This window comes from Roseburia sp. OM04-10BH, assembly GCF_003462605.1.
GTDB lineage: Bacteria > Bacillota > Clostridia > Lachnospirales > Lachnospiraceae > Roseburia_C > Roseburia_C amylophila.
Window position 1 is genome coordinate 1 of sequence record NZ_QTZI01000007.1, and the last position, 115,343, is coordinate 115,343.

Here is a 115,343-nt window from a genome sequence, read left to right on the forward strand (position 1 = left end):
GTCAATATCATTTTCCTCAACACCAGCCATTTTTGCTATCGTTAGCTTGGATATGCCATGATAAGAAACAAGCACTTCCAAAAAACCGCTTAATTGCCTATCCTTATCTTCAATCGCTCCAAAATACAGAAATCCTGCTTTACTAAGTATTTTAAGACGCAATACAGGATCATCTGGCAAACATTCCACATTGCCCATTACTACTCAATCTACTGTTTCTTCAGTTATTTCTAAATATTTTGAAAGAGTATTTTTATTAAAACGATACTCCTCAATTAAAGAAGTCAACATTTCTGAAATATTTTTTGTTTTTATCATATTTGTGCCTTAATCTCCACTTGTATCATTTACAATATTGCGTGTAACAAGTGTCCCTATGTGAAAGGCACACTCTACACTTTATTGTTGTTATCTTCCATTTTCCGAGCAATTATAACTTTTCCAATCTACGTTTATCAAATGCTCCAAAATTTAGATGCCAGCTCCCGATTTATGATAGATGAGAGAAAATTAGGATTATTATTCTGGAACACTTTCAGACTTTCAAAAAAAGCCGCTTTATTTTCTGTCTTTATATCTGAAAAAGTTGCATCCAGCTTCTGATCTTTTACATTTTTCTCCACATATTCCTCCGACTGCTTTTCGTAATTATCAACCATCGAAGGATTCTTTTTCACTGCCCCTTCATACCAATTTGTAAGGTATTTTAATGCATTAAGCTGTCTGTCCTCATTGCTGCTTTCTTTACTAATCTTCTGATATTCCGTGTATGCACTGCCGTCCATCGTCCTCATCATATCAAGCGCATTTGTAGTCTTTACAATATTGCTACCATGTCCAAGATATGTACCTTTCCCTACTCCATAGTCCATATTTCCGTTATTGTCAGCTTTTCCTGCGCTCGCAAGCTTTGCGATAGACTCCATTGCTTCCAAAAATGGTTTTCTGCTATCTTCCGGGATAAAATTCTCTGCCGCATATTCCGCTTTTTTCATACCAAGTGAAATATTTGCCTGCCGTTCTTCCTCTGTCATAGAGCCAGTATTTCCAACAAGGAAATTCTGACGGATGATATCATACACAAATCCCTGTTCCTCTTTGCTGCAGTTCTCCACCGCAGATGCAACCGCCTTGTCTGCACCATACATTCCGGAATATGCCGGAAGTTCTAGGGAGTTATCAACCTGCGTAATTTCTTTTTGGAACGCTGCATTTCTCGCCTCCATTGATTCCCGCTGCTCCTGTGTTACATTGGCATCCACTATACCTTTCTTGTTTTCCACAAGTGCAGCCATTCCATCTCCCGAAAATTCAACAATAACCGCATCTCCATACTGCGAACCGATGTCCTTCATCGCCTGCAGGGTTTCTTCCCTTGACATCTTGTCCATAATCTTATTGCCATGTTCATCTGTAGTGTTAAATTCATACTTTACAAGGGTGTCTTTCTTATATATACCATTCCCATATGAGGGAATATTCGTTGTTCCTCTGTAAAACTGACTGTAATCAATATTCATAATATACACTCTCCTCTACTTTATTTTTTCTTAGGTATTTGTGAAATACCAAAAGTCTCATAAATACAATATTTTTACCACATAAAACATACTATATTTTTATAGTTTCATACTTGTATATATATCTTATGCAAACATATAATATCTGCCTAAATCATCAACTTTATATACATTATTTGTCTGAGTGGTGCCATAATTATCACCATAATATATCTTTATTCCTTTCAAATTTTTTGTCCATGCACTTATGTCTGCACAATCATTTTCTGCCGCCAAACATTTTCTGGCAGTAGCATAACAGGAACCCGGCATATCAATTTCCCATGCTTTGCTGAAATCACCATCATACGGAATATATGTAATTCCATTAGGAGTCAAAAATGTAAAACCATCTTTTTCGCGTTTCAGATTTCCTGATATCTCAAGTAAAGCATATAATCCTGCCGTAGACCGTTGCGAACTTACCGGATATTTTTGAAATTCATCGGCTAATTTATTCAGCGTTTCTATATCTTTATCGGATGTTATGATTACCGAAACTCCTTGTGCCTCATTTCCTTTTATCGACAAATAATTTAACCCTGTCTTTGAATCACGGTTTACTACCAATCCCCCCTGTAGCGGTATTTCCTTTATATCAATATTTCTTTTGTCAGACAAATCATTCAAAAGATTTTTCAGTTCACTTGTCATGGTTACATTATACGAAAATGGCTGATCCATATTAATCAGGAACTCCATTCCTGTTTTCTCATCTCTTTGAATTGCTAATTGATCTTCTCTTATATAAAAATCTTTTCCTGCCTGCTTATCTACAATCTCATATGCTGCTACTCCATTTACATATGTAGCATCTTCGATTTTATATCTTTCTGTTTCTATTGGTAATTCAACATCTTGAGATATGCTATTTTTTGTATAAATTCCAAAGTTACTATAATCTGTACTGTTTACATAGGAATCCCTTGTGCTAATCTTATTACTTATACACTCTTGGGCTTTATTCATTGTATCAGAAAAATTTCCTACTGCATTTCTATTATTTTTACTGCATAACATACTTTGTTGTAAGTAACCATTCTCTATTCTCATGATTCTCCCTCCCAATCACTTGGGTTTTATTGAATACTCCATTATAAACTTTAATCTTTTATCTGAAATGTACCGTCTGCTATGACAAACTGTACATTCAACCCGGACATAATATCTTTGTGCTGTGTCCGGTTATATGCTAAAATTTCCCGGATATCGCTTGCATAATCCTGATAGGTCAGGTTATCGCCTGGATTATTCAACAGATCATCCAGTGTTTTCGGCAGACCATGTATCGCTGTATTTTCCACGGAGAGGTCTCCAAGCGATACGCTGCCGCCAGATGCCTTATATAAAAATTTTCCCACATCCACCGCAGCTTGCAACAGATATTTTTCTTTATCTGACAACTCCTGTATTTTTGAATCCGTGCAAAAATAAATATCCATCAGCTCATCCGAATACTTTGACAGAACATTCTCTATCTTCTGTTTCATTGCATGATCCTGAATACCGTCCACACTTACCTGACCATCCGCCCCAATTTTTATGGAAAACGTGGAATCTGAAATATCAATTCCCGCTTCCTGCAGATCAGCAGATATCCTATCTTTTACTGTGGTATTCATTTTTGCACTTGCATTCGCACGATCCAGCTCTGCTGCAGTACAAAAGATATTTAAAAGAGCATTTTCCTGTTCCGTCAGTTCTCCTCCTGCTGCTTTTTTTTCCAGTAAATTATGAATCTGCTCATCATCCGGCACTGCCCCACCCTGCATAACATCTTCTGCCTGTTTCTGATGCAGTTTCTCCATCTGCTCTGTATAATAGGCTTTGTACTTCTGCCGGATTTCCTTAATTGCACGCATCTCCTCCGTATCGGTTAAGCCTTCCTGCATCTGCTTCCTGACTGTCCCTTCATACTTCTGAACCTCTGCCATTTCCTGATAAGCTCCATGGCTTTTATCCGCCTGCGTTGTCTGGAAGGAAAGATGATATTCGACATCCGGGTTTACCGTCGAACCGTTCTTTGCCTGTACCTTCACGGTATAACCTCTGTTGTCCGAATTCCAGTTCGGTATGGTAATACTAAGACCGCCATTTCCATTCTCTTTCCCAATGCCGACCTGATTGCCTTCCTCATCATACAAAACCATCTCATAATCACAGCCTTCCGGTATATGATCTAAAATGATCGTAATATCCTTATTATAGGTATCCTTCGCGAAACTTAATGCCCGGTACTCTGTAATATTGAATTCGTAATAGTCCACATCCTCCGTATCCGATAAACTTCCCTTTAAATATCCGTCCGGCTTATTGATAAGTGCCGTCAGATCCAGTGTTCTTCCAAACACATCCCAATCCGTATATTTATTTGTTTTCCAGAAATAATCATTGGAAACTTTACTATTTTCTACTGCAATATTTTTATCAGTGGGTAAACCTTTTTTCTTAAAATCATATCCCACAAGCTGCGCATGCATCTCTACTGTGCGGGTTATTACCATCTTTTCATTCTCCTTGCGTACAATTTTCCATATGTACTATTTGTCAGATTTTCGTATCAAGCGTTGCCTGTGCAGGTGATTTCCCAGACTCTGCTGTTTCTCTTGTAACACTATCTAATGCGCCATCTTTGATTGGCTTACCAATTTCCCAGTTAGGATCAGCCTTTTTTGCGGCATCATAAAATGCCTGTCTGTAAATTCTCTCATATTTTTCAAGAGTGTATCCGGCAGCCAGCCTGTCCTTTTTGGACATTTTACGATATAAATTGTTATATACGTCTGTGCGTTTTGTTGTATCTCCATTGTGGACACCGTTTTCACACAGGAACTCTTTTTTTGTCAGTTCATACATTTCTTCTTTGCTACTATCCGGAATTGATATGATCCTTTTTCTCGAACTTTCATTTTCATCTGTCACTAAAAGTCCTGCCAGTCCATTTACAGGGTTGATATAATCTCCATCCTTGTCATAATGACTCATCAGATTTTTTATTCCCTGAATATTGCCATACATTGCACCATTTCCAGCAGACATCATTTGTTTTACTGCGGCTTTATATTGTTTGCTGTTTGTGTTAATCCCGGCAGCTTTTAACTTGGACTTAACAGAACTGCTGTTCAACTGGGACAACTGAAAACTGCCTATTGCATTTACTCCTGATGTCCCAAATGATTTTTGAAACAAAAAGCATAATCCGTTATTTTTGACATAAAACATCCTCCCATATTAAACCTGTTATCTTACCTATATCCTTACGCTTTCCTATCAAAAGACGTTTTCTCTTCCAAATAGTTCGGCAGTTCTTTCAATTCTGAGCTTTGGGCATTCTTTTGCGTATGGTATTCATTGAAGTAAATTCCGTAAAATTCTCTTTCCTTTTCCCGCTCAGCCGGAGTTCTTTCGCATCCCCATCCATAACTATCTCCCAGATAGGTCAACACTTTTGTTCCTTGATAAGAAATGTCGGCACCATATCCTTCGCCTGTCAGAATCGGACATTCCAGTGTGCCTCCTCCCGCCAGAGCAAACTTCTTTTGCGCAAGGTTGTTATTTTTCCCCTCTGCCCTCTCCAGAAAATCGAGCAATGATAATTCTCCGATTCCTTTGCATTTCGGATTACCATTTTGACTTTTTACCGCATTTTTAGCCTGCTGATATAATGCCTTTCTGTCAGGGGATACATCGGATATGTATTCTGCACATAACCTTGTTCTCTGCCTGTGAATAGATTCTAATTCCGTTTTACTCGTAGTGTTGGCAGCTCTCTGAGCCAGTTCCTTAATCTCAGAGACAAACTCTGCCTGTGACTTATTGCTTTTCCCTGCACTTGGAATCATAGACCAATCAGGTTCTCCACTTCTCAGCGATACACTATATTTTGTAATAGCAGAACTCGTTGCATTTGAAATCGAAATTCCCATGAATCCACCTCACATTTTTATCTTCTCTGCATATATCTTAACCTCTATTATGCTTATCCATTTATCAGGTTCATTCCTTTCGAAATGCCTTCAACTTTCACCGAATCCTCAAATGTAACTGTCATCTGCGTATCGTAAGTTTTCCATTCAAACTGCGACCAGCTTACACCGTTACCGGTATGATCATAAGCCTTGATTGCATCGTTATATTGCTTTTTTTGTTTTTCTGAATATTCCGGCACATTTTCAGTATTATTTATTTCCAACAACATTCTTAAACTATCCGGCACTCCATCTAACGCTTTTCTCCACGCTTCACTCTGTTGCTTTGCAACCGCCATCTCATGCTGCATAACATAATCCTGATATGCCTTTTCCCTTGCGGTGCTGGCTTCTTTGTCTGTCTTTAACAACTGCTGCTTGGTATCTTCCGTCAATTCCACCTCTTTACCATTGACCGTAACATATCCTCTTGCAACTGCCCTGCTGACCATTGCAGAATCAGAGAAATGCACAATATAAGAATTTTCTTTATATCCTTTTGTGATACCCAATACATCCTTTCCAGATGTTGCTGTGATTTTTTCTTGTTCGCATACCTTTTTACTTTCTGCATTCTGTTAGCTATAATGCGGATATTTACTATATAAATTTTTCTGTCGGTCATAGATGGAATCAACCTGTTTATTTAAAATGTTCATAGTCCACTGCCCTCCCTTGCTTTTTCCTTATTATTTCAATATTTCTCAAACATTTTAATACCCGCATTAAACAATAAAACCAATTTTTTCAAACAGAAATTCACAATATTTATGCATATCCTGATTTCCGCTTCTTAAAACAGAAGAAAACAAAGACTTTATATCTATATTTCCTCCCGTTCTTTCATATTGCTCCAGATAAAGTGAACGGAACTCTAAATAAGAATCTTGAATATAGTCACATGCCTGATTTATATCAAAGGCATCAAACGATTCATCCAATTTTGTATTCTGAAATTTCTGCTTATTTTCTGCATTTTGCTTTTGACTTTTGGCAACCATTTTGTCCCATTTTATCAGTTCCTCAAAACCTTTATTTAGCTTTTCCAATTCTTCATCCATTGACAACAGACGTCTTTTTCCACTCTCTGGATTATCGCATACATACACTTCTCTTGTTCCATTCCTATATCCTTCTACAATTTTTTGATACATAGTAGAATAGGCATATGCAGCTCCCATTCCAATATCATCGAAACCATATCCATTTTTACTTTCACGGATACTCTTTAAATATTTAGTCTCTTCATCCCATAATTCTTGAAGATAATCCTTTGACCAAGTAGTTTTAGGCACTGTTTCTCTAATATAATTTGCGTAACCAGCGTCTAAGGCAAACCTATCATGTATATATGCGTTTTCCTGATTTTCCCCATCGGCTTCATCTGAATGCCCTATCCTCCGGCATACGTCCTTGCCGGATGTTACGGTCATTTTTTCTTGCGATTCATTTGCCTTATGCTTTTTATGAGAAAGCTCTATAGTTTTCATATGATCGCCTTTTTGATGACCGTACAATGAAGATACGGTATTCTGGCCAAAACCAATGTGCATACTTCTATTCCTCCAATCAGTTTATCTGAATTGTACCGTCTGCTATAACAAACTGTACATTCAACTCAGACATAATATCTTTGTGCTGTGTCCGGTTATATGCTAAAATTTCCCGGATATCACTTGCGTAATACTGATAGGTCAGATTCCCGCCCGGATTTAACTGAATTTTCAACGCCTAATCCCATATTAACTCCTTTCCACGGTTCTTCTGTCAGTCAGAACCGTACCTGCTCTCTCCATCCGAAGCCCAAGCAGTAACCTTTAATTGATTTATTGGAGTAAGATAACACTTTTGGAGTTATCTTACTCCTTTTGTTTTGCCATTACGATAATCACAACCGCAACACTCCACAAAATATTTCATTATTCTGACCTAGTTTTCCCTTTTCTTCGGTCTTTTCGGCTGGTGATAAATCGCTGAACACTCTGCCGTCCTGCCAAGAACTGTTTTTTCCACTTCATTCCGGGCAATTCTCTCCACTACCTTCAATACCTTGTTTGTAATCTTTTCTTTCTTCAAAATTATAGAAATTGATACTATGCATATGTATCAAAACCTACCTTAGCAATCATATTTTCTGTTTTTTTATCTTCTTTTTCTTTATCCTCTTTCATTCTCTCCAGCCATTTGTCAATTTCTGAATCCGTACCAGTCTCTCCAAAAATGCCACAGGTTGTCATTTCGGTTCCATTATTCGTAAACTTAAACTCCACTGATATCAGTTTACTACCATGACTTATTGCCGCCTTCTGTGCATTTCGTATAACATCTGGCATAATTGCTAAATTTTCCTCAAGCCATTTCGCAGTTTTTTCATCTCCACATGCCTTTTGCATTACACTTCTGTCAATCAATACAGAAGCATTTTTGCATGGAGTCAAACATTTATACTTGTTAGTCAAATACTTTGAATAGTCTGATACATTTTTAAACTTATTGGCTGAATTCATAGTGTATCCTGCATAATAATTCTTTTCACTATTCTTTGATGGCTTTACATTTTCATTTTTTACATTTCCGTATGTGTATGTATTGGCATACGATGATACTCCATTAATTCCCATACTGCATCTCTCCTTTCTATTTAGCCTTGATTTTTTATTTGCAGGCTATTGGGTTTTGTTCGATACGCTTACTGCCATTGTAAAATTTGCCTCATAAGAAGCTACTGCCTGACTTATTGTGACAGTCTTAGCAGACGAACTACTCTCAGCCACCAATCGAGTTCTGGCATCCTGAGCAGATAACCTTTTATTTTGCGCATATTCTTCATAAGCTGTTCTTTCCGCTTGTTTTTTCTGAATCCGCTTTTTTTCCTGTTGTTTCTTTACCTGATTTTCTATTCTCTTTTTATTTTCTATTCTGCGCTCCCAAAAACTATTTTTTGACTTATCATTAAAAATCTTCCCACCATTCCCATTGTTATAACCAGCACTCCACATCTCAGCATGACATTCTTCTTTTGATGCTCCATAATATATTGTAGAAAACGCTCCTCCGCATATACCGGACCATTTATCTGGTTGTGACCAACCCACTTGCAAATCATTTAATACCCATGCTTCATACTCTGGATCATTCTTCATTGCTTCAAAACCCGCCTCTGAAATTGTAACAGATATTGACTCGCCTGCTCTTGTGGGGTGCATTGGAATTTGAGATATTTTATTGTAAATGTACTGCTTGTATTCCACCATCGTCATATCTTTAGCAGACACAGAACCTATTTTTGAATTGCCCACTATACTTCCACTAGCTTCGCTCTTTTCTCTTACACTATCCGCAAACCTTGTATCTTCCTTCTCCTGATCTTTAGCCGCATTTTTCTGTTGGTACTGATTGTAAGCCCGTGTCATATAGTTCACATTAATTGCATTACTCATAGTAACCTCCTTTGCTTTCTTTATCGGATAAAATAACCTGTTCTCCTAGTCCCATATCATCAAACGACCATATTACGCACACAAAGACCATCTCTTTACAAGATGACCACTGCCTTAAATTCATTTTCATCGCAGGAAAGCACCATATCACCGCCATATTTATCCACAACTGCTTTTACATTTAACAATCCAATACCGTGATGATCCCCTCTTTTGCTCTTTATCGTATCATTTTCAATTTCCACCTTTTCTGTCACCGGATTTCTTACCGCAAATATCAGTTTATGTTCTTCGCACTCTAATTTCAGATGAATGACCGCTTTTCCAGTATTTTTCAGTACCTTTTCACTCTCCCGGATTGCATTATCCAATAAATTGGAAAGCAGAATCACAATCTCTTCCTCTTCCAGACAAATCTCCTGCAGATCCCCTACTTTCAGGATAACCGCTATGTGTTTCTCCTGCATGCTGCGGTACTTCTGGTTTAAAACAGCATTGACCACCGGATGATTTGTGTTGATTGCCGACATCTCGACAGCTATGCTCTCTGTCAGCTTCTGCGTAAATGAAAGTGCCTCATCTGTGTGTCCATTCTTTATCAATGTCTGGATTGTGGAAAGCTGATTTTTATAATCGTGCATTTTTCTTCGCTGACGCTCATAGATTTCTTCCCGGTCCTGATAATTTGCAATACGATTTTTCTGATTTTGTTCCGTAAGTACCGCAATTTTTATTCTCTCTTCTTTTTCAATGGTATTCTGCATGAACTCCATAAGGATAAGGTTAATCGCAACCAGTCCCACCGAAAGAAATAAAAATACATTCTGCATATCATCGTTTTCTGAATAAAACATAAGAATGAAACCGACCACCGTAAATACAGGAACACAGAAAAACTGTAACCATTCTTTTCCTGTAATCAGACCGCAGCTTTTTCTTGTCTTGCTAAATCTTCTGATAAACAACATCAGAATGATAAAAACCGTCTTTGATATCAGTGCCTGTAAAAACCATTTTTCTTGGATTGAACCTCCTCTTCCCAGCAAAACAGTCACATAATCAATCAATACAAGCATTGTATAGTTGATGATTGAAAACAAAAAACTCTGCCGGAAGGAAACTTCATAATAAGCCAGATTCAGGAAAGACATAACCAGTATAATCGGGATACATTTTAACATTCCGATCCATGCCCCTGTGACTGCTACCAGATAAAGCACTCCGCAATAAACAAAAAATCTATATCTGTTCCTATATCCGCCATCTCTTTTTTCCATAAAAGTATCAAAAAAGTATAGCGTTCCTTTTACTTCCAGCATTTCCGCAATAAATGTCAATACCCAGAATGTCATGTTATTCTTCTCCCTTATACAGCATATATTCCCTCTTTACCTGTGCATATCGTGCCTTGGGAACCGGAATCTTTTTTCCCGTGGTAAGTGTCATCACATAACCGCTGATTTTTGTGATGTACCTCATATTTACAAGAAAACTTAGATGTGCCCGCACGAATCCCATATCCTTGAATTCATTTTCTAGTTCATCCAGTTTTTTATAAATCTGAAATGTCCCTTTTTCTGTATAAAATACATTTTTGTGAAGCTCTGTTTCTATATAAATGATGTCATCTGCATAAAGTTTTATCGTTCCTTCCACAAAACGAAATTCGAGAATCCTACGGTTTTTATTAATTTCTGCTATCAAATCATCCATACATTCTTCTATAGTATCTGCAAGGTTATCTTTCAGCAGAAAACGGCTTGCTTTCACCTTATATCCATCCAGTGCGTAATTCATGTATGCCGTCACCAGCACAACCGGAAGTTTTGGATATTTTTCTTTAATCCTCATAGCTGTTTTCAGCCCATCCATCCCCTGCATATTGATGTCCAGAAATAATATCTGACACGCTTCCAAAGCCGATTGTTCTTCGCATAACTGTTCTCCAGAATCATATTCTGTAATAGCAAACTCATAATTCTTTTTTTCACCATAGTCTGACAGCAAATCTGATAGATTTTTTCTGTCATCTATCCTGTCATCACAAATAATAATGTTCATATTTTTCATTCCTGTCTTTGATTTCTCTCATGCCTGTAAACCATACAAGTCTCACCTAGCACTCTTTATTATATCAAACAAATCTTCCGCTCGATCATTCTCCGCATCAAATGACTATTTTTCGCATAGAACGACTATCTCCTATAGAAACGCAGAAGCACTGTATCTCAAACTCTTTGAAATACAATGCTTCCCTGCATTTTCTATATCGTCATGTTGATACCACTACTTTATGAATCCCCCACATGATCCATCTGATAATACTTCAATTCTTAGTTTTTTCCAAAAAAATATTGATGTTTCATATCGCCAACTGTATTTTCTTTTCTCTGTCCTTCCCCCTTAAAGTGAAAAGTTCCCTGCACAGGCCACGGTGAACCATACCATAGTCCACCTGACCGGCGCAGTAATCCCTTTGTGCCTATTTTATGATTTCATAGAGCAGGCTGCTCTTTCCTCCATTTTCACGCCATCTCTGCTTTTTCTGTATAAATCCTGCACACTCCAGATCGCGGATTGCACGCTTGACCGTACTTACAGACAGGTGCAGCTCTCTGGCAATGGTACCGATTGCCGGATAGCATGTCCTCTCCCTGTCCGCACGAGTCTCCAGATACAGATAGACCGCCACCGCCCTGTGTGGCAGCTCTGTTTCATAAATTTCTTTCCTAGTCACCCTGCCTCCTAATCTTCCGTCCGTAAGGTCTGCCGCAGCTTTTTCATGGTGTCCGTCAGCGGTGTCTGCTGCATCCCTCCTGTCCTTGCCGTTTCTGCAGGTGTCTCGTCTGGTTCTTCCATGCAGCACATATATCTCCGTATGATCTCCTCTTCAATCTCCTGCTTGTCTGCGTATGCTACCTTTCTTGCAGATTTTTCTTCGCTCTCATAGGGTTCTTCAAATGTGATGCCCCATTTTAAGAACAGTTTCAGTTTTGTCCGCATAGGGTGAGTCCCGGTCTTTGATACGATAAAGTTTCCTTTTGGCAGTGACTTCAATTCATCCGCTGTCATGAGTGGTCTTTGGATCATCTGAAGGGACTGGCTCGGATCATTCTTTCCCCGGCTGATGGAACCGGACATGACAGTTTTGCTGCCCAGGCTCTTGGAGAGCACTTCCGCTGACTCCGAGTTCGGTGCGAACCCACCGAAGATGGTATCCTGACAGTTATCAATAATGATTTCTGCGCCCTCTTTCCCATAATTCTTATTAAGCTGGGCAAAGGACTGAATCATGGGTACGATACTCACCCTTCTGGATCGGGACGCTGAGAACATCATCTCTGCACTTTCAATCTTCGGAATCGTTCCGACCTCATCCCAATAGAAAACTACACGGTTGTCCAGCTTTCCTCCGTTCTCGTCTGCCACCACGAGGATTTCCCGGTAGAGCTGCTGTAAGATCAGAGAAATAATAAAATACTTTGTATTGTCCTCCTCCGGCATGACCAGAAACACCGCCATCTTTTGTTTACAGAAAAGCTCTGCATCAATAGCGGTATCAAAACAGAGTATCTGCTCCAGCTCGGAATCCAGAAAAGCATTCAGTCTGGATAGTGCTGTGGAGAGAACCGACTGCATGGACTGCTCTGCTGTATTTAAGGCTGCCCCTGCAAACCATTTCGCCTTGTGGGTATCCGGGAGTTTCGCCAGAAGTAGCTGGAACTGGTTTTTCCCTTTCACTTTGGATGGTGCAAGTAAATCCTGTATCAGTTTGAACACGCTGATGATATGCCTCTTTCCATCCGGGCAGAATTCCGCAATGAGCAGGATGGCAGCCGTCAGCACGCCTTCTGCCGCATCATAGAAAAATGCATTCTGTCCATAGCTGGAACTGTCCGTACCACCGGAGGAGATAATGGTCTTTGCCGTGATCTTTGCATACTTTTCTGCTTTTGCCTTGGCACTCAAGTCCGTATGGTCTGCAAGATACTCATCCATGTATTTGTTGACCAGATGGAGCATATTGTCACCATCGCTTCTGGTCGGATTACGGAGATCGATGACTGCCGTATGGTAGCCATAGTATTTTTTTGCAATGCCTGCATAGTTGCGGTATAAGTCTCCCTTTGTATCCGTGGTCAGGAAACTCATTCCACAGGCACAGGCATATTCAATGTTGGGATACAGAAAATGTGCGGTCTTTCCGACTCCTGCCGCGCCAATCATCAGGCAATGCACATCCCCGGTATCCACCAGTGCGTATAGTTTTCCTGCCCGCTCCATGCTGCCGAGTACCAGTCCCTGTGCAGCCGGCAGGTTCTCACCCCTGCGCCACAGCTCCGGTTCATAGGGCACCTGCACATAGGTTTCTGCGATTTCCTTTTTCGTGGCAAATCTCGCCGTTCCATGCTGACCGTCCCCGACAGTCCTGCTCTTGATTCCGTTTAATGTATAATAGTGTGACAGAAGTGACACGCCTCCAATCACGGAAAACATTGCCACCCCTGCGATCACCAGCATCACGACTGGCTGCATAGCATCATTCCTCCCTCCTGATGTTCCATTTTCTGTTCCTTCACAGTCTGTTTTGCCGGCTTCATCTGCTCTTCCCCGCAGTCGATGGCAACAAAAATATGAGCCCGGATGCATTCCATCGCAAGGCTCATACATTTTCTGGCAAGCAGTTCCTGATCTTCTTTTTGTTCTAAGTCTTTTGTATCGAACACCTCCAGTGTTTCTTCAAAGGCTGCCTGCATCTGCCGGATGCGGGTGTTGAAGTTTCCCTTGTCTTTATGCGGCTGATAACGCTTTGACAGATTTTCCAGTATCTGGTCTGCACTAGTTTCCCTGCCAAGTGCGATTCCCTCTTTTTCCATGCACCGCACAAGCACTCCGGTCAAAAGCATCCCCGGTCCGTCAAAGGCATCCATAAGCTGTTCCCTGCCCCTGCCCTTTTTCAGTTCATTATAAATATCCTGATAATAACGGCAGATATAACTTCTGTTGGCATACTTGATGTTGATGGATTCCGTCACTTCTTTCAGCACCTCTGTCCATGCCCTGCATTCCATGACTCTCGGATGCTCCTGTGCCGGAATTGTTTCCTCACCATATCTGCCTTTTAAATCCTCATTCCAGTCTTTGCAGGCTGACTGTAACCTCTTTACCGCACCATATCCATTGCGTACCAGAATCTCTGCCAGTCTGCCACACGCCTCTATGCCTGCCGGATCATGGTCAAGGCACAGCACAACCGTATCCAGTCTGGGATTGTCTTTCAATGCCTGCAGCATGGCATGCTCTGCCACACCGTTTAAGGTGATATAACTGTTCCCCTGCCAGTTCTCTGGATACAAGGACAGAAATGATAACAGGTCAATGGGTGCCTCAAACACATACAGTCTGTTCCCGGTTCCCCTGTATCCAAATCCGTAGGCAGCTTCCGAGCCTTCCTGATTCAGCCGGAAACTCCTGCCGTCAGAACAGCTCCCCTTCACATGGATATGCCGGATTTTCCCCTCGCTGTCCAGTCCGGCAAATACAATGTTGTGATGCTCCGCAGATTCATATATGGTTCCTGCCTTCGCAAAATACGAGAGGATTTCCCTGTCAATATGACGTTTCTGCAGAAGATATGCATAGACTCTCTTCATGGTCGGATTTTTCTCCGGCAGTTTCAGTTCCTTTGGCTCTTTCGGTTCTTTTCTTTCCTCTGTCTGTTCTTTTTCTACAGACTGCCGTCCTTTCTCCGCTCTTCCCGGTTTTCTTTTTGTCTCCTGTCCTTTTCCCCGTTCAATAAGCTGCCCCTGTTCTCCATCCAGCAGGTAGCTTACCGCCTCCGGGTAGGACATCCCAAAGAATTCCTGCATGAAATCAATGGCATGGCTTCCAACCTGTCTGCTGTGGCGATACCAACTGCTCCCCCGGAAAGTCACACTCCTGTGCCGTTTCCAGCGCCATTCATTCCCGGAACGCTCCACCTCCTCATGCTCCCGGCGAAGGATGTCCGCAATATGTACTGCATTGGCACGCTCCTTCTGTTCCTCTGTAAAGTAAATAAAATCTCCCAATCGTACCTCCTCTCATCATTTCTACCACTCCTCCAGTGATCACTGTGTCTGTACCATGTTCTCATGGTCATCCACGGCATGTCCCTGTGCAATCTTCTTCTGCCGGATTTTTCGTGCCAGCTTTCTGTCAATCCCCTGCCTGCGTCCTCCACTCTTTCTTCCAGCCACATTCTCTTCGATGATATGTTCCAGATGCCGCATGAGCCTTGTTGCCATTAAGAACAGATCGGGGTGTGGCATATCATTCCAGTGTTCTAAAAAATACGCTGCATAAATATTTCCCTGCTCTGCGGATTTTAAAAAATAATCGTATGCCAGTTCCTTGTCCTGCTGGACATCCTTTCCGATCAGATACACTTTCCCAAGGGCATATTGTGCATACTGGTTTCCGGTGTCTGCCGCCATCTTCAGATAATGCAGTGCCAGTTCCGTGTTCTTTGGCAGTTCTTCTCCGGCAAGATAAAGTTTCCCTAACCTGTATGCTGCAAATTGATTTTTCTGTTTCGCAGCCAGTGTCAGATACTGTATGGCTGCCGGAATGTTTTTAGTGTCCTCTTCCAGATATATTTTCCCAAGCTGATACTGTGCATAGCTGTTTCTGGCATCTGTGGCACGTTTCAGGTGGAACACTGCTTTTTCCATGTCCTCTGCTACCAGTGTGCCTTCCCTGTACAACCGTCCGATTGCATAATCCGCAAACGGATTTTCCTGTGCGGCTGATTCTTCCAGCCACTTTACCGCTTTTGCAATCTTTTCAACATCCAGCTCTGTCCCAGACTCCCCGCTTAACTTTTGGCTCTCCTGTCTGATATAGAGTCTGGCAAGCTGATAGGAGGCATGGGTGTTGCCATAATCAGATGCCTTTGTCAGATAATGTTCCGCTTTCGTTTCGTCTGCCTCTGTCCCGATCCCATGCAGATACATGCAGCCGATACGATACCAGAGCGTATCATCCTTTGATCTTTTCTCAAGATTCAGAAAACCTAGAAAGGCTGCACGATAACAATTTTCCGACTTTTCCTGATTTTTCTCTGTTCCGCATCCTGTCTCATACAGTTTTCCAAGTTCATACGCCGCATAGGGATTTCCCTTGCTGTAAGAACGGAACAGCAGACTATATGCGGTTTCCTCATCCTGCTCCACTCCTTTCCCCTGCAGATAGAGCATGCCAAGGGAATAGAGCGCATACTTATGTTCCTTTGCTGCCGCCTTGGAAAACCACTCCGCTGCCTGTTCCAGATTCTCGTCTGTGCCAAGTCCGTACTGATACATTTTTCCGATGCGGTATTCCAGATAGGTATTTCTTTTCTTCTGCTCTACATAATGCATTGCCGCTAATGCTTTTTTGTACCACACATCTGCCATTTCTTTATCTGCCTCACAGCCAATGCCCTGCGCATAAATCTTTCCCATGTCGTGCATGGCATACGCATTTCCCTGCTCTGCCTCTTCCAGCATAATCTCATGGGCTGCCTCCTCATCCGGTTCTTTTTCCATTGTGCCGTAGAGATATTCCCTCGCTTCTTTATACCGGTCCGTCCATCTGGCAAAATAAGAAGCGGATTCCCCATGCTCTTCTTCCTGCCTGTCTGGTTCCTGCTCCTCCATCTGTCCAGGCAGGATATCCGGCATGTCCTCCCCCTGCAATGTGGCAAGGCTTTCTGTCTGCTGTTCAGATATCTCTTCCAGCCGTTCCATTCCCGTTTCCGCTTCTTCCAGATACAGATACCCTTCTCCAAAACGGACTGCCTCACGGATGACCATATTTTTAACGCTCTTTAGCTCCTTCTGCTGTGACAGCGGTATCCTCTCTATTTCCGAATCTTTATAGTAATGCTGTATCTCCTCCCTGCTTTTTTGCCATGCCTGATAGCATTCTGCCACACGCTCTTCCTTTGCCAGTTCATCTACAATGTCATTTACGATGGCCTTCACATCTGCCTTTAAGTATCCATATACCTTTTTCCCTCCGGTATTTTTTAACCGTCTGGATAAAAGCTGCATCTGCTCTGCAATCTTGAGATTATGACAGACTCCCTCCTGCATTTGCTGCAACAAAAAAAGCAGACTTTTTTCTGCCTGCTCTTTTAACTGGTTTCTCTGTTCGGTTGCCTTCTCATAGATGCTTAGAAACTCCTGCCGGAAAATATCATGTGCGTATGCAGAACGCATGGCATCAATTCCCTTTGCCGTCAAGTATCCCTCGGACGGATCAGAAGAATAGACCACCAGATGCACATGGGGATGATGGGATTCATTGTGGAATGCCGCATACCATTTCAGGTTCCGGCTGTCTATCTTACAATTCTCACACAGCAACTGCACCCTGCTCCTCAACAGTGCCTGCCACTGGGCGGCACTGTCATAGCCTAACCGCTCGGCATCCTCCCTCCGCAGGCTGATGACATTCGTCCAGATCACACCGGGATGATTTGCCACCTCTTCTGCCACACGGGACAGCACCACTGGTTCTCCCTCATTTGAAAACAGACCGTGAGTACCTATGATTTCTACTCCCGGTCTGTTTGCCAGATAATCCATATAATTTTTCTTTTTCGCTATGATGTCAAGGTTATTTTCCAACGCCTGCGTAATAAACTCCGATGCATTTTCTCTGGTTGGTCTTTGGATATAATCGTGATACTCATGCATCCGGTTCGCATCGGGAATCTTTGCCAGAATATCTTCAATCAGACTTTTCTGCCGGTCGGTGGCTGGCAGTGAAGATGTCGTGCTGCCTACCTTCTCCACGCCCTCACGGGTGCCGATGTAATTGATGTAATTAGCAAGGTGTGCGGGCGGGGAGTTTTTGAGGTAGTTGCAGCGTAGGATAAGTTTTGGCATGGTGTCCTCCTTATTGGTCTGTCCCTAATTCCTTTTTCAGCTTTTCTGCTATTTTATTGAAATAATCTCTTTCTCCAATAAAGTGCATATCGCCAACTGCCTGATATATATTCAATATTTCCAGAACACTCTTATAGTCGTTGCCATCTCTTTTATTTCCAACAAGTGCTTTCACAACATCATCAAATCTGCTTTTATCCTTTTTATAGGTTGCCAGAAGCATCTCCAGATCATCTATTGTCATAATATAACATCTTGGATCTTGCTCAAATATTTCCGGCAATGAGCCGACTATCATCTGTGTATTTGTCATACTCTCATACAAAAGAAAAACCTTTATTACAGGTTTCTCTCCTTTATATTCCTGCTCTGATGCCTTCAACTGCTCATATGCCTCTTTTATGTTCCTGTTATAAAATATATCAATCTGCCCAACATCCGGCACCTGCTGTTTTGCTCCCAGTCCAAGTAATCCTGATTTTAATTCAAACAAAAATACCGCTTCATCCACTTCAACATAATAATCAGCACTCTTTTTTCTTTCCTCTGGAATCTTATGCCATGAATTCTTGGGCAGATATAAACCTGCCAGTTCTTCAAAGTAATCCTCAAACATCTCTCCAAAAGCAATTATAAATTTGGTTCCCCAATGATTGTTGTGATAGTAATCCCGAATCAGCCAGTACAATCCATCTGCTATCATCATCTGTACCAAATAGAAACTGACTGCAATCGTTTCTTTCGTCTTTTGCGTAATCACAAATGGTTTGTTGTAGAAAATCTGTTTTCGCAATGATGAGTTTCTCACCTGTTCATAGGTCACAGAATAATAACTTATAACCCGCTCCAGATTTTTCTTTGTCAGGATGCTATTTTCTTTTTTTCTATATAACTCTTCCGGTGCGCTTAATGGATCTGGATGAATAGAACACAGCCACCAGATAATCCATTCTACTGCTAACAATTCCTCTGCTGTAAGTCCAAATAATTCGTTTGTAATCACATTGATATCAACTATTTTTTCCCTGTTAATATTAGGCGAACCGATCAGCATATGGTAATTGCGGTTATAGTTCTGATATATCCATGCCGGATTTGCGTATTTAAATTGTTCATATGACATTCCCATCAAATATTTGAATATACTAGGCAGTCCATTATTTCCAATATATTCACTTCCTGAATGCTTATTTTCATACCCACGATACAGGTTGACCACTCTTCCTGCTAATTGTTCTGTCATAATATCATTTCTGTAATCATTGGAATTCGTGATAGAAAGATATGCCATGTTTGGAATATCCCATGCCGATAACATGACTTTTGCCTGCTTATGTATAAAACCATGCTGAATAATGTTTAAAGGAAATGTAATATTACATACCAAATGTTCATCTAATTTTTCTACTTGATTTTTATATATTTCAATAGATTTTTCTGCAAAAAAATAGATAAAATCTCTGGTAGCATAGTTCTTAATGAACCCTTCAAAATCTTTCAACTATGTTTCCTCCTCATAAATTCACAGCTTTTAAGAGTACAGAAAAGACCACTACCGAAGTAATGGTCCTGTATTCCCTTCTGATAATTAATTTTTTTCTAACTTTCTCAACAACTCATCTGGGAGAATTACTTTTACTCTTGAATGCTTAAAATCAGCCGGATTTCGTGTAACAATATAATCTGCCATAGACTCAACTGCACATTCTTCCTGCAGACCATCTTCAAAATCTGAAAATGCATTGTTTTCCAATGCAGCTACTATCTTCTTTTCATTCAAGTCAGAAATCTGAAATATCTCACATAAATTTTTCAGAAGAAATCTTCTTTCTTCCTGACTGAAATTTTTTCTAAGAATATAAAACAAGTTTGGTATGCTATGTGCCGCAAGTATTCCTGTTATTTCCCTTGCCGCACATTTTTCCATAATTCTTTTTGCATCATCAGCATATGGTTCCCGATTGGCAAGTGCATCTATAATAATATTTGTGTCAACCAATATTACCATACTTTTCCTCCCTTGCCTCCTGTAATTCCTTGTCTGCGTCAAAATCTTCTGGTAATCTTCCGCTGAACTTCAGCACATTCTGGAGTGCTTCCATTGCCTGTTTCTTATCTGCAGGTCTGTTGGATGACATTTCCTCAAGATTCTGAAGAATATTAATCACATAAAACATTTTTTCATCTGGAATACGTTCTATCAATTCAACTGCCCGTTCCTTCATCTGTGTCATCATGTACCACTCCTTCCTTTTCTTTTATCATACTGTAAGTCTTACCGCATTTCAATAAATTATTTCTTAAAAACGATCCCCCTGCTGATATTGATATGCCTCCTCAAACCTCACTGCTCCATTGATCCGTTTCACCTCTTCTGCACACTTCGCCTGCAGCTTTCCGAGTGCCTGCTCATCCACACCATGGCTGTATGCGATCACATGGGACAGCTTGGAAGTTTCCACTGCAAGTTTATACATTGCACGAGCCATGCGGTTCTCGCTGTCCTTTACCGTTGCATGCATGACAGAGGAGATGGTTGTCAGCATATAATTTTCTATTTTTTCCGAAGTGAGATATCCGATATAAAACCGCAGTGCCTGATTGACAAATTCATTTCGTGAACGCACATCTGCCTGTGGTAACAGGGCATCTACCTGCCCCAGCAGTTCTTCTTCAACGTAAAATGCTTTTCTGACTTTTTCCATTCTCCTCCATCTCCTTACATCTGCTGGCTCATTCCTGTACTCTGCTCCTCAGTTTGTTTCTGCACAGCCTTTAATATCATGCTCCTGTATGCTTCTTCGTTTTCCGCACTGATCGACATTTCAATTCCGTCCATCATATTTTTGACTCTCAGATTATCCGCAGCATAATAAAAGGTTTCACCACTATACTCTCCCCTTTCTCCATGCCTTGGAAATCCTATGTCACAAAATTCCTGCAGTTCTTCCTCTCCCTCCCGGAAATGGAATGATACCGTATCCTGTTCCATATCGATTTCAATTCCAAATGATGCCTGTTCTTTCACTGCAAGTTGAAACATCTGCTCTTTTTTAACCGCAGTAAACAATTCTTTTCCCTCTATTTCTTCCGGGAACAAATAATTGCCTTTCGTCTGTTCCAGCATTGGTGCTGCACATAATCCTTTTTGTGGAGACATCGGGTCATTCAGCACACCTTTTAGACTATGCAGAAAATCAGCTACTGCAAAAGGGTAACTGAAACCTCCCGCATGTTCCGAAAAGAAATAGTGTTCCTTTCCGTTTTCGTGAACGGTATAAATTGCTTTTGTATTCATTTCATCCCTCCTCACAAATATCTACGATATGCTCACACAGTTTCTGCGGTATCACACTGCGCTCCCTCGAACCTTTCAGTCCCTGCGTTCCTGTCTTGCTTCCCCTCGGTGCCGGTACATGGCATGAATCACCGTTATGACACATCGGCAGAAATTCAGGGTTCGGATGATTCGTCCAGATATCAGTCGGTTTCATTCTGTTATCTCCATACTGGCAATAGGTCACTGTATATCTTGGCAGGTTCTTCATCCATTCCATCTTGCGCATGCCGCCTCTCGGATTCTCTATAAAATAATACTTTGGCTGTAGCTGCTCAATGAGTTCCAGCACATGTTTGTCTACCCTGTCACAGAATTTTGCATATGCACTGACCGGTTCAAGACTTCCTGTCTCTGGATTCTTTTTTCTGTGATGGCTGATCGCTGCAATACTAAAAGTAGCGCAGTCAGGACTCGCCCAGATGACATCCGGTTTTCCAAAAAGTTTTAAGATATCCTCCGCCGTCACCTTGCTGATGTCCTCATACAGATCAATGTTTTCAAAATCTTTTGACCATTCCACACTGAATACTTCATGTCCCCGTTGTTCAAAGGCTTTCCCGATGCTCCTTGTTCCTGCAAATAATTCCAATACTTTCATCGTCCCATTCTGGTAGTGGTGCGCACCTCACCCCATGGGACTACTCATTTCCTCCTTCTTTTTCCTCTGTCTATAGACTTTTTTCCTGTTTCTGCAAAAGGCATAACTTCTGCCGGCCTCTACTGCCTGATTGCACTGTAACAAAAATAAAAATGGCATAACCTTTCCGAATCTTCCAAAAAAGTTATGCCATGCTTAGAACTGCCCAACGGCTCTGCCGGTGGGTGTCTGACGGGTTAAGCCGCTCTTTTGCGGCATAACCCCTTTAACCTGCACTATTTTCGACCCTGTTTTACAGCCCCGTTTCATCCCCATTTTCGGAGTCTTGGATGCCTCCGCACTCCGGGTTTTCTGTTATTTTCTCCAAATCGGCTCATACAGGGCAGAATATAGTTTAATCGGTCACTTTATCCAGTTTTGCAGAATAACGGCACACGTTGCCACACGCAGGCTCACACGGCGGTGTCTGTGCCGTTTCCTTTCCATTGTCCTGTCACTTTCTTAAAAAGCGAGGATGGTCATATGTGGCTCCAGTTCCGGTTCCTGCCCTGTAAACTGCTCAATCTCTCCAAATCGTCTGGTATATTTCTCGATCTGCTGCTCCGTCAGGGAAATGAAATCACCGTCCGGGCTATCCCCACAGATAAAAAATGGACCGCAGATGATGTCATCACCATTCCTGCGGTTCGGCTGCATTCCATTTAGTTTTCCTTCAGCGTTGATTACTGCCACACATCCATCTCCAAAACCAACGCACTCAATGTCTCCCTCCACCTCTGCCTGACTTGCCTTAAAGTCATTCGCAATCTCCTTCACACAGGGAGGTTTCCCCGGCTCTACTTTCAGAATCTTTATCTTGTCCATGCTTCCTCCGTTCCCTACTCATTCTCCGCAGCACTGCCGGATGCCGCACTGTTTTTTCCCTGCTGGCGGTTTGCCTTTTTGATTGCAGGCGGCACATCCCCTCTGCTTTCAATGTATTCACGGACCGCCTGCGGCACATATTTCTCATACATTTTTCCAAGGACTTCCTTCAGTTCCGCATCAAAATCTGCGTCCTTTTTTCCCATATACTGTTTCACAGCATTTAACTTTTCCTCATCATATTTGATCGTAACGACTGCCTGTTTCATCACTTTACCTCCAAATTTAAACTCTCAGTTGAAATTATTTTCAGAAAAACACACTATTGATACAGCACCATTCCTGCCTGCTCTTCCTGCACGCTCCCCGGTATGACAGACAGCCTGTGCGTATCCCTGTCATATCGGTAAATCTCATCGGACAGATAGTCTGCCTCCGGGAACGCCCTGTTTGCTCCATATACCCCATTCCTCAGCCGTTCCATGTCAAGACCTTCCCGCTCCACCATGAGATACACATCGTGGATGGATGCCGGAAGGACGATCAGATTTCCATCCAGCTTTTCTGCTGATTTCTGCAGCGTTGCCTCGTCCATCATGTACACCGCCCCATGGTCCACGTTGTTAGTAAGGACATAGAAGTCGGCATCCGTCCTCCAGATTCTCTCCGGTTTTTTCTCCATCGAAAGGATATTCTGGTCATAGTTATGCCCGTAGGCATCCTCAAAGTCCATAAGGACCGGCGGACGTTTTGCAAACATATTTGCCCATGCATCCTGAAAAAGCACCTCTTCTTCTATCCCCCAATGCTCCATCTGCTCTCTGGTGACAAGTCCGCAGTCCCTCTGAAACTTTTCATCATGCCCGCTGAGACGGCATACTAGCATGAGGTTTTCCTTCTGCTGATGCGCCAGTCCGCCCCATTCCTCTCTGCCTGCCGCATTGCACACTTCCAGAAACAGACAGTCTTTTATTTTCTCTTCATATCCGTTCACTTATCCGCCTCACATTCCCATGCTCATCGTATTTTCTGCTGTCTCTTCCACGGTTTCTGGCACCGGCTCTCTCGGCTGCTCTTCCTGATTCTGTGTCTCCCTGCTCCGTCTGCCGGATGCCCTCTGCTGTCTTGTGCCTCCCATTCTCTGGGATTCCTGCTCCTGATTTGCTGTCTCCTGTGGAGTTTCCATCCTGCTCTCCACAAATTTTCTGACCTGTGCAGGAACATTTTTCTCATAAGATTTATCGAGATGGCTCTTCAACAGCTCCTCCACGGTTTTTCCTCCCTGCTCTGCCAGAAAGAAACTTAATGCCTCCAGTTTCTCCCCGGCAAAGGTGATTTTTATTTCTTTTTCTGCCATATCGCTCCTCCTTCATTTCTATTTTCTGGCGGAAAACAGATGCCTGCGGCATCAAAAAATTTACTGCGGTCTGCCATACAGTACCTGCTTATCGTTGTCAAACAGGGGACGGTACACCACATTCCCTTTGGAATAGGACGCATCCACGACCATGCCATCCCCGGCATAGATTCCCACATGCGTGATGTTCATGTATCTTCCGTTTGGTTTGTGGCTCCAGAACACAAGGTCCCCCGGCTGCAGTGATTCCTTTGCAACCGTCAGGTTCTGCTCCACCATATATCTTCCCTGCTCTGCCGCCGTTCCCGGCAGGGAGATTCCTATCTGTCTGTAGCACCACAGCGTCAGGTAACTGCAGTCGACATAATTCCCGGTTCCGCGGAGTGCCTGCGAGTACGGATGCCCCAGTCTTGATAATGCAAGCTGTACGATATCACTCCCATTCCCGTTGGCCGGCAGATCATACACAGGGATAGCCCCTGCCCCGTTCCAGCCGCCCCAGTCGGAAAATTCATCCCCCTCTGTCGGGGCTGCCGTGTCATACTTTGCCACATACCACACATTGACTGCATTGGACTGTTGTTCATAAGTTGCGGTAACTCCATAGTCAGATGCAAGTTTTTGGAAGATTTTTGTCTTATCCCCAATGGCAACTGCCACGGTATATTTTTCCAGCGTGACGGTCCCGTCCTCCTGCTCTATGTTTTGTATCCGTTCCTCATAATCCACAAAACAGTCTGCGAATTTTTTATAATCATCCGTCTCAAGCCGTACCCGGTCTGCGCCGAAATACAGAGAATAAAAAACGGATTTGACCAGATACCTGTCGCACAGTTCCCCTTCTGTCATGCCATCGATGTCATCTAATATGGCATCCAGCTCTGCAAAACTTTCCTGCATCTGGCGGACATAAGCCTGATAATCTGCAGGCATTCCATCCGGCATTTCCCCTCCATCGAATGCCAGATGCACTGCCGCCCGGTTATGTTCTGTTCCGCCGGAGGCAATGCTGATGTAGCACATGACGGCAAGGATGACCGGAAGGCACAGGGCTGCCAGTACAGAGGCAATCCCTGTCCACACTTTTTTATTGGTCCCGGCTGCTATGGCTGCCCTTGCGATCAGAGCGGCAGTTGCTGGCTCCATGGTGCTTCCTCCATTCTCTCTGCTTCCATCTCCTGTTTCATTCGTTCCCTGCTCTTTTCAACACCTGCCATCAGAACATCCTCATCAAATCCTGCCTCCTGATATCCGGTGCGGATGGTAGCAAGGTAATGTTCCGAAGGGACTCCCATGGCATACCCCTCCGTCATGGTATATGCCATCATTTTCTCCCGTTTTCCATCCAGCTCCACTTCCAGCATTTCTTTTCCATACAGTCTCGGATATCCCTCATAACGGTCCAGGTTAAACTCATCTCTCGGACTAATCTCCCAGATTAACACCGGTACACTCTCCCCTTTTTTCGGCTCCACCGTAGCTACCGCCCCGTTCCTGTTTCCACGGAACAACAGCTCATAGTCCTTGATTTCCCCGGTTCCTACCACCTTTGCATCGGGGCAGCGCAGTGCCATCTGCGCCCGGTTTAAGTTCGAGCCGTATGCAATATATCTTCTTCCTGTCATGTTCATATTCTTTTTTCCTTTCTCTGCGTTTTGTTTTTACATGGTCATGTTCATTCCCTGTGCATCCTCCGGCACCTCTTCTTCCATGCTGTCTGGTTGCTGTGCATGTCCGGTTTCCAGTTCTTTCTTTTCTTTCATCGCACGCAGTCTTTCCTTCTGCCGCACTGCCTGTTCCGGGTCTTTCCATGCAATGCCGCCCTCCAGATTTTCCAGAAGAAACTTCCGCGCCGTCTTAAATTCATCCCCGATCATTCCCAGCCTTAACAGCCAGGTACGGAATGTATATTTTTCGTTGGTGCTGGCAGTCTTGATGCGGCTGGCACATTTCTGGTTCAATGCCTGCGCAGAAATGGCAAGGCAGAGCTGGATATATGCCTTTATTTTTCCTGCATGGGTGGTGGAGTTAAACAGCCGGAACTCAATCGTACCTTTCTGGAACACGCTGTGCAGATTCAGGCAGTGGTAACGGCTTTCATGGTAATGCCTGTGCCTTCCATCACCCCCCTTGTACCAGATCCTGCTCACTTCCTCCAGACTCTTTGGTTTCTTCCGGTTCAGTTCCTGCAAAAAGTCCTCTTCCACCTTCTGGCAGTAGCGGTGCTCCCTCTCTACATCTACCTGAAGTGCCTTATAGATCAAATCTTCCTTGCTGTACATGATGTTGGTGATGTTCCGCAGTGTCCTTGCATCATGGGGTGCCGCATTGATATGCACATGGATGCCTGTATTCTTTCCTGCCACTGCACCTGCATGCCGGAGCTGCCGGATGAGTTCCTGTATGACAGGGATATCCGCGTATTCACAGATAGGGGAAACAAATTCTACCTTGTACTCACTCCCCGCATAACCGCCGCCTTTTTTCTGCGCCTCAATGCTGGAGTCATACATGACTTTCCATCTGCGGCCTGCCGCATCCCTGACACTGTACTCTTCATAGCTTCCGCCGTCATAGCTGAACGTAGAGGAAAAATAGGCTGCCATGACCTCCGCAGCACGCTGTCTGGTAATGCCTGTCATCTCGATCTCAATGCCGAATTTCTGCTCCCTCATGTCCATAGTTTGGCATCCCTCCTTCCTTTTTCCCTGCTTTATCGTCCTCCGGCACTTCCGAACAGTTTCTCCTTGTACTCCGGTGCATGTACCATAAGGTTGTAACGTTCATTGCCGCATTTATAGAGGCACACGCCCCTCTGCGGATAGCGGATCAGGTTGTATTCGCTCTGCTCAAGCTGCAGGGTGTCGATATAAAATCTGGAATCGATGTTTCCCGCATTGAACAGAAATACATGGGTTGGGATGGAAAACAGCGGTTTCGTATACTCCCGGATTCCATCGATATTGAAGTCCTCCAGATTCTGGCTGGCAAGGATGACGGCACTGTCCTTTTTTCGCACACGTTTCATAAAGTTTCGGATATATTCCACGGCGGTCAGGTTGGTAAGGAACAGATAAAACTCATCGATGCAGGCTGCCGTATGCCCGTTGGTCAGAAGTTCATTGGACATGTAGGAAAGCACATTAAACAGCATGGCATCCTTCACATTTTTGCTCGCCTGAAGCAGTCCCTTGACACCGAAAGTCAGAAAACTGCTGTCTGTGATATTCGTATGTCCGTTAAAAAATTTGGACTCCGCTCCCTTACACATGGAGTGAAGTCCAAGACAGATTTCCTGCAGAAGCTCTGCGGTATACAGTTGTTTCTTCTTCGCATCGTAATGCTTATATTCCTCTTCCATCAGATCGTAAAGGTCAGACAGGATCGGGTAATCCTTTGGCGTAAGCCTGCCAAAGTCCGTATCATCCCCTATGTTCCACTTCTCATAAAGTTTCGCCAACATGATTTCTATCGTGTCAAGCTGGCTGTCCGTAAAATTCTTATAGCTTCGGAAAAAGTCTTTTAAGAAGGAGATATGCTGGCTTAATTTTGAGGAACAGCGGAACGCATAGGGTGCCTCCGTATCCTCCGGGCTGCCGTTTTCATCCCATGTTTTGGGTTCTAACACATTGATGATATACTCCCCGCTCATCAGATCCACAAAACAGCCTCCCAGATTTCCGGTCAGGTCAACATATTCATGCTCCGGGTCCAGGCAGATGACTTTCATCCCGGACTCACGCAGGATGGTCTGTATCAGTTTTAACAGGTAGGATTTTCCCTGCCCGGAGTTTCCAAGGATGAGGATATTGGCATTCGTCTTGTCATCCGCCCTTTGGTTGAAATCTACAATGACATTGCTTCCAAACTTATCCCTCCCGATATAAAATCCGTTCTTATCGGTCTTGCCGGAGTAGTTAAAAGGAAACAGGTTCGCCACACTCGAAGCCGGAAGCGCACGTTCAAACTGCTCCAGAAAGACATTCCTGCCAGCCGGATGCACACATAAGAACCCCTGCTTCTGGCGCAACAGCAGCTTATCCACGTTCAGTTTGGAACGGATGAGTTCTGTCAACACTTCGGTCTGCAGCAGCTTTAACTTATCCATGTCCGCTGCGGATAACTCCAGATACACAGCCGTATGCAGTAACGGCTCCCTGTTGCGGTGCATGGTCGCAATGATGTTGGTCACATCCTGCAGGTTGCTCGCTGCCGTGACTGTCTCCTGTAAATTTTCTGTATTTCCCTGTTTCATGCGGTTCTTGTTTGCCGCATTGCTGATGATTTTTTTCTCCTCTGCCGGTGTGACCTGTCTGGTATAGATACGCAGTGTCACGCCATCCTTTTCCCCAAGATGGCGCAGGATTGCCTGCTCATCCGTTGCAGTCGGATATTCCCTGAGTGCCCAGACACTGCGGAACGTATTCCCGCAGATATAATGATCCGTGTAAAACTGGATGACGGACGGTGCGATCATATCAAGGAAACTCTTAAGCCTCTCTTCCCCCGGTGTCTGTGTCTGTGTTTTTTTCTTTCTGTTGTTATTCATTTAAAATGATCCACCTCTCTCCATCAAATTCTTCAAATTTTTCCGTTGTGACATTCTGTTCAAAGTAAACAGCCAGTATCCTCTTCATGTCCTCCTCATCCGCTCTTTTGGATGTAAATCCCTGTTCCACCAGCATTTTTTCGATACGGTTTAAGTAAGCGAACACCTCATTCTCCTTCTGGTTTCTCAGCCGGATAATCAGTAAAAACTCCCTCGCCGTTGCCATCTGCACCTGCATCCGGTCAAGGTGTCCTGCATCCAGTTCCAGCAGTTTCCGCACAGTCGGGTTGGTTTCTTCCTCCGCGCGGTTCTTTAAATATCTTTTGTTGTCCTCAAAATTTTCACGGGAATTTAAGCACATCATCTCGATTTCTGTGATGCCTTTTAATACCGTCATGAGTCCATAGATTCTTGCGGAAAGGCTCTCCTCCGACAACACGGACAGGTTGCTCGGCTGGATCAGAAAATAGACCAGCTCGTCCTTCCGGTAGGTGCGGATGCTGTAATCCGACAGTTCTTTTGTCCCCATCAGCTCCCTTGTGGACTGTTCATTCTTCCGTTTCATTTGCGGTATACCTCCATTCATAATGCTGCTGTTCCACCAAAAAATACGCACATGCATAGCGGATAAATTTTAAGATGGTGGTATCCTCCACCTGTATCGTTAAAAATGCGTATACACCTGCTATCACCATCGGGAACCACAGTTTTGCATAGGCAAATGCAAACACGGATATCAGTACGATGATTCCTGTCACTGCAAGGTCTTTTAGCTCCCACAGCCACATGCTCGCTTTCGATTTCAGATTATCCGGGTATATGTACATCCCGTTCTCCCTCCTGTCTTTCTAAAAAATAAGCAATGCCACAGAGGATATATTCCACACACGGCACTGCCACGCTGTTTCCCAATGCCCGGTACCGGACACTGTCACTTGCTCCCGGAATGTCCGTCCAGTGGTCCGGGAATCCCATAAGTCTTTCACACTCAAGCGGTATGAGTTTCCTCACACGCTTTTTTCTCTGCAGGTCATCCGTGTATGCCACACAGTGCCTGTCCTCTGTTGTCAGCGTATAACTGACTCCCTGCTGATAGCCGCAGCCGTTTCCCCCGTTTTTATCCTGACGGTTGATGACATTTCCGGCGATGCAGTAGGGTTCTCCATGAACAGCAAGCGGCGTATTGTTGCCTCCCGTCCCCAGTGCAGAAGTAATGGTCTGTGCCACTTTCACCGGTCCGCTGTAGCGGGTGTCCGGTCCGTGATTGTCAAACAGGATCGGCTGGTTATTGCCTGCCATCCCTGCCGCTGCTGTAATGGTCGGACAGTATCCGATCCCGATTTCTGCATTTGCCTGACTGCTCGCCATGATAATGGGCGGTGTGCTTGAACTGTGTGCCAGAAGTGTACCGATAAGGTTCCGGTACACATCCATCCGCTGTCCTCCCTGATCCATCAGACACACGATGTCGGCTCCTGTGCCTGCATCAAAAGTGCCGCCTCCAAGATCGGCGGCAGCTTTTTCCCTCTGTTCCCTGCTCTCCTGATAATGCCTCCACACGCTTTCGGACTCAAATAATATCTCTCCGGCACTGTGGCCTCCAAAATCTGCGACAAGGAAGATTCTTCTGCGTCTCTGGGGGACTCCCCAAAATTGAGCGTCCAGTACTCTCCAAGCAACAGAGAATTCCTGTCCCAGAATAATCCCGGCAGGAGTCCATGCCCCATCCGGCGGTCCAGGTAAAGATACGGACTCCTCCGATATACCACAGACTTCTTCGAGGACTCTCTTAAAATCTGCTCCTTTTGGTTCTCCGCTTGAGAAGGCTCCCGGCACATTTTCCCAGACCATATACCGAGGTCGAACAGGGACATCTGCTCTCCTTCCACTGCTGTTTTTCCTCCTTTCCTCCTGCCTGCGCATTTCTTTTATGATGCGTACCTGCTCTAAAAAGAGACCGGAACGCATCCCCGCAAGTCCTGCGCGTCTCCCGGCAATGGATAAGTCCTGACATGGCGAACCCCCGGCTATCACATCCACAACCGGGAGGTTTTCCCCATGCAGTTTTGTAATGTCTCCCATGTGTTTCATCTCCGGGAACCGGTACATGGTAACTGCCATGGGAAACTTTTCTATCTCACTCGCCCACACAGGCCGTATGCCATTTCTTTTTGCTGCCAATGGAAATCCCCCGATCCCATCGAACAGACTCCCCAGCTTTTTCTCCATCCTTCCACCGCCTTATGCTGCCACTGCTTTGACAACCGTTTTTGAAATGTTGATGGCTGTCTGCGCTGCATAAACTCCGCTCATCAGGTTTGCCTTTGTGCTGGTGTCCAGTCCGAACTGTCCGGCAATCCTCGGCACCTCCGTGGAGGAAAGCATGACACCCAGACCAAGCAGAGGATGGTCCTTGAAGATCATGAGTCCTGCCGTGAGCATGGTGGACTGCAGGAAAGCGGTGAGACAGATTCCAATGACCTGCTTGCACCACTGGGTAAAACCGTCAATATATCCTCTTGGAACAGAAAACATATAAAGGCTTCCAACTGCGATCTGTATGAGCAGGATGCCTCCTCTTTTCAGGTTTCCGAAAAACACTTTTATCACGGCATACCCCATCATCACGGCACAGAATATCTGCAGGATCGGATTCCCCACTCCCGGCATGGCGGCTGACATAAGCACCTGCTGTGCAGTCATCCCGATGCTTTCCGCATCTGTAATGCCGGATAATGCCGATCCGAAGGAACTCTGCAGCGACACACTTAGGGAGTATAAGTTGACCGGAAGAATGGAAAACAGGCTGACCGCCATAAATCCCTTGACATAGTTTAAGGCAGTATCCTTGATACTGCCCCTTCCTCCCTGATACTCTATGGCACATTCAAAAGCTCCGACCACCAGCCCTACCACAAACAATGCCCAGCCAAGCCAGCTAAAAAAAGTGGTAATTGCATTCACCCACGGCAGGTCAAACAATTCCACCCCCATATTGTTCATCATTGCAAAAAAATCATTGAGAAATCCAACGATCTTCCCATACAGCCAGTCGATGATCTGGTCTAGTACGGTTTCCGCAACAAAATCAAATATAAACATCTGACACCTTCTTTCTCACCATCCCCTATATGCCAAGGATTTTCCAGATATAGGTCGGTGCCGTCAGCGTAAACACCAGACACGCAAACAGGATTGCGGGTGCCGCCCATTCAAACTGCCCGTGTTTTCGGTAATCAAAGTATGCAGTACCCAGCTTTGCAAAGAAGAATACGGCAAGTATCAGGTCGATTGCCGGGAACACCACCTTATTGACTACTGTCTTGATCTGTGCGGAGGCATCCTGCCATGTACCCTCGATTGCTCCTGCCACGTCCCCTTTTCCTGACGCATATACTGTAGTTCCAAACATCATCGTAAGTGCAAGCACCATCACTGCCATCATCATCCATTTCTTTTTCTTCATCTGATCTTCCTTTCCTTTTTTCTGTTTTTTTACTGCATTTTCATTTCACTGGTCTGCTCCGGTTCTTCCAAAAGGTCTGTCATCTCATAAATGACAGGATTCTCCCAGAACTTTAAATCTCCACGGTATCCGAGTTTTAAGTGGCTGAACTCCTCCGCAAGCTCCCTTACGGACTCCGGCGCATTAGGTGGAAGTTCCTGATTCCAGATCACCCATTCCCCGCTCTGGTAGCGCGGGGTAAGTTCTAAAACTACATAATCCTCCGGCACAAATGCCGGGTAACGCTGCAGCCTGCCCCTCGCATCATAATAAGCTGCTCCCTCCTGCATCACCGTGAGTGACATAAGCCGCAGCGTATCTGCAAGGGATTTTGTGAACCATGTTTCCCTGTCACAAAATTTCCGTATCCTTCCATCCCTTAAGATGGATTCCAGATTTTCTTTTCGAGTGTAATGGTAGAGCAGTCCTTCCGGCTTTTGGATTCTCTCATATCCCATTTCCTACCTCACATTCTGTGGTGCGATATGCCAGTCATCCCACAGGCTTCCCGATATCTGCACAGCGTCTGACAGGTTCATGGAAAGCATTCCATCCGGTGTCCAACAGTCAAGCAGATAAGTATATACCCGGTACTCCCCGTCCGGCATCCAGACCGGTGTGAAGTGTGTCCTCCGGTAATAAGTGGAATACTCATTATTCTTAAATTCAAAGACCGCACTGTATCCATTTCGGGTTCTCTCTAAAAGCCGCCAGTAGGTTTCGTAATAAAATTCCGGGAAGTAACTGACTGCTGTCTGCGGTGCTGTTGTTGCGGATGTCTAGCTGCTCGATGCCCTTGCACTCAGGGAAACATTCACACCATACCCGCTTTTGGTAACCATGCCGTCCGCGGTCGGTGCCTTCTCATCCGTGACCAGATGCATATCTGCGGTCAGGGATGCCGAATAATGTTTCTCTTCAAATTCCCACCAGCCTTCATCCACATACTCGCCATCATCCTGCCAGTATCCATGGCTCTGTGTGCATCCTGCCTCACAGCTTGCCGAATGATCCTCTGACTCCCAGTTCCAGTCACTGTGCCATACCCATTTTTCCTTCCACTTGGCTTTCCAGACACTCCATGCCGCCTGTGTCTTTTCTGGATTTACAGGCATCACTGCATTTTCTTTCCGGTAGCTGTCATTTCTGTCATCTGCAACAGGATTTGGCGGTGGATTGTCATCCAGATCCACAATGTTCGCCGTGATGGTTCCCCGGCTCACGGATGCACTGCCTCCGCTGGCGGTCACGCTAATCGTGATGTGCTGTTCCGTGGACGGGGTATGCCATTTTACCCACACGAGCTGCTGTCCGTCCTCCGGGTAATACACATTTTCAACCTTGTAGCTTCTTCCCAGAATAGAAAATGTCACGGTGACGGAGTTGTCCGGATCACTCTGTCCTCCACTGACTGTGACCGCCGTTATCACATCCGTATCCACACGGTATTCATAGTCCGCTTCGATGACTTCCGGTGTGATCACCTCATTAAACCGCACGATGCCAAGTCCTAATGCGCGGATGATATCCTCATCATTTGCTTTCTCTGTCTTAGAACCGCTCCACGCCGGATACCCTAAATCCGATGTTTCCAAAAACATGGCAAGCGGCAGGTTTTTATGGGAAAGGGACGGCATTTTCTTTCGCAACAAACCGCCCCTTAACTGATTGTATTTTGCTGCTTCCGTGGCGGTAAACGCAGTCCGGACTCCCTCAAAAGTCACATATGCGATTGGCTCTAATAACAGCTTGTACTCTCCGTTTGTCAGCGTCTGGAAATCCATGCCGACATATCCTGCAATGGCTCTGATCACCTGCTCGTCCGTAAAGTACTGTTTGATGGCTGCAAGGTTTGCCCCTCCTCTTGAAGTACTGATAATCTGTGGCAGGGACTGTGCTGGATTATAAAATGTATAGCCTCCCATCCTTGCAGAAAGTCCTGCGCCATTCCTGTAGGAAGTCTTGCTTACTTTTCCAAAATGCACCCGGATATCAGTCGGATGCTTGTTGGTAAGGTCAATGGATGCTGATGCAACTGCACCATCACTGGCTCTGATTACCGTTACGCGCACACCCTCATCGTGGCTGCTCCAAAAATTAGTTCCCGTTCCTGCTCCCATACCTCCACCGCCATTGTCGATGTTCCCTTCCCCGGCTGCATAAACCGATACCGGCATTGCCATGGCAAGCATAATTGCAAGAAGCAATACTACTTGTTTTAATAACTTCATCTCTTTTTCCTCACAAAAAAAGCAGACCGTTTTTACGAATCTGCTTTTCACTAACACATTATTCTTTTCTCTGTTTTTTGGCTTCTGCTACAAATGTTCTAATCGTATTAACCAAATCATCCCATTGCTCTGGTTCCTTCATATGAATGTTCCCCATACGCTCGTTATTGGAATCCCTTTGTTCCATTTGTAACCATTTTCCCTCCTGTATCAGACAAACAACTTTTTCATCTTTTACAGGTTCATCTTTTTTTAGGAACATCCATGTAACACAGTCTGTCAAAATAATAAAATCACAATATTCAAACTCTGCTTCTATCTGTTTTTTGTTTTTTCCCAATTCTAACCCTTGATAATTTTCCAAATTGGGTTTTTTCAGCTCAATTGAAACATATGGTTTTGTAGTATTCGTATAGCTATATTGTTCCGGAACGATAATAAAATCCTGCAAGCTATGTGAATCCGCATAATTTTTACGCTTATGAAGTGGATTTTTGGTATCATCCTTGTATCCTTTGTTATCCCAAACTGCTACCAATTGTTCACTTTCTGTAAGGATCGATTGTATAAAATCTCGGATTACAAAACCAAAATAAATCTCTCTTCTTTCAATTTTATATAATCTTTCTACCTCTTCCACATAATCTGCATATGATATACGTTGTTTGTACATAATCCAAGAGCCTCCTTGTCCGCTTGTTATCAGTTTATATCAAACAACATTTCTTGTCACCAACTTAGTCCATGATTCCGATTTTATTGCCATTTTCATACATGTCATCTGCGTAGGTGCCTGAGCCTTCCCCTTCATCGGTAATCCATCCGAAGCCTTCCACATATACCATGCCGTCTTTGGTATCACCTGTCTTTGGTGTCTGGTTCTCTGCCGGATCCGGTTCCTCCTGTTTTTCCTCCTCGTAGGACGGCGGTGTATCCGGCTGGTCCGTGGCGGTTCCCTCAGACAGTGCAGGCGGCTCACTCGGCTTTTCCGCTTCCGTTTTCTCCGGGGTTTCCTGAATTTCCTGCTCCCTGTCATTTACGGAAGTTCCTGTCTCCGTCTCGATCACAAGCGGCTCTTCCGGCTCTGCTTCTGTGCTTTCTGCCGGAGCCGGTTCCGGTGTTTCTGTCTCCACAAAAAGTTCTGTCTCCTCCGATTCTCTCTCCACGACCTGTGCCTCCCTGTCCGGCTCATGGTAGAGCGCCCTGCTGATTCCAAACACAAGCACCGCACATACTGCTAGAAGTCCTGCGACTGCCAGCCACTTTTTTGTCTTATCTTTCATGGCATTCCCTCCTTATGCTTTTTTGATTGATTTTCGTAGTTCACACGCTACCATAGAACGTCTGGAAAGTCTATGGAAATGTAATAAGTCTTACGATATCTGTAACATGTTACTAAAATTTCTCCCTGTAGGCTGCCCTCACCTTCAACCTGACCGACATATTCGACAAGATTTTTCCTGCGAAACGCACAGGCACTTCCATCGTGACCTCTGCATCCGCATAATAAGTTCCTCCCGGCGATGCCAGTGCCGTGTTGTGGATGTCCACAGAAAGATTTTTGAGCCTGTACTCCAGTTCACCACTGTTGTTATAGCGGACATAACTGTTCCCATCCTCTTCCAGACCAAGCAGAAAACACATCCTGCCATAGATATCCCCATGGTCCACGGATGCCGCAAATCCCGTATCGTCCGGCTCATATCCTGCAGCATATCCTTCCCTGACACCATGATAAACTTCATTGTAATTGTCGTTTACCACGGAAACTACGGCAGATTCCATGGCATCTTTGATTCCGGCTGCCGTGATGACAAGGCGCATGTATTCTGAAACACCAAGGATAATAAAAAGCATGGCTATCGCTGCAGCTACAGCAACCGGAGCCATGCTTCCCTCCTGCCCTGTCAGAAGTCTTTTGAAACTCTGATAGCATTTTCTCATTTCCAATACACCTCACTCTTTCCCGATGCCCTCGCCCTTATGGTTACCGGGAACGACCTTAACTTTCCAAAAAGTCCGAGGTCTTTCTGTAACGTCAGTGTTACCGTCACCTCTTCATTCAACTGGATTTTTCCGGTCCCAGACCAGCTTACGGCTGGATGTATCCCTGTTTTTTCCTCCAAGGTTCTCTGCCTTGCGGTTGTCTCACTTCCAACCCTGCCGCTGATCTCTGCCTCCCGCACCAGCTCGTCTGCAAAGTTGTCTAGCTGTATCTTCGTGATAAAAACCGGGAATATCCTGACGCCAAGGGCAATGACAAACATCACGCAGAATACAACGACTGCCGCATCGATATATCCCTCCCCCTTTTTGTCCCTCATGATTTTATAGATCCGCTTCATTTTTTCTCCTTCCTGCGCTTTTATCAGAACAGTGTTCCCATGGACTTTATGATCTCATAGCCGATGATGGCAAAATAGGTTGCAAGGAAACATAAGAGCATGGCAAAAGAAAAGACACGGATTTTCGGCGGGATTTTTGCCGCCTTTGCCTTTAACCTCTGCAGTTCTGCCTGCTTGAAGTCGTGTGTGAGCATCTGGAAATACACTGCACCGTCATCTCCTCTTAACACACCGATCAGTCCGCGGACCACATCGGAGAGCTGCGGGGAATTGAGCCTTGCCTCGAAACGGGTGAGTGCTGCCTCATAGCTGCTGGAGCGCATGTCGGCACACACAATGTCCAGTTCCTTCTGGAACATCTCCCCGGCATTTTCCTTATAATGCTCCAGCATGGAAAGTACATCCCTGCTGTTTTTCAGCTCCTGTGTGATGGTGGAAACAAAACGGTACAGTTCCCCCTCGATCTGCTCCCTTTTTTCCCTTACCAGCTCTTCTGCTTTTCTTGTCTCCTTATAGTAGACCATGACTCCTAAAAGCACGAGCATGATGGCAAGCAGCGGAAATACATGCAGTGCCGGAAGGATCAGGAGAAAAATGCTCCCTGCCTTCAGATAGGCATACGCCATATAGGTTTCCGGTGTCATCTTAAGTCCTGCCGCATTAAGGACATTCTGCATCCTGCTTTTTTTGTAGGCATTCATTCCGATGTATTTTCCTAAGTATGCCGCCCCGTCCATGTAGAACGCATCCAGTGTTTTCTGCAGTTTCTTTTCTTTCTTCCCTGACTGCATCATCGCCCTGCCGGTCCGCAGTGTCGGCAGCTTTAAGATGCCCGACAGCAGAAGGAACAGTCCGCATGCCGTCAGGATGAATACAACTATCAGTACGATTTTCAATTTATCCCTCCCCCTTATGTCCGGTATTCAATCGGCTTTGTCAGTTTTATGACGCATGCCGTGGAAACAAAAATAATTGCGCCGGTAACCGCCAGCATAATCTGCCCGGGGATGGTATGCATGAGCGTATCGTACCAGGACTGGTTCAGGAAATATAACAGCGGGATATTCCCTACTGCCAACACCACCATTGTGATAAATTCCTTTCTGGGTTCAAATACCAGATATTCCAGCTCTGCATTCACGATGCGCATGTCCGACAGTTTCGCCACGATCGGTGTCAGCGTTGTCTTTAGTGACCTGTCATACAGGCAGGACTTTAAGGCATCCACCCACTCCATGAACACATCATTTTCAATCTTTCCCTTAAGCTCCTCCAAGGCTGCTTCAAGGTCTGGATCTATGAGGCGGATTCTTGACACAAAATCTGCAAACACGGTCTTGACCGGCGGATTTAAATATTCGAGGTTTTCCTCCACCGAAGTAAGGATGTCCTCACTTCGCAGGTATGCCGTTGTAATAATGGACAGTGCGGTTTCCAGTTCCGATGACACATCCTTTTTGAAATGGGATGCGGTCAGCCTGATGTACCAGAACGGCAGAAATAAAAATCCGCACGCCAGCACCGGAATTAAAAAAACATTTCCGATCATGACGGCAATGGCTGCTCCTGCGGCAAGCATCAGGAGGGATGCCGTGCATAAAAGCGGGAACAGCTCCTCCCTGTCCGTTGTTTTCAAAATTGCCTGTACTTCCTCGATTTCCCTTCGGAAATAGGATTTTTTCCTGCGCTTGGTTTCCTCCAGTATCTCCTCACGGATTCCTTTCGGTGCGTCCAAAAGCCTGTGGAAAATGTTCCCCGTAAAGTCATTTAGCCGGATGTGGAACAGCAGGAATGCCCCTGTAATGATCCCGATGCAGGCAATGACCTGTAATGTCAGCATGCTTTCTCCCCTCCTTTTTCAATTCTTTCCAGCACATCTTTTGGCATGCCGTTTTCCAAAAATCTCTTTTTGAGGCTCTCGGAAATTCCGCACACCTTCTTATGCGTGCCGTTAATGATAAAGCGGTCCCCTTCCATCCGGTTTTCGGTGATCTCATAGCGGTACAGCGGGTTGAACTTCCGCTTTCCGTCTGCCGTGATCTCACACTCCATGATTTCCATGAGTTTCCTCTTACGGTTCTCAAGCTGCTTGGTGAACACCACGATAGGGAATGCCTCCGTTACAAGGTCCATCAACACCTCGTCATCCATGTCATATTTTCTCTTGCACAGTGTCCTCATTCGGCTGTAAGTGGATTCACAACTGTTGCTGTGGATCGTGGTAAGCACCGTGTGTCCGGTTCTTGCCGATTCCTGTGCCGTGTACGCCTCCGAACTACGCATCTCCCCGACACAGATGATCTCCGGGTTAAAACGCAGTGCCATATCAAGGAGCATGTCCTGATCAATGTTCTGCTTTTCATTTTCGCTGTATCTGGTCAGCGTATGGATGACACTGTTGGTCACTTTTCCATCCTTTTCCCTTACGAGTGCCAGCTCACGGCTGCCGTTTTCGATGGTAAAGATACGCTTTCCATCCGGTATGGTGGTAAGCAGCCAGCCTGCAAGTGTGGTCTTACCGGAACTGGTGGCTCCTGCGACACAGATGCTGATGCCATAACGCAGACACTCTGCCAGAAAGTCCAGCATTTCCCCCGTTGCGGTGCCGCCATCCACAAAGTTTTCCTTTTTCAGGCTCTGCGGATTGACAATACGGATGGATGCTGCAATCCCCACATCTTCATCCACGAGCGGCGTCTTTAACACGGCGATTCGGATATTCTTGCTCAGATGTCCTAACACCGCAGGGGAGGCATTGTCCAACACCATGCCCGACACATGGAGCATGCGCCTTATGACATTGACCGCATGCTCCGGGGACTCGAAGTGTTCCTCCAGCTTTTCACACCTGCCGTCATTGTACTGTATCTCGATATCCCGCCAGGAATTGATATCGATTTCCTCTATCCCTGTTCCAAAAATGTACTTGGTGAGGAAGGAAAACTCTGCCATTTCCGTGTAAAGGTCATCGATCAACTGTTCCTGTGTTTTTCCCTTTACCGTGATACGGTAGTCACAGATGTACTTTGTAATGTACCGCTTGACCTGCTGTTTTACTTCCTCGCTCCCGCCTTCCACCATGAGCGTGGAATATTTGCTGGAGATATACTCCTGCACCTCTTTTAAGACATCCGAAAATGCCCTTCCCTTTTCCTCCGGGGAAAAGAACAGATTCTGGTTATTTTTCATACCCCGAATACCTCCCTGCTGATTTTCTCTATCTCCCTGCGGAATGCCCGGCTCTCCTTCAGGCCGAGTTCCCCAAGCAGTTCCCCTTCTAAAAACTGTGCTTCCACCTCACTGCTGTGCGGAATCTGGAACGACACACTGCCAAGGATTTGTTCCATGTGGCTGCTTGCCTCCTGCTGTCTGATATTGGACACGGCCTTCAACTGCTTGTCGGCATCCCATTTGTGGTCTGATAGCAGTGGAAGCTGGGAGGATAAGTAACTGATGGATTTTAAGTCACACCCTGCCAGCCTTAACACCGTATCTGCCTCCATCAATGCGACCGCCGACAGGATATCCGATGCGATATTGCTGGTGCAGTCCACGATGACATACGGTGCGATCTGTGCTGCAAGCTGGAGCAGTTCTGCCGCCTGCTCTTTTTCATAGGGCGGATAGGTGAACACATTCTCCCCCTTTAACATCCCGACCATGGAAAGATAATCATTCTTCCGGTAGAACATGCAGTTCTTCTTGATGAGGTTTTCCGTCACATGGGATGCGGCAAGAATGCTCCCCAACGACCTTTCCTGTTCAATGTCTGACGGTGCGCATAAGTAAGGCAGCGGCGGAGTGATCATATCCGCAAGGATTAAAATGACATTTCTCTTTTTCTTTGCCAGATGCTCTGCCAGTTTCACAGACACCACCGTCTTGCCGGAGGAAGGGCTGCCCCACACGGCAAGCACGCCTCCCTCTTCCGGCATCTCTTCTTCCCTTTCCTGCTCCAAATTTCTCTGGAACAAAGAATTTTTCATGAAATTCAAACACTATTCCTCCATATCCGTATCATTTTTCTCGTCTGCCGAGGTTTCTTCTGCCGTCACTGCATCCGCTTCCCCTCCTGTCCTCGGCACCTCATTTTTTACAACAGATACCTCTTCTTCCTCTGTGGTTTCTTCCAGAAGCTCCTCCAGCACCAGATCCTGTGCTTCAATGAACTGTGCAGCTTTCTGGCTGTCTCCCCTGTATACCAGTGACAGATGGATTTCTCCCTCTGCTTCCAGCCTTGCCAGCAGTCTGCTCTGCTCCGGTCTGACTAACACCGTGACGGTGGACGGAAGCTCCTTCTCCTCTTCCTGCTCCTGTGTATTAGCATCATAGCCGGACTTTGCCGTCACTGCGATGACCTCCACATATTTTAATTCTGCCGGGATCACTGTCTCCCCACTGCCCAGGTAATCCGGTGCGATGACCGACACAATATCCCCGCTCTTTAATTTGCCGGAGAGTCCTTCCGCAAAAGAACTGATGGTGATGGAGATTGCCTGTTTCTCCCCGTTTAAGTTGTAAAGGTATTTATTTTCTGCAGCCGGCTCGTCCGCTACTTTTTCTGCTACGATATAATCCCCTGCATAAACATCCGCGGTCAGATATTTTCCTTCCGCCTCCGTGATGCTCCTTAACACATTTTCGGGCAGGTTGTAACCTCCCACCTCGACTTCCTGCAGCATTCCTTTTTTGATCTCTTCGCCTGCCTTAACGTCCTTTACAAAACGCACGATTGTGGTCTTTTGGGACAGTCCGGCATTGACAAGCGGTGTCACTGCAAAACAGATGAGCAGGGACACTACAATGCAGAGTACCCCAAGAACAGTACGGTTTTTTAACAGTTTCATGATTCTCTTCTCCTCCTATCTCGATGTCTCCGTATATTTTTTCTTTCTTGCTGCCACGACAGTTCCTGCAAGCAGTGCCATAATCCCTGCCAGTAATAATTTCTTTTTCAATTCTTTAACCTCCTATCCAGATACCAATCAACATTCCTGCAAAAAGAAACGGAACAAGCGGGTATGCCTGTTCCTGTTCCTTCTCCTCTTTTTGTTTCTTTCTGTTCTTTTTCCTGCCCATGCCCCCTGCCGCATGCCACAGCACCAGCAGGCACAATGCAAGGAACAGTCCCGTAAACGCTTGGCTCGCTCCAAGAACCAGGCCGCATACCCCCATGAGTTTCACATCCCCTCCGCCGATTCCTCCTATGGTAATGCCTGCAAGGAGCAGCGGAAGTCCTGCAAAAACTCCCAAAAGATTTGGCTGTTCCGGTGGCAGCATGCTGGTAAGTGCCACCAGAACGACCAGACAGTCCGGGATGGTCCTTGTCCTCATATCCATGACCGCCGCCAAAAACAGAGCAGAAAAAAAGAAAGCCAGCCTGATCATGCTACATTCCCATGTTCATGCCGCCTTCTTCCTGTTCCAGCTCCTCTGCCTCCTCCGGTTCCTCGTCCAGATCCGTCTGCTGGTGCATAAAAGTTTCATACGCTTTCTGTACCGTCTGGTCAAATTTTTCCTTGATTCCCCTGTCGGCAAAGAACACCGCATCCTTGTACTGTTCATTTGCCCCTGTCTTTGTTTTCGGCATGGCAACGGTCAGCCCGTAGTCATCTTCCTTGATTCTGACATTTCGGATCGTCATGAAATCCCCGATCTTTACATCGGCAAGGGCAAGGACACCCTTTTCCGGCTGTGTTTTTGTGATGGTAGCCTCCATCTGCATGTCTGCCCCTGCATTTGCCTGCACTGCGGCATTTTCCTGTACTGCTTCCTGCTGTGTCTGTGTGTTTGCTCTTCTAGGCATCTGTTTTCCTCCATATCCTTCTGTTATTTTTCCTGTTTCCCTGTTTTGGACCGGTGTTCCTTATCCTGCGTAGTTGAACATGTCCTGAATCCTCTGTGTAAGGGTAGGCATCACCACATCCCCGAAGAGTGCATAAAGACCTGCCAAGAGCAGTGCGCCGAGAACGACTGCGATCAGGATTTTGACCGCCGTATCCACGTAGTTCTCGCCCTTGGTATCCTTCATTAACATTCCTGCTCTCACGGCAACTGCCTTTACATTCTGTGCTGCTTTTTTCATCATATTTCTCATATTTTTTTCCTCCAATTTTTTCTAATGATCTGCTGAACCATTTCTGTGCGGTCCGCTCTATGTTCTCTGGTTTTATCCGGTTACATTCCTGCCATCTCCATCGGCTGTCCTTCCGGTGCCTGCATCCCATGATGCTTTGCTACCGTATCCTGCCCCTGCGAAATTGCCTGCTCATAAGCTCCGATGACTGCTTCATGGAGCTGTTTTCTGCATTCCTGCGTGATAGGAAAACAGATGTCCTTGTACTCATTCCCAGCCTTATAGCTTGGCATGGAAACAAACAGTCCATTGCTTCCCTCAATAATCTTGACACCCCGGATTGCAAATGCCCCGTTGATGTTTACGGATGCTGTTCCCTTGATGCTTTCCCCCGGCCGGATGGACTGGATGCGCACATCAAACTGGAGTGGGGAGTTTTCTTTGTTCCCTGCTCCGGATGGTGCCTGCTGTTCTGTGGTTTCTGCCCGGCTCTGGGCAGTTTTTGCCTTTGGCATAATGCTCCTCCTTGTTAAAATCTGATTTCCTCATACCCGGATGGTTCGATGTAGAAAAAGCGGCTGTTTTCCCCATCCGCAAACTCGATCACATCCGAAATGGACAATGCATGTCCCTGAAACCCTTCCGGTACTCTTCGTCCGTATTTTTCCCAGACTTCCTCCAGACTATAGTTTTCTATCTCCCCCTCATAGACTCTGACATATTCCTCCCTACGCGGCCTGTCATACCCTCTCTTTTTTCTCTCTGCCAGACTGATAAACCGCATCATGATCGGACTGTCCTGTCCCAGTTGATAGATTCTAAGCCTCCTCCCTTCCCCAATGCTGACCTCCGCTGTCTCTTTGACACCACCTCCCTCCGACAGCCGGTCATACACACCCTCCCGGAATACGGGTTCCACCAAAAACTGTTCCTTCACAAATGAAACCAGCTCCTCTTTCTGGAACATGCAGTCAATGACTGCTTTCCCGTCTCCCAGATAGCCAGCCGGATTCCCATAAAAAAATACGATCCCGTTCTGAACATAAATCCTTTTCATACGCTTTCCCCACCCATGCTGCGCAGGTAAGGGATCAACTGCCTGTCTAAGAATGCCTTGTCCCCGCAGAATACAAACATCTTGGAGAGTCCGATCAAAAACGGCTCGCCCTCCATGGTGTGCAGGGTGATGATGCTTCCCTCATCGCAATGCCGGATAAATTCTGCAATGGAGCAGAGATTCCCGTCCACCAGCGTCTGGCTGACCTGATCGTCCCTGATTTCAAATGCCCTGTACTTATTCCTTAACAATCCGTACCTCCCTCCTGCTGTGCGAATTTCAGAATCCTTGCCGCAAGTGCCACCTGTTTTGCCGGACTCATATGTTTTACCGCCGCATTTACATAGGCTTCCACTGCCTGCGGGTCCTGACTCCCCATCTCCACGATATCTACTTTGGATACCATGATTTTTCCACTGCTCACGGACAGCTTTACGATATCCCCGCTCTCAAGCTCTGCCATCTGGCGGAATTCTTTCGGGATCAGGATGCGTCCTTTTTCGTCTAACAGCTTATACACCGGTTTTTTCATCCGTTCCCTCCTCTGTGGTCCGCAAGATGATGTTTACCTTATCCTCCGTGATGCCAAGCTCCCTGCAGATGGCAAGCAGTTCCTCCGGCACTTCCGTCCCCTGCACAAGTTCTGACGGCAGGATGATAATGCGTCCTTCCTGACACACAATGTCAAGGTCTGCGTCCATCGGGATTCCGGCATCCCTTAATAATTCTTCCGGTATCTGGAACGCAATGTTTTCCTCCTTTGCCAGTTCCTCTGCCACATCCTGTCCTGCCCTTGCAAGCAGGAACTCCTTTGCCGTGTTCTTAAGTTCCCCGTCCTCTGCCATATACACAAGTTTCACGGTGTCACCGGTACAGATACCAGCCTGCTCTAACACCACTGCGGGAATCTCAATACACCCGTTTTCCGTCATCTTTCCTTCCATTTCTACTAACTGAAGCATGTTTTCCTCCTTCTTTCTTTTTTTATGTGTCCTGTGGCTCTTCCTCTGTCTCCTTTCCCTTCCACCGAACCGTTTTCTGTTCCCCGTACAGTTCAAACAGGTTCATCTGCATCGGCATGCTTTTTTTCCTTTCCTCCATGTCATAGTTGGCGATCAGCACTTCCGGGAACTCACTTCCGTTGTCATACCTCTGTGCAAGGTTATTGATCCTTGTCACCGCTTCAATCTGAAAGTCCTGATACAGCTCACGGATATAGGCACAGTCGTTATAGGAAACCATGAACTTTCCCTGTATGCCTTTTAAGGTATCCCTGAGCCTCACATGATCTTCCTTACGGAACACCACCTCATAGTGTCCCTCGGTTTCAAAATACGGCGGATCGCAATAAAAAAAGGCATTCGGTCTGTCATATTGACGGATGAGTGCCTCAAAATCCTTATTCTCGATCACGGTATCCTTCAGCCTGCGGTTTGCCTCCCAGATGATGGTAAAAGTTTTGCGTATGTCAAAAGGCTGGCAGCCATAAGAGGTGCATCCGCTTCCATAGCTGTAACGGATGATCTTATAAAATGCCGCTGCCCTTTTTACATCCCCTACTGCGGCACGCTCCATGAGAATGTCACGGATTTCTGTCGCCTCTGGTTCTTTCAAGAAGTGTGTTGCAATCTCTAATTCTTCTGCAAGATGTTCACTCTTAAATTCTTCCATGGTCAGAAATTTCCGCAGTGTTGTAAATTCATCTCTGGAGTTGAGCGGCAGGAAGGACAGTTCCCGAAGCAGTGCCATTGGCCTTTCCTTGACACAATAAAAGAGGTTTGCAAGATTTGAATTAAAATCATTGTAAACCTCCATGCATTTATCCGGCGCTTTCCCGAATAAAACCCAGCCGCCACCGCCAAATACTTCTATGTAGCGGTCATAGTTTTTCGGCATGCGCAGATAGATCAGGTCGCGCAGTGCTTTCTTGCCGCCAACCCAGCTTATGATGCTGTTCAAATTTTTTTCCTCCTATTTTGGTTCATTCATATGGAAAGCCTCCCCCTGCACCAGCAGTTCATCCACCATCCTGCGGATGTCTGCCACCTCCTCCGGCATCTGTGTAAAATCCACATGGTGATCCCTTTCCACAAGCGGTGTGTACCAGTAGTCATATGGGATATAATACTCTGCCAGTGCCTGTTTCTGTTTTTCACTCAAAGAGCTGCTTCCCTGCTCCATCATGCCGCCCGGAGTCATGAAAATCGTTCCGAAGTGTTCCCCGGAAGACTCCAGATCAAGCGTGACAAGTGCCAGCGTGCGTATGCCGGAATCCCTTCCGCAGACCACCGCCGGCATCATCACCATCCCATACTCCTCATCCACATATCCTTCCCCGTACACGGTTTCAAATGCCTGATGCATGGCAAGCAGCTTTTGGGCAGCATAGGCGGTATCCCCTCCATTGCATGACACATTCAGCCGATAGAAATCTGTTTCTTTTAATATCTCATTTACTTTCCCTAAAAACTCCCTGCATTTCTTTTCGGACAGGGTTTCCTTCTGCGGTACGACAGTAAAGTCATCCTCTTCCACATTCAGAGCCAGCGTGCTTCCATTTTCCCATTCCACATGAATTTGTCCGATATCATCCACATCAATTACTTTTCCCTCCATGCCGGACGGCATCTGGTGTTCCCCTTCCATCTGCCCCAGCCTGACCACGGTACCCGCAGGATATCTTTCCTTCAGCCGTTCTATCTGTTCCCTTCTTAACATTCCTCACCTTCCTCGATTTCTTTTACCAGTTTTCGGATTCGTATTCCATCCTTTATTCCCTGTATATAAAGCTGTTCCTGTTTTATCTGGCTGATGTCTAACATGCATCCAAAAAGTTCTGTCACCATCCTGTACGCTTGTGGGTTTGACAGCTCCAGTTCTTTTCTTAAGTCTGCCAGGAACTTTTTTTCCTTCTTTGAAAGTTCCCTTGCCTCTTCCTGATCCATGATCTGCTGGCGGTATGATTCGATAAGCTCCCCAAAAAACTGCACCATGACTGTATCATCCAATTTCATCTGTTTGCCTCCTTGGTTTCTTTGGGACACACAATACTACATACACCAGCACATATCCAGCAGAATATTATTTTTTTACAGGGTCTGCGTCATGCCATGATTCCAGATTCTGTCCAGTTCTTCCTCTGTCATGACGCCCCAGTGTCTTTCCTGTGTCCAGAAACTGACATACAGTTCTCCCTCCTGCGTATAGATTGGTCTTTGTTCAAAGCCTTCTCCCCAGCCGTCACTCATCTGTCCGTCCCAGTAATTTTTCAGTTCATAGATTTCATTTTGTGTCAGCGGCTGGCAGATACTGCATTCCAGAACTCCGAACAGTTCTCCCCTGATGTTCTGCACTTTGGGGAATGCACTAATCACTTTTGCAGCCACCTGTCTGTTCCCGTCAAAATAATGCATAAGTCCCCTCGGTTCTTCTTCCACATGCCTTTCTTTGAGGATGGCTTTCTGGATTTGTTCCTCATAATCTGCCAGTTCACTCCGGTACAGCGTTTCCTGCTCCTCTCCATTCTGATACATCATCCCTATCAGCGAATTGTAAAGACAGAACGTTTCACAGGGTATCCCGTTTTTTTCAAGCGGATCGGCAAACTCTCCCTGATATTCCTGATACTCATGGATTGCCCGCTGCGTGCCAACAAAGCCTTCGGAAATAAATCCGCTGTCTGTCATCGCTGCCTGTCTTTTATCACGGGCAACCCCGGCATAATCAATATACGGCAGGAGAAGTTCATCGACTTCAAACATCCCCGCTTCTTTAACCAGAAATTCCCCATACTCTTTATCTGTATGTATCTGCGGATGCATTTCAAATTCATCCAGATGCTTTGCGATGTAAGTGATGTCGGTAAATTCACTTGTCCCCACGAATCCGGCCGCCATTGCAAGCCGGTCCATTTTTGCTTCATCAAAACGGCTGACGGTCTGGCACATCTCATTAAAAAGAGTCAGTTTCCGGACATCACCCTGCAGAGACATACACATATCTTCCGGGGAAGGAAGGATGCTTTCCGGCAGCCGGATATTTTCTATCCCGTTCACAATGCCTTCGGCAAATGCTGCGATGTTTAATCTTTTCTTTACCTTATCCATGGCACTGATGTCCGTTGGCAGATAAATGTACTCCTTATCCCCTGCCTCATTTCCAAGAGATAAAACTGCCACGGTTTCATCCGGTCTGTCGATGTATTCTGGAAAGGTTTTTCCGTTATAGACCTCCTCCATGTGGAATCCCTGATCTACCAGTATCCCATGTGGCAGGAACTTACATTTTCCTTCTGAAAAAATCTTCTGTGCATATGCGTTAAAATCCATTCTGCTCTTTTCTTCTTCTGAGATTGCAAGGTGCCGGTCCAGATAAAGCCTCAGCCCGACACGGTTTCCGTCCGTCAAGTCTGTGAGCAGGGACAGTCCCTGCAGGCTGTAAGTCAGGTTAATCAGTTGTTTCATTTCCCGCATGCCTGTCTCACTGCTGTAGACACCCACCACTCTTTTTTCATATTCCGTCATTCCATCCAGCCTTCTGGCAAAGAAATTAAGTTCATCCATGTTGACGGTCTGGCCTTTCAGGAACCCAAAATAGGACGGTTCATCCCGCACCTCACTGATACAGCATACCGGTACAATATCTTCTATCCCGATACATTTCATGCAATACTGTATGTCCATGTCCGTTGCCGGCAAAGTTATATCTACCGTCTGTTCCCCATTTTTTGCTCTAATCTTCATTCCACACCTCCCGTTCTACGATGTCCACCCCATACCTTTCCATCACGAATGCATTGACAATGAGCCTTAAGATTTCATCCGGTATCAATTCCCTGTCGGTCAGCTCCGACAGCCGGATATGCTTTGTCCCCAGATACACATCCCTTGCCGCATGGAACAGGATATATTGTTCCAGCGTAACGCTGCCAAGCCGGATGCGGTCAAAATAAATCCCCGTATCCAGCACCTGCTTAGAAACTTTCTCCCACAGGTTTTCATCTGCAGACAGAAGAAATACTGCGGCGGCATAATTCGGAAGTCCGCACAGGTTCTTTTTCCGTCTGCCAAGCAGCAGGGAAGAAAAATCGTTTCTGTGCCTGCTGTCATAAAAAATCAGTTCCTTTTCTGCGTTTCCAAATACCTCCTGTATCCTTTTCTTTAAGTGTTCCATCTGCATCCGGCTGATGACACAGTCCACAATCTCCGAATAATTTCCCCTGCTTTTCCACTCTTCCATGTCAAACATCCACCCCTGCCCTCTGGGACGATATCCCGGCGGCTGGCGCATCTGCCGTTCTAATAACTGCAGTCTTGGACTGTTGCAAAAAAATCCCGACATCAAATCTGTCTCCTTTCTTTTTCCATAAAAAAAGACAGCACCCATTTCATTTCTAAAATAAGTACTGCCTTACATGTTCATCTGCATTCCCGCTTCCATCTCCCCTGCCTCTTCCCCGCCCTCCTGTACTTCCAGTTCCGGTATCATGTTTCTGTTTAAACTGATTTCCTCCTGCTTCATCTGTTCTGAAATTGCTGCAAGTGCAATGCTGTTCATCTTGTTCTGCAGGTAAGTTTCAAACTCCCCTTTCGCCTCTGTCACGGTTTTATCCATCTGTTCAGCAAACAGTTTCTGCAGATAGGGGATATTACTTTTTAACTCCTGCCGTACATTTTTCAATGTCGAGACGATATTTCTCCGGTCCTCCCTGCTCAGGACACGTTTCTCATCCAGAAGTTTTTCAATCTCCTCTGACCTCTTTTCCAGTTGCCGCACCAAGTCACGGGTTGCTTCATCCACTTCCCGGCGCATTACTTTCTGCCTGTCACTGTATGGGCATGGTTCAACGAATGTCCCATTCACTTTTGTAATGGTAACCGGTATCCCCTCTCCAATGTTAAGTGATGTGATTGCTTCGGCAAACTGTGTATAGGACATCTCCACCTCAACGATCATGTCATTGATGTCTGTCCCTGCCAAAAACCAGTCCTCGTTGCCCTCCCTTTCCATCATGCCTTTTGAAATGGACAGGCGTATGACATTATTATGCATGATGGTACTTCCAAACAATGCCGTTCCTGAACCACCGATTGAGGACCTTGCAAACCGAATCATTCCGTAACTTGGGTGCTGCTTTTTCTCCATCCCTGTTTCTTTTCCTTTCTCTGAATTTTGTCCCAAAATACTTAAAAATCTCTTTTTTGCCTCTATGCATCTATAAAAACGTGGAAAAAAATAGGGCAAAAACTGGTCATTTTTTGCTCCAATTTTTGCCCTCAAACCACAACATCTTGTGGTCTAATATGCCTATTTTTCTTATTTTCCACAATACTGCATCAGAACTACCGTCTCAACATGTACCGTATGACCGAACTGGTCTACCGGCTGCACCTTCACGAGGTCATATCCATGGCTGCAAAGATATTTCAAATCCCGGGCCAGGGTTGCGGAATCACAGCTTACATAGACGATACGCTGTGGTGCCATCTCACACATCATGGCAAGGAGGGATTCCTCGCAGCCTTTGCGTGGCGGGTCCACTACGATAACTTCTGCACGGGCTTCTTCGCCATGGGCGGCACAGTATGCCGGATAGACTTCCTCTGCTTTCCCAACGAAAAATTCTGCATTGGAGATGTGGTTTCGAAGAGCATTCTCTTTGGCATCTGCGATTGCCTGCGGTACAATTTCCACACCGTAAACCTTCTTCGCTTTCTGTGCCAGAAATAAGGAAATGGTTCCGATACCGCAATATAAATCCCAGACCGTTTCTTCGCCGGTGAGATTGGCATATTCCAAAGCTTTGTTATAAAGCACCTCTGTCTGCGCCGGATTTACCTGATAGAAAGACTGCGGAGAAATCTGAAAAGAAATCGTTCCGATATAATCTGTAATGTAACCCTTTCCATAGAGGGTATAAGTTTCTTCTCCTAAAATCACGTTGCCCCGGGATTCATTGATATTTACAGTAATACTTGTCATTCCCGGCAAATCTTTTAATACTTCAATAAAACTTTCTGCATGCGGCAGCTTCTTTCCGTTGATGACAAAGCAGACCATCCACTCTCCGGTTTTCTCGCCGTAACGGATTAAGATGTGGCGAACGCAGCCTTTTCCGGTTTTCTCATCATAGGCACTGACGCCATAGGATTTCATGGTGTCTAAAATAAGGGACAGGATTCTTCCGTTGCCTTCCTTTCCCAAAAGGCAGTCCTGCACCGGAATAATGTTGTGGGTTCTGGACGCAAAAAAGCCTGCCACCAGGTTGCCTTCTTTATCATAACCCACCGGAAACTGTGCTTTGTTCCGGTAGCGGTAAGGCTCCTGCATGCCAAGTGTTGGTAAGACCTTTGGATTTTCAAATCCACCGATATGTTTTAAGTTGTTGCGTACTTTATTTTCCTTAAACTTAAGCTGGCTCCCATAAGAAAGTGCCTGGATCTGGCAGCCACCACACCGCTTATGCTCCGGGCATGGCGGGGTTGTCCGCATGGTGGATTCCTTAAGAATTTCCATCAGGCGGGCATAGCCATAAGTTTTTTTCATCTTCATGATTTTGGCACGAACCATGTCTCCCGGCAGAGCATCCTTGATAAAAAGTGTGATGCCTTCCGTTCTTCCGATACCTTCGCCGTTAGTTCCGATATCGTCAATGGTCAGTGTAACAATGTCATCTTTTTTCATATTTCTTATATACTCGATCTGCGGATGTTCGATTCAAACAGACGGTTGAATCCCTGCCACTGAGTATCTCCTTCCGGTACGTTTGCCAAAAGCTCACGCATGGTCTCCATCTTTGCATCAATATTATCTGCATAGCTTAATGCTACAGCTTCCGGTAATGCCGGCTTCTTCGGGGAACCATACTCTAACTCTCCATGATGTGCCAGAATACAGTGTTCCATCTCATGTGCCAGTTTCACCGGGAAACCATCGATGGTCTTAATGCGCTCTGCAATTTCCATGGCACCAATCATGATATGTCCTAAAAGCTGTCCCTCGTCGGTGTAATCATTTTCCGGGAAAGTAGAAAGCTCTTCTAACTTTCCGATATCGTGAAACATGGCGGCACAAACCAGTAAATCTTTATTGAGAATCTTATAGTTGTCAGCAAAATAAGCAGAAAGCTTCGTTACGCTTAAAGTATGCTCTAAAAGTCCGCCCACAAAACCGTGATGTACGCTTTTTGCTGCAGAATGGAATTTAAAACGTTTTGCAAAATCTGCATCCTCGATAAAAAAACTGCCTGCCAGTTTCTTAAGATATGGATTCTTCATCTGCTTAATATATCCAAGTAACTGCTCATACATTTCATCTACATTATATTCGCTGACCGGAAGATATTCCTTTGGTTCATACTCTCCCTCGGTTGCTTTCCGGACCCTCTTTACATTTAACTGTAATGCGCCCTGAAAACTTGTGATATCTCCCACTACATTGATGTAATCAAATCGGTCAAAATCATCAATTCCCACAGAGCCCGGCTCCCAGATTTTTGCATCCAGTGTGCCTGTTTTATCCTGTAAAATCAATGCTTCATAAGGCTTACCTGCCTTCGTCAGCGCTGACTGCTTATTTTTACAAAGATAGATTTCATTTACTCTTTCGCCTTCGCGTAATGTTTCAATATAATGCATAATTTTCCTCTTTCTATTTTAGTACACCAACGGTTGCAGAACATTCGATTTCTACATAGCCTGCTGCCCCCTGGCGTTTTATGGTAATCTTTACAACATCTCCCGGAGTCTGCCCGGATAACACATTCTTATATGCCTGCGCTGTCTCTACATTTTCTCCGGCAATCTTTACGATGACATCACCGCTTTGCAAGCCTGCCGCCATCGCCGGGGAATCAATTCCCACTGATTTAATATATACGCCCTTTGGTATGTCATATTCCTTTTCAATGTCAGATGTTACAGAAGTCAGTTTCAGTCCAAGATACGGAATATCCTGTCCATTGGAAAGCTTCTCGATAATGTCTTTCAACTGGGAAACGGAAATTGCGGTCAGCGTATTCTCATCGCCGCTGCTGTAATCCTGCATAACAATTCCAACCACTTCACCAGAGAGATTGACCAGTACACCACTTCCCTGACTACTGCCCACAATATCTGTTGTCAGTACATTGTAGTTTGCATCAAAGGTGGAAATGCTGTTAGAAGTGGATGTAATATTTCCTGTCAATATGGAGAAATTCGTTCCCAGCGGACTGCCCAGTGCCAGCACAACGCTGCCCTGTGTGGTCTGAAGTGAATTTCCAAGCACTGCCACTTTAATTCTGCCCAGAGTGCTTTCTTCGATGTCGGAACGTTTTACATTTAAAATCGCAATTCCGGTATTTCCGTCATAGTTTTTAAGTTCCGCTTCCACGGTGCTGTTATCAAGGAAGGTCACATGAATGGATTTTGCTCCGCTTATGACCTTGCGCTCTGTCATAATCAGAAGCTCCTGACCGGTATCCGCAATAATGACCCCACTTGCCTGTCCCTGTCTCTCATAAGGCGTGTTAAACCAGTCCACATCACTGGTCACACCTGTCACCGTAACAATGGACTTATTTGCTTCGCTTCCAATCGCATAAAGCTTACTCTGTAATTTCTGATATTCCTCCGGTGTAAGCTCTTTTAAGCCTTCTTCTGCATCCGGCTCGTCTACACCTGTCTCCGTGGAATTTGTCTCTTCTTCCGTATCCGGCTGTACCTCTTCATCTTTCGGGATGCTCACCCTGGTATCCTCCGGCTTATTCAGCCACTCTTCCATCACCGGGCGCATCCATGTAAATACAAAACAGGATACAAGTCCAAAGACAACCGCAAGCACAACCGTAAATGCCGTTTTTAAAATAATACGTCTCTTATTTAACGGCTTGTTCTTGATTTTCTCTTTGATAAATGCAAATTCCTCTTTTTCATTTTCTGACATAGGGAATCCTCTTTTCTACTGTAAATACAACCATTTTTAATTATACTTTCTATCTGCCTATGTTGCAACATTTTTTAAAAAAGAGAGCAGATACAATCAGTACCTGCCCTCTTTTAAGAGTAATGATATAAATATGTTTTCTATATAAAAGATTATTTTCCAAGAATATAGCTTTCCATCCGGCGCATGGCTTCCTCTAATTTTTCCATGGCTGCCGCATAACTGATACGGATATAGCCCTCGCCCTCTTTGCCAAAGGCAATGCCCGGTATCACGGAAAGATGTGCTTTTTTTGCCAGGTCCACGCAGAACTGCATACTATCCTGAATCTGTCCTGCCGGAATCTTTGCAAAGATATAAAAAGCTCCGTTTGGTCTTGCAATTTCAAATCCCAATGCGCTTAATTTTTCATATAGGAAATCTCTCCGTTTCTGATATTCTTTTCTCATTTCCAGTGCATCATCTATACCCGCTGTTACAGCCTCTAATGCTGCTTTCTGGGAAATGGAGCTGGTGCTGGATACCAGATACATATGCGTCTTGCGGATTTCTTTGATAATATCGGCACTTGCTAAGATAAATCCGACACGCCATCCGGTCATGGCATGGGACTTGGACAATCCATTGATTACAATGGTATTCTCCTTGGCAAATTCTGCCATGGAATGGTGCGGTTCATCGCCATAGGTTAATTCGCTGTAAATTTCATCACAGATAGCCAGTATATGATGCTTTTTGATGACTTCAGCCAATGCTGCTAGCTCTTCCTTTAAATAAGTAACTCCGGTAGGATTACTCGGATAATTTAATACAATTGCTTTGATATCTCCACCATTTTCTTCGATGGCTTTTTCTAACCGTTCCGGTGTCAGCACCATTCCGGTGTCACTGGTATCTACTGCAATCGGTACTGCCCGCGCCAGACGAATCAGTGGAACATAGGCGGTATAAATCGGGGATGGCACAATTACTTTATCTCCCGGATTCAGTGCAGTTAAAATAGATGCTGCTACACCTTCCTCTGCTCCGACCGTTGTTAAGATTTCACCGGCAGGGTTATAATTTAAATGATATTTTGTCTTCATAAATGCGGCAACGCCTTTTAGCAAATCCGGCATTCCGGCATTTGCGGTATAATGGGTAAAGTTTTCTTCTATGCCCTTAATTGCTGCCTGTTTGATATGTTCCGGTGTATTAAAATCCGGCTCTCCTAATGTTAATTTCAAAATATCCGGTACATCACTGGTCTGCTCATCAAATTTTCGAATCAGTGATACCTCTATTGATAAAATCTGGTCATTCAGACCATCTCTTAATGTCTGTTCCATGTTTCTCTTCCTCCCTTAGTTTACAATGTTCTTACAAGCCTTTCCTTCCAGAATATCCAGTGCATTCGTCATTGCCACATCCATCATTTTAATGTGTGCTTCCTCTGTGGATGCACCCATATGCGGTGTTATCACAACTTCATCCAGCGAAAACAGCGGGTCATCTGTCTCCGGCGGTTCCTCCTGCATGACATCTGTTCCATAGGATGCAACAATTCCTGCCTTTATGGCATCCACTAAATCTGCACGGTTTACAAGATAACCCCGTGATGTGTTAATTAAAATGACTCCTTTTTTCATCTGTGCAAATGCTTCTTTATTGATACTTTCTTTCGTCAGCGGAGTCTGTGGCATATGCAGGGAAATAACATCACTTTCCTGCAAAATTGTCTCCCGGTCAGCAGGTATGATTCCATATTCTTTGCAGAATGACTCATCAATATGGCGGCTATAGCCTAATACTTTCATGCCAAATGCGGCAGCTTTCTTTGCCAGTTCTTTTCCGATTGCACCTAATCCTAAGATTCCCAGTGTCTTTCCGGTAAGCTCCATTCCATTTCTGTCATTCTTCCATAATTTCTGTTTTGTATTGGCGAAATGATATGGAAGTGACCTTGCGCAGCACAACATTAACCCTATTGCCAATTCTGCTACTGCGTTGCTGTTAGTTCCCGGTGCATTGCATACATCAATGCCACGGACTCTTGCTGCCTTAATATCTACTCTGTCATAACCAACTGCAGGTCTTGATATTACCTTTAAGCAGTCCGGAAGTTCTGCGATCACATCTTCTTTGATGAAATCTGTTCCGGAAATCAATGCATCTGCATCGGAAACAAAATCTAAAAGTTCTTCTTTGCTTAAATTTACTTTTTCACTTAATACTACTTCTGCTGCTTCTATTGCCCGCTTCCAGGTAGGATGATCCTCCGGAAGCGATGCATAGTGGCAGGTAATTGCTATTTTCATATCAATTTCCTCTATTTCTCAGTCTGAGCTTTTTTTCTTTTTCCAACAAAGCGGATGATGCAGCATACGCAGATTCCAAGTAATGCAAATACTACGATGGTTCCGAATACATAGTTAAAACCGACTGCTGCATACTTGTCCAAGAAGTTACCTAAAATGGTATTTTCATAGGAATCCGGCAGATATCCGATAACGGAAATAATACCGGTTGCGGTTCCTGTCATTGCTACCGGAACGCCTGCTTCCCCCATGGTTGCATAGTATACACCGCGAACTGCATAATAAACAGTTGCTAAAGCCAGCACTACTACGATTGCAAGGATTAAGAAGTTTGGTTTTCCAGGAATTGCGATTAATGCAATACCAAAGATAATTTCAATCACAAATAAACCGATTAATGTCTTGGTATAAGAACCAACTTTATCAGAAACCTTTCCAATAATTGGTGCGGAAAAAATTCCAATTCCATAAGAACGAATGGTTGCTACGATTCCGGCTACTACTGCACTCATGCCAAATACGGTTGTAAGATATGTTGTGGTATATTCTGCTGCAACCTGTACGCTGTATGCACATAATACCAGGATTGCTACCAGCCATACGCTTGGTACTTTCAATACGTTAATGTAATCCTTAAAGGAAGTTGCAACATTTTCTTTCTTATCATCATGTGGAAGCAGGAAAAACATGAATACTCCCATAATTACATATACGATGCCATAGAAGATTAAGACATAGCGTAACGGGCAGGTGGAAGAAATGTATACACCTAAAATACCAAGTGCCGCAAAGTTAATAATTAAGCCTGCTACTGCACGGATTCCTTCGCTGTAACCGAATACGGAACCCTGTTCATCCTCTGAGCCAAACAAACGGATCGCCTTTACAAAGGATACCCAGAATAATACGTTAGAAATTGCCAGGAAGAAATAAATTACTCTCAATACGGCAAACCCCGGTGAAGTTGCATACCAGAATGTTAAAATTGCCAGCAAGCCGGTGGAACCAAGTAACATTTTCCGGTTGTCAAATTTATCTGCCAGAATGCCCCCCGGAATATAAAGAATTGTTTTTGTCAAAGAATACACCGTCATCAATAAACCAATCTGTGTATTTGTAAGTCCGAAGTCAGATACCATGTTGTCATAAAATACTGTTTTTAAATATGGGACACGGTAAATTAAACCTGCTGCAAGTGTCAGGATAATAAAACCAATCCACTTTGTCATCTTATTTGATTTTGCATCACTCATAAGAAAATCTCCTTTACTTTTTATTTCTATTTACAGAGACTCCTGCAAATCCCGGGAAGCAGGAAATCTCGTAAAAGCTATTTTATTTCTGCTTTGCTAAAAGCCGTTTCTGATAACTGCGCATCACAAGACTGATGCCCCATGCAATGATTCCAAAAATAACTATAATTGCAAATATTTTTTTGAATCCTGCTTCATAGCCGTAAGCATCTAAAATATGTCCGCACCAGAGTGACATAAACATATCCGGTGTATAACCAAGCACTGCCACTACTGCCGTTGCAGTTGCTGTCATGGAAACCGGTATTCCGGTTTCTGACATTGTTGAATAATATACTCCGCGGACTCCATGGAGTACCACGCTGAACACCAGTACAAATCCCATTGCAGCATATGCAATCTTTGGTGTCTCAGGACTTAAGAAAAGTACAATGGATAAAACAATTTCTACTACGATTAACCAGGAAATCACTTTTGTGGAAGATTTCACCCGGTCTGCATAAGCGCCTGCTAACGGTGCTCCGATTACTCCACAGATATTATCCCGGATGGTTGCTATGGTTCCAACGGTAACTGCGGCGATTCCCAGTACCTGTGTCATATAAGTTGTGGTATATTCAAAAGCTACCTGCATGCTGTATGTGGTAAATATCAAAAGTGATACCATCCAGATTGCCGGTTTCTTAAAGACTGCTACATAATCTGCCCAGGTCTGATGATGGTCTGCATCTTCTTCCATATCATCTGGATATAGAAACAAAATGAGAATTCCTGTCACCAGATACAACGCTCCATAGAAAAGCAGTGCTCCTCTGATAGAGTGTGCGGTCTCTGCCATCATGGACACGCATTTTAATGCAATGAATGTTGCTATGGAACCGGTAATTCCGCGAAAGCCTTCACTTAATCCGAAGATTTTACCCTGTGCCATATTTTTACCCAGGATTCGGATACTCTTAATAAATGAGGTCCAGAAAAATACATTTACCAGTGCTAACAGTGCCTGTATCAGTTCCAGGATTCCAAAGGAAGGAAGCAGTGCATAGACACCGGTTAAAATTCCCTCTCCCAATAAGGAAAAGACAAGGCATTTCTTGGTATCCAGCCGGTCTGCTATGATTCCGCACGGAATATAAATTAACATCTTTACGCCTGCATAGAAGGAGGAAAGAATTCCAAGCTGTGTATTGGTAATATCAAGGCTTGCTACCAGCTGGTCATAGAAAACAGACTTCAGATATGGAACTTTATAAACGGTTCCTGCAGCTAATATTAATAATATAAATACGGATGTCTGACGTTTTCTGCTTTCAGCCATTGGATTCACTCCTTTCTCGCTATTTGCATCACGCGAGAAATATGCTTTGCAGCATCGAGCTACTCGCGTCACCCGAGAAATATGCTTTGCAAATTTCTCGGGTTATCGCGGTGCTCGTCCAAATCTGGGTTGAAAAGAAGTTCGCTCAAGCAAGCTTGGCTCCTTCTTTTCTCCCAGATTTTTTCTCGCTACTCGCGTAAAAAAAATAGAGTTGACACAGGTTTCCCTGGTCAACTCCGTCGTTGATTTGTTCTCTTTATTTTTTTGTTGTCCTGAGCATATCACTAATTTTGTTATTCGAAAAGTGACAATTTTTACTTTTTTCATGGTTACAATTTTGTTTTTTCTATTGAAAAGGATTTTATGCGACTATATAATAAATTAACTGTATCACCTGATGCAAAGGAGAGGATTTTATGATTTATGTCAACAAGGCGGATTCGGCTCCGCTCTATCAGCAGTTATATACTTCCATTATTGAAGAAATCACAAACGGTTCCCTGCTGAAGAACTCGGCTCTTCCGCCAATCCGGACGCTTTCTGAAAAGCTTAATATCAGCCTGAACACAGTATCCAAAGCTTATCTGCAATTAACGGCAGAGGGTTATGTCCGCTCTGTTCCAGGCTCCGGTTATTATGTAGAGGATATCTCCAATACTTTCTTGGACACCCTTTCTGTTCCTCCGGTTTCCAAAAAGATAACTTCTTCTATTTCCGGACAAAATCCTGCACCAAAAACAACTCCTGTCCGTTATGATTTTAAACATGATGTCGTATATTCCCATCTTTTTCCGTGGAAGCTATGGCGGCAGCACGTAAACAATGCTTTACTTCAGGAAGAGAATCAGAAGAAAATCCAATACGAATCCAATAAAGGAAACTATGAACTCCGTTCCAATATCTGTCATTATCTGAACCGGAACCGTGGCGTTCACTGCGACCCGGAACAGGTAATCCTTGTGCCCGGCACCCAGTACGGCATTGAAATCATCAGCCGGCTGCTCCCGGCAGAGAAGCACCGGATTGCCTATGAAGAGCCATCTCACAACGGTATCCGGAATATTTTTCTCCAGAACGGATATGAACTTTTTCCGATTCCAGTTGTTGAAAATGGCATTGATATTGACAAGCTTTTTGATTCCTGCTGTAACCTTCTTTATGTTATGCCATCCCATCAGTTTCCTACCGGCCGCACCATTCCGATCAGCAACCGGCTGCGGCTTTTGGAGTGGGCAATCAGAAACGATGCCTACATCATAGAAAATGACTACGACAGTGAATTCCCGCATCAGACCAGACCGATTCCATCCCTGCAGTCTCTTGACCACTATGACCATGTCATTTATTTTAACACTTTCGCCAAGATACTGACTCCATCCATGCGGACGGCATTTTTTGTTCTCCCATATTCTCTTTTGGATAAGTATGAGCAAATGTACCGCTATTTTAATGCGGCACTTCCTTCCTTTAACCAGATTGCCTTATCCAATTTTATTGCATCTGGTGACTTTGAGCGTCACCTGCGGAAGCTGGTTAAGATAAATGAACATAAATATAATCTTCTGCTGAAATCCATCCATACATTTCTTTCTTCCTATATGGATGTAGTAGATACGCCTGCCGGTTCCCACATTATTGTCCGGATCCGCAACTGCACCAACCAGCAAAAGCTGATCGACGCCCTGCGCGAAAAGTCCATTTCCATTTATGGTGTTCAACAGTACTTCCATACTGGAACGGCTTCCGAGGATATCTTTCTATTGGGCTTTAGTTCACTGGAAGAATCAGAGATTCCAGAAGCCTGTGAAGCACTGGCAAAGGCACTGTCCGAGTTATTATAAAATCGTGGGATCAAAATATTTATCCTGCCATTTATCAGGAAACTTATTTTCAACCGCCCTTTTCACCACAATTGGTTTGGGGTATAATAGAAGCAGTGATTTTTAATACATTTTATGGAGAATATTTATGAATCAAAAGGTTTTAAGAACATTAGAATATAATAAAATTGTAGAGCGGCTCGCGGAGTATGCTTTCGGTGCGGATACCAAGGAACGCTGTCTTTCCCTGCTTCCTTCCACCAGCCTCTCAGAGATTACCAATGCACAGCAGCAGACTAAGGATGCCATGAACCGCAGCCTGAAAAAAGGACGGCTTGACTGCTCCGGTATCAAACCGCTTTCTTCCGCCATCCGACGTGTGGAAATCGGCGGAACCATGAATATCGAAGAGCTTCTCGGCCTCTGTAAATTATTAGAGACTGCCCGCCGGGTCAAAGCCTATGGCAGAAAGGAACGGGAAGATTTTCCGTCTGATTCCCTGAGCGAACTTTTTGATGGTTTAGAACCTCTTAGTCCTCTTTGTGATGAGATCCGCCGCTGCATCATTTCTGTGGATGAAATCAGTGATGATGCCAGCAGTAATTTAAAATCCATCCGCCGTTCTATCCGCTCAACCGGCGACCGCATCCATGCGCAGTTAAACCAGATGTTAAATAACCAGAATGTCAGAAACTGCCTGCAGGATTTTGTCATTACCATGCGTAACGGCCGCTACTGCCTTCCGGTAAAAGCCGAAGCCAAATCCCAGATTACCGGTATGGTGCATGACCAGTCCTCCAGCGGTTCTACTCTTTTCATTGAGCCAATGGCTGTGGTAAATCTGAACAACGAATTAAAAGAATTATCCATCAAAGAGCAGGACGAAATTGCCGTTATTCTTGCCACTTTATCGGCAAAAGCAGGGGAATATATTCCTGCCATTGAAACCGATTATCAGATTTTAACAGAGCTTGATTTTATATTTGCAAAAGCAGCTTATGCCTTGGAATACAATGGAATTACACCGCATTTTAATACGGAACGGAAAATTCGTATTTTAAAGGGCAGACACCCTCTGCTGGACGCAAAAAAAGTAGTTCCTATCGACATTTCCTTAGGCAGCGATTTTGACCAGCTTGTCATTACCGGCCCGAATACCGGTGGTAAAACCGTTTCCTTAAAAACTGTGGGACTTCTCACTCTGATGGGACAGGCGGGACTTCCGATTCCTTCCGGAGACCGCAGTGAGCTTGCTGTTTTTGACGATATTTTTGCAGATATTGGAGATGAACAGAGCATTGAGCAGAACTTAAGCACATTTTCTTCCCATATGACCAACATTATCCACATTTTAAAAGAAGCCAATGAACATTCCCTGGTTCTCTTTGATGAGTTATGTGCCGGAACTGACCCTACGGAGGGCGCTGCCCTGGCGGTTTCTATCTTATCTTATTTTCACAGTCGAGGCATCCGTACCATGGCGACCACCCACTACAGTGAGATTAAGATTTATGCCTTAACTACCAGTGGAATTGAAAATGCCTGCTGCGAATTTAATGTAGAGACCTTAAGTCCGACTTACCGTCTTCTCATCGGTATTCCGGGAAAAAGTAATGCCTTTGCAATTTCCAAAAAACTCGGTCTTTCCGATACTTTAATCGAGGATGCCAGAACCCGTATCAGCAGTAATGAACAGAATTTTGAAGATTTACTTTCTGACCTGGAAGCAAGCCGCATCACCATAGAGAAAGAACAGGCCGAAATCAACCGTTACAAATCAGAAATTGCTGCATTAAAACAGCAGTTAAAGAACAAGCAGGAAAAATTAGATGAAAGCCGGGATGCCATTCTTCGTAAAGCAAAAGAAGAAGCAAACCAGATTCTGCAGGAAGCCAAAGATACTGCAGATGAGGCAATCCGTAATTTCAATAAATATGGCACTACCAGACCTTCCATTCAGGAAATGGAAAAACAGCGTACCAATATCCGGGAGAAAATGGCTGCCAATGAGAAAAAGAGCTCAAAGGGAAAAGATACTGCCATCTACAATCCAAAGGTTCCAAAGAAGCTTCGTATCGGTGACAGCGTAAAAGTATTAAGTATGAATTTAACCGGAACGGTACACTCCCTGCCGAATGCAAAGGGTGACCTCTTTGTGCAGATGGGAATTCTCCGCTCCCAGGTAAACATCAAGGATTTAGTACTAATTGAAGATGCTGCTCCGGGCAGCAAGAAATATGCCAAGACCGGTGCCGGAAAGCTTAAGATGAGTAAATCCGCTTCTGTTTCCACAGAAATCAATCTGATTGGAAAAACAGTGGATGAAGCTATTGCTCTTTTGGATAAATACTTGGATGATGCTTATCTTGCACATCTTCCTTCCGTGCGCATCGTACACGGAAAAGGAACCGGTGCCCTGCGCAGTGCCGTACAGAGTCATTTGAAACGACAGTCTTATATCAAGTCCTTCCACTTAGGAGAATTTGGTGAAGGAGATGCCGGTGTTACCATTGCAGAATTTAAATAAATCAAGTATATGAACTACGTAAAACAGAAAGGAAGTTTCCTATGGCTGCAAAACAGAAAATTTTAATTGTAGATGATGATGTTAATATCGCAGAACTGATTTCCCTGTATCTCACGAAGGAATGCTTTGATACAAAGATGGTTCATGATGGGGAATCTGCTTTGAAAGAATTTGAAACCTATGCACCAAATCTGATTCTTCTTGATTTGATGCTTCCGGGCATTGATGGTTATCAAGTATGCCGTGAAATCCGGGCAAAAGCAAATGTTCCGATTATTATGTTATCTGCCAAAGGTGAAATCTTTGACAAGGTTCTCGGACTGGAGCTGGGGGCAGATGACTATATCATGAAGCCTTTTGATTCCAAAGAACTGGTTGCCAGAGTCAAGGCGGTGCTCCGCCGCTACCAGCCGGTGAAGCAGGAGCCTGTACAGCCGGATTTAAAATGTGTTACTTATCCGGATCTGGTGGTCAATCTTTCCAACTATTCCGTAGAATATTACGGCAAAACAATTGATATGCCGCCAAAGGAGTTAGAGCTTCTTTATTTTCTTGCATCCTCACCGAATCAGGTATTTACCAGAGAACAGCTTTTAGACCATATCTGGGGCTATGAATACGTAGGCGATACCAGAACCGTTGACGTTCATGTAAAAAGACTTCGTGAGAAAATTAACGATCATACCGCCTGGAGCATTTCTACGGTCTGGGGCATCGGATACAAATTCGAGGTTAAAGAATGAAGAAACGGCTTTATCTGAAGCTGCTGATTGGATATGTGATTTTTGGCATTCTCGGCTTTATTCTCGTATCCACCTTCAGCTCCCACTATACTTATGAATATATTGAAGATACCGAAGTTGACCGGCTTTACAAGGAAGCCAATATGATTGCATCTACCTATGCTTCAAACTATTTCAATGAAGATATTACGGTAGATGACTTGCATGACAGTCTTGCCACCCTTAGCACTTATCTTTCTTCAGAAATATGGGTCATGAATACAGATGGTGATATTCTGATTAACTCCAATGCATCTGTGGACATGGACCACCTGACACACATTGACGGATTTAATGTGGCAGATTTTGGCAGCAAATATTACACCACCGGTTCTTTTTATAATTATTATGACGATACGCATCTTACGGTATTTTCGCCGATTACGATTAATTACAGGGTGCGTGGATATGTGCTGATTCACCAGCCGCTTTCCGTAATCACGCACCATCATGCACATTTACTGAATATTATGTACCTGACTCTGCTTCTGATTTTTATCTGTGCAACCCTGTTACTGATTATCATTGGCTTCGAGGTCTACATCCCAATCCGCAAAATGATTAAGGGTGCTGATGCTTTTGCCGAGGGCAATTTCAGTTATAAAATTCCGGTACATAAAAATGATGAAATCGGCTATCTTGCCGCTTCTCTAAATTATATGGCAAACGAGCTGAATACCCTGGAGGATGACCAGCGTAAATTTATTTCCAATGTCTCCCATGATTTCCGTTCTCCGCTTACTTCCATCAAAGGTTATGTGGAAGCCATGTTAGACGGAACGATTCCACCGGAGATGCAGGAAAAATATTTAAATATCATTGTTTTCGAGACAGACCGTTTGTCCAAGCTCACCCAGAGCCTCTTAGAGTTAAATAAATACGGCAGCCACGGCACAATGTTAGACGTCAGCGAATTTGACATTAACCAGTTAATTAAAATGACCTGTCTTACCTTTGAGGGAACCTGCAAAGCCAAACGGATTTCCTTCCACCTGATTCTTGCCGGTAAAACACTTTATGTAAAAGCGGATATGAGCAAGATTCAGCAGGTGGTTTATAATCTGATTGACAATGCCATCAAGTTCAGCCACCATGATTCTGAAATCACCATTGAGACCACCAAGAAAAGCGAAAAAGTATTTGTTTCTGTCAAGGATACCGGCATCGGAATTCCAAAAGACAGCCAGAACAAAATTTTTGAGCGTTTCTACAAAACCGACCTGTCCCGTGGAAAGGACAAGAAGGGTTCCGGTCTTGGACTCTCTATCGTAAAAGAAATTATTCAGGCACATGATGAAAATATCAACGTCATCAGTACCGAAGGAGTCGGCACAGAATTTATCTTCACCCTGCCGGCAGCCCAGCGGGAAGAGTTATAACGCAGTTTTATAAACCATCTATATAGGCTTTCCTGCTGCTTATTTGAATTATTTTACAAAGCTTTTAATCTTTGCATAAATGTTATCTGCATCCAGCCCATATTTTTTAAGCAGTTCCACTGCCGGTCCGGACTCGCCGAACGTATCGTTGATTCCGATTTTTAAAACCTGAGTCGGAGCCTTCACCGCAAGTGCATCACATACCGCGCTTCCAAGTCCGCCGATCACGGAATGCTCCTCTACCGTGACAATTTTGCCGGTCTCTTTTGCTGCTTTAACAATCAGGCCCTCATCGAGTGGCTTGATTGTATGAATGTTAATCACCTTTGCCTCGATACCGTCTTCTTTCAGTTTTTTGGCAGCCTCAAGGCTATTGCTCACCATTGCACCGGTTGCAACAATTGTCAGATCCTTTCCCTCGCGAAGAATTTCGCCTTTTCCAATCTCAAATGTATAATCTGACTCATTGTGGATGACTGGAAGTGCCAGTCTGCCAAATCGTAAGTAGACCGGTCCTTCATACTTATAGGCCGCCTTCACGGCTACACGTGCTTCCACATCGTCCGCCGGGCTAATCACAACCATACCTGGAATCGTCCGCATCAAAGCAATATCCTCGTTGCACTGATGTGTTGCTCCGTCCTCGCCGACGGTAATTCCTGCATGCGTCGCACCAATCTTCACATTCAGATGCGGATATCCGATAGAATTGCGTATCTGCTCAAATGCTCTTCCTGCTACAAACATCGCAAAAGAACTGATAAATGGAACCTTTCCACATGTAGAAAGTCCTGCTGCAACACCAGTCATATTTGCCTCTGCGATCCCACAGTCGATAAAACGTTCCGGATATGCTTTCTTAAATACAACAGTCTTGGTGGCAGCTGCCAGGTCTGCATCTAAAACAACAAGATTTTCATGCTCCCTACCCAATTCGACCAATGCATTGCCGTAACTGTCACGTGTCGCAATCTTCTTTACTTCTGACATAATGCTTCACCTGCTTTCTCTAATTCTTCCATTGCTGTCTCATATTCCTCTTTGTTCGGTGCCTTGCCATGCCAGCCTACCTGGTTCTCCATGAAGGAAACACCTTTTCCTTTGATCGTCCTGGCAATAATCGCAGTAGGCTGTCCCTTGTGCTCACGGGCTTTCTTGAAAGCTGCTGCAATCTCGTCAAAGTCGTTTCCGTTGATGCTGATCACATGGAATTTGAATGCTTTAAATTTCTCGTCGATTGGATATGGGGAATTGACCTCTTCTACCGTTCCGTCAATCTGTAAGTTATTGTTGTCCACGATTACAACCAGATTGTCAAGCTTGTGGTTGGCAGCCAGCATGGAAGCCTCCCAAGCCTGACCTTCCTGAATCTCTCCGTCACCGAGCAATGTGTACACACGGTAATCCGCATGATCCATCTTACCCGCCAGAGCCATACCTACGGCTGCGGAAATGCCCTGTCCAAGTGAACCGGATGACATATCCACGCCCGGTATATGCTTCATATCCGGATGTCCCTGCAGGAAACAGCCTACATGACGAAGGCCTTTTAATTCTTCTTTATCAATATAGCCACGCTCCGCAAGGGCAGAATATAATCCCGGCGCTGCGTGTCCCTTGGATAATACAAAACGATCTCGATCCGCTTTCCCAGGATCCTTCGGTTCAACATTCATCTCCTCAAAATAGAGATAAGTCAATATATCCGCTGCGGATAATGATCCACCTGGATGACCGGAATGTGCATGATACACAGCGGTCACAATATTTTTACGCACCTCATTTGCTGTCTTTTTTAATTCGAGTTCTGTCATGCTGACTCCTTTCTACCTTCTACTTTTCACCCGTTGCCAGACAATCTGCAATCAGTCCGGCAAAACGCTTTGCATCCCATGCAACCCTTCCTACATATAAGCCATCAATATCCGGCTGTACAAAAAGCCTAGTCGCATTCTCAAGATTCACACTTCCGCCATACAGTGCCGGAACAACATCTGCGGCTTCGCCGTACAGTTCTCTTAATGTCTCTCGGATCACATGATGCTTTTCCTGTGCATACTCCACTGGTGCTGGTATACCATTGACACCAATCGCCCATACCGGCTCATATGCAATCCATACTTTATCCAGATCCTCTGCCGCAATTCCATGCAGACCAACCTTGATCTGTGTACGCAGTACCTCATCTGCGATACCGTACCCTTTCTCTTCTTTCGTCTCGCCGATGCATAGAAGACCGGTAAAGCCGTGCTTCATCGCGGCGAGCATCTTCTTGTTTTCCTCAATGTTGCTCTCTCCAAAGACATGTCGGCGCTCGGAATGACCTACCATTACAAGGTGAAGGTCAAGTTCCTCTAACATAACCGGAGAAATCTCACCGGTAAACTGACCTTCATCCTCCCAGCACATATTCTGTGCACCAAGATGGATTTCGGACTGATCCGTACTTTTTGACGCTGTTTCCAAAGACGTGTAAGACGGCAGAATGAACAATTCCATATCCGGATTCTGCATGCAAAGCTCTCTCGTTCTGTCTGCCAGCTCCTTCAGATAGCTTTCCGTCTGTGCGACATTCTTATACATTTTTAAATTACTGCCAAAATATTTCTTTCGTTTCATATGCTTTACCTGCTTATCTATTCTGATCGTACTCCACAAACGCATCAACTTTCGGCTGTGAAACACATCCCTTTACAAATTCGTTCTCGAAAAATGCCTCAACTAACAGTTCTCTTACTTTGCTTCCAATTGTAAAAGCTCCCATGCAGATGATGTTTGCATCATTACTCAAACGCGCTCTTTGTGCGGAATAAACATCCGAAACCAGTGCCGCGTATGCACCTTTTACTTTATTTGCGGAGATGGACATTCCGATTCCGGTTCCGCAGATTAAAATTCCTCTGTCGTACCCACCGGAAGCGACTGCTTCGCTGACCTTAATGGCCACGTTTGCATAGATTGGATCTTCACTTCCGAAATCCTCTACAGTTCCGTATCCCTTCTTCTCAATAAATGCTATAACCTCTTCTTTTTCTTTCTGTGCGTTTGGGTCGCATCCGATTGCTATCTTCATATTACTTATTCTCCTTTCACAAATTCTCTCATACTCTGGAAGATCAACCATGTTGAGGTTGCACCTGCATCCTGGAATCCCAATGCTCTCTCGCCGAGTGATTTTGCTCTGCCAAATCTGGCGATGCAATCCTTCGTATTTTCCACTCCGCGCAATGCGCCTGCCTCTGCCTCTTCGAGCATTTTCTCCAAACCTTCGGTGTAATGCTGCTGCATTGCTTCTACCGCTGGTGCCAGCGCATCAACCATTGTTTTGTCTCCGACGCTTGCCTTGCCACGCTCCTGGATGGCTTTCAGACTCTTCTCTTCCATTGCCTTTAAGTCCTCAGCAGTAAGGTAGTCTTTGCTCTCCGTACCAAGAGCACCTTCCAGATAAAGGCTTCCGAAGATAACACCGGAAGCACCGCCCATGCTAAGAAGCATTGCTTTACCGGCTTCCTCAAAGATACTGTATACATTTTTCTCGCCTTCCATATCAAGAAGCACTTCCTTCACATTTTTCATGCCAGTCGCCATGCCGATTCCATGATCGCCATCTCCAATTGCACTGTCCACCTCGGTCAGATACGGCTCATTCGCCAGAATCTTATCCGCGATATACAAAAGCATCTGTCTGCAGTCCTCTGCATTTAACTTCTCGTAATGCTTTCCTCTCACATAAGTGCTTGCTATCCGCTGCTTCTTTTCTTTCTTCTCTTTCTTTGGTGCTGTATCTTCAATCTCATCCGCCACTTCTCCAACAGGCTCAACCGCTCCCTTTGCGTAGAATGGACAATAGCATGGCATATCGTAATATTTCCTAAGTTCATCGTCCAGTTTCATCAATGTGATAGAAAATCCACCCATTTCCTGACTGGTACAGTAGTTATTTAAATCCGTGTCATAAATCCCGATTCCATCTTCTTTTAACAGTTCGTTTAACTTACGGAACACGATTGATAGTTCTAAAATTGTTGTGGAACCTAAGCCGTTGACCAAAACACATACTTTGTCACCACGCTTCAAGTCTGAATCTTCCATAATCTGACGGTACATTTTCTCTACCAGAACATCTGCCGGTTCCCATTTGGTTCTCTCTACACCTTTTTCACCGTGAAGTCCCATTCCGTATTCAATCTCGTCCTCACCTAATTCAAAGATGGGCTTGTCCGCTCCCGGAAGCTGAGCCGGTGCTGTGGCTACTCCGATTGTACGGGTATTGTCTCTTGCCTTCTCCGTAATTCTTGTTACTTCTTCAAGTTCTAATCCTGCATCACATGCAGCTCCGGCAATCTTGATCACAAAGACATCACCTGCGATGCCTCTTCGGTCTTCCCTTCGCTCCTTTGGTGCACTCGCCACATCGTCCTGTACACGCACATGTGCGGTCTTGATTCCTTTGGCATTCAGGAACTCTTCACCCATATCAAAATTCAGATTATCGCCTGCATAACAGCCATATACAAACAGAATTCCTTTGCCTTCATCAATGCTTTTTCCGGTTTCGTAAATATTCTTCGGATCCGGTGAAGCAAAAATGTTTCCACAGCATGCAGCATCGGCAAGTCCTGCTCCTACAAAACCGGAAAACATCGGTTCATGTCCACTTCCACCGCCGATAATCAACGACACTTTGTTTTTTCTTCTGCATCGGCTGATCACACTGTTTACTTCAGGATGTTTGTAATACATATGATGATACGCCGCAATAAAGCCTTCCATCATCTCCTCTACAATGTTATCAGGATCGTTTATAATCTTTCTCATTTCTACCTCCATACCAGATTTTAATAGCTGGGGGAGTATCCCGGATACTCCCCCAGTTTTTTAGAACCACCAGTTTGTACAGTACAATGTCATTGTGTTTGCGCAACCAATCACTGTAAACAGGATTGTATTCATGAGTGCTCCAATATAAACCTTTCCAGTCTTCTTATAGAATCTTCTGGAAATGATGGTGCACACAGTCAGGTTAATGAATAATGGCCATGTAAGCATTACGCGTGCACTATCGAGTCTTACAACTCCTTTTGAGATCAGTCCTGAGTACTGGTAGACCCAGATGCATACAAGACCAATAATGTTTGCAAGGCACATCAGTAATGTATTTAACCACTCTTTTCTTCCTGCCACCATATTGCAAAGGTTCTGACACAGTGCATTTGCAAAGTAGAATACTGCAACTAATGGGATAAATCTTAATGCAATCAGGAGCGATCCACTTGAAGGCCACTTGATCACATAGCTGATAAAACGGAAATCTACTCCGAAGAAGTACTTCGCAAAGCCTACAACACCATATCCAAATCCAATTGATGCAAGTACGATTAAAATAGTCTTACCTACATTGGACCTGCTCATCTTTAAGTTCCAGTCAGCAGGTTTTACACCATTCTTCTTACTAACCAGGAAATAACCGATTGCGAAGAATGCTAATCCAAGGAGTCCTGCCGCACCTGTCCACATACCCTGTTCTAATGTTAATCCCTGTGGCCAGATCTTCGTTCCGAAGAGTGATCGTGTCGCGAAATCTGCTCCCTTGTGGGCACCAATCCACTGCTCTAATGGAATCATGAATGTTGCCGGAAGTAATCCGCCTAATGCTAAGAATACCCAGTAAATTACATTTCCTTTGACACCCTTTGGTGCTGCCGGAACGTAGATGTCGCTTTCCTTCTTGGCAAGTAATGTACCAAAGAAACCGGTTGTTAATAAAATACTTGCAAATGCATATACTGAGAGGAAGAATCCGATTACACCAATGGTATTAAAGAACCACTTGTACTGGATTGTAAGGCTTCCTGCATCAATGTAATTCGGTGCTTCAAAAGCATTCTGGAAGAAGTCAACCAGATTTGATGTTGTTGCCAATGAGTAATGGTTTAAAATATGTGTCTCATAAGGCTGATATAAAACACGGATATATTTCTCCTCAGAACCCTGTACGGTTCCTTCGTAGATCTTGCCAACTTCAACATCATCGCCTTCCTGCAAATCATAATTATCAAGCTCGTTAATGAGAACTCTTGCATTGGCTGACTTATAGAAGTTTTGCGGTCCACCGGCTTCTGTCTGATAGTTGTTCTCATCTAACTGTCCGGCATCAATACCATAATCGACATCGTAGTATAACGGAATCTCGTCGCCGCTGTCCGGTGTGTCATCCGGATCATAATTTAAATGATCCTGCCATACACCATCAATGTTTAGCTGCTGATTTCCCATAAGGAATACTGCTGCTACCTGATTTACACCACCGTTTGCTTCCTGAATCTTGTTGTAAGCAAGGCAGGCATTCGCCATCTTACCGCCAAGAGAATGTCCTGTGATACCGATCTGATCCTTATCTACAAATGAAAGGCTGTTGTAAGCGTAATTTACAACATCACACATTCCTGATCCAGGAGATGTAGAAATATCCTCAAATGCAGAACCCGGGTTCGCGGTTACTGTAAAGAAAGCATCCATTGGGTTGTCTTTGTAGTTATCGGAATCTCCATGTCCGTCACAGTCCATGGACAATACAACAAATCCTCTCTTTGCAAGTTCCAGACAGGTGTAATCCTGTGTCTCTTTTGCATCGAAACTACCATGTAATGTTACAACACACGGTGCAGGCGTCTCAGCCGTTGCATTTTCCGGTTTGTACATTACGAGTGCTATCTTGTGTCCGTTTGCATCCTCAATACTAAAGTTCTGTACTTTGATGTGTCCAAAGTTCGTATTGACGAGACTTGCGCCGATCATACTGATCAAACAGATGATAAGTGCTACGACAAGCAGTCTCACATACTTTTTTCTGCTTAAATTTACCATATCGTTCTCCTTTACTTTTGTATATTGTAGTGCACTTCATACGTTGTAATTATTTTTTACCACGAATTTTTATGTACATCAAATCCAAATTTGTTAGTTTTTGAACAATTTCTAACATTTTTATATTTTTTGTTACTTCGCACATTTTCTCAATATTTCTTTATTTTCCAATATTTTCTTAATATTTTCATTTTATCAGTATAACTATTTTCCACAATCCAAATATTGTTTTTTTGTATATTTTTCATGAATCAAACATTTTTGAACATTTTCTAACATTTTTAAGTTGTATTATGTTATACTTTATACAAATAACTTGTGATTTTTTTAATGAGAGGTGAACATATTGAAGAAAAAGGAGCAACGAATCAATGAAATCTATTCCTTTTTGCAGGAATCACCTTCCCTATCGGTCAAAGATCTCTCGGAAATGTTAAATGTATCCGAGATGACGATACGGCGGGATCTGAAATATTTAAAAGAGAATAACCTGTTTGTGCGCAGTCACGGAATCCAGTTGCCGGTCAATGACAAGTCTATGATTACAAATATTGAAAGCGAATACACGCTTCACTCGGAACAGACGAAGTTTGCGAAGGAAAAACAGATGATAGGACAGTTTGCCGCGTCACTGATTCAACCGAACGACACCATCATCCTCGATTCCGGTACAACGATTGCAGCTATGGCATATTTTATTCCGGAACATATTAATCTGAATATTACATGTTATAACTACTATACATTAACGCAGCTTTTCCCAAAGGAAGGCATCCAGCTCACGTTAGCAGGCGGTCTGCTGCACAAGGCAGATCAGATGTTTGAATCTTCCTATGCCAATGAACTGATCAGAAGCCGCCGTGCCAGCAAGTTCTTCCTTGCTGCATCCGGTATTCACGAAGCACTCGGCATCACCTGTGCGCACAACTATGAAGTTCTGACGAAAAAGGCGGCAATGAGCTCTTCTCTTTCCACAATTCTCGTAGCAGACTCCAGCAAGTTTGGACTGGTACGTTCTGCTTTTGTTGCACCGCTCAATTCCGTCGATGCAATTGTCACAGACAGCGGCATTACGGATGAATGGAAAAACATTATTCAGGATATGGGTATCAAACTTTATATCGTATAGGAGGAGGATTTTTACCATGACACAGCATATAAATTTACCTAATTGCATCGTTGCGCAATCCGGCGGTCCGACCGTTGCAATCAATGCCAGTCTTGTGGGCGTCATCCGCGCATCTATTGGACATTATGGAACAGTCTACGGTTCGATCAATGGTATTCTCGGTATTCTGAACCAGCATTACTTAAATCTTACGGAGCTGGCGGCTTCCGGCAAAGACACATTACAGCGGCTTGCAACTACACCGGCCATGTATCTGGGCTCGTGCCGCTACAAATTAAAGGATTACCATGAAGATGCATCCGATTATGAGAAGATTTTTGCACAATTTAAGGCTTTAAACATTAAGGCATTTTTCTATATCGGTGGAAATGATTCAATGGATACCGTGTTAAAACTTTCCTCTTATGCTGACTCAATCGGTAGCAATATTCAGATTATAGGCATCCCAAAGACCATCGACAACGATCTTATGATTACCGATCACACTCCGGGCTTTGGCTCTGCTGCAAAATACATCGCATCTACACTCCTTGAGATTGCGCATGACACGATTATTTATCCAGTTAAAAGCGTTACGATTATCGAGATTATGGGACGCGACGCCGGCTGGCTGACGGCTGCATCCGCACTCGCTCGCAATTCATATTGCAGCGCGCCGCACCTGATCTATCTTCCGGAGAGTGATTTTAACACCGAAAGTTTTGTTGAAGATGTGCGTGATCTTCTCACCGTGCAAAACAATGTGATTGTCGCCGTCTCAGAGGGAATTCATGACAGTAACAGCAATTACATCAGTGCTGGAGAAAACTCTTCCGACACATTCGGTCACAGCCAGTTGAGTGGCGCCGGAAAAGCTTTGGAACTTCTGATCAGGGCAAGCCTTCCTGTCAAGGTCCGCTCCGTTGAAATTAACATCCTGCAGCGCTGCGCAGTGCATCTCTCCTCTGCCACCGATTTAAAGGAAGCGTTCTTATCCGGAGAGAAAGCCGTATCGTTGGCTCTGCAGGGTGTCACCGCTTCGATGGTCATTATGAAACGAACCTCTGATGCACCCTATACCATTGCATACGACTACGCAGAGATCAAAAATATAGCAAACGAAGCGAAATCCGTTCCGCGCGAATGGATTAATGCCAGAGGCAACAATGTCACGTATGAGATGCTTACTTATCTCACCCCGCTGATACAGGGCGAAGTTCCGATTGCATATCACAACGGACTTCCAAACTATATGGATGTATCACATCTTTCGTCTCAAGCACAAATTTCCCAGTAAATAAAGTATATTTAAAGGGCATCGCACTAAATCATATTATGTTAGTGCAATGCCCTTTTCTTTTCTAAAATTCAGTACTTTTATTTTTTCAGTAGAGCTGTCGCTGCTCTATCTGCTATTACAGTCACATGCGGATGAAACTGTAATATGCTTCCCGGAACATGTGGTGTGACCCTTCCCTCTACAACAGACTTTACTGCTTTTGCTTTTTTTTCTCCACACGCCACAAGAAGTATTTTTTCAGCGTTCATTATTGTGCCGATTCCAATAGAAATAGCTGTTTTAGGCACATCCTCTCTTCTTTCAAAAAATCTCTGATTGGCTTCTATGGTGCTGTCTGCCAAGACAATTTCTCCTGTTTGTACAGAAAAAGAATCCGCCGGTTCGTTAAATCCAATATGTCCATTTTCCCCAAGTCCCAAAAGTTGTAATTGAATCTTCCCTGTCTTTTGTATTTCCTGTTCATACCGCAATGCTTCCTCTGAAATATCTGCGGCATCCCCTCGTGGAATATGTATATTTTCTTCCTTCATATTTATATGTTCAAACAAATTTTTCTTCATAAAATAATGGTAACTCTGCTCGTGTTCTGCTGCAAGTCCCACATATTCATCCAGATTAAATGTTTTTACATCTGAAAAATCCAACTTTCCATTCTGATACATTGTGATTAATTCTTTATAAAGTCCCACAGGAGTGGAACCAGTTGCCAGACCTAAAATTGTGTGCGGATTTTCTATAACCTCCGCCGCAAGAAGTATTGCTGCAAGCCTGCTCATTTCTTGATAATTTTCGACAATTTTTACTTCCATATTGTATCTCCATAGCTTACTGTATTTTGTTTAGGAAACTTGTTCCATTCTGCGGTGCTTTTACCCCAAAATATTCACAGACGGAAGCTCCCACATCTGATAGTGTTTTGCGGATACCCAAGTGTCGCCCCTGTATTCCTTTTTTATACACCAACAATGGTACACATTCCCGTGTATGTTTACTATGTCCGATATCCGGATCATTTCCATGGTCTGCCATTACCACCAGAATATCTTCTTCCGTTAGAAGTGGTAATAATTCCCCAAGTCCTCTGTCTGCCTTTTCCAAAATCTTTCGATACTGCATAGAAGATTGTGAATGTCCGGCAAGATCTGTTTCCTGCACATTTGTACATATAAATCCCTGTTCATTTTCTTTTACTGCCTTTATCGTAAGTTGCATGCACTCATCTGTCGGTACACAGGATATGCTGACTCCCATTTTATTTGTGACAATATCTGCCACTTTTCCAATCAATGTGACTGGAATTCCTGCTTTCCCTAATATTGTAGGTGCCTGAACATTTTCGTCTACGCCATAGCCCAGATGAAGGCACTGATAACCATGTTCGTAGGATTTTGACTTTGCAGATGCAATTCCAATAAACTTTCCCTCTTTTATCTCCTCTGCACGGTACAAATCCTCCATTGTGTTTCCTGTTCCACCAAATACAATAACCCTTCCAACAGTAACAACTTCTCTGACCAGCTTTGCTATCTCATATTCCTTTTCAAAAGAAATATAATCTAATGGTGCCGTAACATTGTAGCACATTCCAAGATCTGCCTCGAGATTATCCGCTACGGTAACATAGTCATCGCACACAATATACCTTAGATTTCCTCTTACCACAAATTCTACCTTGTGTCCATTTTCCTTTAAATGCTGATAAACCTCATCAACCTTTTCCTGAAATGGATGCATGGTTGGTCTCTTTGGCAATGTTCCCATAATTTCCTGATGTCCCATAAAAGTATCTGCTCCAAAATGCATCAACTCTGACTTTCCAAAGTTTGCCGACTCGCAATACTTCATATCATTGCTTTCTGCCCCAAATGCATTCATAAGCCCCAGTTGTTCCAGATTAGCCAATTTCATGTCCGGATAATCCGAAAGTATACTTCTTAACGTATTAGCTTTTTCATCCCCTGGTCTTTCCCTTGCTGCATCATTCATTGCACCTATTCCAAATCCATCCAATACAATCACGACAAACCTTTTACTCATTTTTTTCTCCTTCCTAAACTATCATAGACACCCACGATTTCAGGTTTTCCCTTATGGATTCCCTCCATGATTACAACATCACTCCTGGTTACAAAAATCTGAAAACGAAATGCCATTACCGCAGCTACTCCAATTTCACACTCTTTTTCCAGTTCAAAATGATAATCTATACTTTCCAAAGACGGTGGTAATACCTCCATCTTTTGTGCATTCTTTAAATTTCTGCCTACTAATGCATATTTCATATGTGACCGTCTATAATGCCCACCACCATAGCAATAGGCTTTTCCTTCAAAATTATGTGAAATCTCACTTACATATACAATACACGGAGTCTCTTCCATGTCGCACACTGCATGCATAGGAGTAGTTCCGGTCAATCCATGCCCAGGTTCTCCGCAATTTCCACCAAACTCCACCATCTTCTGTACAGTTCTAGTACATGTTGCAGATGGTGTATTGACAATTTTTACCTCAACACCTACTTCTTTTAATATGTCAACTGCTTCTTTTACTGTTAAAAGATTATAGGTTGGTTCTATATCGCCTTTTTTCTCATCATATAAATAGCATGGAAATGACGTAACTCCTGCAATCTGTATATTAGGATAATTTTCCAATATATCGGCTGTAATTTTTTTCAGTTCATTTAACAAAAAGCCGGCTGTCTGTCCTGGATAAATAATGTCTCCATTATCATATACACGAAGAAGCACTTTCTGTGTAATATTCTGTTCTTTCGCAGCCTGCTGTATGCATTCTAATTTTTCCATGGAATAGACCGTAATTACCTTTGGATGATATGCTACCAGTTCCGGAATCATTGCATTTGGAATCTGTACCAGATGTCCCACATTTCCAATCGGGATTCCTGCATCCATCATTATCCGGGCTTCTTTAAAGTCAACAACAACTGCCCCTTCATATCCTATATCCATCAGTTTCCGGGCTATATATGGATTTCTCCCCACCTGTTTCAGCATGAAGAAAAGTTCTACTCCGTTTTTCTTCGCTTCTTTCAAAATTTTTGCTGCATTATCCAGCAAAATGTCCATATCTATCACATAAGAATCTGGTAAAATCTGCCCATTTTGCTGAAACGCAAATGCAACATCCAGCAGTTCCTGATTTGTTTTCTGTATTTTATCTATAAACATCTCTTTCCTCTTTCTATAGATTCTTTTATGATTCTGATTACTGTATCACTTCCGGCTCTCAATGGGTTGATACGAATCATTCGCTCTTCCAACAGCGGATCTGTTTTTCGAAAAGTTCCAGAAATTCTATAGAACAATGGTACCATTTCATACTTTGACTCACAGCCAACCGGATATGGCGCTGCTCCAAGATTTTCTGCTTCTTTTAAAATTGTTTTTGCTATTTTTTCTTTAAATTCCACCAAAATCACTTTTGACTGTGCATTTGCAACAAATGCCTGCTTTACCTCTGGAATTTCTCCTGCATTTAATCTCTGTACACATTCTTCACTTACTCCGGCTTCCAGTGCAAGTGCGACTGGCGCATACACCAATCCATGTAATACATCCAATGCTTCATGCCCCTGAACCTGCATCCCCCCTGAATAATTTTCACTAATTAATGAATCAATAAGTTTCTTTTTACCGACAATGATGCCGACCCCTTCCGGGCCTAATAATTTAAAAGAAGAAAAACAGGACAAATCAGCACCACACTGAACTCCAATTTTTGAAACCTTTAATGCAGCATAGTTATCATCTGTCAAAACAGTCAGTTCATGCTCGGATTTTATTGCTTTAATTACCTCTTCCATATCATAATGATCCTGCGGACTCTGTCTTGTATATTGCACCAATGCGGCTTTAATTTGTGGATTCTCTTTTATTACGTTTATTATTTCATCCTGATTGTGGTAATCTGCTTCCACAATTCTAATCCCCATCATATCTAATGATGTTTTTGTCGTATTATATATAGGAGCCTTATGAACAAGTATTGAATCTCCCGGATGAAGTATTGCATGCAACCCCATGCGGATTGATCCGCTTCCTGCTCCACGCACCAACATACATGCCTCAGTGTCAAAAACTTCTGCTATTACACGCTCCGCTTTTTCTGTTATAATCGGTTTATTTTTTCCACTTACAACTCCAAGATCTCCTCTTGAAAGCATTTCCCTTCCACTCATATTTCTTGTAATACAATCTACAATATAAAATTGAAGTTCTGTTGCTTCTTCTACTGTAAGGCTTTTTAAAGGATATGTTTTCGTAATAATCACCTCAATCTGCTTTATCAAAAATTCTTGCCGGATTCTCAATCAAAAATCTATTTAAGGTCTCCTGTTTGATTCCTCTTGCTCTAAGAAGCGGCACAAAGTCTTTCATAACCGTCATATATCCAGAATATTTTCCCCCCCTTGACAAATAACTCTTGCGTGAAATATCCTGTGACAGTACAATCTGTTTTTCCCAGCCACGTTCTATCAGCCACAAAAGATTATCTGCGCGCTGCTCATCACTCAGATAAGCAGTCTTTCCAATTGTATCAAAACCGATATTGACTCCTGTTTTTAAAATTTTCTCATAATAATCTCTGTCATTTGCAAGATCCAAATGCCCAAGAACTACCTTTGTAAGATCCATTCCCTGCTGTTCAAATATCTCTATCTGCTCCTGTGCCAATTTTCCAAGCTGGCAATGTGTCGTTACCGCTACTCCGGTCTTTTTTCCTGCCATTGCTGCAGCTGTAAGCACATTTTTCTCGCTCGGTCTCATCTGTGGTTCGCCAGATGCCACCTCGCCAATTACTCCTGCTTTTACTCCGGTATCATCAATTCCTTCTAAAATATCCTTACAAAAAATATCGCATAACTCTTCAGCATTAGACTCTCTTACTTTCTGTGTATGATATTCTGCCAAATAAAATCCTGTTGCCGCAATAATATGAATTCCACACGCTTTGCTGTACATCTGAAGTTTCTTCACATCTCTCCCCATATCATTACAAGATACTTCTACTACAGATTTTACCCCGTATTGTTTCATTTTGTTTAATTCATCTATGATTAATGAGGAATCATCAAAATCCGAATCTTTATCTCCTCTTACCGGAGACAAATCTACTGCCAGATGCTCATGGCACATTGTAATGCCTAATTCTTCCGGCAAAATTTCTCCGTTTACAGTCAAAATCATATTTTTTCCTCCATTTTTATCAGCAGAGGAAAATTTCCTCTGCTGAAACTCTTTATACTAACGGTGTCAACCCAATCAGATAAGTTAAATTTAAAATTACACCTGTTGCAATTGCTGCGATTGGTCCAATCGCCATACGCATAATTTTTCTACCAGTCATTTCATTAATAAGGTAAATGCATGCGCCAAGTGCAAATCCACCTGCTGCTCCTGCTGATGTTGAAGCTCCCATTGTACAACATGCTGCCGTCGAGCCAATTAAAAGTGCAAATTCAACACAGGTATTCATTGCACTACGGATGTTATCTGATGCATCACGCATAGATGGAAAATGACCTAAAAACTTCCCAATAAATCCAAGTAACATAACTTCCACAAATATAATTACCGCACCTGCAATAGCTGCTACAATTGGATTTGGGCAAATATATCCTGCCACATAGATAAATGTAAAACCAGCCACTCCATAAACGCCTGTAGTAACTGCTGTTGTTGCAATTAATGGGATAAAGCTTAATGCTCTCATAAACTCATTTGTTGCAACTGTTTTAATCAGTGATTGTGCTGCTACAGAATCTGTCATTGCATAAGCTTTTGAAAGGTCAAACATGGATACATCTGATCCTGCAAGAATATGTACATTGCAGGCAACCGCAATTAAGGCTCCCGCAATCATTAAAAACGGAAGGTTTTTTCTGATTCTTGCCGTTCTCTCAGAGAAAATATTCATATCCTCATCTTCTCTTTTTTCCTTTTTTCTCACATCCTTCAAAATACAAAGTACTACCAGTGCAATTACACCAACCATCATTGTCCATGCATCTGCACTAATCGTAGAAAATTTAGGACCGGAAAAACGAAAAACTAAAACAATAAGAGCTGTTATAACTCCTGTTTTCATTCCAAACTGCATAATAATTGCTACAATAGGAAACAGCGCAAAACCTGTAACAACATATGTACCTACATCGCCCATAGCTGAAATTAAATCTACTGGCATTCCAGTTAATACTGCATTAATTCCACCAATTCCGGTCAGACAAATCAATCCCCAAAGTGCACCGAAAATCGGTGCAAGCCATTTCTTTGGTGCTGCAATACCAATGATATCCGTCGCCAGAAATAATAACCATGGATTCAAAAGATTTGTTACCAATGCATTTCCAATTCCCACCGATGCAATAAAACCAACACTTAGTCCAAATGCAATTGAAGCCATTTCACCTCGATGCATACGACCTTCAATATATTCCGGAATTACCGGACGAATTCCATCATGAAAAACTGCCATACCCATATGGGACATAAATGCTGTCATTGCACAGACCAGCATAACAATAATTACATTTAATACACTCAGTTCCATTTTACATTCCTCTCCTTTATTTTTTACTTAGCACTATCATGTTCCATTAAAACTTTCATAAGTACCGGTACCGTAATATCAAGCTGTGATACAGCCATTCCAAAACAAACCTTTCCATCATTTACAAACTTCTCAATTTCTTCTTTCTTTGGAGTTCCACCATTCTTACAGACTGTACAACACTTATTATAACCAACAAGTCCAATCAAAATAGAAATTGCGGAACCTCCACCGCTTTCACATGCTCCGATGTAATAATCTACCTCTCCTTTCTTAATCATGGATGCAGCCTTCATATCATTAGTAATAATAGTCTGTGCATCTGGGCAGCATTTTAAAATTTCCTGCTCCATTTCATTTTTTTGCATTCCTCCAATTGCAATCCTCATTTTTCTTTCCTCCTTTATTTTTTTTATGAAAAAAGATTACATAAGTGAACTACAAGATACTCTTTCTCTGTCTCTGGAAATTCAACTTCGATAATATCATAAATCTTTTCAGCAACTTCATCTGCTTTCTCATATGCCTCTTCCTTCCGCAATTCTTCCAGCACTGCTTCCTCCAAAGGATTTTCCACATCACCATTCAGTATTCTCTGAATTGCCATTGCAATATGCGTTGTAAACATCGCCATCTTTTCTTCATCCATAGGACTACCGCATTCTGTAATCAACTCAACAATCTTTTTTGCCTGCTCAGAAACAAAGGGTGTAATCAACCCAGCCTGCTCAAGGATATCAAGTCTCTCATACAAATTCTCCATTCTTTTCATCTCCTTCTAATGTTCATTTTTTTGTACATTCATTTAAAATATATAGAAACAGATTTTTCAATCTATTTCAGTTTTTTATAATATACATTTTTTTGTATATTGGGCGTAAAAAATATAATTCCTAGTAATATGGATGTTTTTTTCCTTTGCATACATCTGATAAAATTTCTAATGTTTTACTAACACTGATATTTTTTTCAAGTATTTTTTTTAGATACTTATTGTTTTTACGTATAACCATAACTGCTGTTGAAAATTTTTCATTATACTCAGATTCTGTTAAAAAAACAACTTTCAAGTCATCTAAACAATGATTCTCTAATACATCGTCATAATTCCATACGCCAGCATCAATATTACCGTCTAAAAGGGCAGTGATTGTCTGTTGTGTACGCATATTTACCAGCTCTACTTTTTTTCCTTTTACTATATTGGTTGTCAGACAGCTTTGGTCTAGTGATTCACTGTCATATGCCACACGCATGCCCTCTGTAATTCCGTTCTTACCGTGATCCCGTAAGAGTAAAACATGTTTTGACAGATAACTGCCCACCCCAAAATTAAACACAGCCTCTATTTCCCGGCCACACTGAATTTCATGTTCCACTGCAAACTGCGAACCAATTGCAAAGTGATAAGCTCCTGATTCTACCAATTCAATTCTTCCAATTGCACCTCTTACATATGCCATATTAAACCTTAAATCTTTAAGCTGTTCATACATAGCAGTTGCCATTCCTTCATAAATCAACGAATACGGCAATGGCATGATTCCCATAAGTCCCTGTGTCAGACAGCATTCCTGCAGTTTTTCATAATCAATCTTTTCTATAAAAGTTCCCAGATGTCCACATGATACCAGTTCCACTGCCCTAACTTCTTTCAGATAACAAATTGCATTCTGAATAGTTCCTCTGGAAACCTGAAATTCTTCCTGATAGCGAGAAATCGATTGGATGCGTTCACCCACATTTTTTGAAAGCAGACTCAGTGCTAATTCGCGAATTGTAACACCTATTTTCTGATAAAGAACCTTTTCCCCATCTACCTTCATAAATATCTCCCGCATCGTTCAAAATTTTATATATTCAAATACTACACTTTCTACTACATTTTGTCAAGTTTTTTATGCAAATATAATAAAGCGGTTGTAGTTAATCTGAAACACTCCCCGTCAAATAGACAATAGAACTGCATAAAAATATCCAGCTATTCTTTCATTTTCTGGCTCATTGATGGTGTCTTTCAATGAACCCACCTAAAATAAGCGACTCGCGATATATTGGCTAATCTACATAATTCTAATATTGAATAATTATGTGGTTCGTTTACTTCCTTTATTGCCTGGTATATATATTTATGAAGTAATCGGCTCAGCCCCCTCTTTTATTTTGTTGAATTTTTTATGATGTCTCCATTTCAGCCCTTTGTCGTTTTGCTTTTTATCATGATAATTTTTTCTCCTGTTCCAGAATCTTTTAGTTCTTCAAGACTATTCTTAAATTTAGATATAGAAAATGCTCCCTCCTAAGTAGTAAGTGATTTTATTATTTCACTTATCTACCCAGAAGGGAGCATATCTATCTACTGTTAATTTAAATTCATCTCTTATTTTCCGCTCGGAAGATATGGGCGCAGGCATCCTGCCATCTGTGAGATTGGCATGGACTGTAAGAATACACGACCCGGTCCGGTTACTACGGTATTGAATACTCCCTCTCCACCAAACATGATATTTTTAAGGCCAGGTACGGTCTGTATGTCGATAGAACAGGAAGAATCCATTGCTGCAAGATATCCTGTGTCTACGATAATTGACTGGCCAGGCTGAAGCATATACTCTTTGATATAGCCGTCAAATTCAACAAATGCCATTCCCTGTCCAGAAAGCCTCTGCATAATAAATCCTTCTCCGCCAAAGAAACCAGCTCCTACTCTCTTCTGGAAAAATACGGACAATTCTACTCCTGAAGTAGATGCTAAAAATGCTGACTTCTGACATACAATATCTGACCCTGGCTGAATCTCAAATGCTCGGATACATCCTGGAAAACTGGATGCAAATGCAATGGTTCCCTGACCATTCATTGCAGTGTATGTATTTAAAAACATACTCTCTCCACTAACCATTCTTCCAAACATTTTTCCAATTCCGCCGCCAACCGTATTCATCTGCATATTCGGAGACATCCAGGACATTGCTCCCTTTTCGGTAATCATCATTTCGCCTGACTCTAATTCACAGACTACAACCGGCATTGGTTCGCCTTCAATATTAAATCTCATTTCTAAACCCTCCTGCTGATTTGCATAACATTTTCATGAACCTTTTTCATTATAACAATATAGGAGTGGTCTGCCAATATATTCTATCAATTTTTTATCCGTTTTCTGCATCCAAAATAAATAGCTCCTATGCCACTGCACAGTGCCAGTAAAAACCAGATGCCAACCGGAGTCATGTCTCCTGTTTTCACGGTTGCGGTCTGTGATGTGTTTCCTGCGGTGGTATTTCCTGTTGTACTACTTCCTGCAGTACCGCTTCCTGCTGTGCTGCTTCCTGCTGCACCATTTCCTGTTGTTCCGCTTCCCGGCGTTGTTGTACCTGATGAAGTTCCGGCTTCAAATACCAGTGCATATGCCGAAAATTTATCAGTTGCAAAGGTTATGGTTCCACTTGCTGCATCATACGTTGCAGGAAGTTTTTCATAGACACCATCATGCTCTCGAATCACATAATAAGTTCCCTGCTGGTTCTTCATCTCATCTTTTACCTGAAGGGTTACATTTAATTTCGCATTTAAATCGGTCAACTGGGTTTCCCATGCATCGTTGGAATTTCCTTTGTTTACGACCTGGAATAAATCCATGGAAAGATAGCTTTGAATCTCTCCATTTCCTGCCTGTGCCTGCATGCCACTCTGTATCTGATTCAGTTCTGTTCCACTGATATCTGCAATGTTTAACTGAAGATTTCCGGAACCAATAATGTTTTCTGCATTCCCAAGGGTTGCACCATCTACTTTTGTACTTGCCGTATTTACTTTATCCTCTGACTTTTTAAATAATGCACTCAGATGCAAATCTGTTGCAGGCATATCCAATACAAAGGTACTTACCTGTGAATCTACTGCTGTCAGCTTTCCACCATTTAAAGATGCGCTTAATAACTGATAACCATAATCCGGTGTAAACTTAATGGTTACTTTGGTGCCTGCTTTAAATTCGGCATAGCCAAAGTCTCCATCCAGTCTTGTGGATGCATCTGCTATATTTCCACCTGCCAGTTCTGCTGCATTTACCACAGTTCCATCCTCTAACTGTGCACTGATTATTTCCACGCTTCCATGTTCAATAACGCAGTCATTTCCAAATCCATGCTGTTCTGCTACTGTAAGGGATGGTGTCCATACGATATTATAATTACGGCTGCTGTTCGTAGTCAGTGCCACTTCAATCTGATAAGAATCTGCCGGAGCCACTTCAAATTCCAGATTGTCTGTCGTTCCACCTAATGGAATTGCTGTTCCATTTACCATAATGGATGCAAATGCATAACCAAAATCTGCTGCAATTGCCACTCTGTGTTGCTGCGTCTTATCTCCGGCAAAGCTGCCCAATATATTCGTTCCCATTCCGGAACCAATCCTCATGCCATCTATCTGTAAGTCTCCAATTGCTCCTCCCACTGCAGTTGCTGTAACTGCAATTGTTTCTCCGGATGCCGGACCCGTTGTGGAACCACCGCCTCCGGATGCTGCAGTACGAAATTCCAGAATCAGTTCCACCTGCTCTGAGGCACTTACAGAAAATGCCTGTCCTCCCTCTGATGTAAGTATATTCTTGTCAAGGCTTGCATCCTGTGCACCATTTTTATTCACCTGACAGTGATTGATTATTGTATCCGTTCCACATACTACTTTAAAATGTACCGTATGATCAAGACTGTCATCCGGTCTGTTTATTTCTATTGGTGTATCATTATATGCAGTCTGGTTTACTTCTGTCCATTCAGCCGCCGTATCCCATTTATAATACACGGTTCCGGTCGCTGTGCTGTCCTGTCTTGCAATTCTGACCACTGCTTTCTGTCCATCAGCTTTTACAATCATGCCGGCACTTCCCATAAATAATGAAAATACCATAAAAAAGCTTAACAACCAGGAAATTTTCTTTCGCATCTTCATATTTTTTCTCCTTTACTTTCTTCTATAAACTGCCACTTCCACCGCACACATTGCAGGCTCCGCTGCCACCACAGCTTTCGCAGGTGACCGGCTTCGTTCCTCCGCCACATATGGTACATGCATATACATGTGCTCCCATACAGTTCGGAAAATCACAAATTCCTTCATGCTTCATACTGTTTCCGTTTGCATCACAGTATATGCAGGTCTCTGTCAATGCCCCATGACATCTCGGGCAGGATACACTATACCCACTTCCCCGATAGCCATCACCTTTACATTCCTGACATTTTCCGGTTCCGCCACAGGCAGTACATGGATTTTGCGGCACTGCATTCTCACTTTCATGATCAGCCACCTGCAGCTCTGCCTCAATTTTTTCTTCTGCAATAACCTCCTGTGCAGCTTCCTTTATCTTTTCACAGACAGCTTCTGTATTTTCTTCCTCTGTATCATCCGTATTGTTAATTGTTTCTGCCTGTTCCATTTCTTCTACCGGAACGATCTCCTCTGTAGAAGCAAACTCAACTTTTGCCTTTCCGCAGCCTCCCAGTACCACCAGCACGAGCAGACAAAGCAATCCTCTAATGGATTTTTTTCTCACGTTTTTCCTCCTTCCTTTTCTGTCCTTTTACTATATGAATATACGCTTTTCCCACCTGTTTTGATAAGTTTACATTTGTCTCATGTTAGGGATTTTCCACAATTTATGGCTGTTTCCAGCTATAATAAAACTGAAGAAGCCCAATTCTCGACTTCGTCTCTGTCTTTTCATTTAAAGAGGCCATATAACGGTACAATGCTGCTCTTGAAATATATAGCTGCTCTGCTATTACCTGCGCACTTTCATCAGAAGAAAGCAATAACCTTAACACATCCTGCTCCCTGTTTGTAAGTGCATAATTCTTCACAAACGCCTGAAATTTATCCTCCAAAAATTTTTCACGTTCTTTTTCCAACATTTTCGCCATATTTTCTTCCTGTATATCCATACGAAACTGTACCATATACAAATATACCAGCATACTGATAACTGCAAATAAAATCAATGCTATGATGCTGATGCGCATTCCATCCCCGGTCTCTATCAGCATCAGGGAAATAGTTCCTGTAATCCCGACACAGATATTATTTGTTGCCCTTCCAAGTCCAGCCCATAACTCCGGTACTTTCATATAATAGGAAAGGTCCATAAAACTGGTGGTAAAATATACCACAAAGAAGCCTGCGGACAAATAGAACACAATAAGACCTGCCATAAATGGTCCGCCCCAGACTATTATCACTACACACATTGTTGAAAGCAGTGTCACACAGTACATCATAATCTGCATAAATCTATGCTCTTTTATATCAAAAAGTACTCCTGCCAACAGTCCGCTTACCGCAAGCAATAATCTCGGCCACTGACCAATATCTACACTTCCACCTGCATGTACTAAAGTTACTGCATTGTCCAGACTGGAAAAAATGCATGTCATCAGAACCACTATCGAAATCAAAAGCAATGCCGCAAGCATCGGATGCCGGAGGCTTCGCCTGTTATTCTTCCGGATATCAGTATCTGAATCTGACCCTGAATCCTCTGCTCCTACTACCCCCCGGCTGCATTCCAGACTCAGTCTGCGAACCAGCAATACCATTGCCGCCAGAAAAACGGAAAGTGCAACAGACTCTACAGTGCTGTTATGTATCAGATTATTGCTGATAAACTGAAGCAGTAATCCAAATGCATATCCAAATCCAACGGTTTGTGCAAGTCCTTTTTCTGTCGAAAGGCTTACCACAGCATAATAATGTACAGCACTTCCAATCATGCCATATAAAATATAAAGCAGGAATCCGGATAAAAGCATACTTCGATAGGACAAATGCTCCTGAATTACGAAAATGCAGATGATTCCTGCTATCGGCAATAAATATAAACCTATCTCCCGCATCTTCTGGTTAAAATAACGGTTAATGCATGGGAATAACAGGAATCCTATTACGCTGATTCCCAGCACATAGTTCTGTGCCCTTACTACTCCTGCGGAATCTGTTGCATAGCGTATCATATTGTCAAACAGATACTCCGAGCCTAAAAATATATAATTGAAAATAGCCAGCACTGCTATGATTCGAATTCTTTCTGGTTTCATAAATTGTCTCATCGTCTGTTCCCTGCTCCATTCTTTTGTCTTAATTTCATTATATACAATTGTCTCTTTCCATCAAGTTGACAAATGTCTCATTTCCTGTAAACAAGCAAAAAAAGAGCCAGGACACGAATGTCCTGACTCTTTTTTGATTCATATAAAACGATGTTAATTATACTAACTCGATAAGAACTTCTAAAGCTCCGTCACCTTTACGCTGACCAATCTTTACGATTCTTGTGTAACCACCGTTACGATCTGCATACTTAGGTGCGATTTCGTCGAATAATTTTGCAACTAAATCAACTTTCTTTGTATTTTTCTTCTTTCCAGCTGCTTCTGTAGGAACTTCAGTTACAGGATAAAGAACTTTTAACATCTCTCTTCTTGCATGAAGACGGGAAGGATTATCCTTCTTGATTGTTTTTTCAACTTCGTCATATACAGTAACTTTCTTACCATCTACAACTTCTTTTACTCTCTTGCCGTCTTTGTCTTTTCTTGCAACTTTAGCTTTTACAGTAACTTCTTCGAAGTTATCTTTCTCACGAACTGCCATTGCAATAAGGCCTTCTGCAATTTTACGGATTTCTTTTGCTTTTGCTTCTGTGGTAACAATTTTACCATTGTTTAATAATGCTGTTACCTGATTTCTCAGTAATGCTTTTCTCTGGGAAGATGTTCTTCCTAATTTTCTATACTTTGCCATTTTTATTCCTCCATTTGTGGTACATCCGGCCATGCTCATCGGACTTACTTACCGAATGCTTGTTTTGTGCCACTCATGAATCAACATCACCACGCTCGTCGGACTTACTGGTGCTGCTGCACTGAGTTATCTTAAACCTCGTCGCCCTGATTGAGCTGAAGGCCTAATTCTTTTAATTTTGCTAATACTTCTTCCAAAGACTTACGTCCAAGGTTACGAACTTTCATCATATCTTCCGGTGTACGGTTTGTAAGTTCTTCAACAGTATTGATACCTGCTCTCTTCAAGCAGTTGTAAGAACGTACGGATAACTCCAGTTCGTCAATGTTCATCTCAAGAACTTTTTCCTTCGCATTGTCTTCTTTCTCAATCATGACTTCTGCTGTCTTAGCATTCTCGGAAAGGTCAATGAAAAGACTTAAGTGCTCGCTTAATACCTTTGCAGCTAAGCTGACTGCTTCATCTGGAGCAAGTGTTCCATTGGTATATACATCAAGTGTCAGTTTATCGTAATCGGTAATCTGACCCACACGGGTATTCTGAATGGATAAGTTCACACGCTCTACCGGTGTATAGATAGAATCTACTGCGATTACACCAATTGGTAAATCTGCATCTTTATTCTTATCTGCGCTGACATAACCTCTACCTTTGGTAATGGTTAATTCCATGTATAATTTGGAATCAGCACCGCCGTTTAAGTGTGCAATTACTAAATCCGGATTCATGATCTGAATATCCTGATCTACCTGAATATCTGCTGCTGTAACAACGCCTTCACCACTGAACTCAATGTAAGCTACCTTAGGCTCATCATCAGCACTGTTATTACGGATTGCAAGCTCTTTGATGTTCATAATGATTTCAGTAACATCTTCCTTTACGCCAGGAATAGAACTGAACTCATGAAGTACACCATCGATTTTAACCTGACTTACTGCTGCACCTGGCAGGGATGACAACATGATTCTTCTTAAAGAATTACCAAGTGTTGTACCATATCCTCTTTCCAAAGGTTCGCATACGAATCTTCCATATCTTTTGTCTTCAGAAATTTCAGCAATTTCAATTGTTGGTTTTTGAAAATCGAACACTACAAAGCCCCTCCTTCTTTCGGGTAATTTGTTTCTTCTTTCAGCCCGCTAGTTTATGATTATTTAGAATACAACTCGACGATAAGCATCTCGTCTACTGGTACATCAATCATTTCTCTGGAAGGTAACTCTTTTACGGTTCCCTGCATTTTCTCTGCATCAACATCAAGCCATTCCGGAACTAATCTGCCGCCAGCTACTTCTACGACATCTTTCATTCTCTGGGAATTTTTACGGCTCTCTTTGATTTCGATTACATCGCCAGCTTTTACCAGGTAAGAAGGAATGTTAACTAACTTTCCGTTAACTGTAACGAATTTGTGGTCAACGATCTGTCTTGCTTCTCTTCTGGTTCTTGCAAATCCAAGACGGAAGATAACATTATCAAGACGGCTCTCTAAGATAGTCATCAGGTTTGTACCTGTCATACCTTTCATCTGGTCTGCTTTATCATAATAGTTACGGAATGGTTTCTCTAATACTCCGTAAATGAATTTTGCTTTCTGTTTTTCGCGAAGCTGAAGGCCATACTCAGATACCTTCTTGTTCGCTCTCTTTAATTCTCTGTTAGATTTTTTATCATATCCCAAATAACTTGGCTCTAAACCAAGAGATCTGCATCTTTTCAGAACAGGAACTTTATTTACTGCCATTTTAGATATCCCTCCTAATTATACTCTACGACGTTTTGGTGGACGACATCCATTATGAGGAACTGGAGTTACGTCACGAATAGAAAGAACTTCAAGTCCGGCTGCCTGAAGGGCACGGATTGCTGCTTCTCTTCCTGATCCTGGTCCTTTAACCATAACATCAACTGTTTTTAATCCATGTATAAGAGCTGCTTTTGTAGCAGTTTCTGCTGCCATCTGTGCAGCATATGGAGTAGATTTCTTTGAACCTCTAAATCCAAGACCACCGGCACTTGCCCATGATAATGCATTACCTTCAGCATCTGTTAATGTAACGATGGTGTTATTGAAGGATGCCTGAATATGTGCCTGTCCATGTTCAACGTTTTTTCTTACACGCTTTTTTGTCACTTTTTTTGTAACTTTAGCCATATCTAAACTAACCTACTTTCTTAAATTTAAAATTATAAAGTTGCCAAGAATTATTTCTTCTTGTTTGCAACAGTTCTCTTAGGACCTTTTCTTGTTCTTGCATTGGTCTTTGTTTTCTGACCACGAACTGGAAGTCCTTTTCTATGACGGATTCCACGATAGCATCCGATTTCCTGTAATCTCTTGATATCAAGAGCTGTCTGACGTCTTAAGTCACCTTCTACAACCTGAGTCTCATCGATTACTGCACTAATTCTTTTTACCTCGTCGTCAGTTAAGTCTCTGCAACGGGTATCAGGATTAACGTTTGCCTCAGCAAGGATACGGTCAGCACTAACTCTGCCGATTCCATAGATATAAGTCAAACCAATCTCAACACGTTTTTCTCTTGGTAAATCTACACCTGCAATACGAGCCATGTGTGTTTACACCTCCATATAGATTTCTTTGTTAATAGTAAGGAATTCCAAAGACCCATGCAGCTGCGGTTTCCCGCCCTGAAATGTGTGCATACACCTTTTTCTTCCTATAGTAATGATTGCTTAGCAATCCCAGCCACAATCTGCTGCATCCTCTCGGTATGTAAGGACTGCGCAACAGACCACGCGCGTTCGCGTTATATTATGAACAGCACATTCTCATGCGCTGCAGCCGCACATAATTTTTCAAACAAAGTGGAAATTAACCCTGTCTCTGTTTGTGCTTAGGGTTTTCACAGATGATTCTGATGCTTCCCTTTCTTTTGATAACTTTGCACTTCTCGCAAATAGGTTTAACTGATGATCTTACCTTCACAGCATAATCCTCCTTTCTACTTGCCTGCGCCCCGGAAAACCTGTTTCCATGGGTATTTCTCTTTTCTTTCTGCTAAACAGCATAATATGCCCTTGTTTTCACAAAAGCGTCCATTTAGCATTTTAGCATAGAGAATCCGAAAAATCAACTACTTTTCTCGAATTTTCTCCTTATTTATCTCTCCAGATAATTCTGCCCTTTGTCAGATCATATGGAGACATCTCAATCGTAACCTTATCACCTGGTAAGATACGAATGAAATTCATTCTTAATTTGCCGCTGATATGCGCCAGTACCTGATGGCCATTCTCAAGCTGCACCTGAAACATTGCGTTTGGAAGCTTTTCCAAAATTGTTCCTTCTACTTCAATCACATCTGCCTTTGACATTTTCTTTCCTCCTGCTAAATCAATCTTTTCTGGTTAATATATATTGCTCATAAGCCTTAATCAGCTTTGCTGCTTTTGCATTTTCTGTAAGCCCCGGTTTATTTACTGCTTCTAAGACTTCCTGCGGAAGCTTTTTTACAAGCTGTACATGTTTGTAGCTTTTCTTTCTCGGCCGGTCACAGGTTCTTGTGGTTCCATTTACAAGATAGACGAATTTTTCATCCTGTGACTGCACTACATAGTACTGATTCCGGTCGTGACCTGCCTTTACTCTTGCCAGATACATTCTCTTTCCTCCTCTGTCAATGTAAGGATTTCCGGTCTTCCTTCTGTAATCAAAATGGTGTTTTCATAATGTGCAGATAAGGAACCATCGTAGGTTACTACTGTCCATTCATCATCCATCCATTCCACATCCGGGCTTCCGGCATTTATCATCGGCTCAACTGCCAATGTCATTCCTGCCTTCAGCTTCAGTCCTCTTCTCCACTGACGGAAATTAGGAATCTCCGGTTCCTCATGAAGATGGGTTCCAATGCCATGCCCTACCAGATCATATACAACTCCGTAGCCGTAGCTTTCTGCATAATCTCCGATTGCTCCTGAGATTTCATAAAGCCTTCTTCCGGCTCTTGCATACTGCATTCCCTGGAAAAAGCTTTCCCGGGTTCTTTCTATTAAAAGAGCAGCCTCTTTACTGATTTCACCAACTCCATGGGTTCTTGCCGCATCGGAATGATATCCCTTATAGATAAGACCGGTATCAAGGCTTACGATATCGCCTTCCTTAATAATATGGTCTTTTCTTGGAATTCCATGAACAACTTCGTCGTTGACCGATACACAGACGGATGCCGGATAGCCCTGATAATTCAGGAAATTCGGTTCGCAGCCAAGGCTGCGGATGGTCTCTTCTCCGATTTTATCAATCTCCCATGTGCTGATTCCAGGTTTGATTGCACGTTCCAGTTCCTGATGTACTTTAGCAAGATACTTTCCTGCCTGACGCATCAGCTCTATTTCTTCTGCTGATTTAATCGTAACCGACATTATTTACGCTCCTAAGATTGTAACGATGGCTTTGAATACTTCATCCATCGGCTGTGTTCCGTCTACAGATTTTAAAATTCCCTGATTCTTATAATAATCAATCAATGGCTGTGTCTGCTCATGATATACTTTTAATCTCTTCTGAACTGTCTCTGGCTTATCATCTTCACGCAATACGATTTCGCTGCCACAACGGTCACAGATTCCTTCTACCTTTGGTGGAATGGAAATAAGATGATAGGTTGCTCCACAATTTAAGCAGGCTCTTCTGCCGCTCATACGATTTACGATATTTTCGTCTGGAACATCTACATCAATTGCATAGTCCATCTTCTCGTTTATTTTACCAAGTGCTGCATCCAATGCTTCTGCCTGAGGAATGGTTCTTGGAAAACCGTCCAGTACGAAGCCGTTCTTGCAGTCATCCTGCTGTATTCTGTCCATTACCAGATCACAGGTTAATTCATCCGGAACTAAAGCTCCCTGGTCCATATACTGTTTTGCTTTCTTGCCTAATTCTGTTCCGTTTTTGATATTTGCACGGAAAATATCTCCTGTTGAGATGTGTGGAATAGAATATTTATCTGCAATCTGTTTTGCCTGTGTACCTTTACCAGCACCCGGCGCTCCTAACATAATAATTTTCATATAAAGAAAACCTCCTGTTTACCTTCTTCTTTGCAAGCTAATCTGCTTTTTCTTCTATAAACAACTTTAGTGCACCACAGGAGACGCTGCATTTGCAGCACCCCCTTCTGGTACACATTAGTCATTCAAAAATCCTTTATAGTAACGAACTAACATCTGGGATTCGATCTGTTTAATTGTCTCGATAACAACACCTACGATAATGATGATAGATGTTCCACCGAAAGATACGTTTGCTTTAAATACTCCATTGAAGAAGATTGGAATAACTGCAACAATGGATAAGCCTGCCGCACCGATAAAGACAATGTAATTTAAAATCCGATTCAGATAATCGCTGGTTGGTTTTCCAGGTCTGATACCCGGGATAAATCCACCCTGTCTCTTCATGTTGTTCGCAATCTCCAGCGGATTGAATGTAATGGATGTATAGAAGTATGCAAATGCAATAATCAATACAAGATATACAGCCAAACCAATGCTGTAGATTGGCTCCTGTGGGTTGCACCAGTTAGACTGGGATAATCCCTTTAAAATCTTACTGCCAATTCCTGTTCCATTGCCCTTTCCTAAGAGAGACGCAATAACAACCGGGAACTGCATTAAAGACTGTGCGAAAATAACCGGGATAACTCCACCGGTATTTACTTTCAGAGGAATATGCGTAGACTGACCGCCTACTTGTTTTCTTCCCTGAATTTTCTTCGAATATTGTACCGGAATCTTTCTCTGAGCTGCCTGAAGGACAACGACAAAGACAACGGTTACTAAAATGATTGCTGCGATAATTACTACTGCAAGAACTGCTTTTGCAGGAATCTTTCCTTTTACAAACTGCTCATACAGTGTTCCAAAATCGCTAGGAATTCGTGAAATAATGTTGATTACAAGTACGATAGAAATACCGTTTCCAACACCCTTTTCCGTAATTCTCTCACCAATCCACATAAGTACTGCAGAACCTGCTGTCAAGGTTACAATTACCTGAAGAACCGTAAGCCATCCTTTATCGGTCAGATAACCGCTTCTGGAGAATCCGATTGCCATTGCAATTGCTTCGATTAAAGCCAGAGCAACAGTCACATAACGTGTAATCTCTGCAATTTTCTTTCTTCCTTCTTCGCCGTCACGCTGCATCTCTTCCAGTTTTGGAATTGCAATCGTCAACAGCTGCATGATGATGGAAGATGTGATATATGGTGTGATATTCAATGCAAAGACGGACATCTGTAAGAATGAACCGCCTGTTACTGCATCGAAAAAGTTAAACGCATCACTACTCTGATTAGCAAACCAGTCTGCAAACACATTCCGGTCAACACCCGGAATCGGTAACTGTGAACCGATTCGGATGATAATCAGCATAAAAAAGGTAAATAAAATTCTATTTCTAATATCTTTTACTTTAAATGCGTTACGAACTGTATCAAACATTAGATCACCTCAGCTTTTCCACCAAGAGCCTCGATTTTTTCTTTTGCGCTTGCGCTGAATGCATTAGCCTGAACTGTGAGCTTCTTAGTAAGTTCGCCGTTTCCAAGGATCTTAACTCCATCTCTTGGATTCTTTACGATACCTTTTTCCAGTAAAGTTTCAACAGATACTACTGCATCGTTGTCAAATACTTCAAGAGCAGATACATTGATTCCAACGATAGTCTTGGAATTAATACATTTGAAACCTCTCTTCGGTAATCTTCTGTATAAAGGCATCTGGCCACCTTCAAAGCCTGGTCTTGGAGCTCCGGAACGAGCTTTCTGTCCCTTGTGTCCTTTACCAGCGGTCTTACCGTTTCCTGAACCGTGACCACGGCCTCTTCTGAAATTATCACTATGCTTAGAACCTAATGCCGGCTGTAAATTGGATAAATCCATTTCTGGCACCTCCTTATCTCTATAATTAGATTTCTTCTACTTTCACTAAATGTCTTACCTGCTGAATCATTCCTCTAACAGCTTTGTTATCCGGACGTTCAACTGATGCGCCAATTTTCTTAAGACCTAATGCTTCTACTGTCTTTTTATTCTTTGGCACTGCACCGATAGTAGATTTTACGAGTGTAATTTTTAAATTTGCCATTTCTTATTCCTCCTTAACCTACTACTTCTTCTACAGATAATCCACGAAGTTTTGCAACTTCTTCCGGGGATTTCAGTTTGCTTAAAGCATCGATAGTAGCAAGTACTACGTTCTGCTTATTGTTGGAACCAAGAGATTTTGTACGAATATTCTCGATTCCTGCCAGCTCACATACGTTACGAGCCGGACCGCCTGCGATAACACCGGTACCTTCTGGAGCTCTCTTTAATAAAACAGATGCACCAGTATGTTTTCCGCTGATATCATGAGTAATACTATTGTTCTCATCTAATTTTACAGTGATAAGTTTTTTCATAGCATCTTCTTTTCCTTTGCGGATTGCTTCAGGAATTTCAGTTGCTTTTCCAAGTCCTGCGCCCACATGACCATTGCCGTCACCAACAACAACAAGAGCTGTGAAACGCATGTTACGTCCACCTTTTACAACTTTCGTAACGCGCTTGATTGATACCACTTTTTCTGTTAATTCTAATTGACTAGCATCAATAATTGTACGTTTCATGTACTGTTTTCCTCCTTATTAGAATTCTAATCCAGCTTCTCTTGCTGCGTCAGCTAATGCTTTTACTTTTCCGGAATATATGAAACCGCCTCTATCAAAGACAACTGTTGTAATACCTTTTTCTAATGCTTTCTTTGCAATTGCAGTACCAACCTGTGCTGCTGCATCAACGTTATTAGTCTTCTCGCAAGCTGCTTTTACATCTTTATCCATTGTAGATGCTGCTACGAGGGTATTGCCAACTGTATCGTCAATAATCTGAGCGTACATATGATTATTACTTCTAAACACAGCTAAACGTGGTCTCTCTGCTGTTCCAGCCAGGCGATTACGCAGTCTTCTATGTTTATTTTCACGAGCTGCTGTTCTTGATTCTTTATTAACCATCTCTCGTCACTCCTTTAATTATTTCTTACCAGTTTTACCAACTTTACGTCTAATAACTTCATCAGCATATTTGATACCTTTTCCTTTGTAAGGTTCAGGTCTTCTCTTATCTCTGATTTCAGCTGCGTACTGGCCAACTTTTTCTTTATCGATACCTTTGATGATAATCTTGTTACCATCTACTGTAGACTCTAATCCTTCTGGATCTTCCATCTCTACCGGATGAGAATATCCAAGGTTTAATGTAAGTTTCTTTCCTGCTTTAGATGCTCTGTAACCTACACCATTTACTTCAAGTTCTTTGGTAAATCCATCTGTTACACCAACAACCATGTTGTGAATCAGTGTTCTTGTTAATCCGTGTAAGGATTTCATTTTCTTCAAATCATTTGGTCTTGTAACGGTTACTTCAGAACCTTCTACTTTGATTTCCATCTCGGATGGTAATACTCTGCTTAATGTTCCTTTTGGACCCTTTACAGTCACCTGATTATTTTCTGCTAATTCCACAGTAACACCTGCTGGAATTGCGATTGGCATTCTTCCAATTCGTGACATGCCCGTACCTCCTGTATAATTTGTGGTTTATTGTTACCTGCGCTATGCCTTAAGAATATACTCTTAAGGTAGTTCTGCTCGCTAACTTCGCGCTGCACCCCAAAGGGCTTGCGCTCAGTAATCTCACAGAACGGCTTTCACACTAGCCTCACTCTTCGCCTGCGGCTCGATTTCATCAAGTGTTCAATGCCTACCAAACAAATGCTAATACTTCGCCACCAACCTGAAGCTTTCTAGCCTCTTTGTCAGTGATGATTCCCTGGTTTGTGGAAAGAATTGCGATTCCAAGTCCACCAAGTACCTTAGGAAGATTATCTTTACCAGCGTATACACGAAGTCCTGGTTTAGAAATTCTCTTCAGTCCGGTAATAATCTTTTCATTCTTATCTGCACCATATTTTAAGGTTACACGAATGGTCTTAAAGATTCCATCTTCAATGATGTCATATTTTGCAATGTATCCTTCTCTTACTAAAATGTCTGCGATTGCCACTTTGATTTTAGAAGCCGGGATATCAACTGTATCATGTTTTGCAGTGTTTGCATTACGGATTCTTGTAAGCATATCTGCAATTGGATCACTTGTCATTGTCATGATGTGTCTGCCTCCTATTATTCTTCTCTTTCTTTGTTGTAGATGTTCTCCGTCAAGTTCGACCTACACCACAAGGGCTTCGGTCTCACTCAATTTAAGAGAATGGCTTTACAGCCTACCAGCTTGCTTTCTTTACGCCCGGAATCTGACCTTTGTAAGCCAGTTCACGGAAGCAAACTCTACAGATTCCATATTTTCTTAAATATGCATGTGGACGACCACAGATTCTGCAACGATTGTATTCTCTAGAAGAGAATTTCTGTTTACGCTGCTGTTTTACTTTCATAGAAGTCTTTGCCATTTAAATTCCCTCCTGTCTTATTTAGCGAATGGCATATTGAATAATGTCAATAATTCGCGTGCTTCTTCGTCTGTCTTTGCAGTTGTTACGAAAATAATATCCATTCCTCTTACTTTATCAACCTTATCGAATTCAATTTCAGGGAAAATGATCTGCTCTTTGATACCAAGAGCGTAGTTACCTCTACCGTCGAAAGCGTTCGGATTAACTCCTCTGAAGTCACGTACTCGTGGTAAAGCTAAGTTTACCAGACGGTCTACGAACTCATACATCTTCTCGCCTCTTAAAGTAACTTTACATCCGATCGGCATTCCTTCTCTTAACTTGAAGTTAGCGATGGAATTCTTTGCCTTTGTAGTAACTGGTTTCTGACCGGAAATTGTTTCCATATCTTTCATAGCTGACTCTAAGATTTTAGCGTTTTCTTTTGCTTCACCAACACCCATGTTGATAACAATCTTAGAAAGCTTTGGTACTTCCATAATGTTTTTATAGCCGAACTTTTTGGTCATTGCATCAATGATCTCGTTCTGGTACTGATCTTTAAGTCTACTCAACTTGCTGCTCCTCCTCTCTTACGATTAATCGATTACATCACCTGTAGATTTTGCATAACGTACTTTCTTATCTCCATCCATTTTGAAACCTACACGGGTAGCTTTTCCTTTGTGAAGATACATTACGTTAGAAGCATCAATAGGTCCTTCCTGATGGATGATTCCACCCTGCTGGTTAGCCATGCTTGGTTTTGCATGTTTTGTTACCATATTGATACCTTCAACAAGTAAAGTATTGTTTTTCTTATTTACAGCAATTACTTTGCCTTCTTTGTCTTTGTCTTTTCCAGCGATTACCTTTACAGTATCACCTTTTTTAATTTTCAAGCTTGCCATTTTCGGGTACCTCCTACAATACTTCCGGAGCCAGAGAAACAATTTTCATAAACTGTTTTTCACGAAGCTCTCTTGCTACTGGTCCAAAAATACGAGTTCCTCTTGGGGTTTTATCATCTTTGATAATAACTGCAGCGTTTTCATCGAATTTGATATAAGAGCCATCTTTACGACGAGCACCTTTTACTGTACGAACAACGACTGCCTTTACAACGTCACCTTTTTTAACAACGCCGCCTGGTGTTGCATCTTTAACAGTAGCTGTAATTACATCACCAATATTTGCATATCTTCTGGTTGAACCGCCCATAACACGGATGCACAGCAATTCTTTTGCTCCAGTGTTATCAGCAACCTTAAGTCTGGTTTCCTGTTGTACCATGCCGGTAGCCTCCTTCTATTATTTTGCTCTTTCCATAATCTCTACAAGTCTCCATCTCTTATCTTTAGAGAGTGGTCTTGTTTCCATTACTCTGACGGTATCACCGATTTTACACTCGTTGTTCTCATCATGAGCTTTTAATTTGTATGTCTTCTTTACGATCTTGTTATATAATGCATGTCTTACGTTATCTTTAACAGCAACAACAATGGTCTTATCCATTTTATCACTTACAACAACGCCTACACGTGTTTTTCTAAGATTTCTTTCTTCCACGACGAATCTCCTTTCATTTATGATTGCCTGTTTGCCTGCTTAAGCAGGTATGATTCTTTTGAAATTATTCAGCAACTTTTTCTTTCTGAGTAATAACGGTCTGGATTCTGGCAATATTCTTTCTAACTTCTTTGATTCTGCTCGTGTTATCCAGCTGATTTGTTGCGTTCTGGAATCTCAAATTGAAAAGTTCTTTTTTAGCTTCAACCAACTGCATTTTTAAATCAGCAGCGGACTGTGTGTTTAATTCTTCTAAATATTTACTAGTTTTCATTTGATTCACCGCCTTCTAAGTCTGCACGAGAAACCACTTTGCATTTACAAGGTAATTTGTGTGTAGCAAGACGTAATGCCTCTTTTGCAACCTCATCAGATACATCAGAGATTTCAAATAATACACGTCCTGGTTTTACTACAGCTACCCAGTACTCTAAAGTTCCTTTTCCGGAACCCATACGGGTTTCTGCTGGTTTTGCAGTTACTGGTTTGTCTGGGAAAATTTTAATCCAGACACGGCCACCACGCTTAATATATCTTGTCATAGCAATACGGGCTGCCTCAATCTGATTAGAACGAATCCAGCATGGTTCAAGTGCTACGATACCGTAGGAACCATTTGTAATTTTATTTCCTCTCATCGCTTTTCCGGCCATAGAACCACGGAACTGTTTACGATGTTTTACTCTCTTAGGCATTAACATTACTGAACTCCTCCTTCCTTATTTCCTTTTGTAGGAAGTACTTCTCCTTTATAAATCCAAACTTTAACACCAACTTTACCGTATGTGGTGTCTGCTTCAGCAAATCCATACTCGATATCTGCTCTTAATGTCTGAAGTGGAATAGTTCCTTCTGAATAAAACTCGGTACGAGCCATATCAGCTCCGCCAAGACGTCCGGATACGGATGCCTTAATACCCTTTGCTCCAGCTTTCATACATCTTCCCATACAGGATTTCATTGCTCTACGGAAGGAAACACGGTTCTCTAACTGAAGTGCAATGTTCTCAGCTACTAACTGAGCATCTTTGTCTGGTCTCTTTACTTCTTTGATATCTACAACAAGTTTCTTGTCTGTAAATTTCTGTAATTCAGCTTTTACTTTCTCGATTTCAGCTCCGCCTTTACCGATTACAACGCCCGGCTTAGCTGTGTAAAGGATAACCTTTACTCTGTCGGATGCTCTTTCGATTTCAATCTTAGAAACACCTGCAGCATATAATTTCTTTTTCAGAAATGTTCTGATGTTATAGTCTTCTACTAAGAAATCAGCAAAATCAGATTCTGCGTACCACTTGGAATCCCAGTCTTTGATAACGCCGACTCTTAAGCCATGAGGATTAACCTTCTGTCCCATGTTTGCCCTCCTATCTTTCATTCAGCACAATTGTTAAGTGGCTTGTTCTCTTCTCGATTCTGTAAGCTCTACCCTGTGCTCTTGGTCTGATTCTCTTCATTGTTGGTCCTTTGTTTGCGTAGCACTCCTCAACATAAAGGTTTTCTGTGCTCATTCCGTTATTGTTCTCTGCATTTGCAATAGCAGATTTTAATAACTTCTCTATTACGCTTGATGCGTATCTTGGATTGTAAGTTACAATCGCAAGTGCTGTCTCAACATCTTTACCGCGGATAGCATCTAATACGAAACAAGCTTTCTGAACTGACATTCTTGCATAAGACAACTTTGCGGAAGGTCTAGTATCTTTTACTGCATTTCTTTCTCTCTTAATCTGACTTCTATGTCCTTTTGCCATGAGTGAAACCTCCTTTCAAAATTCTATTTATCTAACGCCTGATTTCTTCTCGTCTTTTCCATGGCCTCTGTAAGTTCTTGTTGCTACGAACTCACCGAGTTTGTGTCCAACCATATCCTCTGTGACATATACAGGAACATGTTTTCTTCCGTCATGAACAGCAATTGTATGTCCAACGAAGGATGGGAAAATTGTGGAACGACGTGACCATGTCTTGATAACTGATTTATCATTTGCTGCGTTCATAGCATCTACTTTTTTCAGTAAGCTTTCGTCTGCAAATGGTCCTTTTTTAAGTGATCTTGCCATTTTATTTCCTCCTATCTACTATTTAATAGCTCTGCCGTCTCTTCTTCTTACGATTAACTTGTTAGAAGCTTTTTTCTTCTTACGTGTCTTAAGTCCAAGAGCAGGTTTGCCCCAAGGTGTACATGGACCTGGACGTCCAACTGGTGCCTTACCTTCTCCACCACCGTGTGGATGGTCATTCGGGTTCATAACAGAACCGCGGACTGTCGGGCGGATACCCATGTGACGTTTACGTCCTGCTTTACCGATATTTACAAGGTTGTGGTCACCGTTACCGATTACACCAATGGATGCACGGCAGTTCAGAGGAACCATTCTCATTTCTCCTGAAGGAAGACGAAGTGTTGCGTATTTTCCTTCTTTAGCCATCAACTGTGCGCTGTTACCTGCAGAACGTACTAACTGTCCGCCCTTGCCAGCGTATAACTCAATGTTGTGTACCTGGGTACCTACCGGAATGTTCTCCAGTGGTAAGCAGTTTCCAACTCTTACTTCTGCTTCTGCTCCGTTCATAACAGTCATTCCGTCTGTTAATCCTTCTGGAGCAAGGATATATGCTTTCTCGCCATCTGCATAACTGATTAAAGCGATGTTAGCTGTTCTGTTTGGATCGTACTCGATTCCGATTACAGTTGCCGGGATACCATCTTTTCTTCTCTTGAAGTCGATGATTCTGTATTTTCTTCTGTTTCCACCACCCTGGTGTCTTACTGTAATTTTACCCTGATTGTTACGACCGGAGTTCTTCTTTAAAGAAGTTGTAAGGGATTTCTCAGGAGTCTTCTTTGTGATTTCAGAGAAATCAGATCCAGTCATATTTCTTCTGGAAGGTGTATATGGGTTATATGTCTTAATTCCCATTGTTTTTCTCCTTTCAATAAATAAGTTTATTATCGCACTTTTCTGTGCCTAGCTGAGTTTCCCGGATTTTACAGTCCGGAGAAAATCTCGATATCTGCACTATCTTCTGTTAACTGAACGATAGCTTTCTTTGTTTTCGCAGTTTTTCCAACTACAGCACCACGTCTTTTGTTCTTGCCTTCCTGGTTCATTGTGTTAACCTTGGCAACCTTAGCGCCTTCGAACATTTTCTCAACTGCTTCTTTGATCATGGTTTTGTTAGCTTCCGGATGTACTAAGAAAGTATATTTCTTTTCTCCCATAGCTGCCATACTCTTCTCAGTTACTACTGGTTTGAGGATTACATCATAATACTGTACGTTTGCCATTATGCATACACCTCCTCGATTTTTTCAACAGCAGCCTTTGTTGCTACTACTGTGTCATATTTCAATACATCAAATACGTTCATTTCGCTGGTCTGTGTTGTCTTAACAGTTGCAATGTTTGCAGCGGATTTGATTACGTTTGTATCCATATCGCCTAAAATAACTAATGCTTTGTCTGCTTTCAGATTGTTCATAACCTCTGCGAATTTCTTTGTTTTGATTTCGTCTAATTTCAGCTCATCAACAACGATGAATTTATTTTCCTGAACTTTAGATGTTAAAACAGATTTTAAAGCTGCTCTCTTTTCTTTCTTGTTTAATTTGAAAGAATAGTCTCTTGGTACTGGAGCGAATACTGTACCACCGCCAGTCCACTGTGGAGATCTTGTTGAACCCTGTCTTGCATGACCAGTTCCTTTCTGTCTCCAAGGTTTTCTTCCGCCACCGGATACTTCAGAACGTGTCTTAGCTTTCTGAGTTCCCTGACGATTGTTAGCTAACTGCTGAACTACTGCCATGTGTACCAGATGTTCGTTAATTTCTACACCGAATACAGCATCGTTTAAGTCCATATTGCCAACTTCTTTGCCTTCCATATTATAAACAGATACTTTAGCCATCTGTGTGTTCCTCCTTTCTTAAATGCACTATTTTGCTGCTTTTACTGATTCTTTGATTGTTACTAAAGCTTTCTTAGGTCCTGGAACAGCACCTTTGATTAAAAGCAGGTTGTTCTCTGCGTCTACTCTTACAACTTCAAGGTTCTGAGTTGTAATCTTAACGCTTCCCATATGTCCCGGCATTCCTTTGCCCTTGAATACACGGCTAGGTGTAGAACAGGAACCATTGGAACCCTGATGACGATGGAATTTAGAACCGTGAGCCATAGGTCCTCTATGCTGACCAAGTCTCTTAATAGCGCCCTGGAATCCTTTACCTTTAGAAATTGCAGTTGCGTCTACATGATCGCCTTCTGCAAAGATATCTGCTTTGATTTCATCTGCAAGATTATAATCAGCTGCATTTTCAAGCTTGAACTCTCTTACAAATCTCTTTCCAGACACACCAGCTTTTTTGAAATGTCCCATTTCAGCTTTGTTTACGCCATGTCTGTTTCTGATTTCTTTCTTACCGTTGGCATCTTTGTTTACAACTTTTTCTTTCTTGTCAACAAAACCAACCTGTACTGCACTGTATCCGTCGTTTTCAACAGTTTTAATCTGTGTTACTACACAAGGACCAGCCTGTAATACAGTTACCGGCACTAATACGCCGTCTGCATTGAAGATTTGAGTCATTCCGACTTTTGTTGCTAAAATTGCTTTCTTCATTATCTTTCCTCCTGTTTTTTCTACAGCGGAACGGTTTCCCGTTCATCCTAGAAAGCCTTGCGGCCCCTCAGGATTTACTACTTGTTTTGACTTTATTTCATTTTGATATCGATGTAGACACCAGCCGGCATTTCTAATCTTGATAATGCATCAACTGTTTTCTGTGTCGGAGCAATGATATCAATCAGTCTCTTATGAGTTCTCTGCTCGAACTGTTCTCTGGAATCTTTGTACTTGTGTACTGCTCTAAGAATGGTAACTACCTCTTTCTTAGTTGGCAGCGGCACCGGTCCGCTCACCTGTGATCCATTTTTCTTTACAGTCTCGATGATTTTTTTTGCTGATGAATCTACTAATTCGTGATCATAAGCTTTCAATGTGATTCTCATTACTTGACTTGCCATAAAAAAAGTCGCCTCCTTTTCGCACTTTAATTCAGTACGACAAGCGGTGACTGTACACTTCTCCGTGTGTGTCATAAACTTTACACACGTTGTTTCTACCTCTGTAGACCATATTCGTGATACAGTGACTTGTCGCCAGTTTCCTAACTTGACATTCGCTCCACGGAAAACCTGCCACAGTGGGCAGCAACCTCACGCTTCTACGCTATCAATGTCACAGCAAGGATTAGTATACACGACAGGTTACGCTTTTGCAATACTTTTTTTAGAAAAATTGTATTTTTTTGTGTACAATCCATTTCCTATCTTTTTTACGGTATTTTTCACTTCTGCCTTGTTTTTTCATTATAAAAAGCTGTTTACTTGCCGGCATCCTTTTGCCATTGCAAATAAACAGCTTTTCTTTTCTATTATAATTCTATGCTCTTGTCAGCAACATCTGCAAATTCTTTCTGCATTTCCTCGCTTGGTGCTTTGGTGCAAAGACTCACAATTACGATACAGATTAAACTTAAGAAGAATCCTACCAGAAGGGAATAGATTCCGGTTCCGGTTCCAAGTGTTACCATGGCACCGTCTGCGTTTTTCATCAAAGGAATATAATCCCAGATGATAACTGCCAGACCGCCGGATATAATTCCTGCAATTGCTCCCGGTTTGTTCGTACGCTTCCAGAACAGGGATAATACTACCAGTGGTCCAAATGCGGCGCCAAAGCCTGCCCATGCATTGGATACCAGTCCCATGATGGAGTTGTTCGGATTCAGTGCAATGATATAAGCAATAATCGCAACTACCACTACGGTAATACGACTGACCATAAGAACCTTTTTATCACTTGCTTCTTTATTTACTACACCTTTGTATATATCTTCTGATACGGAAGATGCGGTTACTAAAAGCTGTGAATCTGCAGTAGACATAATTGCTGCAAGGATTCCGCACAGGAAGATTCCTGCAACAAACGGCAATGCATACTGCTTCGTAAACAAATGTGTAATCATATTAATGAATACATTTTCCGCAGAATCTGCCCCGGCGCTTCCAAGCACTTCCGGATACAGGTACGCTCTTCCAACCACACCGATGATGCAGGCAAAGGTTAAGGATAATGCTACCCAGACAATTGCAATACCTTTGGATTTATTTAATTCTTTCTGGCTCTTTACCGCCATAAATCTGGTCAGGATATGAGGCATTCCGCAATATCCCAATCCCCATGCGAGCTGTGAAATAATATCGATGGCACGATATGGCTCTCCACCATTCTGCCAGAGGCTCATATAGGAATCGCTTCCTCCTGCTACTCCGCTAGCATCTAAAAGTTCTCTTAATCCGCCATTGCCACTTACCACCGCATATGCCATCAGAGGCACTGCAAGAAGTGCAACCAGCATCAGCATTCCCTGGATAAAGTCTGTTACACATACTGCCATAAAACCTCCCATGAAGGTATACAGTAAAATAACAACTGCACCGATAGTTAAAGCTACGGTATAATCAACACCGGTTACTGCATGGAACAATTTTCCGCCTGCTGCAAATGCAGATGCAGTATATACCAGGAAGAATACGACTATTACTATAGAAGAAATACACAACAACACATTCTTCTTATCATGGAAACGATTCTGGAAATACTCCGGTAAAGTCAGGGAGTTATTGGCACGGATGGTATATCTGCGCAGTCTTCCGGAAATAAATATCCAGTTGCAGACCGTTCCAATAAACAGTCCAATAGCAATCCATGCCTGACCGGTTCCAAATGCATATACCGCACCCGGAAGTCCCATCAGAAGCCATCCGCTCATATCAGATGCCTGTGCGCTTAATGCTGCCACCCAGCCGCTTAAGCCTCTTCCTCCAAGAAAATAATCTTCTGAATTCTTTGTACTTTTCATATATTTCGCACCTATGGCAATCATCACACCCATATATACCACAAATGCCGCAAGAATCCACAGCACGTTACTGTTAAACATAAAATGTCCTCCTCTTAAATTACTTAATATTTAGAATAGCAATTGTTTGTTTTGTTGTAAAGTCTTATTTTATTTTGCCGATATTATTTATATAGTAGATTCTCATAAACAGCATATGTGAAAATGGATTTTCACAGAACTTTTCAAGGAGGAAAAGATATGAATCTCAAACTCGAAAATTCACTTGTGGTTCTTTCCCAACGGAAAAAGGAACAAGGACTTCCGCAGCGTCCCACCAAAAAAGAACGGAACCAGGAGCTGACCCGGGAGGAACGCCTGTTACAGCATTATCAGGAACAGATTTCCCAGATGCACGAAAGTAATTTCCAGCAGGAGCTTCAGGCAAAATTAGATTCCGGTCAGGAATTAACTCCGGAGGAAGAACAGTATTTAGAAAAAGTCAATCCGGATGCCCTAAAAGAACATGAAAAGCTAAAGGAAGAAGTGGCAGCTTACCGTAAACAGCTTCAAAACTGCCGTACCAAAAAGGACGTTGAGAAGCTAAAACTCTATAAAATGGGGCAGTTTATGTCTGAGGTTAAGACGGTTTCCAATGACCCCCACATTCCAAAAGCCAAGAAAAAGGCTATGTTAGAGCAGATTTTAAAGCGCACCTATGCCATTGAAAAAGAACACAATGATTATACCAAGACGCCGGAATATCAGGCAAAACCGGACAAAGAGCCTTACGAAGATGTAAGTCCAGCCGATAAGGATAAAAGTTCTGCCGATTCAACCGATGCAACGACATCCGATTCTACCGATAATGCAGAAATCTCTTCCGGTTCAGATTCTGCCGAAGAGTCTGTGGGTGCAGCGGATGATGGCTCAGATAAGCACACTGCCAATTTGGTCAAAGCAGAGCATGACGATAAGTCTGGTGAAGAACCTGTCACTGCTCAGTCTGTACGACGCGAAATTAATATCCATCTTTCCGGGCTACGCAAAAAAGCAGCTCATATTGATGCCAGCGTGTAAGGCAGATGGGGATTTCTTCTTATTTTATTGTTTACAGATATCAGGAAAACAGATAGAATGATATGATATAGGTGATTCGATGATATTTTAAGGTTTTTGAGAGAAAGATGATTTCATTCTGTCAACGACCTGAATACAATACATCTGCATTACCTTATATAATATAATGAATACAAAAGGGGGAGACATTTTATGCAATGTCAATCATGCGGAACACAATATCCAGATAACTTTAGAACCTGCCCGAACTGCGGTGCACCGGCTCCAATGCCAAACCAGCGTCCATACAACGGACAGCCAAATCCTTATAATGGACAGCCCCAATTTAATAACGCTCAGCAGAACCCTTATAATGGACAGCCTCAGTTTAACAATGCTCAGCAGAACCCTTATAATGGACAGCCTCAGTTTAACAATGCTCAGCAATATCCTTATGGCAATCCATACGCTGCACCGAATCAGGTTCCACAGGGAATGAGTAAACACGATTTCTATCATTCTCCACTCTGCAAGAAATACAGAGGAAATATTATTGCTTCTTCTGTTATCATTTATATATGTGTAGGAATTAATCTGCTTCTTATTGCTTTTTTACATAATTATACCTCACTGATTGATGCTGCAATTATGCTCGGACTCGGACTTGCTATTCATCTTGCGCAGAGCCGTGTATGCTCCATTTTACTTTGTGTCTATGGCGTCATTAATACCATTTTCGTATTCCTTTCGTCGGGAGAGTTTGGCGGATGGCTGATTCTTGTGGCAGCAATTTATGCTATTGTGGCAACTTTCCAGTATCAGGGTGCTTGGAATAAATATAGCAAGAGTGGTCAGATTCCTTATTAAAATATATCAATATAAGTGATTAAATTTAATCATACACAAATGTACTTTTTTGTGTTAGTATTACCAAAGACATTTGAAAAAGGCTATGAAAAGGAATAGTAACTGTCAGGAATTCTCTCAGAAAGCCGCCGGTTGATGCAAGACGGCAGAAGGAATACAGTGAACTCGCCTTGAAGCTGCCGGCTGAACCCTATAGTAGGTCGCGACGGACTCCCACCGTTACCCGGGAATAGCATGATAGTGCTAATGAGTGCATGTAACAACATGAAACAGAGTGGTACCGCGAAGGTTTTCTTTCGTCTCTATGATTCATCTTCGAATGATAGAGACGGAAGATTTTTTTTACGCAGGTTACGCTGCAACATAATCAGAATATTTTTTTGGAGGTTCAATATGAAAGGATACGAAAAATATCAGCGTGCATATTTTATGCCGCCTGAATGTACTTATGACTGGGTAAAGAAGGATTATATCGACAAGCCGCCTATCTGGTGCTCCGTTGATTTACGTGATGGCAACCAGGCTCTGATTGAGCCGATGAGCTTAGAGGAAAAGCTGCAGTTCTTTGAAATGCTGGTTAAAATTGGTTTCAAAGAAATTGAAGTTGGTTTCCCTGCTGCTTCCGAGACAGAATACAACTTTATGCGCGCCTTAATCGACCGCAATATGATTCCGGACGATGTTACCGTCCAGGTTCTGACCCAGGCAAGAGAGCATATCATCAAGAAAACCTTTGAAGCGGTAAAAGGTGCTCCGCACGCAGTCATTCATCTTTACAATTCTACCTCTGTTGCACAGCGTGAGCAGGTATTTAAAAAGAGCAAAGAGGAAGTAAAACAGATCGCCATTGACGGGGCAAAGCTTTTGAATAAACTGGCTTCTGAGACCGAAGGTAACTTCTCCTTCGAATACAGCCCGGAAAGTTTCCCGGGAACTGAAGTGGACTATGCCGTGGAAGTCTGCAACGCAGTACTTGATGTATGGCAGCCAAAGGCTTCTAATAAGGCAATCATTAATATTCCAACCACTGTTGAAAATGCAATGCCGCATGTATTTGCCACTCAGGTAGAATACATTCACAAGCATTTGAAATATCGTGATGCCGTAACACTTTCCCTGCATCCACACAATGACCGTGGCTGCGGTGTCTGTGACGCAGAGCTTGGTATTCTTGCCGGAGCCGACCGTATCGAAGGAACTCTTTTCGGTAATGGAGAGCGTACCGGTAATGTAGATATCATCACACTTGCCATGAACATGTTCTCACACGGCGTTGATCCGAAGCTTAACTTCTCCAACCTGCCTGCAATCCGCGAGAAATATGAAAACTTTACCAGAATGCACGTTTACGAACGTCAGCCATATGCCGGTGATCTGGTATTTACCGCTTTCTCCGGTTCCCATCAGGATGCCATTGCCAAAGGTATGGCATGGCGTGAAGAGAAAAAGCTCAACGAGTGGTCTGTCCCTTATCTTCCGGTTGACCCAATGGATGTGGGCAGAACTTACGATTCTGACGTTATCCGTATCAACAGCCAGTCCGGTAAAGGTGGCGTAAACTACATTTTGAAACAGAACTTTGGCATTTCTCTGCCAGAGAAAATGCGTGAGGAAGTCGGCTATCTGGTAAAACATGTTTCCGATGAAGAGCACAAAGAGCTGTCTCCACAGTGGGTATATGAAATCTTTGAAGATAAGTATGTAAAACGCCAGCCTTACTTCCAGATCGAAGAATGCCACTTCAAACAGGTGGATGGTATTATGGCAGAAGCTACGATTGTTCATGGTGGGCAGAACCGCCTGGTAAGCGCCAACGGAAATGGCCGTCTGGATGCTGTCAGCAACATTATCAAACAGTACTTCGGCATCAGCTATGAGCTGTCCATATACGAAGAACACGCTTTGAGCCATGGTTCCTCTTCCAAGGCTATGTCCTATGTAGGAATCACCTGCTATGGTCAGATGTACTGGGGTGTTGGTATCGACGACGATATCATCAAATCCTCTATCAGCGCACTGGTTGTTGCAGTAAATCAGGTTCCTTCCATAAAATCCAGTGTTGAGATTCAGGATAAGCGCTTAATGGAAATGAAGAATTACATTCAGACAAACTACCAGACCGTCACCTTAGAGGATATGGCAAAACAGTTCCACCTCTCTGAGCCGTACATTTCCAAATATATTAAGGAAAAATCCGGTCAAACATTCGTTGAACTGGTTCAGGGTGTCCGCATGAAAAAAGCAAGAACTCTTTTAAAGAACGGAAATATGACTGTTGAAAACATTGCATACTCCGTGGGTTATCAGAATGTAGAGCATTTCAACCGCCTCTTTAAAAAGAAATACGAGATGACACCGGTACAGTACCGCAATTCCTGTAGTAAATAAATCTTGATTTAAGAATTTAATTAAAGAAACACGCTTAGACCTTGTACTAAAAAAGTACTCGGACTAAGCGTTTTTTCGTAGTTTCTATCTTCCCGGCAAACTGTTATTTCCAACCGGCCATCGGGTCTGATTAACTGCCGTATCTGATTGCAGCGATATCAGTCAGCTACGATATCAGGTCGACTGCCTTACAATCAATGTCGGGATTGTAATATAAGACTGGGCATACAGATTCGGTTTTCTGATTTTCTGGAGGATGTATTTTCCCGCCTGTATTCCCATGTCATACATATCAATATTTACTACGGTCAGCTGCGGCTTCAATATCTGTGAAAATGGATAATCATCAAAAGTAATGACCCTGATATCCGAAGGTATCTCTATTCCGGCATGATGTAATGCATTGACGCAGCCATAGGCAATGTAATTGTTGGCACAGATAATGCCATCCGGTCTTACTTTATTGGAAAGAATCTCTTTGGTCATCTCATATCCACTGTCACATTGGGATTCCCCTCGCTGCACATAATCTTTCGGCACCAGCACATCATGCTCATTCAGAACCGACAACACGCCGTCCAGACGGTGCATGGAAATCTTATCCTCTTCCGTTCCACCAATAAATGCAAGGGACTGACAGCCCTGCTCCAGCAGATGTTTCGCTGCCAGCTCACCCGCCAGGCGGTTATCAATATCAATCCAGCAGAAATGGCTGGTAAAGTTAGGATTGCCAATCACTAGATGTGGAATGGATTCCTGAAAAATCATTTCATCCAGTTCTTTGGAAATTACAGCCGCATGAATGATATAGCCGTCTGCCGCCTTCTCTTCTGCTGCTTTGTGGATATAATCCCTCGCTTCTACAGATGACATATTCTTTATCACAAGGCTATAGCCCTTTTCCGTTAAGACATGCTCCATTCCGCATACCATTTCAAACATATGCGGGTTGGCAAATCCTGCATTCTTCCCCAGCGAGGTCACAAAGACAATGGTCTTTGTAGACTGTGTGACAAAATTTCTCGCCCGGAGATTCGGATGGTAATCCAGTTCCTGCATGACCTTTTTCACCCGGTCTATGGTCTCCTGAGAAATGGAATAAGAGCCGTTCATAACCTTTGAGACCGTTGCCGTAGACACTCCCGCCTGCTTTGCCACATCCTTAATCGTAACCGCCATTTTCTGTCCTTTCTGCGCCAAAATAATTTTCCGCCATCATATCTGCATGCTATTGCCCGATATCCTGTTACCATGCAATGCGTGCTATCACTCTTCCACTCTGCCTTTTATTATTACATAACCGTAGCCGTCTAATTTGCTTCCCAGCAGTCCATGCACCAACAGAATCTCACTCTGTCCACTGCCCGACTCTGCCAGAAATGCCGCAACGTCCATCGGTTCTTCATTCCTGTTTATCATAACACGAATCCGCTCTGTAGCACTATATCTTTCATAAATGTAGAGTCCGCCTTTTTCCTGGGTGTAAACCGTACGGAAATCACCTCTTCGCAGCAGTTCTTCTTTCCTGCGTAACTGAATCAGACTCCGCATAAAAGTAAAAAGAGAATCGGGCAAATTCTGTTCAAAGGATTTCTCCCGGAGTTCTTTTTCTTCCGTGGCTTTTGCTTTGCATGCCTGTTTCCATGGCATTGCCTGCCGGTAGTCCGCCTCTTCAATTCCGGTTATGCCAAGCTCATCACCATAGAAAACGGACGGCATGCCCGGAAATGTCATCTGGAAAATCAGTGCCAGCCGGTACTGCCATTCATTTTCATTGCAAAGGGAATAGAACCTGCTCACATCATGGCTGTCTAAGAGATTTAACTGTGCAAACACGGTCTGTTCCCGGTAACGCATCCGCATATTTGTAACCCGGCTGTCAAATGCTGCGCTGCTGATGCTCTCTTCTCCAAAGAAGCGTTTACAGTGTTTCCGAAAATCATAATTCATCGTTGAATCAAATATGGTTCCATCCAGCCAGTGATTGGCAGTCTCCCAGACTTCACCGATTAAGATTGCCTCCGGGTTGACTTCTTTTACTTCCCGGTAGAATCTGCGCCACAGGGCATCATTAATCTCACTTGCCACATCTAACCGCCAGCCATCTGTGTGAAATTCTTCCACCCAGTATCGCCCTACTTTGCAGATAAAATCCGCCACTTCCGGGTTTGCCGTATCAAGCTTTGGCATCATCCGCTCGTAACCGAAGCATTCGTAATTCGGATACTCCTCCGGGTCTTTGGGGCGGATAACCGGGAATTGCAATCCATAGAACCAGCCCTTTTTATCGGATGCTTCGCCTTTCTGCACCACATCCTCAAATGCCGGAAAATGCCAGCCGCAATGGTTAAATACGCCATCAATAATCACCCGGATTCCGTTGGCATGGAAGGTGTCCACCAGATCTTTAAAATCATCATTTGTTCCAAAGCATGGGTCAATGTGAAAATAATCCAGCAAATCATATTTATGATATTCGCCTGCTGCAAATATCGGATTAATGTAGATGGCATTGACGCCAAGGTTTTTCAGGTAATCCACATTTTCGGTAATGCCCTTAAGACAGCCTCCCAGCTTTCCTCTTACCACATTTCCTTCAAAGGCGGCTTCTGTTGGCTTGCCGCTGATATACGTTTTTCCTGTAGCAAAGCTGTCCGGAAAAATGTTGTAAATAACGGCATCCTTCGCCCACTCCGGCGGTCTTACAATGTCTGCTCTGTGATTAAAAGGAAGCTGGTAATATTCGGAGCGGTCATCCACCAGTTTTGCACTGAAGCAGTCTCCGTAATAATAAATTTCTTCCGTCCCACTTTCCAGCCTGAAATAATAGCACAGCCGCTTATAGGGGCGCACCAGTTTCACCTCATAATAGTCAAATAATTCACTGCCTGCCACCACATGCATTTCTGCTTCCGTGAAAATTACCGGTGTCAGGCGGCATGCCCGGTCTCCGAAATACAACCTGCAGCGTTTGATATCATCTTTGGCTGTACGGAGCCGGATTGTCACATGCTCTTCGTCTGTTCCATATGCATACTGTGACATGGGTATATGTAAAATTGCACTTTTGTTCATTCTCTGTCCAGCCTTTCTTAACCTTTTACACCTCCGGAGGTCAGTCCGGTTGTCATATTTTTCTGAAGTGCAAAGAACACAATCAGAATTGGTATCGATACCACAATGGACGCTGCCGCAAATATCGGCCAACTTCCGCTCATTTCCGTTGCCTGCAGGGAATATAAGCCTGCTGCTAACGTATAAGTATCGGAACCTGTCATAAAATTGATTGCAAAAATGTATTCATTCCATACATAGATAAGCACCATCATTGCTGTTACTGCGATGGTCGGCTTTGCAAGCGGCAGTACGATTCTCGTCACAAGCTGCACAGGCGTTGTACCGTCAATCATTGCCGCCTCTTCAATTTCTACCGGAATCGTGTCAAAATATCCTTTCATATTCCACAGGGCAAATACTGCCATAGTTCCCGTGTATACAATAATCAGACCTGTTCTGGTATTAATCAGTCCCATGGGTGACAGCAGCTTATACAGCGCTGTCATGGAAAGCAGGGATGGAAATGCATAGAGCAGTATCAATGTCCGAAGGATTGCTTTTCTGCCCGGAAATTCCTTTCTGGAGAAAACATATGCCGCCGGAATTCCTGTTCCAAGGGAAATGCCAAGGGTTACTACTGCTAATATCAGACTGTTTTTCAGCCACAGCATAATCGGTTTTTCCGTAAATACTGCTTTATAATTTGCCAGGGTGAAATGCTTCGGAAGGAAAGAAAAATTTGTACTCAATAAGCTGTTATCCGCATTTAGGGACACGGAAAATGCATACAATACCGGCACCAATACCACAAAGCAAAGCAGGATAAGAAAGATATTTGCAAAGACGAGTCCAATATTTTCTCTGGTTCGTTTCTTCATGTTAGTCCGTCTCCTCCTTTGGCTTCATATTGGTCAGCACAGAAAATACAATCAGAATGACAAATATTATCATGGAAATTGCAGAACTGTAGCCGTAATTGTTCGTTATAAATGCCTTTTCATAGGCATAGGTCAGGATTGTCTGCAGATTCGACCCGGTCTTGGCACCCACCTGCTGCGTCAGCAGGAACAGGATATCAAACTGCTTAAAGGTGGTGAATGTTGTAATTACGACCGATGGTGCAATGATTGGCTTGATCATCGGAATCGTAATATACCACATTTTCTGTAACCAGGTTGCTCCGTCCAAAACAGCACTTTCGTAAAAGCTCTTTTCAATACTCTGCAATGCACCGTCCATAATCGTTATCATAAATGGAAGTGCCAGC

General features: G+C 43.1%; 130 protein-coding genes, 5 pseudogenes and 1 other annotated feature (1 of these 136 running past the window's edge). Of the genes and pseudogenes, 9 read left to right on the plus strand and 126 right to left on the minus strand.

Going from position 1 to position 115,343, the window contains the following annotated elements; all coding sequences use genetic code 11:
• The 70 genes and pseudogenes from DXB43_RS15710 to DXB43_RS08645 all read right to left on the minus strand — a co-directional run.
• Positions 1-318, minus strand: a pseudogene (locus tag DXB43_RS15710) (HTH domain-containing protein); the annotation flags it as partial.
• A 137-nt stretch (positions 319-455) separates the two neighbouring features.
• Entirely contained in the window at positions 456-1,520 is a 1,065-nt protein-coding gene (locus DXB43_RS08315) for a hypothetical protein (protein ID WP_117947335.1), read from the minus strand.
• 126 nt (positions 1,521-1,646) lie between these two features.
• On the minus strand, positions 1,647-2,612 hold the full coding sequence (locus DXB43_RS08320; protein WP_117947336.1) for a hypothetical protein: 966 nt from the start codon (positions 2,610-2,612) through the stop codon (positions 1,647-1,649).
• 50 nt (positions 2,613-2,662) lie between these two features.
• Entirely contained in the window at positions 2,663-4,063 is a 1,401-nt protein-coding gene (locus DXB43_RS08325) for a prepilin peptidase dependent protein A (RefSeq protein WP_117947337.1), read from the minus strand.
• Positions 4,064-4,106: 43 nt separating this feature from the next.
• Positions 4,107-4,774: pseudogene (locus tag DXB43_RS08330) on the minus strand (DUF3879 family protein).
• A 42-nt stretch (positions 4,775-4,816) separates the two neighbouring features.
• On the minus strand, positions 4,817-5,485 hold the full coding sequence (locus DXB43_RS08335; protein WP_117465419.1) for a hypothetical protein: 669 nt from the start codon (positions 5,483-5,485) through the stop codon (positions 4,817-4,819).
• Between the two features lie 53 nt (positions 5,486-5,538).
• The gene (locus DXB43_RS15460) at positions 5,539-6,039 is read right to left on the minus strand and encodes a hypothetical protein (RefSeq protein ID WP_243006664.1); all 501 of its coding nucleotides are present in this window, start codon (positions 6,037-6,039) and stop codon (positions 5,539-5,541) included.
• A gap of 213 nt (positions 6,040-6,252) precedes the next feature.
• The gene (locus DXB43_RS08345) at positions 6,253-7,080 is read right to left on the minus strand and encodes a hypothetical protein (RefSeq protein ID WP_117947338.1); all 828 of its coding nucleotides are present in this window, start codon (positions 7,078-7,080) and stop codon (positions 6,253-6,255) included.
• A 16-nt stretch (positions 7,081-7,096) separates the two neighbouring features.
• Positions 7,097-7,255 carry a hypothetical protein gene (locus DXB43_RS15115; protein ID WP_155177831.1) on the minus strand — a complete coding sequence of 53 codons (159 nt, stop codon included), beginning with the start codon at positions 7,253-7,255 and terminating at the stop codon, positions 7,097-7,099.
• A 201-nt stretch (positions 7,256-7,456) separates the two neighbouring features.
• A complete protein-coding gene (locus DXB43_RS15780) occupies positions 7,457-7,603 on the minus strand; it encodes an AgrD family cyclic lactone autoinducer peptide (protein ID WP_155177830.1) in 147 nt (48 codons plus the stop codon).
• A gap of 17 nt (positions 7,604-7,620) precedes the next feature.
• Positions 7,621-8,148: a hypothetical protein gene (locus DXB43_RS08355; protein WP_117947339.1), complete on the minus strand. Its 528-nt coding sequence runs from the start codon at positions 8,146-8,148 to the stop codon at positions 7,621-7,623.
• A 45-nt stretch (positions 8,149-8,193) separates the two neighbouring features.
• Positions 8,194-8,967: a hypothetical protein gene (locus tag DXB43_RS08360; protein ID WP_117947340.1), complete on the minus strand. Its 774-nt coding sequence runs from the start codon at positions 8,965-8,967 to the stop codon at positions 8,194-8,196.
• A 95-nt stretch (positions 8,968-9,062) separates the two neighbouring features.
• Positions 9,063-10,319 carry a sensor histidine kinase gene (locus DXB43_RS08365; RefSeq protein WP_117947341.1) on the minus strand — a complete coding sequence of 419 codons (1,257 nt, stop codon included), beginning with the start codon at positions 10,317-10,319 and terminating at the stop codon, positions 9,063-9,065.
• Position 10,320: 1 nt separating this feature from the next.
• A complete protein-coding gene (locus DXB43_RS08370; protein ID WP_242878471.1) occupies positions 10,321-11,028 on the minus strand; it encodes a LytR/AlgR family response regulator transcription factor in 708 nt (235 codons plus the stop codon).
• Between the two features lie 421 nt (positions 11,029-11,449).
• Positions 11,450-11,704, minus strand: coding sequence for a helix-turn-helix domain-containing protein (locus tag DXB43_RS08375; RefSeq protein WP_117947342.1), 255 nt, complete (start codon positions 11,702-11,704; stop codon positions 11,450-11,452).
• An 8-nt stretch (positions 11,705-11,712) separates the two neighbouring features.
• Positions 11,713-13,503: a VirD4-like conjugal transfer protein, CD1115 family gene (locus DXB43_RS08380; protein ID WP_117947343.1), complete on the minus strand. Its 1,791-nt coding sequence runs from the start codon at positions 13,501-13,503 to the stop codon at positions 11,713-11,715.
• Positions 13,488-15,038 (minus strand): DUF3991 and toprim domain-containing protein, encoded by a 1,551-nt coding sequence (locus DXB43_RS08385; RefSeq protein WP_117947344.1) that lies wholly within the window; start codon positions 15,036-15,038, stop codon positions 13,488-13,490. Before DXB43_RS08385 ends, DXB43_RS08380 begins: the two co-directional genes overlap by 16 nt.
• A 39-nt stretch (positions 15,039-15,077) precedes the next feature.
• The gene (gene mobP3 / locus DXB43_RS08390) at positions 15,078-17,882 is read right to left on the minus strand and encodes a MobP3 family relaxase (RefSeq protein WP_117947345.1); all 2,805 of its coding nucleotides are present in this window, start codon (positions 17,880-17,882) and stop codon (positions 15,078-15,080) included.
• 10 nt (positions 17,883-17,892) lie between these two features.
• A complete protein-coding gene (locus tag DXB43_RS08395) occupies positions 17,893-19,383 on the minus strand; it encodes a hypothetical protein (protein WP_243002223.1) in 1,491 nt (496 codons plus the stop codon).
• 87 nt (positions 19,384-19,470) lie between these two features.
• A complete protein-coding gene (locus DXB43_RS08400) occupies positions 19,471-19,890 on the minus strand; it encodes a PIN domain-containing protein (protein ID WP_117947346.1) in 420 nt (139 codons plus the stop codon).
• Entirely contained in the window at positions 19,874-20,119 is a 246-nt protein-coding gene (locus DXB43_RS08405; RefSeq protein ID WP_006857303.1) for a hypothetical protein, read from the minus strand. Before DXB43_RS08405 ends, DXB43_RS08400 begins: the two co-directional genes overlap by 17 nt.
• A 63-nt stretch (positions 20,120-20,182) precedes the next feature.
• On the minus strand, positions 20,183-20,587 hold the full coding sequence (locus DXB43_RS08410) for a hypothetical protein (RefSeq protein WP_015520842.1): 405 nt from the start codon (positions 20,585-20,587) through the stop codon (positions 20,183-20,185).
• Positions 20,588-20,601: 14 nt separating this feature from the next.
• Positions 20,602-21,180 carry a hypothetical protein gene (locus tag DXB43_RS08415; protein ID WP_117947347.1) on the minus strand — a complete coding sequence of 193 codons (579 nt, stop codon included), beginning with the start codon at positions 21,178-21,180 and terminating at the stop codon, positions 20,602-20,604.
• A 1-nt stretch (position 21,181) separates the two neighbouring features.
• Positions 21,182-21,820 carry a DNA cytosine methyltransferase gene (locus tag DXB43_RS08420; RefSeq protein ID WP_006857340.1) on the minus strand — a complete coding sequence of 213 codons (639 nt, stop codon included), beginning with the start codon at positions 21,818-21,820 and terminating at the stop codon, positions 21,182-21,184.
• A gap of 501 nt (positions 21,821-22,321) precedes the next feature.
• Positions 22,322-22,684: a DUF3846 domain-containing protein gene (locus tag DXB43_RS08425; RefSeq protein ID WP_007884345.1), complete on the minus strand. Its 363-nt coding sequence runs from the start codon at positions 22,682-22,684 to the stop codon at positions 22,322-22,324.
• Positions 22,685-22,698: 14 nt separating this feature from the next.
• Positions 22,699-22,953, minus strand: a complete 255-nt coding sequence (locus DXB43_RS08430) for a DUF6103 family protein (protein WP_015519964.1) — start codon at positions 22,951-22,953, stop codon at positions 22,699-22,701.
• A gap of 53 nt (positions 22,954-23,006) precedes the next feature.
• Positions 23,007-23,678 (minus strand): DUF5688 family protein, encoded by a 672-nt coding sequence (locus DXB43_RS08435; RefSeq protein WP_117947348.1) that lies wholly within the window; start codon positions 23,676-23,678, stop codon positions 23,007-23,009.
• Positions 23,679-23,687: 9 nt separating this feature from the next.
• Entirely contained in the window at positions 23,688-24,041 is a 354-nt protein-coding gene (locus DXB43_RS08440) for a DUF6103 family protein (RefSeq protein WP_055232572.1), read from the minus strand.
• Between the two features lie 60 nt (positions 24,042-24,101).
• Positions 24,102-25,187 (minus strand): C40 family peptidase, encoded by a 1,086-nt coding sequence (locus tag DXB43_RS08445; RefSeq protein ID WP_117947349.1) that lies wholly within the window; start codon positions 25,185-25,187, stop codon positions 24,102-24,104.
• Positions 25,163-25,672 carry a gamma-glutamylcyclotransferase family protein gene (locus DXB43_RS08450; RefSeq protein ID WP_055193265.1) on the minus strand — a complete coding sequence of 170 codons (510 nt, stop codon included), beginning with the start codon at positions 25,670-25,672 and terminating at the stop codon, positions 25,163-25,165. Before DXB43_RS08450 ends, DXB43_RS08445 begins: the two co-directional genes overlap by 25 nt.
• 30 nt (positions 25,673-25,702) lie before the next feature.
• Complete coding sequence (locus DXB43_RS08455) at positions 25,703-26,722, minus strand: amidoligase family protein (protein ID WP_117947350.1); 1,020 nt, start codon at positions 26,720-26,722, stop codon at positions 25,703-25,705.
• A 32-nt stretch (positions 26,723-26,754) separates the two neighbouring features.
• The gene (locus DXB43_RS08460) at positions 26,755-28,590 is read right to left on the minus strand and encodes a VirB4 family type IV secretion system protein (RefSeq protein WP_006857292.1); all 1,836 of its coding nucleotides are present in this window, start codon (positions 28,588-28,590) and stop codon (positions 26,755-26,757) included.
• A complete protein-coding gene (locus DXB43_RS08465) occupies positions 28,583-29,155 on the minus strand; it encodes a hypothetical protein (RefSeq protein WP_015519970.1) in 573 nt (190 codons plus the stop codon). Before DXB43_RS08465 ends, DXB43_RS08460 begins: the two co-directional genes overlap by 8 nt.
• Complete coding sequence (locus tag DXB43_RS08470) at positions 29,139-29,417, minus strand: hypothetical protein (RefSeq protein WP_015519971.1); 279 nt, start codon at positions 29,415-29,417, stop codon at positions 29,139-29,141. Before DXB43_RS08470 ends, DXB43_RS08465 begins: the two co-directional genes overlap by 17 nt.
• Positions 29,398-30,819, minus strand: a complete 1,422-nt coding sequence (locus tag DXB43_RS08475; RefSeq protein WP_015519972.1) for a DNA cytosine methyltransferase — start codon at positions 30,817-30,819, stop codon at positions 29,398-29,400. Before DXB43_RS08475 ends, DXB43_RS08470 begins: the two co-directional genes overlap by 20 nt.
• A 12-nt stretch (positions 30,820-30,831) precedes the next feature.
• Positions 30,832-31,692 carry a conjugal transfer protein TrbL family protein gene (locus tag DXB43_RS08480; protein WP_006857288.1) on the minus strand — a complete coding sequence of 287 codons (861 nt, stop codon included), beginning with the start codon at positions 31,690-31,692 and terminating at the stop codon, positions 30,832-30,834.
• Between the two features lie 25 nt (positions 31,693-31,717).
• Positions 31,718-32,056, minus strand: a complete 339-nt coding sequence (locus DXB43_RS08485) for a DUF3852 domain-containing protein (RefSeq protein WP_006857287.1) — start codon at positions 32,054-32,056, stop codon at positions 31,718-31,720.
• Positions 32,057-32,085: 29 nt separating this feature from the next.
• Complete coding sequence (locus DXB43_RS08490) at positions 32,086-32,553, minus strand: hypothetical protein (protein ID WP_007884370.1); 468 nt, start codon at positions 32,551-32,553, stop codon at positions 32,086-32,088.
• Between the two features lie 3 nt (positions 32,554-32,556).
• Positions 32,557-34,326 (minus strand): annotated as a pseudogene (locus DXB43_RS08495) (hypothetical protein).
• Between the two features lie 58 nt (positions 34,327-34,384).
• A complete protein-coding gene (locus tag DXB43_RS08500; RefSeq protein ID WP_015522558.1) occupies positions 34,385-34,999 on the minus strand; it encodes a hypothetical protein in 615 nt (204 codons plus the stop codon).
• A gap of 64 nt (positions 35,000-35,063) precedes the next feature.
• Positions 35,064-35,609, minus strand: coding sequence for a DUF6550 family protein (locus DXB43_RS08505; protein ID WP_117947351.1), 546 nt, complete (start codon positions 35,607-35,609; stop codon positions 35,064-35,066).
• Positions 35,610-35,721: 112 nt separating this feature from the next.
• Positions 35,722-36,270, minus strand: a complete 549-nt coding sequence (locus DXB43_RS08510) for a hypothetical protein (RefSeq protein ID WP_007884388.1) — start codon at positions 36,268-36,270, stop codon at positions 35,722-35,724.
• Positions 36,267-36,671, minus strand: coding sequence for a DUF4320 family protein (locus DXB43_RS08515; protein ID WP_007884389.1), 405 nt, complete (start codon positions 36,669-36,671; stop codon positions 36,267-36,269). Before DXB43_RS08515 ends, DXB43_RS08510 begins: the two co-directional genes overlap by 4 nt.
• Before the next feature lie 23 nt (positions 36,672-36,694).
• Positions 36,695-37,561 carry a hypothetical protein gene (locus DXB43_RS08520; protein ID WP_044927312.1) on the minus strand — a complete coding sequence of 289 codons (867 nt, stop codon included), beginning with the start codon at positions 37,559-37,561 and terminating at the stop codon, positions 36,695-36,697.
• Positions 37,562-37,581: 20 nt separating this feature from the next.
• Positions 37,582-38,511: a type II secretion system F family protein gene (locus DXB43_RS08525; protein ID WP_117830851.1), complete on the minus strand. Its 930-nt coding sequence runs from the start codon at positions 38,509-38,511 to the stop codon at positions 37,582-37,584.
• Positions 38,505-39,860, minus strand: coding sequence for an ATPase, T2SS/T4P/T4SS family (locus DXB43_RS08530; RefSeq protein ID WP_007884393.1), 1,356 nt, complete (start codon positions 39,858-39,860; stop codon positions 38,505-38,507). Before DXB43_RS08530 ends, DXB43_RS08525 begins: the two co-directional genes overlap by 7 nt.
• Positions 39,857-40,657, minus strand: a complete 801-nt coding sequence (locus DXB43_RS08535) for an AAA family ATPase (protein WP_055193259.1) — start codon at positions 40,655-40,657, stop codon at positions 39,857-39,859. Before DXB43_RS08535 ends, DXB43_RS08530 begins: the two co-directional genes overlap by 4 nt.
• A gap of 12 nt (positions 40,658-40,669) precedes the next feature.
• Positions 40,670-41,518 (minus strand): Flp pilus assembly protein CpaB, encoded by an 849-nt coding sequence (gene cpaB, locus DXB43_RS08540; RefSeq protein WP_055193258.1) that lies wholly within the window; start codon positions 41,516-41,518, stop codon positions 40,670-40,672.
• 115 nt (positions 41,519-41,633) lie between these two features.
• Positions 41,634-42,059: a prepilin peptidase gene (locus DXB43_RS08545; RefSeq protein ID WP_117830850.1), complete on the minus strand. Its 426-nt coding sequence runs from the start codon at positions 42,057-42,059 to the stop codon at positions 41,634-41,636.
• 1 nt (position 42,060) lies between these two features.
• Positions 42,061-42,477 (minus strand): septation protein SpoVG family protein, encoded by a 417-nt coding sequence (locus DXB43_RS08550; protein ID WP_117485252.1) that lies wholly within the window; start codon positions 42,475-42,477, stop codon positions 42,061-42,063.
• A 60-nt stretch (positions 42,478-42,537) separates the two neighbouring features.
• Positions 42,538-42,768 carry a DUF6133 family protein gene (locus DXB43_RS08555; protein WP_007886404.1) on the minus strand — a complete coding sequence of 77 codons (231 nt, stop codon included), beginning with the start codon at positions 42,766-42,768 and terminating at the stop codon, positions 42,538-42,540.
• An 80-nt stretch (positions 42,769-42,848) separates the two neighbouring features.
• Positions 42,849-43,262 carry a SpoVG family protein gene (locus DXB43_RS08560; RefSeq protein WP_242863444.1) on the minus strand — a complete coding sequence of 138 codons (414 nt, stop codon included), beginning with the start codon at positions 43,260-43,262 and terminating at the stop codon, positions 42,849-42,851.
• Between the two features lie 14 nt (positions 43,263-43,276).
• Positions 43,277-43,804, minus strand: a complete 528-nt coding sequence (locus DXB43_RS08565) for a YodL domain-containing protein (RefSeq protein ID WP_117830849.1) — start codon at positions 43,802-43,804, stop codon at positions 43,277-43,279.
• Entirely contained in the window at positions 43,801-44,055 is a 255-nt protein-coding gene (locus DXB43_RS08570; RefSeq protein WP_055232603.1) for a hypothetical protein, read from the minus strand. The genes DXB43_RS08565 and DXB43_RS08570 overlap by 4 nt, the downstream gene beginning before the upstream one ends.
• Positions 44,049-44,336, minus strand: a complete 288-nt coding sequence (locus DXB43_RS08575) for an AbrB/MazE/SpoVT family DNA-binding domain-containing protein (RefSeq protein WP_007886400.1) — start codon at positions 44,334-44,336, stop codon at positions 44,049-44,051. Before DXB43_RS08575 ends, DXB43_RS08570 begins: the two co-directional genes overlap by 7 nt.
• The gene (locus DXB43_RS08580) at positions 44,317-44,766 is read right to left on the minus strand and encodes a hypothetical protein (protein ID WP_006857271.1); all 450 of its coding nucleotides are present in this window, start codon (positions 44,764-44,766) and stop codon (positions 44,317-44,319) included. The genes DXB43_RS08575 and DXB43_RS08580 overlap by 20 nt, the downstream gene beginning before the upstream one ends.
• Before the next feature lie 22 nt (positions 44,767-44,788).
• On the minus strand, positions 44,789-45,763 hold the full coding sequence (locus DXB43_RS08585) for a DNA adenine methylase (protein WP_117947352.1): 975 nt from the start codon (positions 45,761-45,763) through the stop codon (positions 44,789-44,791).
• A 171-nt stretch (positions 45,764-45,934) separates the two neighbouring features.
• Positions 45,935-46,027, minus strand: a pseudogene (locus DXB43_RS15900) (DUF4314 domain-containing protein); the annotation flags it as partial.
• Positions 46,028-46,324: 297 nt separating this feature from the next.
• Positions 46,325-46,522, minus strand: a pseudogene (locus DXB43_RS15905) (DUF4314 domain-containing protein); the annotation flags it as partial.
• Positions 46,516-46,818, minus strand: a complete 303-nt coding sequence (locus tag DXB43_RS08595; protein WP_015522554.1) for a hypothetical protein — start codon at positions 46,816-46,818, stop codon at positions 46,516-46,518. The gene DXB43_RS08595 and the pseudogene DXB43_RS15905, both read right to left, overlap by 7 nt.
• A gap of 75 nt (positions 46,819-46,893) precedes the next feature.
• Positions 46,894-48,546, minus strand: coding sequence for a hypothetical protein (locus DXB43_RS08600; RefSeq protein WP_117947353.1), 1,653 nt, complete (start codon positions 48,544-48,546; stop codon positions 46,894-46,896).
• Positions 48,536-49,144, minus strand: a complete 609-nt coding sequence (locus tag DXB43_RS08605) for a hypothetical protein (RefSeq protein ID WP_044927633.1) — start codon at positions 49,142-49,144, stop codon at positions 48,536-48,538. The genes DXB43_RS08600 and DXB43_RS08605 overlap by 11 nt, the downstream gene beginning before the upstream one ends.
• Before the next feature lie 69 nt (positions 49,145-49,213).
• Complete coding sequence (locus DXB43_RS08610) at positions 49,214-49,948, minus strand: hypothetical protein (protein ID WP_243006665.1); 735 nt, start codon at positions 49,946-49,948, stop codon at positions 49,214-49,216.
• A gap of 171 nt (positions 49,949-50,119) precedes the next feature.
• Positions 50,120-51,487 carry a 23S rRNA (uracil(1939)-C(5))-methyltransferase RlmD gene (rlmD, locus tag DXB43_RS08615; protein ID WP_117947355.1) on the minus strand — a complete coding sequence of 456 codons (1,368 nt, stop codon included), beginning with the start codon at positions 51,485-51,487 and terminating at the stop codon, positions 50,120-50,122.
• Between the two features lie 5 nt (positions 51,488-51,492).
• Positions 51,493-52,440, minus strand: coding sequence for a 3'-5' exoribonuclease YhaM family protein (locus tag DXB43_RS08620; protein WP_117947356.1), 948 nt, complete (start codon positions 52,438-52,440; stop codon positions 51,493-51,495).
• Positions 52,441-52,453: 13 nt separating this feature from the next.
• Positions 52,454-53,728, minus strand: coding sequence for a S1C family serine protease (locus DXB43_RS08625; RefSeq protein ID WP_117947357.1), 1,275 nt, complete (start codon positions 53,726-53,728; stop codon positions 52,454-52,456).
• Positions 53,729-53,880: 152 nt separating this feature from the next.
• Positions 53,881-55,056: a pyridoxal phosphate-dependent aminotransferase gene (locus DXB43_RS08630; protein ID WP_117947358.1), complete on the minus strand. Its 1,176-nt coding sequence runs from the start codon at positions 55,054-55,056 to the stop codon at positions 53,881-53,883.
• Positions 55,057-55,071: 15 nt separating this feature from the next.
• On the minus strand, positions 55,072-56,025 hold the full coding sequence (locus DXB43_RS08635) for a phosphoglycerate dehydrogenase (RefSeq protein WP_117947359.1): 954 nt from the start codon (positions 56,023-56,025) through the stop codon (positions 55,072-55,074).
• 11 nt (positions 56,026-56,036) lie between these two features.
• On the minus strand, positions 56,037-57,278 hold the full coding sequence (locus tag DXB43_RS08640; RefSeq protein ID WP_117947360.1) for an MFS transporter: 1,242 nt from the start codon (positions 57,276-57,278) through the stop codon (positions 56,037-56,039).
• 82 nt (positions 57,279-57,360) lie between these two features.
• The gene (locus DXB43_RS08645; protein WP_117841527.1) at positions 57,361-58,596 is read right to left on the minus strand and encodes an MFS transporter; all 1,236 of its coding nucleotides are present in this window, start codon (positions 58,594-58,596) and stop codon (positions 57,361-57,363) included.
• 416 nt (positions 58,597-59,012) lie between these two features.
• Between DXB43_RS08645 and pdxR the strand changes: the two genes are divergently transcribed.
• From pdxR to DXB43_RS08665, 4 genes are all read left to right on the plus strand, one after another.
• Positions 59,013-60,437 carry a MocR-like pyridoxine biosynthesis transcription factor PdxR gene (gene pdxR, locus DXB43_RS08650; protein WP_117947361.1) on the plus strand — a complete coding sequence of 475 codons (1,425 nt, stop codon included), beginning with the start codon at positions 59,013-59,015 and terminating at the stop codon, positions 60,435-60,437.
• Between the two features lie 127 nt (positions 60,438-60,564).
• Complete coding sequence (locus DXB43_RS08655) at positions 60,565-62,943, plus strand: endonuclease MutS2 (protein ID WP_117947362.1); 2,379 nt, start codon at positions 60,565-60,567, stop codon at positions 62,941-62,943.
• A 41-nt stretch (positions 62,944-62,984) separates the two neighbouring features.
• Entirely contained in the window at positions 62,985-63,686 is a 702-nt protein-coding gene (locus DXB43_RS08660) for a response regulator transcription factor (protein ID WP_117698358.1), read from the plus strand.
• Positions 63,683-65,104 (plus strand): HAMP domain-containing sensor histidine kinase, encoded by a 1,422-nt coding sequence (locus tag DXB43_RS08665; RefSeq protein ID WP_117947363.1) that lies wholly within the window; start codon positions 63,683-63,685, stop codon positions 65,102-65,104. Before DXB43_RS08660 ends, DXB43_RS08665 begins: the two co-directional genes overlap by 4 nt.
• A gap of 48 nt (positions 65,105-65,152) precedes the next feature.
• Here the strand turns inward: DXB43_RS08665 and DXB43_RS08670 are convergent, their stop codons facing one another.
• Genes DXB43_RS08670 through DXB43_RS08695 form a run of 6 tightly spaced genes read right to left on the minus strand, consistent with a single transcriptional unit; the run spans position 65,153 to position 71,971 of the window.
• The gene (locus tag DXB43_RS08670; RefSeq protein WP_022242751.1) at positions 65,153-66,094 is read right to left on the minus strand and encodes a transketolase family protein; all 942 of its coding nucleotides are present in this window, start codon (positions 66,092-66,094) and stop codon (positions 65,153-65,155) included.
• Positions 66,082-66,918: a transketolase gene (locus DXB43_RS08675; protein ID WP_022242752.1), complete on the minus strand. Its 837-nt coding sequence runs from the start codon at positions 66,916-66,918 to the stop codon at positions 66,082-66,084. Before DXB43_RS08675 ends, DXB43_RS08670 begins: the two co-directional genes overlap by 13 nt.
• 19 nt (positions 66,919-66,937) lie before the next feature.
• Positions 66,938-67,723, minus strand: coding sequence for a triose-phosphate isomerase (tpiA, locus tag DXB43_RS08680; RefSeq protein ID WP_022242753.1), 786 nt, complete (start codon positions 67,721-67,723; stop codon positions 66,938-66,940).
• Positions 67,724-67,736: 13 nt separating this feature from the next.
• Positions 67,737-68,177: an RpiB/LacA/LacB family sugar-phosphate isomerase gene (locus DXB43_RS08685; protein ID WP_117947364.1), complete on the minus strand. Its 441-nt coding sequence runs from the start codon at positions 68,175-68,177 to the stop codon at positions 67,737-67,739.
• Between the two features lie 5 nt (positions 68,178-68,182).
• Positions 68,183-69,922 carry a dihydroxyacetone kinase subunit DhaL gene (gene dhaL / locus DXB43_RS08690; RefSeq protein ID WP_117947365.1) on the minus strand — a complete coding sequence of 580 codons (1,740 nt, stop codon included), beginning with the start codon at positions 69,920-69,922 and terminating at the stop codon, positions 68,183-68,185.
• A gap of 60 nt (positions 69,923-69,982) precedes the next feature.
• Positions 69,983-71,971 (minus strand): alpha/beta hydrolase family protein, encoded by a 1,989-nt coding sequence (locus DXB43_RS08695; RefSeq protein ID WP_117947366.1) that lies wholly within the window; start codon positions 71,969-71,971, stop codon positions 69,983-69,985.
• A 346-nt stretch (positions 71,972-72,317) separates the two neighbouring features.
• Here DXB43_RS08695 and DXB43_RS08700 point away from each other — a divergent pair, with 346 nt between their 5' ends.
• Both DXB43_RS08700 and DXB43_RS08705 read left to right on the plus strand, forming a co-directional pair.
• On the plus strand, positions 72,318-73,100 hold the full coding sequence (locus tag DXB43_RS08700; protein WP_022242757.1) for a DeoR/GlpR family DNA-binding transcription regulator: 783 nt from the start codon (positions 72,318-72,320) through the stop codon (positions 73,098-73,100).
• Between the two features lie 28 nt (positions 73,101-73,128).
• Positions 73,129-74,376 carry a 6-phosphofructokinase gene (locus tag DXB43_RS08705; RefSeq protein WP_117947402.1) on the plus strand — a complete coding sequence of 416 codons (1,248 nt, stop codon included), beginning with the start codon at positions 73,129-73,131 and terminating at the stop codon, positions 74,374-74,376.
• Positions 74,377-74,456: 80 nt separating this feature from the next.
• On the opposite strand, the gene nagB is transcribed toward DXB43_RS08705, so the two are convergent.
• The 46 genes from nagB to putP all read right to left on the minus strand — a co-directional run bounded on the left by nagB (position 74,457) and on the right by putP (position 106,807).
• On the minus strand, positions 74,457-75,188 hold the full coding sequence (gene nagB / locus DXB43_RS08710; RefSeq protein ID WP_117947368.1) for a glucosamine-6-phosphate deaminase: 732 nt from the start codon (positions 75,186-75,188) through the stop codon (positions 74,457-74,459).
• A gap of 16 nt (positions 75,189-75,204) precedes the next feature.
• Complete coding sequence (locus DXB43_RS08715; protein ID WP_117947369.1) at positions 75,205-76,416, minus strand: phosphopentomutase; 1,212 nt, start codon at positions 76,414-76,416, stop codon at positions 75,205-75,207.
• Complete coding sequence (locus tag DXB43_RS08720; RefSeq protein WP_117947370.1) at positions 76,413-77,573, minus strand: YhfX family PLP-dependent enzyme; 1,161 nt, start codon at positions 77,571-77,573, stop codon at positions 76,413-76,415. The genes DXB43_RS08715 and DXB43_RS08720 overlap by 4 nt, the downstream gene beginning before the upstream one ends.
• Complete coding sequence (locus DXB43_RS08725; RefSeq protein WP_243006666.1) at positions 77,564-78,694, minus strand: aminotransferase class V-fold PLP-dependent enzyme; 1,131 nt, start codon at positions 78,692-78,694, stop codon at positions 77,564-77,566. Before DXB43_RS08725 ends, DXB43_RS08720 begins: the two co-directional genes overlap by 10 nt.
• Positions 78,678-79,592: a phosphotriesterase family protein gene (locus tag DXB43_RS08730; protein WP_117947371.1), complete on the minus strand. Its 915-nt coding sequence runs from the start codon at positions 79,590-79,592 to the stop codon at positions 78,678-78,680. Before DXB43_RS08730 ends, DXB43_RS08725 begins: the two co-directional genes overlap by 17 nt.
• A 52-nt stretch (positions 79,593-79,644) precedes the next feature.
• Positions 79,645-80,958, minus strand: a complete 1,314-nt coding sequence (locus DXB43_RS08735; RefSeq protein ID WP_117947372.1) for a YhfT family protein — start codon at positions 80,956-80,958, stop codon at positions 79,645-79,647.
• A gap of 23 nt (positions 80,959-80,981) precedes the next feature.
• A complete protein-coding gene (locus DXB43_RS08740) occupies positions 80,982-81,347 on the minus strand; it encodes a DUF2620 family protein (RefSeq protein ID WP_117947373.1) in 366 nt (121 codons plus the stop codon).
• A gap of 23 nt (positions 81,348-81,370) precedes the next feature.
• Positions 81,371-81,721: a PRD domain-containing protein gene (locus DXB43_RS08745; protein ID WP_158567208.1), complete on the minus strand. Its 351-nt coding sequence runs from the start codon at positions 81,719-81,721 to the stop codon at positions 81,371-81,373.
• A 130-nt stretch (positions 81,722-81,851) separates the two neighbouring features.
• Positions 81,852-82,784, minus strand: coding sequence for a GntR family transcriptional regulator YhfZ (gene yhfZ / locus DXB43_RS08750; protein ID WP_117947375.1), 933 nt, complete (start codon positions 82,782-82,784; stop codon positions 81,852-81,854).
• Positions 82,785-83,338: 554 nt separating this feature from the next.
• A complete protein-coding gene (locus tag DXB43_RS08755) occupies positions 83,339-84,016 on the minus strand; it encodes a TIGR00266 family protein (RefSeq protein ID WP_117841524.1) in 678 nt (225 codons plus the stop codon).
• An 86-nt stretch (positions 84,017-84,102) separates the two neighbouring features.
• Entirely contained in the window at positions 84,103-85,917 is a 1,815-nt protein-coding gene (locus DXB43_RS08760; protein ID WP_117947376.1) for a hypothetical protein, read from the minus strand.
• A gap of 22 nt (positions 85,918-85,939) precedes the next feature.
• The gene (locus tag DXB43_RS08765) at positions 85,940-86,521 is read right to left on the minus strand and encodes a hypothetical protein (RefSeq protein WP_117947377.1); all 582 of its coding nucleotides are present in this window, start codon (positions 86,519-86,521) and stop codon (positions 85,940-85,942) included.
• Positions 86,522-86,624: 103 nt separating this feature from the next.
• Positions 86,625-88,058 (minus strand): helix-turn-helix transcriptional regulator, encoded by a 1,434-nt coding sequence (locus DXB43_RS08770; protein WP_158567209.1) that lies wholly within the window; start codon positions 88,056-88,058, stop codon positions 86,625-86,627.
• 169 nt (positions 88,059-88,227) lie between these two features.
• A complete protein-coding gene (locus DXB43_RS08775; RefSeq protein WP_022242762.1) occupies positions 88,228-88,764 on the minus strand; it encodes a bL17 family ribosomal protein in 537 nt (178 codons plus the stop codon).
• 131 nt (positions 88,765-88,895) lie between these two features.
• Positions 88,896-89,858 carry a DNA-directed RNA polymerase subunit alpha gene (locus DXB43_RS08780; RefSeq protein ID WP_022242763.1) on the minus strand — a complete coding sequence of 321 codons (963 nt, stop codon included), beginning with the start codon at positions 89,856-89,858 and terminating at the stop codon, positions 88,896-88,898.
• Between the two features lie 59 nt (positions 89,859-89,917).
• Entirely contained in the window at positions 89,918-90,511 is a 594-nt protein-coding gene (rpsD, locus tag DXB43_RS08785; RefSeq protein ID WP_022242764.1) for a 30S ribosomal protein S4, read from the minus strand.
• A gap of 18 nt (positions 90,512-90,529) precedes the next feature.
• Positions 90,530-90,922, minus strand: a complete 393-nt coding sequence (gene rpsK / locus DXB43_RS08790; protein WP_022242765.1) for a 30S ribosomal protein S11 — start codon at positions 90,920-90,922, stop codon at positions 90,530-90,532.
• Positions 90,923-90,972: 50 nt separating this feature from the next.
• Positions 90,973-91,341, minus strand: coding sequence for a 30S ribosomal protein S13 (gene rpsM / locus DXB43_RS08795; RefSeq protein WP_022242766.1), 369 nt, complete (start codon positions 91,339-91,341; stop codon positions 90,973-90,975).
• A gap of 262 nt (positions 91,342-91,603) precedes the next feature.
• A complete protein-coding gene (gene rpmJ, locus DXB43_RS08800; RefSeq protein WP_003022746.1) occupies positions 91,604-91,717 on the minus strand; it encodes a 50S ribosomal protein L36 in 114 nt (37 codons plus the stop codon).
• Between the two features lie 170 nt (positions 91,718-91,887).
• Positions 91,888-92,106 carry a translation initiation factor IF-1 gene (infA, locus tag DXB43_RS08805; RefSeq protein WP_022242767.1) on the minus strand — a complete coding sequence of 73 codons (219 nt, stop codon included), beginning with the start codon at positions 92,104-92,106 and terminating at the stop codon, positions 91,888-91,890.
• A gap of 19 nt (positions 92,107-92,125) precedes the next feature.
• Positions 92,126-92,392, minus strand: coding sequence for a KOW domain-containing RNA-binding protein (locus DXB43_RS08810; protein ID WP_022242768.1), 267 nt, complete (start codon positions 92,390-92,392; stop codon positions 92,126-92,128).
• Positions 92,374-93,156, minus strand: coding sequence for a type I methionyl aminopeptidase (gene map / locus DXB43_RS08815; protein ID WP_022242769.1), 783 nt, complete (start codon positions 93,154-93,156; stop codon positions 92,374-92,376). The genes DXB43_RS08810 and map overlap by 19 nt, the downstream gene beginning before the upstream one ends.
• A 3-nt stretch (positions 93,157-93,159) precedes the next feature.
• Positions 93,160-93,804 carry an adenylate kinase gene (locus DXB43_RS08820; protein ID WP_022242770.1) on the minus strand — a complete coding sequence of 215 codons (645 nt, stop codon included), beginning with the start codon at positions 93,802-93,804 and terminating at the stop codon, positions 93,160-93,162.
• Between the two features lie 117 nt (positions 93,805-93,921).
• Entirely contained in the window at positions 93,922-95,238 is a 1,317-nt protein-coding gene (secY, locus tag DXB43_RS08825; protein WP_117698352.1) for a preprotein translocase subunit SecY, read from the minus strand.
• Positions 95,238-95,678, minus strand: a complete 441-nt coding sequence (rplO, locus tag DXB43_RS08830; protein ID WP_022242772.1) for a 50S ribosomal protein L15 — start codon at positions 95,676-95,678, stop codon at positions 95,238-95,240. Before rplO ends, secY begins: the two co-directional genes overlap by 1 nt.
• A gap of 25 nt (positions 95,679-95,703) precedes the next feature.
• Complete coding sequence (rpmD, locus tag DXB43_RS08835) at positions 95,704-95,883, minus strand: 50S ribosomal protein L30 (RefSeq protein ID WP_022242773.1); 180 nt, start codon at positions 95,881-95,883, stop codon at positions 95,704-95,706.
• Between the two features lie 13 nt (positions 95,884-95,896).
• A complete protein-coding gene (gene rpsE, locus DXB43_RS08840) occupies positions 95,897-96,406 on the minus strand; it encodes a 30S ribosomal protein S5 (protein ID WP_022242774.1) in 510 nt (169 codons plus the stop codon).
• A gap of 18 nt (positions 96,407-96,424) precedes the next feature.
• Positions 96,425-96,793, minus strand: a complete 369-nt coding sequence (rplR, locus tag DXB43_RS08845) for a 50S ribosomal protein L18 (protein WP_117698351.1) — start codon at positions 96,791-96,793, stop codon at positions 96,425-96,427.
• 18 nt (positions 96,794-96,811) lie between these two features.
• Positions 96,812-97,351 carry a 50S ribosomal protein L6 gene (rplF, locus tag DXB43_RS08850; protein WP_022242776.1) on the minus strand — a complete coding sequence of 180 codons (540 nt, stop codon included), beginning with the start codon at positions 97,349-97,351 and terminating at the stop codon, positions 96,812-96,814.
• A 190-nt stretch (positions 97,352-97,541) separates the two neighbouring features.
• Positions 97,542-97,946: a 30S ribosomal protein S8 gene (gene rpsH, locus DXB43_RS08855; RefSeq protein ID WP_117698350.1), complete on the minus strand. Its 405-nt coding sequence runs from the start codon at positions 97,944-97,946 to the stop codon at positions 97,542-97,544.
• 115 nt (positions 97,947-98,061) lie between these two features.
• Positions 98,062-98,247 (minus strand): type Z 30S ribosomal protein S14, encoded by a 186-nt coding sequence (locus DXB43_RS08860; protein ID WP_022242778.1) that lies wholly within the window; start codon positions 98,245-98,247, stop codon positions 98,062-98,064.
• 17 nt (positions 98,248-98,264) lie between these two features.
• Positions 98,265-98,804 (minus strand): 50S ribosomal protein L5, encoded by a 540-nt coding sequence (rplE, locus tag DXB43_RS08865; RefSeq protein WP_022242779.1) that lies wholly within the window; start codon positions 98,802-98,804, stop codon positions 98,265-98,267.
• Positions 98,805-98,828: 24 nt separating this feature from the next.
• Positions 98,829-99,140: a 50S ribosomal protein L24 gene (gene rplX, locus DXB43_RS08870; protein ID WP_022242780.1), complete on the minus strand. Its 312-nt coding sequence runs from the start codon at positions 99,138-99,140 to the stop codon at positions 98,829-98,831.
• Between the two features lie 13 nt (positions 99,141-99,153).
• Entirely contained in the window at positions 99,154-99,522 is a 369-nt protein-coding gene (rplN, locus tag DXB43_RS08875; protein WP_022242781.1) for a 50S ribosomal protein L14, read from the minus strand.
• A gap of 18 nt (positions 99,523-99,540) precedes the next feature.
• On the minus strand, positions 99,541-99,798 hold the full coding sequence (rpsQ, locus tag DXB43_RS08880; protein WP_022242782.1) for a 30S ribosomal protein S17: 258 nt from the start codon (positions 99,796-99,798) through the stop codon (positions 99,541-99,543).
• A 64-nt stretch (positions 99,799-99,862) separates the two neighbouring features.
• Positions 99,863-100,072 carry a 50S ribosomal protein L29 gene (gene rpmC, locus DXB43_RS08885; protein ID WP_022242783.1) on the minus strand — a complete coding sequence of 70 codons (210 nt, stop codon included), beginning with the start codon at positions 100,070-100,072 and terminating at the stop codon, positions 99,863-99,865.
• A complete protein-coding gene (rplP, locus tag DXB43_RS08890; RefSeq protein WP_022242784.1) occupies positions 100,062-100,499 on the minus strand; it encodes a 50S ribosomal protein L16 in 438 nt (145 codons plus the stop codon). The genes rpmC and rplP overlap by 11 nt, the downstream gene beginning before the upstream one ends.
• On the minus strand, positions 100,499-101,155 hold the full coding sequence (rpsC, locus tag DXB43_RS08895; protein WP_117698349.1) for a 30S ribosomal protein S3: 657 nt from the start codon (positions 101,153-101,155) through the stop codon (positions 100,499-100,501). Before rpsC ends, rplP begins: the two co-directional genes overlap by 1 nt.
• 10 nt (positions 101,156-101,165) lie before the next feature.
• Entirely contained in the window at positions 101,166-101,552 is a 387-nt protein-coding gene (gene rplV / locus DXB43_RS08900) for a 50S ribosomal protein L22 (RefSeq protein ID WP_022242786.1), read from the minus strand.
• Positions 101,553-101,579: 27 nt separating this feature from the next.
• Positions 101,580-101,861, minus strand: a complete 282-nt coding sequence (gene rpsS, locus DXB43_RS08905; RefSeq protein WP_022242787.1) for a 30S ribosomal protein S19 — start codon at positions 101,859-101,861, stop codon at positions 101,580-101,582.
• An 18-nt stretch (positions 101,862-101,879) separates the two neighbouring features.
• A complete protein-coding gene (gene rplB / locus DXB43_RS08910; protein ID WP_022242788.1) occupies positions 101,880-102,722 on the minus strand; it encodes a 50S ribosomal protein L2 in 843 nt (280 codons plus the stop codon).
• 68 nt (positions 102,723-102,790) lie between these two features.
• Positions 102,791-103,090 carry a 50S ribosomal protein L23 gene (gene rplW / locus DXB43_RS08915; RefSeq protein WP_022242789.1) on the minus strand — a complete coding sequence of 100 codons (300 nt, stop codon included), beginning with the start codon at positions 103,088-103,090 and terminating at the stop codon, positions 102,791-102,793.
• Positions 103,090-103,710 (minus strand): 50S ribosomal protein L4, encoded by a 621-nt coding sequence (rplD, locus tag DXB43_RS08920; RefSeq protein ID WP_022242790.1) that lies wholly within the window; start codon positions 103,708-103,710, stop codon positions 103,090-103,092. Before rplD ends, rplW begins: the two co-directional genes overlap by 1 nt.
• 27 nt (positions 103,711-103,737) lie before the next feature.
• Positions 103,738-104,421, minus strand: a complete 684-nt coding sequence (gene rplC, locus DXB43_RS08925) for a 50S ribosomal protein L3 (RefSeq protein ID WP_022242791.1) — start codon at positions 104,419-104,421, stop codon at positions 103,738-103,740.
• Positions 104,422-104,513: 92 nt separating this feature from the next.
• Positions 104,514-104,825: a 30S ribosomal protein S10 gene (gene rpsJ, locus DXB43_RS08930; protein WP_117698348.1), complete on the minus strand. Its 312-nt coding sequence runs from the start codon at positions 104,823-104,825 to the stop codon at positions 104,514-104,516.
• Between the two features lie 410 nt (positions 104,826-105,235).
• Positions 105,236-106,807, minus strand: coding sequence for a sodium/proline symporter PutP (putP, locus tag DXB43_RS08935; protein ID WP_117947379.1), 1,572 nt, complete (start codon positions 106,805-106,807; stop codon positions 105,236-105,238).
• A gap of 159 nt (positions 106,808-106,966) precedes the next feature.
• On the opposite strand from putP, the gene DXB43_RS08940 reads away from it, so the two are divergent.
• From DXB43_RS08940 to DXB43_RS08950, 3 genes are all read left to right on the plus strand, one after another.
• The gene (locus DXB43_RS08940) at positions 106,967-107,785 is read left to right on the plus strand and encodes a hypothetical protein (RefSeq protein ID WP_117947380.1); all 819 of its coding nucleotides are present in this window, start codon (positions 106,967-106,969) and stop codon (positions 107,783-107,785) included.
• 192 nt (positions 107,786-107,977) lie between these two features.
• Entirely contained in the window at positions 107,978-108,631 is a 654-nt protein-coding gene (locus DXB43_RS08945) for a zinc ribbon domain-containing protein (protein WP_117698345.1), read from the plus strand.
• A gap of 76 nt (positions 108,632-108,707) precedes the next feature.
• Positions 108,708-108,938: a binding site (T-box leader), on the plus strand.
• Between the two features lie 86 nt (positions 108,939-109,024).
• A complete protein-coding gene (locus tag DXB43_RS08950; protein WP_117698344.1) occupies positions 109,025-111,019 on the plus strand; it encodes a 2-isopropylmalate synthase in 1,995 nt (664 codons plus the stop codon).
• Positions 111,020-111,193: 174 nt separating this feature from the next.
• Here DXB43_RS08950 and DXB43_RS08955 read toward each other — a convergent pair whose 3' ends face one another.
• From DXB43_RS08955 to DXB43_RS08970, 4 genes are all read right to left on the minus strand, one after another.
• Positions 111,194-112,219 carry a LacI family DNA-binding transcriptional regulator gene (locus tag DXB43_RS08955; protein WP_117947381.1) on the minus strand — a complete coding sequence of 342 codons (1,026 nt, stop codon included), beginning with the start codon at positions 112,217-112,219 and terminating at the stop codon, positions 111,194-111,196.
• A gap of 66 nt (positions 112,220-112,285) precedes the next feature.
• The gene (locus DXB43_RS08960; protein WP_117947382.1) at positions 112,286-114,094 is read right to left on the minus strand and encodes a glycoside hydrolase family 13 protein; all 1,809 of its coding nucleotides are present in this window, start codon (positions 114,092-114,094) and stop codon (positions 112,286-112,288) included.
• Between the two features lie 17 nt (positions 114,095-114,111).
• Positions 114,112-114,954, minus strand: coding sequence for a sugar ABC transporter permease (locus DXB43_RS08965; protein WP_117698341.1), 843 nt, complete (start codon positions 114,952-114,954; stop codon positions 114,112-114,114).
• 1 nt (position 114,955) lies between these two features.
• On the minus strand, positions 114,956-115,343 hold the 3' end of the coding sequence (locus tag DXB43_RS08970) for a carbohydrate ABC transporter permease (RefSeq protein WP_117947383.1). Its footprint extends 512 nt past the window's final position; the window shows 388 of its 900 coding nt (coding positions 513-900); its start codon lies off the right edge, out of view; the stop codon is at positions 114,956-114,958.

Coding starts and splice junctions, on each gene's coding strand:
- DXB43_RS08485 (WP_006857287.1), bottom strand. CDS start 32,056: ATGAAGAAAAAGAAATGGATGATGATGGCAGTGATGGTGCTTGCACTT.
- rpsH (WP_117698350.1), bottom strand. CDS start 97,946: ATGACAATGACAAGTGATCCAATTGCAGATATGCTTACAAGAATCCGT.
- DXB43_RS08640 (WP_117947360.1), bottom strand. CDS start 57,278: ATGAGTGATGCAAAATCAAATAAGATGACAAAGTGGATTGGTTTTATT.
- map (WP_022242769.1), bottom strand. CDS start 93,156: ATGTCGGTTACGATTAAATCAGCAGAAGAAATAGAGCTGATGCGTCAG.
- DXB43_RS08695 (WP_117947366.1), bottom strand. CDS start 71,971: ATGGTAAATTTAAGCAGAAAAAAGTATGTGAGACTGCTTGTCGTAGCA.
- rlmD (WP_117947355.1), bottom strand. CDS start 51,487: ATGAAAAAAGATGACATTGTTACACTGACCATTGACGATATCGGAACT.
- infA (WP_022242767.1), bottom strand. CDS start 92,106: ATGTCAAAGGCAGATGTGATTGAAGTAGAAGGAACAATTTTGGAAAAG.
- pdxR (WP_117947361.1), top strand. CDS start 59,013: ATGATTTATGTCAACAAGGCGGATTCGGCTCCGCTCTATCAGCAGTTA.
- DXB43_RS08755 (WP_117841524.1), bottom strand. CDS start 84,016: ATGAGATTTAATATTGAAGGCGAACCAATGCCGGTTGTAGTCTGTGAA.
- DXB43_RS08560 (WP_242863444.1), bottom strand. CDS start 43,262: ATGCCAAAGGCAAAAACTGCCCAGAGCCGGGCAGAAACCACAGAACAG.
- DXB43_RS08665 (WP_117947363.1), top strand. CDS start 63,683: ATGAAGAAACGGCTTTATCTGAAGCTGCTGATTGGATATGTGATTTTT.
- DXB43_RS08460 (WP_006857292.1), bottom strand. CDS start 28,590: ATGAATAACAACAGAAAGAAAAAAACACAGACACAGACACCGGGGGAA.
- DXB43_RS08450 (WP_055193265.1), bottom strand. CDS start 25,672: ATGAACATGACAGGAAGAAGATATATTGCATACGGCTCGAACTTAAAC.
- DXB43_RS08965 (WP_117698341.1), bottom strand. CDS start 114,954: ATGAAGAAACGAACCAGAGAAAATATTGGACTCGTCTTTGCAAATATC.
- DXB43_RS08335 (WP_117465419.1), bottom strand. CDS start 5,485: ATGGGAATTTCGATTTCAAATGCAACGAGTTCTGCTATTACAAAATAT.
- DXB43_RS08620 (WP_117947356.1), bottom strand. CDS start 52,440: ATGCATTATATTGAAACATTACGCGAAGGCGAAAGAGTAAATGAAATC.
- rpsD (WP_022242764.1), bottom strand. CDS start 90,511: ATGGCAGTAAATAAAGTTCCTGTTCTGAAAAGATGCAGATCTCTTGGT.
- DXB43_RS08425 (WP_007884345.1), bottom strand. CDS start 22,684: ATGGACAAGATAAAGATTCTGAAAGTAGAGCCGGGGAAACCTCCCTGT.
- DXB43_RS08675 (WP_022242752.1), bottom strand. CDS start 66,918: ATGACAGAACTCGAATTAAAAAAGACAGCAAATGAGGTGCGTAAAAAT.
- DXB43_RS08465 (WP_015519970.1), bottom strand. CDS start 29,155: ATGAAACGGAAGAATGAACAGTCCACAAGGGAGCTGATGGGGACAAAA.
- DXB43_RS08470 (WP_015519971.1), bottom strand. CDS start 29,417: ATGTACATATACCCGGATAATCTGAAATCGAAAGCGAGCATGTGGCTG.
- DXB43_RS08475 (WP_015519972.1), bottom strand. CDS start 30,819: ATGGAGAAAAAGCTGGGGAGTCTGTTCGATGGGATCGGGGGATTTCCA.
- DXB43_RS08630 (WP_117947358.1), bottom strand. CDS start 55,056: ATGGAACAGACATTAAGAGATGGTCTGAATGACCAGATTTTATCAATA.
- rpmD (WP_022242773.1), bottom strand. CDS start 95,883: ATGGCAAATTTAAAAATTACACTCGTAAAATCTACTATCGGTGCAGTG.
- DXB43_RS08720 (WP_117947370.1), bottom strand. CDS start 77,573: ATGTTTATAGATAAAATACAGAAAACAAATCAGGAACTGCTGGATGTT.
- DXB43_RS08740 (WP_117947373.1), bottom strand. CDS start 81,347: ATGAGGATTGCAATTGGAGGAATGCAAAAAAATGAAATGGAGCAGGAA.
- DXB43_RS08480 (WP_006857288.1), bottom strand. CDS start 31,692: ATGTTTATATTTGATTTTGTTGCGGAAACCGTACTAGACCAGATCATC.
- cpaB (WP_055193258.1), bottom strand. CDS start 41,518: ATGAAACTGTTAAAAAACCGTACTGTTCTTGGGGTACTCTGCATTGTA.
- DXB43_RS08860 (WP_022242778.1), bottom strand. CDS start 98,247: ATGGCAAAGACTTCTATGAAAGTAAAACAGCAGCGTAAACAGAAATTC.
- mobP3 (WP_117947345.1), bottom strand. CDS start 17,882: ATGCCAAAACTTATCCTACGCTGCAACTACCTCAAAAACTCCCCGCCC.
- DXB43_RS08555 (WP_007886404.1), bottom strand. CDS start 42,768: ATGAGAAATATGATGAAAAAAGCAGCACAGAATGTAAAGGCAGTTGCC.
- rpsJ (WP_117698348.1), bottom strand. CDS start 104,825: ATGGCAAGTCAAGTAATGAGAATCACATTGAAAGCTTATGATCACGAA.
- DXB43_RS08530 (WP_007884393.1), bottom strand. CDS start 39,860: ATGAAAAATAACCAGAATCTGTTCTTTTCCCCGGAGGAAAAGGGAAGG.
- DXB43_RS08770 (WP_158567209.1), bottom strand. CDS start 88,058: ATGAAACCAGAAAGAATTCGAATCATAGCAGTGCTGGCTATTTTCAAT.
- DXB43_RS08580 (WP_006857271.1), bottom strand. CDS start 44,766: ATGCTTCAGTTAGTAGAAATGGAAGGAAAGATGACGGAAAACGGGTGT.
- DXB43_RS08685 (WP_117947364.1), bottom strand. CDS start 68,177: ATGAAGATAGCAATCGGATGCGACCCAAACGCACAGAAAGAAAAAGAA.
- DXB43_RS08775 (WP_022242762.1), bottom strand. CDS start 88,764: ATGGCAAAGTATAGAAAATTAGGAAGAACATCTTCCCAGAGAAAAGCA.
- DXB43_RS08525 (WP_117830851.1), bottom strand. CDS start 38,511: ATGCTGACATTACAGGTCATTGCCTGCATCGGGATCATTACAGGGGCA.
- DXB43_RS08635 (WP_117947359.1), bottom strand. CDS start 56,025: ATGAAAATAGCAATTACCTGCCACTATGCATCGCTTCCGGAGGATCAT.
- DXB43_RS08445 (WP_117947349.1), bottom strand. CDS start 25,187: ATGGAGCCAGCAACTGCCGCTCTGATCGCAAGGGCAGCCATAGCAGCC.
- DXB43_RS08420 (WP_006857340.1), bottom strand. CDS start 21,820: ATGAAAGTATTGGAATTATTTGCAGGAACAAGGAGCATCGGGAAAGCC.
- DXB43_RS08730 (WP_117947371.1), bottom strand. CDS start 79,592: ATGATTTTGACTGTAAACGGAGAAATTTTGCCGGAAGAATTAGGCATT.
- DXB43_RS08940 (WP_117947380.1), top strand. CDS start 106,967: ATGAATCTCAAACTCGAAAATTCACTTGTGGTTCTTTCCCAACGGAAA.
- DXB43_RS08510 (WP_007884388.1), bottom strand. CDS start 36,270: ATGAGAAAATGCTATCAGAGTTTCAAAAGACTTCTGACAGGGCAGGAG.
- DXB43_RS08405 (WP_006857303.1), bottom strand. CDS start 20,119: ATGATGACACAGATGAAGGAACGGGCAGTTGAATTGATAGAACGTATT.
- DXB43_RS08715 (WP_117947369.1), bottom strand. CDS start 76,416: ATGAGTAAAAGGTTTGTCGTGATTGTATTGGATGGATTTGGAATAGGT.
- DXB43_RS08360 (WP_117947340.1), bottom strand. CDS start 8,967: ATGAGTAATGCAATTAATGTGAACTATATGACACGGGCTTACAATCAG.
- DXB43_RS08670 (WP_022242751.1), bottom strand. CDS start 66,094: ATGTCAGAAGTAAAGAAGATTGCGACACGTGACAGTTACGGCAATGCA.
- DXB43_RS08645 (WP_117841527.1), bottom strand. CDS start 58,596: ATGGCTGAAAGCAGAAAACGTCAGACATCCGTATTTATATTATTAATA.
- rplO (WP_022242772.1), bottom strand. CDS start 95,678: ATGGATTTATCCAATTTACAGCCGGCATTAGGTTCTAAGCATAGTGAT.
- DXB43_RS08820 (WP_022242770.1), bottom strand. CDS start 93,804: ATGAAAATTATTATGTTAGGAGCGCCGGGTGCTGGTAAAGGTACACAG.
- rplR (WP_117698351.1), bottom strand. CDS start 96,793: ATGGTTAATAAAGAATCAAGAACAGCAGCTCGTGAAAATAAACATAGA.
- rplC (WP_022242791.1), bottom strand. CDS start 104,421: ATGAAGAAAGCAATTTTAGCAACAAAAGTCGGAATGACTCAAATCTTC.
- rplD (WP_022242790.1), bottom strand. CDS start 103,710: ATGGCTAAAGTATCTGTTTATAATATGGAAGGCAAAGAAGTTGGCAAT.
- DXB43_RS08545 (WP_117830850.1), bottom strand. CDS start 42,059: ATGATCAGGCTGGCTTTCTTTTTTTCTGCTCTGTTTTTGGCGGCGGTC.
- DXB43_RS08370 (WP_242878471.1), bottom strand. CDS start 11,028: ATGAACATTATTATTTGTGATGACAGGATAGATGACAGAAAAAATCTA.
- DXB43_RS08945 (WP_117698345.1), top strand. CDS start 107,978: ATGCAATGTCAATCATGCGGAACACAATATCCAGATAACTTTAGAACC.
- DXB43_RS08325 (WP_117947337.1), bottom strand. CDS start 4,063: ATGGTAATAACCCGCACAGTAGAGATGCATGCGCAGCTTGTGGGATAT.
- DXB43_RS08660 (WP_117698358.1), top strand. CDS start 62,985: ATGGCTGCAAAACAGAAAATTTTAATTGTAGATGATGATGTTAATATC.
- DXB43_RS08960 (WP_117947382.1), bottom strand. CDS start 114,094: ATGAACAAAAGTGCAATTTTACATATACCCATGTCACAGTATGCATAT.
- DXB43_RS08380 (WP_117947343.1), bottom strand. CDS start 13,503: ATGCAGCCAGTCGTGATGCTGGTGATCGCAGGGGTGGCAATGTTTTCC.
- DXB43_RS08950 (WP_117698344.1), top strand. CDS start 109,025: ATGAAAGGATACGAAAAATATCAGCGTGCATATTTTATGCCGCCTGAA.
- DXB43_RS08810 (WP_022242768.1), bottom strand. CDS start 92,392: ATGTATCTGGCAAGAGTAAAGGCAGGTCACGACCGGAATCAGTACTAT.
- rplV (WP_022242786.1), bottom strand. CDS start 101,552: ATGGCAAAAGGACATAGAAGTCAGATTAAGAGAGAAAGAAATGCAGTA.
- rpsS (WP_022242787.1), bottom strand. CDS start 101,861: ATGGCAAGATCACTTAAAAAAGGACCATTTGCAGACGAAAGCTTACTG.
- rpsC (WP_117698349.1), bottom strand. CDS start 101,155: ATGGGACAGAAGGTTAATCCTCATGGCTTAAGAGTCGGCGTTATCAAA.
- DXB43_RS08515 (WP_007884389.1), bottom strand. CDS start 36,671: ATGAAGCGGATCTATAAAATCATGAGGGACAAAAAGGGGGAGGGATAT.
- DXB43_RS08365 (WP_117947341.1), bottom strand. CDS start 10,319: ATGACATTCTGGGTATTGACATTTATTGCGGAAATGCTGGAAGTAAAA.
- putP (WP_117947379.1), bottom strand. CDS start 106,807: ATGTTTAACAGTAACGTGCTGTGGATTCTTGCGGCATTTGTGGTATAT.
- yhfZ (WP_117947375.1), bottom strand. CDS start 82,784: ATGAAGGTAGATGGGGAAAAGGTTCTTTATCAGAAAATAGGTGTTACA.
- DXB43_RS08355 (WP_117947339.1), bottom strand. CDS start 8,148: ATGGGAATTAATGGAGTATCATCGTATGCCAATACATACACATACGGA.
- rplP (WP_022242784.1), bottom strand. CDS start 100,499: ATGTTAATGCCTAAGAGAGTAAAACATCGTAAACAGTTCCGTGGTTCT.
- DXB43_RS08600 (WP_117947353.1), bottom strand. CDS start 48,546: ATGAAGATTAGAGCAAAAAATGGGGAACAGACGGTAGATATAACTTTG.
- DXB43_RS08440 (WP_055232572.1), bottom strand. CDS start 24,041: ATGGCAGAAAAAGAAATAAAAATCACCTTTGCCGGGGAGAAACTGGAG.
- rplN (WP_022242781.1), bottom strand. CDS start 99,522: ATGGTACAACAGGAAACCAGACTTAAGGTTGCTGATAACACTGGAGCA.
- DXB43_RS08455 (WP_117947350.1), bottom strand. CDS start 26,722: ATGGACATGAGGGAGCAGAAATTCGGCATTGAGATCGAGATGACAGGC.
- DXB43_RS08595 (WP_015522554.1), bottom strand. CDS start 46,818: ATGAAATTGGATGATACAGTCATGGTGCAGTTTTTTGGGGAGCTTATC.
- dhaL (WP_117947365.1), bottom strand. CDS start 69,922: ATGAGAAAGATTATAAACGATCCTGATAACATTGTAGAGGAGATGATG.
- DXB43_RS08535 (WP_055193259.1), bottom strand. CDS start 40,657: ATGAAAAATTCTTTGTTCCAGAGAAATTTGGAGCAGGAAAGGGAAGAA.
- DXB43_RS08320 (WP_117947336.1), bottom strand. CDS start 2,612: ATGAGAATAGAGAATGGTTACTTACAACAAAGTATGTTATGCAGTAAA.
- rplW (WP_022242789.1), bottom strand. CDS start 103,090: ATGGCAAACGTACAGTATTATGATGTAATCCTCAAACCAGTAGTAACT.
- DXB43_RS08400 (WP_117947346.1), bottom strand. CDS start 19,890: ATGGTAATATTGGTTGACACAAATATTATTATAGATGCACTTGCCAAT.
- rpsK (WP_022242765.1), bottom strand. CDS start 90,922: ATGGCTAAAGTTACAAAAAAAGTGACAAAAAAGCGTGTAAGAAAAAAC.
- rpsM (WP_022242766.1), bottom strand. CDS start 91,341: ATGGCTCGTATTGCAGGTGTAGATTTACCAAGAGAAAAACGTGTTGAG.
- DXB43_RS08550 (WP_117485252.1), bottom strand. CDS start 42,477: ATGCCTAGAAGAGCAAACACACAGACACAGCAGGAAGCAGTACAGGAA.
- secY (WP_117698352.1), bottom strand. CDS start 95,238: ATGTTTGATACAGTTCGTAACGCATTTAAAGTAAAAGATATTAGAAAT.
- rplX (WP_022242780.1), bottom strand. CDS start 99,140: ATGGCAAGCTTGAAAATTAAAAAAGGTGATACTGTAAAGGTAATCGCT.
- DXB43_RS08430 (WP_015519964.1), bottom strand. CDS start 22,953: ATGAAACAGGCAGTCGTTACGATCAAATATGATGAGGAAAAGTTAAAT.
- DXB43_RS08575 (WP_007886400.1), bottom strand. CDS start 44,336: ATGAAAAAACCGGTGTATAAGCTGTTAGACGAAAAAGGACGCATCCTG.
- DXB43_RS08760 (WP_117947376.1), bottom strand. CDS start 85,917: ATGAAGATGCGAAAGAAAATTTCCTGGTTGTTAAGCTTTTTTATGGTA.
- DXB43_RS08610 (WP_243006665.1), bottom strand. CDS start 49,948: ATGGAGAAAAAGCAGCACCCAAGTTACGGAATGATTCGGTTTGCAAGG.
- DXB43_RS08500 (WP_015522558.1), bottom strand. CDS start 34,999: ATGTACAAACAACGTATATCATATGCAGATTATGTGGAAGAGGTAGAA.
- rpmC (WP_022242783.1), bottom strand. CDS start 100,072: ATGAAAACTAGTAAATATTTAGAAGAATTAAACACACAGTCCGCTGCT.
- DXB43_RS08565 (WP_117830849.1), bottom strand. CDS start 43,804: ATGAAAAGGATTTATGTTCAGAACGGGATCGTATTTTTTTATGGGAAT.
- nagB (WP_117947368.1), bottom strand. CDS start 75,188: ATGGAAGTAAAAATTGTCGAAAATTATCAAGAAATGAGCAGGCTTGCA.
- DXB43_RS08505 (WP_117947351.1), bottom strand. CDS start 35,609: ATGAAAGATAAGACAAAAAAGTGGCTGGCAGTCGCAGGACTTCTAGCA.
- DXB43_RS08415 (WP_117947347.1), bottom strand. CDS start 21,180: ATGAATACAAAAGCAATTTATACCGTTCACGAAAACGGAAAGGAACAC.
- rplF (WP_022242776.1), bottom strand. CDS start 97,351: ATGTCACGAATTGGAAGAATGCCAATCGCAATTCCAGCAGGTGTTACT.
- DXB43_RS08345 (WP_117947338.1), bottom strand. CDS start 7,080: ATGCACATTGGTTTTGGCCAGAATACCGTATCTTCATTGTACGGTCAT.
- tpiA (WP_022242753.1), bottom strand. CDS start 67,723: ATGAAACGAAAGAAATATTTTGGCAGTAATTTAAAAATGTATAAGAAT.
- rplB (WP_022242788.1), bottom strand. CDS start 102,722: ATGGGAATTAAGACATATAACCCATATACACCTTCCAGAAGAAATATG.
- DXB43_RS08410 (WP_015520842.1), bottom strand. CDS start 20,587: ATGGAAAAAGTCAGAAAAGCATTTTACGTTGAAGAAGAACTGCTGGGG.
- DXB43_RS08315 (WP_117947335.1), bottom strand. CDS start 1,520: ATGAATATTGATTACAGTCAGTTTTACAGAGGAACAACGAATATTCCC.
- DXB43_RS08655 (WP_117947362.1), top strand. CDS start 60,565: ATGAATCAAAAGGTTTTAAGAACATTAGAATATAATAAAATTGTAGAG.
- rpsE (WP_022242774.1), bottom strand. CDS start 96,406: ATGAAACGTACAATTATTGATGCTAGTCAATTAGAATTAACAGAAAAA.
- DXB43_RS08605 (WP_044927633.1), bottom strand. CDS start 49,144: ATGTCGGGATTTTTTTGCAACAGTCCAAGACTGCAGTTATTAGAACGG.
- DXB43_RS08490 (WP_007884370.1), bottom strand. CDS start 32,553: ATGGGATATGAGAGAATCCAAAAGCCGGAAGGACTGCTCTACCATTAC.
- DXB43_RS08625 (WP_117947357.1), bottom strand. CDS start 53,728: ATGTCAGAAAATGAAAAAGAGGAATTTGCATTTATCAAAGAGAAAATC.
- DXB43_RS08745 (WP_158567208.1), bottom strand. CDS start 81,721: ATGGAGAATTTGTATGAGAGACTTGATATCCTTGAGCAGGCTGGGTTG.
- DXB43_RS08735 (WP_117947372.1), bottom strand. CDS start 80,958: ATGGAACTGAGTGTATTAAATGTAATTATTGTTATGCTGGTCTGTGCA.